102 protein-coding genes and 3 pseudogenes (1 of these 105 cut by a window edge) are annotated in these 113,222 nt (G+C 71.9%); 52 read left to right on the top strand and 53 right to left on the bottom strand.

Annotated elements, in window-relative coordinates:
- Both OG299_RS36210 and OG299_RS36205 read left to right on the top strand, forming a co-directional pair.
- Nucleotides 1–341: the 3' end of an FAD-binding oxidoreductase gene (locus OG299_RS36210; RefSeq protein ID WP_327363837.1), read on the top strand. The gene continues 1,183 nt to the left of window position 1, outside the view; 341 of the gene's 1,524 nt are visible here — the last part of the coding sequence; the start codon falls outside the window, past its left edge; its stop codon occupies nt 339–341.
- A gap of 114 nt (nt 342–455) precedes the next feature.
- Nucleotides 456–1,199: a TetR/AcrR family transcriptional regulator gene (locus tag OG299_RS36205; RefSeq protein WP_327363836.1), complete on the top strand. Its 744-nt coding sequence runs from the start codon at nt 456–458 to the stop codon at nt 1,197–1,199.
- On the opposite strand, the gene OG299_RS36200 is transcribed toward OG299_RS36205, so the two are convergent.
- On the bottom strand, nt 1,196–2,176 hold the full coding sequence (locus tag OG299_RS36200) for a DMT family transporter (protein WP_327363835.1): 981 nt from the start codon (nt 2,174–2,176) through the stop codon (nt 1,196–1,198). The genes OG299_RS36205 and OG299_RS36200 overlap by 4 nt on opposite strands.
- 63 nt (nt 2,177–2,239) lie before the next feature.
- Nucleotides 2,240–2,974, bottom strand: a complete 735-nt coding sequence (locus OG299_RS36195) for an ArsR/SmtB family transcription factor (protein WP_327363834.1) — start codon at nt 2,972–2,974, stop codon at nt 2,240–2,242.
- A 260-nt stretch (nt 2,975–3,234) separates the two neighbouring features.
- Between OG299_RS36195 and nadE the strand changes: the two genes are divergently transcribed.
- Nucleotides 3,235–4,065, top strand: coding sequence for an NAD(+) synthase (gene nadE / locus OG299_RS36190; protein WP_327363833.1), 831 nt, complete (start codon nt 3,235–3,237; stop codon nt 4,063–4,065).
- A 31-nt stretch (nt 4,066–4,096) separates the two neighbouring features.
- Nucleotides 4,097–4,321, top strand: coding sequence for a hypothetical protein (locus tag OG299_RS36185; RefSeq protein ID WP_327363832.1), 225 nt, complete (start codon nt 4,097–4,099; stop codon nt 4,319–4,321).
- Here the strand turns inward: OG299_RS36185 and OG299_RS36180 are convergent.
- Nucleotides 4,318–4,482: a hypothetical protein gene (locus OG299_RS36180; protein WP_327363831.1), complete on the bottom strand. Its 165-nt coding sequence runs from the start codon at nt 4,480–4,482 to the stop codon at nt 4,318–4,320. The genes OG299_RS36185 and OG299_RS36180 overlap by 4 nt on opposite strands.
- Nucleotides 4,483–4,573: 91 nt before the next feature.
- Between OG299_RS36180 and OG299_RS36175 the strand changes: the two genes are divergently transcribed.
- Both OG299_RS36175 and OG299_RS36170 read left to right on the top strand, forming a co-directional pair.
- Nucleotides 4,574–5,293, top strand: a complete 720-nt coding sequence (locus tag OG299_RS36175; protein ID WP_327363830.1) for a hypothetical protein — start codon at nt 4,574–4,576, stop codon at nt 5,291–5,293.
- A gap of 190 nt (nt 5,294–5,483) precedes the next feature.
- A complete protein-coding gene (locus OG299_RS36170; protein WP_327363829.1) occupies nt 5,484–5,966 on the top strand; it encodes a hypothetical protein in 483 nt (160 codons plus the stop codon).
- 205 nt (nt 5,967–6,171) lie between these two features.
- On the opposite strand, the gene OG299_RS36165 is transcribed toward OG299_RS36170, so the two are convergent.
- Nucleotides 6,172–6,741, bottom strand: a complete 570-nt coding sequence (locus OG299_RS36165; protein ID WP_327363828.1) for an LppU/SCO3897 family protein — start codon at nt 6,739–6,741, stop codon at nt 6,172–6,174.
- Between the two features lie 103 nt (nt 6,742–6,844).
- On the bottom strand, nt 6,845–7,402 hold the full coding sequence (locus tag OG299_RS36160) for a DUF4232 domain-containing protein (RefSeq protein WP_266632581.1): 558 nt from the start codon (nt 7,400–7,402) through the stop codon (nt 6,845–6,847).
- A gap of 182 nt (nt 7,403–7,584) precedes the next feature.
- Here OG299_RS36160 and OG299_RS36155 point away from each other — a divergent pair, with 182 nt between their 5' ends.
- Complete coding sequence (locus OG299_RS36155; protein WP_266632580.1) at nt 7,585–7,914, top strand: hypothetical protein; 330 nt, start codon at nt 7,585–7,587, stop codon at nt 7,912–7,914.
- A gap of 16 nt (nt 7,915–7,930) precedes the next feature.
- Here OG299_RS36155 and OG299_RS36150 read toward each other — a convergent pair whose 3' ends face one another.
- The 3 genes from OG299_RS36150 to OG299_RS36140 form a co-directional block, all read right to left on the bottom strand.
- Complete coding sequence (locus tag OG299_RS36150) at nt 7,931–8,947, bottom strand: zinc-binding alcohol dehydrogenase family protein (RefSeq protein ID WP_327363827.1); 1,017 nt, start codon at nt 8,945–8,947, stop codon at nt 7,931–7,933.
- A 96-nt stretch (nt 8,948–9,043) separates the two neighbouring features.
- Complete coding sequence (locus tag OG299_RS36145) at nt 9,044–10,021, bottom strand: hypothetical protein (protein ID WP_266632576.1); 978 nt, start codon at nt 10,019–10,021, stop codon at nt 9,044–9,046.
- Nucleotides 10,018–11,316, bottom strand: a complete 1,299-nt coding sequence (locus OG299_RS36140) for a flavin-dependent oxidoreductase (protein WP_327363826.1) — start codon at nt 11,314–11,316, stop codon at nt 10,018–10,020. Before OG299_RS36140 ends, OG299_RS36145 begins: the two co-directional genes overlap by 4 nt.
- Before the next feature lie 374 nt (nt 11,317–11,690).
- Between OG299_RS36140 and OG299_RS36135 the strand changes: the two genes are divergently transcribed.
- From OG299_RS36135 to melC2, 3 genes are all read left to right on the top strand, one after another.
- Nucleotides 11,691–12,281, top strand: coding sequence for a hypothetical protein (locus tag OG299_RS36135; protein WP_327363825.1), 591 nt, complete (start codon nt 11,691–11,693; stop codon nt 12,279–12,281).
- A gap of 125 nt (nt 12,282–12,406) precedes the next feature.
- Nucleotides 12,407–12,835: an apotyrosinase chaperone MelC1 gene (gene melC1 / locus OG299_RS36130; RefSeq protein ID WP_266632570.1), complete on the top strand. Its 429-nt coding sequence runs from the start codon at nt 12,407–12,409 to the stop codon at nt 12,833–12,835.
- Nucleotides 12,832–13,665 (top strand): tyrosinase MelC2, encoded by an 834-nt coding sequence (gene melC2 / locus OG299_RS36125; protein WP_266632568.1) that lies wholly within the window; start codon nt 12,832–12,834, stop codon nt 13,663–13,665. The genes melC1 and melC2 overlap by 4 nt, the downstream gene beginning before the upstream one ends.
- A 68-nt stretch (nt 13,666–13,733) precedes the next feature.
- Here melC2 and OG299_RS36120 read toward each other — a convergent pair whose 3' ends face one another.
- Together OG299_RS36120 and OG299_RS36115 are read right to left on the bottom strand one after the other, a co-directional pair.
- A complete protein-coding gene (locus OG299_RS36120; protein ID WP_327363824.1) occupies nt 13,734–15,545 on the bottom strand; it encodes a protein kinase domain-containing protein in 1,812 nt (603 codons plus the stop codon).
- Nucleotides 15,546–15,647: 102 nt separating this feature from the next.
- A complete protein-coding gene (locus OG299_RS36115; protein WP_327363823.1) occupies nt 15,648–16,316 on the bottom strand; it encodes a TetR family transcriptional regulator in 669 nt (222 codons plus the stop codon).
- Nucleotides 16,317–16,426: 110 nt separating this feature from the next.
- Between OG299_RS36115 and OG299_RS36110 the strand changes: the two genes are divergently transcribed.
- Nucleotides 16,427–16,609 (top strand): hypothetical protein, encoded by a 183-nt coding sequence (locus OG299_RS36110; protein WP_266632564.1) that lies wholly within the window; start codon nt 16,427–16,429, stop codon nt 16,607–16,609.
- Entirely contained in the window at nt 16,606–16,872 is a 267-nt protein-coding gene (locus tag OG299_RS36105) for a DUF4190 domain-containing protein (protein ID WP_266632563.1), read from the top strand. Before OG299_RS36110 ends, OG299_RS36105 begins: the two co-directional genes overlap by 4 nt.
- Nucleotides 16,873–16,917: 45 nt before the next feature.
- Here OG299_RS36105 and OG299_RS36100 read toward each other — a convergent pair whose 3' ends face one another.
- The 3 genes from OG299_RS36100 to OG299_RS36090 all read right to left on the bottom strand — a co-directional run bounded on the left by OG299_RS36100 (nt 16,918) and on the right by OG299_RS36090 (nt 20,546).
- Nucleotides 16,918–17,877 (bottom strand): aldo/keto reductase, encoded by a 960-nt coding sequence (locus OG299_RS36100; protein WP_327363822.1) that lies wholly within the window; start codon nt 17,875–17,877, stop codon nt 16,918–16,920.
- 309 nt (nt 17,878–18,186) lie between these two features.
- A complete protein-coding gene (locus OG299_RS36095; RefSeq protein ID WP_327363821.1) occupies nt 18,187–19,908 on the bottom strand; it encodes an acyl-CoA dehydrogenase family protein in 1,722 nt (573 codons plus the stop codon).
- Between the two features lie 71 nt (nt 19,909–19,979).
- Nucleotides 19,980–20,546 (bottom strand): PadR family transcriptional regulator, encoded by a 567-nt coding sequence (locus OG299_RS36090; protein ID WP_327363820.1) that lies wholly within the window; start codon nt 20,544–20,546, stop codon nt 19,980–19,982.
- 338 nt (nt 20,547–20,884) lie between these two features.
- Here OG299_RS36090 and OG299_RS36085 point away from each other — a divergent pair, with 338 nt between their 5' ends.
- Together OG299_RS36085 and OG299_RS36080 are read left to right on the top strand one after the other, a co-directional pair.
- Nucleotides 20,885–22,747 (top strand): M1 family aminopeptidase, encoded by a 1,863-nt coding sequence (locus OG299_RS36085; RefSeq protein WP_327363819.1) that lies wholly within the window; start codon nt 20,885–20,887, stop codon nt 22,745–22,747.
- Nucleotides 22,748–22,898: 151 nt separating this feature from the next.
- Nucleotides 22,899–25,196 carry an immune inhibitor A domain-containing protein gene (locus tag OG299_RS36080; protein ID WP_327363818.1) on the top strand — a complete coding sequence of 766 codons (2,298 nt, stop codon included), beginning with the start codon at nt 22,899–22,901 and terminating at the stop codon, nt 25,194–25,196.
- Nucleotides 25,197–25,458: 262 nt separating this feature from the next.
- Here the strand turns inward: OG299_RS36080 and OG299_RS36075 are convergent, their stop codons facing one another.
- The 8 genes and pseudogenes from OG299_RS36075 to OG299_RS36040 form a co-directional block, all read right to left on the bottom strand.
- Nucleotides 25,459–26,634 (bottom strand): SGNH/GDSL hydrolase family protein, encoded by a 1,176-nt coding sequence (locus OG299_RS36075; RefSeq protein ID WP_327363817.1) that lies wholly within the window; start codon nt 26,632–26,634, stop codon nt 25,459–25,461.
- A gap of 51 nt (nt 26,635–26,685) precedes the next feature.
- A pseudogene (locus OG299_RS36070) lies at nt 26,686–27,144 on the bottom strand (FTR1 family iron permease); the annotation flags it as partial.
- A 34-nt stretch (nt 27,145–27,178) separates the two neighbouring features.
- Nucleotides 27,179–27,675: pseudogene (locus OG299_RS36065) on the bottom strand (Dyp-type peroxidase domain-containing protein); the annotation flags it as partial.
- 309 nt (nt 27,676–27,984) lie between these two features.
- The gene (locus OG299_RS36060) at nt 27,985–28,629 is read right to left on the bottom strand and encodes a phosphatase PAP2 family protein (RefSeq protein ID WP_327363816.1); all 645 of its coding nucleotides are present in this window, start codon (nt 28,627–28,629) and stop codon (nt 27,985–27,987) included.
- Between the two features lie 242 nt (nt 28,630–28,871).
- A complete protein-coding gene (locus tag OG299_RS36055; protein WP_266632545.1) occupies nt 28,872–29,405 on the bottom strand; it encodes an AAA family ATPase in 534 nt (177 codons plus the stop codon).
- Nucleotides 29,406–29,443: 38 nt separating this feature from the next.
- Nucleotides 29,444–30,676 carry a vWA domain-containing protein gene (locus OG299_RS36050; protein ID WP_327363815.1) on the bottom strand — a complete coding sequence of 411 codons (1,233 nt, stop codon included), beginning with the start codon at nt 30,674–30,676 and terminating at the stop codon, nt 29,444–29,446.
- A complete protein-coding gene (locus OG299_RS36045) occupies nt 30,673–31,935 on the bottom strand; it encodes an AAA family ATPase (protein WP_327363814.1) in 1,263 nt (420 codons plus the stop codon). The genes OG299_RS36050 and OG299_RS36045 overlap by 4 nt, the downstream gene beginning before the upstream one ends.
- A 69-nt stretch (nt 31,936–32,004) precedes the next feature.
- Nucleotides 32,005–33,459, bottom strand: a complete 1,455-nt coding sequence (locus OG299_RS36040; RefSeq protein ID WP_327363813.1) for a hypothetical protein — start codon at nt 33,457–33,459, stop codon at nt 32,005–32,007.
- 297 nt (nt 33,460–33,756) lie between these two features.
- Between OG299_RS36040 and OG299_RS36035 the strand changes: the two genes are divergently transcribed.
- Entirely contained in the window at nt 33,757–34,719 is a 963-nt protein-coding gene (locus OG299_RS36035) for a sensor histidine kinase (protein ID WP_327363812.1), read from the top strand.
- Here OG299_RS36035 and OG299_RS36030 read toward each other — a convergent pair.
- Entirely contained in the window at nt 34,649–35,326 is a 678-nt protein-coding gene (locus OG299_RS36030) for a class I SAM-dependent methyltransferase (protein WP_327363811.1), read from the bottom strand. The two genes, OG299_RS36035 and OG299_RS36030, sit on opposite strands and share 71 nt — an antisense overlap.
- A gap of 237 nt (nt 35,327–35,563) precedes the next feature.
- On the opposite strand from OG299_RS36030, the gene OG299_RS36025 reads away from it, so the two are divergent.
- The 11 genes from OG299_RS36025 to OG299_RS35975 all read left to right on the top strand — a co-directional run bounded on the left by OG299_RS36025 (nt 35,564) and on the right by OG299_RS35975 (nt 47,384).
- Nucleotides 35,564–35,812, top strand: a complete 249-nt coding sequence (locus OG299_RS36025; protein ID WP_327363810.1) for a hypothetical protein — start codon at nt 35,564–35,566, stop codon at nt 35,810–35,812.
- Nucleotides 35,813–36,090: 278 nt separating this feature from the next.
- Nucleotides 36,091–37,596: an alpha/beta hydrolase family protein gene (locus OG299_RS36020; protein ID WP_327363809.1), complete on the top strand. Its 1,506-nt coding sequence runs from the start codon at nt 36,091–36,093 to the stop codon at nt 37,594–37,596.
- 88 nt (nt 37,597–37,684) lie between these two features.
- Nucleotides 37,685–38,284: an acyltransferase gene (locus OG299_RS36015; protein ID WP_327363808.1), complete on the top strand. Its 600-nt coding sequence runs from the start codon at nt 37,685–37,687 to the stop codon at nt 38,282–38,284.
- A 431-nt stretch (nt 38,285–38,715) separates the two neighbouring features.
- Nucleotides 38,716–39,894: a hypothetical protein gene (locus OG299_RS36010; RefSeq protein WP_327363807.1), complete on the top strand. Its 1,179-nt coding sequence runs from the start codon at nt 38,716–38,718 to the stop codon at nt 39,892–39,894.
- Nucleotides 39,891–40,691 (top strand): WecB/TagA/CpsF family glycosyltransferase, encoded by an 801-nt coding sequence (locus tag OG299_RS36005; protein WP_327363806.1) that lies wholly within the window; start codon nt 39,891–39,893, stop codon nt 40,689–40,691. The genes OG299_RS36010 and OG299_RS36005 overlap by 4 nt, the downstream gene beginning before the upstream one ends.
- Complete coding sequence (locus OG299_RS36000; protein ID WP_266632526.1) at nt 40,691–41,947, top strand: nucleotide sugar dehydrogenase; 1,257 nt, start codon at nt 40,691–40,693, stop codon at nt 41,945–41,947. Before OG299_RS36005 ends, OG299_RS36000 begins: the two co-directional genes overlap by 1 nt.
- A 4-nt stretch (nt 41,948–41,951) precedes the next feature.
- The gene (gene wecB / locus OG299_RS35995) at nt 41,952–43,061 is read left to right on the top strand and encodes a non-hydrolyzing UDP-N-acetylglucosamine 2-epimerase (RefSeq protein WP_327363805.1); all 1,110 of its coding nucleotides are present in this window, start codon (nt 41,952–41,954) and stop codon (nt 43,059–43,061) included.
- A 129-nt stretch (nt 43,062–43,190) separates the two neighbouring features.
- A complete protein-coding gene (locus tag OG299_RS35990; protein WP_327363804.1) occupies nt 43,191–43,940 on the top strand; it encodes a YveK family protein in 750 nt (249 codons plus the stop codon).
- Complete coding sequence (locus OG299_RS35985; protein WP_327363803.1) at nt 43,937–45,421, top strand: oligosaccharide flippase family protein; 1,485 nt, start codon at nt 43,937–43,939, stop codon at nt 45,419–45,421. The genes OG299_RS35990 and OG299_RS35985 overlap by 4 nt, the downstream gene beginning before the upstream one ends.
- Nucleotides 45,422–45,426: 5 nt before the next feature.
- Nucleotides 45,427–46,545, top strand: coding sequence for a hypothetical protein (locus OG299_RS35980; protein ID WP_327363802.1), 1,119 nt, complete (start codon nt 45,427–45,429; stop codon nt 46,543–46,545).
- A gap of 32 nt (nt 46,546–46,577) precedes the next feature.
- Nucleotides 46,578–47,384, top strand: coding sequence for a glycosyltransferase family 2 protein (locus OG299_RS35975; protein ID WP_327363801.1), 807 nt, complete (start codon nt 46,578–46,580; stop codon nt 47,382–47,384).
- 13 nt (nt 47,385–47,397) lie between these two features.
- Here the strand turns inward: OG299_RS35975 and OG299_RS35970 are convergent, their stop codons facing one another.
- Nucleotides 47,398–48,360, bottom strand: a complete 963-nt coding sequence (locus OG299_RS35970; RefSeq protein WP_327363800.1) for a glycosyltransferase — start codon at nt 48,358–48,360, stop codon at nt 47,398–47,400.
- Nucleotides 48,312–50,327 carry an O-antigen ligase family protein gene (locus OG299_RS35965; RefSeq protein WP_327363799.1) on the bottom strand — a complete coding sequence of 672 codons (2,016 nt, stop codon included), beginning with the start codon at nt 50,325–50,327 and terminating at the stop codon, nt 48,312–48,314. Before OG299_RS35965 ends, OG299_RS35970 begins: the two co-directional genes overlap by 49 nt.
- Nucleotides 50,328–50,422: 95 nt before the next feature.
- Between OG299_RS35965 and OG299_RS35960 the strand changes: the two genes are divergently transcribed.
- Nucleotides 50,423–51,109, top strand: a complete 687-nt coding sequence (locus tag OG299_RS35960; RefSeq protein ID WP_266632510.1) for a hypothetical protein — start codon at nt 50,423–50,425, stop codon at nt 51,107–51,109.
- Nucleotides 51,110–51,195: 86 nt separating this feature from the next.
- Here the strand turns inward: OG299_RS35960 and OG299_RS35955 are convergent, their stop codons facing one another.
- The 7 genes from OG299_RS35955 to OG299_RS35925 all read right to left on the bottom strand — a co-directional run bounded on the left by OG299_RS35955 (nt 51,196) and on the right by OG299_RS35925 (nt 60,859).
- Complete coding sequence (locus OG299_RS35955; RefSeq protein ID WP_327363798.1) at nt 51,196–52,242, bottom strand: glycosyltransferase family 2 protein; 1,047 nt, start codon at nt 52,240–52,242, stop codon at nt 51,196–51,198.
- On the bottom strand, nt 52,239–55,535 hold the full coding sequence (locus tag OG299_RS35950; RefSeq protein ID WP_327363797.1) for a DUF4082 domain-containing protein: 3,297 nt from the start codon (nt 55,533–55,535) through the stop codon (nt 52,239–52,241). Before OG299_RS35950 ends, OG299_RS35955 begins: the two co-directional genes overlap by 4 nt.
- A gap of 20 nt (nt 55,536–55,555) precedes the next feature.
- The gene (locus OG299_RS35945; RefSeq protein ID WP_327363796.1) at nt 55,556–56,671 is read right to left on the bottom strand and encodes a DegT/DnrJ/EryC1/StrS family aminotransferase; all 1,116 of its coding nucleotides are present in this window, start codon (nt 56,669–56,671) and stop codon (nt 55,556–55,558) included.
- Nucleotides 56,668–57,477 (bottom strand): acetyltransferase, encoded by an 810-nt coding sequence (locus tag OG299_RS35940; RefSeq protein WP_327363795.1) that lies wholly within the window; start codon nt 57,475–57,477, stop codon nt 56,668–56,670. Before OG299_RS35940 ends, OG299_RS35945 begins: the two co-directional genes overlap by 4 nt.
- A complete protein-coding gene (locus OG299_RS35935; RefSeq protein WP_327363794.1) occupies nt 57,474–58,628 on the bottom strand; it encodes a DegT/DnrJ/EryC1/StrS family aminotransferase in 1,155 nt (384 codons plus the stop codon). The genes OG299_RS35940 and OG299_RS35935 overlap by 4 nt, the downstream gene beginning before the upstream one ends.
- The gene (locus OG299_RS35930) at nt 58,625–59,632 is read right to left on the bottom strand and encodes an NAD-dependent epimerase/dehydratase family protein (RefSeq protein WP_327363793.1); all 1,008 of its coding nucleotides are present in this window, start codon (nt 59,630–59,632) and stop codon (nt 58,625–58,627) included. Before OG299_RS35930 ends, OG299_RS35935 begins: the two co-directional genes overlap by 4 nt.
- 102 nt (nt 59,633–59,734) lie before the next feature.
- Nucleotides 59,735–60,859 carry a Gfo/Idh/MocA family protein gene (locus OG299_RS35925; protein ID WP_327363792.1) on the bottom strand — a complete coding sequence of 375 codons (1,125 nt, stop codon included), beginning with the start codon at nt 60,857–60,859 and terminating at the stop codon, nt 59,735–59,737.
- Between the two features lie 408 nt (nt 60,860–61,267).
- Between OG299_RS35925 and OG299_RS35920 the strand changes: the two genes are divergently transcribed.
- From OG299_RS35920 to OG299_RS35900, 5 genes are all read left to right on the top strand, one after another.
- Nucleotides 61,268–62,140, top strand: a complete 873-nt coding sequence (locus tag OG299_RS35920) for a glycosyltransferase family 2 protein (RefSeq protein WP_266632498.1) — start codon at nt 61,268–61,270, stop codon at nt 62,138–62,140.
- Between the two features lie 127 nt (nt 62,141–62,267).
- Complete coding sequence (locus tag OG299_RS35915; protein WP_266632497.1) at nt 62,268–63,620, top strand: MFS transporter; 1,353 nt, start codon at nt 62,268–62,270, stop codon at nt 63,618–63,620.
- Complete coding sequence (locus tag OG299_RS35910) at nt 63,617–64,630, top strand: TolB-like translocation protein (RefSeq protein ID WP_327363791.1); 1,014 nt, start codon at nt 63,617–63,619, stop codon at nt 64,628–64,630. The genes OG299_RS35915 and OG299_RS35910 overlap by 4 nt, the downstream gene beginning before the upstream one ends.
- Nucleotides 64,631–64,770: 140 nt before the next feature.
- Nucleotides 64,771–65,559: an SDR family NAD(P)-dependent oxidoreductase gene (locus OG299_RS35905; protein WP_266632493.1), complete on the top strand. Its 789-nt coding sequence runs from the start codon at nt 64,771–64,773 to the stop codon at nt 65,557–65,559.
- Nucleotides 65,560–65,809: 250 nt separating this feature from the next.
- Complete coding sequence (locus OG299_RS35900) at nt 65,810–66,916, top strand: ATP-binding protein (protein WP_327363790.1); 1,107 nt, start codon at nt 65,810–65,812, stop codon at nt 66,914–66,916.
- Nucleotides 66,917–66,973: 57 nt separating this feature from the next.
- Here the strand turns inward: OG299_RS35900 and OG299_RS35895 are convergent, their stop codons facing one another.
- The gene (locus OG299_RS35895; RefSeq protein WP_266632489.1) at nt 66,974–67,147 is read right to left on the bottom strand and encodes a hypothetical protein; all 174 of its coding nucleotides are present in this window, start codon (nt 67,145–67,147) and stop codon (nt 66,974–66,976) included.
- Between the two features lie 151 nt (nt 67,148–67,298).
- Between OG299_RS35895 and OG299_RS35890 the strand changes: the two genes are divergently transcribed.
- Nucleotides 67,299–67,460: a hypothetical protein gene (locus tag OG299_RS35890; protein ID WP_327363789.1), complete on the top strand. Its 162-nt coding sequence runs from the start codon at nt 67,299–67,301 to the stop codon at nt 67,458–67,460.
- A 363-nt stretch (nt 67,461–67,823) separates the two neighbouring features.
- Nucleotides 67,824–68,759, top strand: a complete 936-nt coding sequence (locus tag OG299_RS35885; RefSeq protein ID WP_327363788.1) for a CPBP family intramembrane glutamic endopeptidase — start codon at nt 67,824–67,826, stop codon at nt 68,757–68,759.
- A gap of 135 nt (nt 68,760–68,894) precedes the next feature.
- On the opposite strand, the gene OG299_RS35880 is transcribed toward OG299_RS35885, so the two are convergent.
- Entirely contained in the window at nt 68,895–69,299 is a 405-nt protein-coding gene (locus tag OG299_RS35880; protein WP_327363787.1) for an SHOCT domain-containing protein, read from the bottom strand.
- A 245-nt stretch (nt 69,300–69,544) separates the two neighbouring features.
- Here OG299_RS35880 and OG299_RS35875 point away from each other — a divergent pair, with 245 nt between their 5' ends.
- Nucleotides 69,545–70,849 carry a hypothetical protein gene (locus OG299_RS35875; protein WP_327363786.1) on the top strand — a complete coding sequence of 435 codons (1,305 nt, stop codon included), beginning with the start codon at nt 69,545–69,547 and terminating at the stop codon, nt 70,847–70,849.
- 1 nt (nt 70,850) lies between these two features.
- On the opposite strand, the gene OG299_RS35870 is transcribed toward OG299_RS35875, so the two are convergent.
- The 3 genes from OG299_RS35870 to OG299_RS35860 all read right to left on the bottom strand — a co-directional run bounded on the left by OG299_RS35870 (nt 70,851) and on the right by OG299_RS35860 (nt 75,146).
- Nucleotides 70,851–72,476 (bottom strand): MFS transporter, encoded by a 1,626-nt coding sequence (locus OG299_RS35870; RefSeq protein ID WP_327363785.1) that lies wholly within the window; start codon nt 72,474–72,476, stop codon nt 70,851–70,853.
- 99 nt (nt 72,477–72,575) lie between these two features.
- The gene (locus OG299_RS35865; protein ID WP_327363784.1) at nt 72,576–73,997 is read right to left on the bottom strand and encodes a DUF2252 domain-containing protein; all 1,422 of its coding nucleotides are present in this window, start codon (nt 73,995–73,997) and stop codon (nt 72,576–72,578) included.
- Nucleotides 73,998–74,096: 99 nt separating this feature from the next.
- A complete protein-coding gene (locus OG299_RS35860; protein WP_327363783.1) occupies nt 74,097–75,146 on the bottom strand; it encodes a YhjD/YihY/BrkB family envelope integrity protein in 1,050 nt (349 codons plus the stop codon).
- A gap of 111 nt (nt 75,147–75,257) precedes the next feature.
- On the opposite strand from OG299_RS35860, the gene OG299_RS35855 reads away from it, so the two are divergent.
- From OG299_RS35855 to OG299_RS35840, 4 genes are all read left to right on the top strand, one after another.
- Nucleotides 75,258–75,950 (top strand): GAP family protein, encoded by a 693-nt coding sequence (locus OG299_RS35855; protein WP_327363782.1) that lies wholly within the window; start codon nt 75,258–75,260, stop codon nt 75,948–75,950.
- 167 nt (nt 75,951–76,117) lie between these two features.
- Complete coding sequence (locus OG299_RS35850; protein ID WP_266670417.1) at nt 76,118–76,600, top strand: DUF6325 family protein; 483 nt, start codon at nt 76,118–76,120, stop codon at nt 76,598–76,600.
- A 45-nt stretch (nt 76,601–76,645) separates the two neighbouring features.
- Entirely contained in the window at nt 76,646–76,939 is a 294-nt protein-coding gene (locus OG299_RS35845; RefSeq protein WP_327363781.1) for an SHOCT domain-containing protein, read from the top strand.
- 58 nt (nt 76,940–76,997) lie between these two features.
- Nucleotides 76,998–78,374: a chloride channel protein gene (locus OG299_RS35840; RefSeq protein WP_327363780.1), complete on the top strand. Its 1,377-nt coding sequence runs from the start codon at nt 76,998–77,000 to the stop codon at nt 78,372–78,374.
- An 83-nt stretch (nt 78,375–78,457) separates the two neighbouring features.
- Here the strand turns inward: OG299_RS35840 and OG299_RS35835 are convergent, their stop codons facing one another.
- Complete coding sequence (locus tag OG299_RS35835; protein ID WP_327363779.1) at nt 78,458–80,152, bottom strand: hypothetical protein; 1,695 nt, start codon at nt 80,150–80,152, stop codon at nt 78,458–78,460.
- A gap of 384 nt (nt 80,153–80,536) precedes the next feature.
- Between OG299_RS35835 and OG299_RS35830 the strand changes: the two genes are divergently transcribed.
- From OG299_RS35830 to OG299_RS35820, 3 genes are all read left to right on the top strand, one after another.
- Nucleotides 80,537–80,791 carry a hypothetical protein gene (locus tag OG299_RS35830; RefSeq protein ID WP_327363778.1) on the top strand — a complete coding sequence of 85 codons (255 nt, stop codon included), beginning with the start codon at nt 80,537–80,539 and terminating at the stop codon, nt 80,789–80,791.
- Between the two features lie 293 nt (nt 80,792–81,084).
- Nucleotides 81,085–81,867 (top strand): acetolactate decarboxylase, encoded by a 783-nt coding sequence (budA, locus tag OG299_RS35825; protein WP_327363777.1) that lies wholly within the window; start codon nt 81,085–81,087, stop codon nt 81,865–81,867.
- 159 nt (nt 81,868–82,026) lie between these two features.
- Nucleotides 82,027–82,578 (top strand): hypothetical protein, encoded by a 552-nt coding sequence (locus tag OG299_RS35820; RefSeq protein ID WP_327363776.1) that lies wholly within the window; start codon nt 82,027–82,029, stop codon nt 82,576–82,578.
- Nucleotides 82,579–82,636: 58 nt separating this feature from the next.
- Here the strand turns inward: OG299_RS35820 and OG299_RS35815 are convergent, their stop codons facing one another.
- Nucleotides 82,637–83,146, bottom strand: coding sequence for a F0F1 ATP synthase subunit B family protein (locus OG299_RS35815; RefSeq protein ID WP_266632458.1), 510 nt, complete (start codon nt 83,144–83,146; stop codon nt 82,637–82,639).
- A gap of 90 nt (nt 83,147–83,236) precedes the next feature.
- Nucleotides 83,237–84,004, bottom strand: a complete 768-nt coding sequence (locus tag OG299_RS35810; protein WP_327363774.1) for a class I SAM-dependent methyltransferase — start codon at nt 84,002–84,004, stop codon at nt 83,237–83,239.
- A gap of 220 nt (nt 84,005–84,224) precedes the next feature.
- Between OG299_RS35810 and OG299_RS35805 the strand changes: the two genes are divergently transcribed.
- The 9 genes from OG299_RS35805 (at nt 84,225) to OG299_RS35765 (ending at nt 94,541) form a co-directional block, all read left to right on the top strand.
- Nucleotides 84,225–85,100: an alpha/beta fold hydrolase gene (locus OG299_RS35805; protein ID WP_327363773.1), complete on the top strand. Its 876-nt coding sequence runs from the start codon at nt 84,225–84,227 to the stop codon at nt 85,098–85,100.
- Nucleotides 85,101–85,447: 347 nt separating this feature from the next.
- The gene (gene kdpF / locus OG299_RS35800; RefSeq protein WP_327363772.1) at nt 85,448–85,537 is read left to right on the top strand and encodes a K(+)-transporting ATPase subunit F; all 90 of its coding nucleotides are present in this window, start codon (nt 85,448–85,450) and stop codon (nt 85,535–85,537) included.
- A 36-nt stretch (nt 85,538–85,573) separates the two neighbouring features.
- Nucleotides 85,574–86,335: a DUF4118 domain-containing protein gene (locus tag OG299_RS35795; RefSeq protein ID WP_327363771.1), complete on the top strand. Its 762-nt coding sequence runs from the start codon at nt 85,574–85,576 to the stop codon at nt 86,333–86,335.
- 281 nt (nt 86,336–86,616) lie between these two features.
- On the top strand, nt 86,617–86,706 hold the full coding sequence (gene kdpF / locus OG299_RS35790; RefSeq protein ID WP_037836701.1) for a K(+)-transporting ATPase subunit F: 90 nt from the start codon (nt 86,617–86,619) through the stop codon (nt 86,704–86,706).
- An 8-nt stretch (nt 86,707–86,714) separates the two neighbouring features.
- A complete protein-coding gene (gene kdpA / locus OG299_RS35785; protein ID WP_327363770.1) occupies nt 86,715–88,379 on the top strand; it encodes a potassium-transporting ATPase subunit KdpA in 1,665 nt (554 codons plus the stop codon).
- On the top strand, nt 88,376–90,475 hold the full coding sequence (gene kdpB / locus OG299_RS35780) for a potassium-transporting ATPase subunit KdpB (protein WP_327363769.1): 2,100 nt from the start codon (nt 88,376–88,378) through the stop codon (nt 90,473–90,475). The genes kdpA and kdpB overlap by 4 nt, the downstream gene beginning before the upstream one ends.
- 8 nt (nt 90,476–90,483) lie before the next feature.
- On the top strand, nt 90,484–91,161 hold the full coding sequence (locus OG299_RS35775; protein WP_327363768.1) for a potassium-transporting ATPase subunit C: 678 nt from the start codon (nt 90,484–90,486) through the stop codon (nt 91,159–91,161).
- A 100-nt stretch (nt 91,162–91,261) separates the two neighbouring features.
- Entirely contained in the window at nt 91,262–91,945 is a 684-nt protein-coding gene (locus tag OG299_RS35770; RefSeq protein WP_266632441.1) for a response regulator, read from the top strand.
- A gap of 52 nt (nt 91,946–91,997) precedes the next feature.
- The gene (locus OG299_RS35765) at nt 91,998–94,541 is read left to right on the top strand and encodes a DUF4118 domain-containing protein (protein WP_327363767.1); all 2,544 of its coding nucleotides are present in this window, start codon (nt 91,998–92,000) and stop codon (nt 94,539–94,541) included.
- A gap of 282 nt (nt 94,542–94,823) precedes the next feature.
- Here the strand turns inward: OG299_RS35765 and OG299_RS35760 are convergent, their stop codons facing one another.
- A complete protein-coding gene (locus OG299_RS35760; protein ID WP_327363766.1) occupies nt 94,824–96,029 on the bottom strand; it encodes a PP2C family protein-serine/threonine phosphatase in 1,206 nt (401 codons plus the stop codon).
- Between the two features lie 188 nt (nt 96,030–96,217).
- Between OG299_RS35760 and OG299_RS35755 the strand changes: the two genes are divergently transcribed.
- A complete protein-coding gene (locus tag OG299_RS35755; protein WP_266632435.1) occupies nt 96,218–96,757 on the top strand; it encodes a hypothetical protein in 540 nt (179 codons plus the stop codon).
- Nucleotides 96,758–96,760: 3 nt separating this feature from the next.
- Here OG299_RS35755 and OG299_RS35750 read toward each other — a convergent pair whose 3' ends face one another.
- From OG299_RS35750 to OG299_RS35690, 13 genes and pseudogenes are all read right to left on the bottom strand, one after another.
- Nucleotides 96,761–99,568, bottom strand: coding sequence for a DUF5682 family protein (locus tag OG299_RS35750; RefSeq protein WP_327363765.1), 2,808 nt, complete (start codon nt 99,566–99,568; stop codon nt 96,761–96,763).
- Nucleotides 99,565–100,677 (bottom strand): ATP-binding protein, encoded by a 1,113-nt coding sequence (locus OG299_RS35745; protein WP_266632431.1) that lies wholly within the window; start codon nt 100,675–100,677, stop codon nt 99,565–99,567. The genes OG299_RS35750 and OG299_RS35745 overlap by 4 nt, the downstream gene beginning before the upstream one ends.
- Before the next feature lie 31 nt (nt 100,678–100,708).
- Nucleotides 100,709–102,130 (bottom strand): vWA domain-containing protein, encoded by a 1,422-nt coding sequence (locus tag OG299_RS35740; protein ID WP_266632429.1) that lies wholly within the window; start codon nt 102,128–102,130, stop codon nt 100,709–100,711.
- Nucleotides 102,127–103,551, bottom strand: a complete 1,425-nt coding sequence (locus OG299_RS35735) for a hypothetical protein (protein WP_442817604.1) — start codon at nt 103,549–103,551, stop codon at nt 102,127–102,129. Before OG299_RS35735 ends, OG299_RS35740 begins: the two co-directional genes overlap by 4 nt.
- Nucleotides 103,552–104,061: pseudogene (locus tag OG299_RS35730) on the bottom strand (hypothetical protein); the annotation flags it as partial.
- 87 nt (nt 104,062–104,148) lie between these two features.
- Nucleotides 104,149–104,427: a hypothetical protein gene (locus OG299_RS35725; protein ID WP_266632427.1), complete on the bottom strand. Its 279-nt coding sequence runs from the start codon at nt 104,425–104,427 to the stop codon at nt 104,149–104,151.
- A 131-nt stretch (nt 104,428–104,558) separates the two neighbouring features.
- Complete coding sequence (locus tag OG299_RS35720; protein ID WP_266632425.1) at nt 104,559–104,930, bottom strand: ArsR/SmtB family transcription factor; 372 nt, start codon at nt 104,928–104,930, stop codon at nt 104,559–104,561.
- 146 nt (nt 104,931–105,076) lie between these two features.
- Nucleotides 105,077–105,451, bottom strand: coding sequence for a hypothetical protein (locus OG299_RS35715; protein ID WP_266632423.1), 375 nt, complete (start codon nt 105,449–105,451; stop codon nt 105,077–105,079).
- Nucleotides 105,452–105,661: 210 nt separating this feature from the next.
- On the bottom strand, nt 105,662–108,178 hold the full coding sequence (locus OG299_RS35710; RefSeq protein ID WP_327363762.1) for an aldehyde dehydrogenase family protein: 2,517 nt from the start codon (nt 108,176–108,178) through the stop codon (nt 105,662–105,664).
- The gene (locus tag OG299_RS35705) at nt 108,175–109,356 is read right to left on the bottom strand and encodes a LuxE/PaaK family acyltransferase (RefSeq protein ID WP_327363761.1); all 1,182 of its coding nucleotides are present in this window, start codon (nt 109,354–109,356) and stop codon (nt 108,175–108,177) included. Before OG299_RS35705 ends, OG299_RS35710 begins: the two co-directional genes overlap by 4 nt.
- Entirely contained in the window at nt 109,353–110,489 is a 1,137-nt protein-coding gene (locus tag OG299_RS35700; protein ID WP_266632420.1) for a GNAT family N-acetyltransferase, read from the bottom strand. The genes OG299_RS35705 and OG299_RS35700 overlap by 4 nt, the downstream gene beginning before the upstream one ends.
- Nucleotides 110,486–111,784, bottom strand: coding sequence for an MFS transporter (locus tag OG299_RS35695; RefSeq protein ID WP_327363760.1), 1,299 nt, complete (start codon nt 111,782–111,784; stop codon nt 110,486–110,488). The genes OG299_RS35700 and OG299_RS35695 overlap by 4 nt, the downstream gene beginning before the upstream one ends.
- The gene (locus OG299_RS35690) at nt 111,781–113,055 is read right to left on the bottom strand and encodes a phenylacetate--CoA ligase family protein (protein WP_327363759.1); all 1,275 of its coding nucleotides are present in this window, start codon (nt 113,053–113,055) and stop codon (nt 111,781–111,783) included. Before OG299_RS35690 ends, OG299_RS35695 begins: the two co-directional genes overlap by 4 nt.
- Between the last annotated feature and the right edge of the window lie 167 nt (nt 113,056–113,222).

Below are 113,222 nucleotides of genomic sequence, written 5' to 3'. Positions count from 1 at the left end.
ACGTCACCCTCTTCGCGATGGGCGGCGCCGGCGGCCTCCCGGAGCCGGGCGAGACCGCGTACCCGCACCGCGGCGCCACGTTCGTCATCGACATCGGCACCCATTGGAAGCCGGACACCCCGCAGGACGGCGTCCGGCAGCAGCTGGCCCGGACCCGCGCCCTGCACCGTACGCTCTCGCGCGACCTGGAAACCCGCGCCGCGTACGTCAACTTCCCCGACCCGGACCTGCGCGACTGGCAGTCGGCGTACTACGGCGACAACTACGCGCGGCTGCTCGAGGTCAAGCGCCGGTACGACCCCAGCGGGCTGTTCCACTACGCCCAGGCGATCGGTACGTAGCCGGGTCCCGAGGCCGCAGGCGCCCGCCCGCCCACCCGACCCGACCCGACCCCACCCGACCCGACCCGTCCCGCCCGGAGGAGTGGCGTGGTGGCCGACAGGTACGGTTTGGCCATGGATCTTTCCACGAGCGCTACCGATGTGAACTCCCCCGGGAACTCGCCGCAGTCGGCGGTCATCAAGGCCGCCGCGCGCCGACTGCTGGTGGAAACCGGCGCCGCAGGGCTGTCCCCGGATGCCGTTGCCGAGGGCGGCGGTCTCGCCGTCGGCGACGTGGCCGGCGTGTTCCCGCATCGGGACGACCTGCTGACCGCACTGGTCATCGACGCCTACAACGACTCCGCCGCCGCGATGGAGCAGGCCGACCAGGCCGCCGGCGCCGCCGGCGCGACGGCCGGCGCGCGGCTCCTCGCCGTGACCCGCGCACTGCGGAAGTGGTCCTTCGACCACTCCGCCGAATTCACGCTGATCTACGGCTCCCCCGTCCCGGGCTACCACGCCCCGCAGGACACCGTCCCGGCCGCCTCGCGCACGCCCGCAGTGCTGGCCGGCATCGTGCGTTCCGCACTGGCGGCCGGTGAACTCACCCCGCCCCGGCGCACGGTGCCCGGGCCGCCGCTGCTGCGGCCGGAGGCCGTGGAGCTCTTCGGCGGTGTGCCCGAGGCCCCGTTCTCGGACCTCATCGAGCGCGGCATCGTGCTGTGGAGCAATCTGATCGGGCTGCTGGTGTTCCAGGTCTTCAGCCGTACCCACGACAGCGTCCGGGACGAGTCCGCGTACTTCGACTTCGCCATCGCGGTGGCGGCCGAGGGCATCGGCCTGACGGTCCCTCTGGAGGAGGAGTCCCCCGCCTACTAGACGGTCCGCGGCACGTGGTCCTTCGCCGTCTCGGAGGTCACCCGGGTGCCGGAAGTCTGCGCACCGGCCGGGGCGTCCGCGGCCGCACTCGGCCGGTGGCGGGACACCGCCACGCCGGCCAGGCACAGCACCCCGCCGAGCAGGGTAAGCCAGGCGGGGACCTCGCCCAGGAGGGCCCAGCTCAGCAGCACGACGATGGCCGGGACGGCATAGGTCGTCGCGCCCAGCTTCCCGGCGGGCATGCGCGCCAGGGCGTAGGTCCACGTGGTGAACGCGAGGGCGGTCGGCACGACGCCCAGGTAGACCATGTTGAGCGTCGCGGACACCGGCGCCCTCGGCAGCTCCTCGAACAGCTGCCCCGCGAAGGGCAGGCAGGCCGCGGTTCCGGTCAGGCAGCTGTAGGCGGTGATCTGCAGGGGCGTCCCGAAGGACAGCGCGGGCTTCTGCGCGATGACACCGCTCGCGTAGGCCACCGCCGCGAGCAGGCACAGGACGACCCCGAGCACCGAGGTCGAGCCGTCGCCGCCGGACGACATGGACAGGCCGACGACCACCGCCCCGACGAAGGAGACGGCCATGCCGGCCAGCAGCCGCGGCGGCAGCGCCTCGCCGAGCAGGCGGGCCGCGAGCAGGGCCATGAGGATGGGCCCGGTGTTCACGAGCAGGGCGGCCGTACCCGCGTCGACCAGGCGTTCGCCCCAGTTCAGCGCGACCGTGTAGCCGCAGAACCACACCAGCCCGGAGATCAGGATTCCGCGCCGGGCTCCGCGCGGGGGCAGGCCTTGGCGGCGGATCAGGAGCAGGGCGGCGAGCACCACCGAGGCGGCCAGCAGCCTGCCGAGGGCCAGGGCCCCGGGTGAGTACGCGTCGCCCGCGCTGCGGATGGACACGAAGGCCGACGCCCAGGCGCACACGGTGAACGAGACGGCGGCGACCGTGAGGACGGAGGGCGGAAGCGAGCGCAGTGGGAGCGTCATGAACCCCACCCTACGAGCCCAACACTTCGGTGTCTACCGAAATGTTGCAGGGAATACGTCGGCTCAGCTCCAGGCCTCCGGGCCGATCCCCAGCAGGTCGCCGAAGGCCCGCTCCCCGGACTCGGTCACCTCCAGCCCGCGCCCGCCGGCCGCCGGCCGCACCACCCACTCCTCGCCGAGCGCCCGCGCGCACAGCCGCGCCCCGGCCAGGCCCCCCAGGTGGCGGCGCCGCTCGGTCCAGTCCAAGCAGGAGCTCGCCAGCGGCCTGCGCCCCTCGTGGTCGAGGCTGACACCGGCCCCGGCACACCACGCGCGCCCTGCCTCCGTGAGCTCGAAGACCCCGTCCGTACGGAGCAGCCCGCACCGTTCCATGGCGTCGGTCACCGCCATCCCGAGCCGCCCCGCGAAATGGTCGTAGCACGTGCGGGCGCGGGCGAGCGGGTCGGGCGCAGCCACCACGGGCACCGCGTGCGCCGCGTCCCGGTCCGGGATCGCGTACGAGGCCAGTTCGTCGACGAGGCGGGCGGTCGCGGCGTCGGCGATCCGCACGTAACTGTGGCGGCCCTGCCGCTCGGTGACGCAGAGGCCCGCATCGAGCAGGCGCGTCAGATGGCCGCTGACCGTCGACGGCGCCACCGCGGTGATCCGGGCCAGCTCGCCCGCGGTCCAGGCACGTCCCTCGAGCAGCGTCATACAGATGGCCGCCCGGGTCTCGTCGGCCAGGGCTGCGGCGAAGGCGGCAAGGCGCGCCGCGGGGGCGACACCGTCCGCCGGCGTCCCGGCATGCAATGCGTTCATGCTCCCAGGATGCCTGAAGAGTTCGGCAATCAGCGAATGATCAGGTCGTCCGCTCCAGCAGGCGGAATGGCGGATCGCCTCCGGCGTCACGGGGAGGGCGCTGATGCCTCCTGTCCACGGTGGACAGCGGCGGGCGCCGGAACTCATCGCGGATCTTCGTGATCCTTGTCGGCGGCAGCCGCCTGACGGCGGGCCGGACGCTTCGACTAGGGTCGGCGGGACAGCACACCACGATCGACCATCGACCACGAGGAGCAGCCGTGAGCCGGCCGGCGTCCACCGTTCTGCAGCAGGAGATCGCCCGGGAACTCGAGGTGTCGGAGACTTTCGACGCACACCGGGAGATCGAGCGCCGGGTGGCCTTCCTGGCGGACCGGCTCACCTCCACCGGCCTGCGCTCCCTGGTGCTCGGTATCAGCGGCGGCGTTGACTCCACCACGGCCGGACGGCTCTGCCAGCTCGCCGTGGAGCGGGCCCGGGAGAGCGGCCACGAAGCGAGGTTCTACGCGATGCGGCTGCCGTACGGGGTCCAGGCCGACGAGCAGGACGCGCAGCTCGCGCTCGGCTTCATCCAGGCGGACCGGGTGCTGACGGTGGACGTGAAGCCCGCCAGCGACGCCGCGCTGGAGGCCGCCGTCGCCGGCGGCACCGTCTTCCGGGACGCCCACCACCAGGACTTCGTACAGGGCAACATCAAGGCCCGCCAGCGCATGATCGCCCAGTACACGGTGGCCGGCGCCCACGACGGACTGGTCGTCGGCACCGACCACGCGGCGGAGGCCGTCTCGGGCTTCTTCACCAAGTTCGGCGACGGCGCGGCCGACCTGGTCCCCCTGACCGGCCTGACCAAGCGCCGGGTACGCGCCGTGGCCGACGTCCTGGGCGCCCCCGCGGAGCTGGTCTGGAAGACCCCCACGGCGGACCTGGAGACCTTGGACCCGGGCAAGGCCGACGAGGACGCCCTGGGTGTCACGTACGACGACATCGACGACTTCCTGGAGGGCAAGCCGGTCGACGAGCGCGCCTTCGACACGATCGTCCGCCGCTACCGGCAGACCGAGCACAAGCGCCGGCTCCCGATCGCGCCGTAACAAAATGTCCGGCCGCGACAAAGGGGCGTCCGTGCCGCGAAGGGTCTGGCGCTGGGTGGTGGCGGGCTGGGTCGCCGTCGTACTGGCCGGCGGCGCGTACACGCTGTACCTCGACGACTCGACGAGCCCCACGCCGGAGCCGAAGCGGTGGGAACGCGCCCCGTCCCCGAGTGACGTGCCGGTCCCGTGCCCCACCACCCGGACCGGCGAGGCGGCCCCCACCGCGCACTCGTGCACCCACTGGCAACGGAGCTAGGAAGAGACGGCCTTGGGGAAGGTCGCGAGGCGGCAGCCCTGCTGTCGGCCGCCCAGTGTGCGGGCACCATCCTGCTCGGCATGCTGGTCGAGAAGGTCAGCGGGCAGCGCCTCGGGGACCACCTCCGGGATCACGTGACGGCGCCGCGCGTCGAACAGCACGCCGACTACGCTACGGGACCTCGCGCGGGGAGCGGGCGAGGTCCCGTGTGACCATGGCCCCTTTGGCACATCCGCACCTCATGGGGGGACCATGCGCACCCGTACCACCACCGTCCCGGCCGGCATCGCCGCCGCACTCGCGGCGTTGCTCGTCCTGACCGGCTGCACCTCCTCCGGTGGGAGCCCGAAGGGGAAGCCGAGCGGCGCGGTCGCCACCGCTCCTGCTCCCGCCGCGCCGGGCAACGGTTCCGGGTACGAGGGCCCCCGGCCCCAGGACCAGAACCTCCTGGCCTGGACCGGCGACCCCAACGACGCGGGGCACGTCACCGCCCAGTCCGCCGCCGGAGTGGGCGGACGGATCACCCTCGTACGGATCGTGCTGCGCGAGCAGATCACCTGGTCCAACGTCTGGCTGGGGCTGGCCGGCATCGACCCGAACGCCCAGCTCTCCCAGTCCTACCTCGGCGTCTACGACGCCACCGGCGCCCTGCGCGCGTCCACCGCGGACATCTCGCCGCAGCTGATGACCGACGCGATAGCCAAGCCGCTGCCGCTGGCCAAGCCGTTCACCGCCGCCCCCGGCACGTACTTCGTCGCCCTCCTCCTCAACGGCAACTGGGCCACCAACGCCCTCACCCTCAAGTCCACGGGCGCCGGCATCTCGGTCAACGCGGGCCTGACCCCGCCGAACCTCCGCTACAGCACGGTCCTGACCGGCCAGACCTCCCTGCCGGCCACGCTGAATCTCGCCGAGCAGTCCACGAGCACGGTCAACACCGGCTGGGGCAGCCAGTGGTACGGAGTTTCCTGAACCGTTCACCTTCCGCGGTGGCCACCCCGCTCGGCCTCGGCCGGCAGCCGCCACCGGTCCACCAGGGGCAGCACCGTCCCGAGGTCCTCGTCACCGCCCGTGACCCGCAGCGGGTGCGGGGTACGCCCGGATGGGGGAAGCTGGGGACGGGTTCAGCACCCACGGCGGACGGACGACCCGAGGAGGTCCCGTGGACGTTTCAGGAGACGGCAAGCGCGCTCCTGCACCCCGAGCCAAGGTGCGGACGGCCACCCTGCTGTGCGCGGCCGCGGCCCTCGTGGCGGGCGTCGTACCCGCCTCGGCTCAGACCCGGGCCGCCCCGGAACCGGATCCCGAACCGGTCGTGGTCGTGGACTGCTTCTCCCAGGCCCAGGTACGTCCCGAGGAGTACCTGCTGGCCTGCGGCGACGGAAACAACCGCCTCGTCCGGCTGAACTGGGACACCTGGGGTGCTGGGAAGGCGACGGCCACCGGCACCGACATGGTGAACGACTGCAAGCCCTATTGCGCGGCCGGCCGTTTCCGCGCGTACCCGGTCGCGGTGACCCTGAGCAAGCCGGAGCCCTGGCCCGGACATCCCGACATCCAGCGCTTCACGACCATGCGGCTGTTCTATCCCCACACCGCGCCGTCCCCGGTCCCCAAGGACGTCACGTACAAGCTCGTGTACTGACCGCCGCCCGCGCCGACAGCGGTCGGCCCGCGGTCACTTCGCGGTCACCCCGTCCGCGGCCTGGGTACCACACCCGGCCAACTCCAGTGGGCCATGGGCGCGTACACCCTGGCCTTCGCCCCCGAGAGCCGCAGTACCAGCCGCAGCCGCCGCGGAACCTGCCGGTTCCGGGGCGGCTGCGTGGAGGGCGGCCGGGGCGGCCCGGTCAGCTCTTCTTGATCTCGTCGATGCAGAGCACGAACTGCTTGCCCGAGCTGCGGCGGGAGCCCCTCATCTGCTCCTGGTAGCCGATGTCCGACTTGCCCTGGCACTGGTTCGTGTCGAGCGTGTCGGGTATCACCTTGACCACCTTGAACTCGGCGTTGGCTCCACCGCACTTCACCACCTGCAGGTCGGGGGTCACCGTGCTCCCCTTGTTCGTCAGGCAGTCGCCGACGTTCGCCTTGTCCGCGTCGTCGCGGCTCGCGAAGTAGCCGACCGCGACCATGATGACGACGACCACGCCGGCGATGATCTTGAGGATCTTCATGACCCCCATGCCTCCGCGCCGGGCCGGCGGCGCCGGCGGGGCCGCGAACTGCTGCGGGTGCGGGTACTGCTGGGGGTGCGGGTACTGCTGGGGGTGCGGGTACTGCTGGGGCACCGCGCCGTAAGGGGGCTGGGCCTGCTGCTGCGGATATCCGTATCCCGGCTGGGGCGGGTACCCCTGCGGCTGCTGTCCGTTCGGGACAGGCTGGCCGTACGGGCCGGGGCCCTGCTGAGGCGGATAGGTCATATGGGAATCCCCCGTGAGCGTGTGCATCGTACGTAATTTGACGTGCGCACGCTATATCAACCTGCCGTCACCAGCCGCATTGCGCCCACGGCAACGGCCGGGGTCAGGAACCCGCCGCGCGGAAGGCCGTGGCACGGACGCTGTTGCCGCACAGTGCGAAGTTGCCTCCGTCGTCCGGCGCCAGCTGGTACCTCGCGCCCGCGACACCCACCACCATCGACGGTGCGACGGTGGGATCGGCTCCGGAGGTGCAGTAGCCGTCCGCCTCGCCCAGAACCGGTGTGAAGGTGAGCCGCGCCGCGGCATGGCCTCCGGGCGCCAGCTGCACCGGCCGCGCCGCCCCCTGGCGGGTGACCTGAAGGGGCCTGTTCTTGTCCGGCGAGCCCTGGCCCGCGACAGCCACGGTGGGGAAGCCGTTCAGTACGCACGCCTTCGAACCCTGGTTGGTCACGGTGATCAATACCTGGGTGGAGCCGGTCGGGTGCGCGCTGTCCGCAGTCACCTGACCGCTCTTGCACGGGGCCGCCGCGGCGACTCCCAGGGTGTCCGCGGCTGCCGCCGTGCCGAAGCCGGCGCCCGCCAGGAGGCCTCCGGCCATGGCGCCCGCCACGAGCAGCACGGACGAGACCTTGATCGCGCCACTTCGCGATGCGCATTTCATGGGTTGCCCTCCACGCTTCCGCGGCACGGCCCACCGTTCGGGCCGGCCTCCTCCCAGCGTCCCACCCACCCGCACCATCGGCGCGGCGCGGGCTCTTTCGCCCGATCGACACGCCGGGCCGGGCGGGGGACGATGGAAAGGACGGACACACCGCTTTTCCCCTGGCTTTCTCGGGAGGAAGCATGTTCAACCGACGCGTACGTCTGCTGGTGCTCACCCCCGTGGTGGCCGGCGCGTTCATCGCCGCGCCCGCCGCCCTCGCGTGGGGCACGGCGGCCGCCGCTCCCACGGCCACCTGCTCCATCTCCGGCGTCTTCGACAACGGCAAGGTGCACCTGTCCGGCGGCGGCTTCACACCGGGGCCCGCGTTCCTGTCCTCACCGACTGCCGCAGGCGGGTCCTTCACGATCGGACCCGACGGCGGGTTCCAGATGCTGAACGTGGAGAACGCCCAGTACACCGTCTCGCAGGGCAACGAGCGCACCGAGTGCAGCGGCTTCAACGGCGGTTAGGGTCCACCGGCGCCGGTCAGACCGTTTCCGCGTTCTTGACGGCTTCCGACGCTCCGGAGGCTCGTACGTCTGCGCCTGCGGGGACGAACACGAGCCGGGTGCCGGACCTCAGCGGGGATTCCCAGGCGGCTTCGACCTCGGCCATCGGCACGGCGACCGCCTCGGCGGCCGGCACCAGGTCGGGCAGGCGGTCGAGCAGCTCGCGCAGGGCGGCGTCGCGGCGGGCGCCCGAGATCGAGCCGAGTCCGCTCCCGCAGACGCTGACGTCCCCCTTGCGCAACCACGCGGACGGCAGGGTCATGTCGGCTCCGGCCGCGGAGCCGATCTGTACCCACCGCAGGGTTCGGGTGAGATCGGAGCGGTGGCGGAGGATTCCGTCGAGCGCCAGCTCGGCAGGCCGTTCCCACAGGTAGTCGAGCACGATGTCCACGTCGGCGGCCGCCGCTCCGAAGGCGGCCGCGATGTCCTCGTCGGAGCCCTGGAGCAATACCGTACGGTGGGCGCCCAGGGCTGCCGCAGCCTGCAGTGCCAGCGGATCGCGCCCGGCCGCCACGACGGAGCCCGCGCCCTGGTCGAGGGACAGTTGGATCGCGGCCCGCCCGGCGTTGCCCGTGGCACCGAGTACGAGTACCGAATCCCCCCTGCGCAGCCGGCTCCGCTCACGCAGTGCGATCCATGCGGAGGACGCGGGGTTCATGACGGCGGCGACGGTGACCGGATCGAGCCCCTCCGGTACGGGCATGAGCGCGGCGGCCGGTACGGCGACGCGCTCGGCCATCGTCCCGTGCGGGGGCTCCAGCCCCGAGATGTAGACGAGTTCACCGGTCGGCGTCCGGCCCACCCCGTCGAACCCGGGGATCAGCGGCAGCGCATCGCCACCCGTGTAGTGGCCGCCCGAGGCGAACGAGCGCACCAGCGGGTACAGCGCGGCCGCCAGTACCTCGACGACCACCTCGCCGGCCGCGGGGGTGGGCTCGGGCACGGACTCGTACCGGGGCGGCTGCCCCAGGGCGTGGACCACGGCTGCGTACATGAACTGGCCCCCAAATGGGTCATCAAGCGGCATGACGGACAGCCCGATTGTGACGGCTCCCTGCCGCCCGCACCCGCTGCGCCACGCGGCAGCGGTTCACCGGCCCGCCGTGACGAGGCGGCGCGCCCCGGCCGAGTGGACGAAGTCCGTGAGGGAGACGGTGTAGTCGCCCTCGTCGGGGCGGTAGGCGGTGCAGTACCGCGTGGGGTACCAGCCGGGGATCCGCCAGGCGGCCGGCTGGGGGACGGCCTCGCAGGTGCGGTGGCCGGGCGAGGTGCGGTGCCGTTGGAGGAAGTCCCGGGTGAGCATCGGCTCCATGAAGATCAGGTCGCCCGCGTACGCCCCGTAGATGAAGGTCTGGCCGGTGAGCGTGCCGGTGGACGGGGGGCGGCTGTCGAGGTGAGCGCCCATGGCGCCTTCCGCGGTCTGCGGGCTGCTCGCGGGGTAGCCCGCCGGCAGGTACGCGGCCGGGACGGGCTTTCCGGCGGAGGCCATCTGGTCGCAGGCGATCAGCAGGGCGCAGCCGCCGGTCTTGATGCCCGACCGGACCTCGCGGGGGGCGAGGTAGAAGTGCACGTCGAAGTGGGCGACGTCGTAGCGGCCGTGCGGGTTGTGACCGTGCGGGTTCCAGTTGAACAGCACCCACTGGAAGGGCAGGCCCGCCGAGGCGGCCGGGGCGGGCGGCAGCGCGAGCTCCAGGCTGTGGCCGCCGACGCACTCGTGGGTGTCGTCGAGGGTCCCGTCGGCGTCCGCGTCGTAGCAGTGCTTGCCGTCGGTGGGGGCGGCGGGCAGGGCGGTGACGGCCGGGGCGGTCAGGGAGACTCCCAGGGTCCTGGGGATCCCGTCCTGGTACTCGCCGTACGTACGGACCGTGCCGCGGCCCAGGCGGGCGGCGGGACCGTACGTGGAACACGCCGCGCCGCCGGCGTTGTCACCGCAGTCGGGCAGGCGCGCGGCGGAGCCGGAGGGCGGCGTCGGGACGGAGGGCTGCCCGGTGGCGGACAGGAGCGCGGCCAGCAGCGCGGCGGAGCCGAGCGCGGCGGCGGAGGTGGTGCGCAGACGGGAGCTGTTCATACGGCGACGCTCCAGGAGGAACGCGCATTGAGCGCGGTGGCGTCCACGCCGGTGACCTGGCGCGTACAGGACTTGATGCCGTCCAGCCTGTCCTCCGGCAGGACGTGGCGAATGTCGAGGAAGCCGTTCGGGGCAAGGGCCTCCACCTGGCGGAGTACCGGGTCGGGTTCCAGTCGGCGGTGCGCCGCGAGGAGGAGGGTGGTCTGCGGGCGGCGGTCCGCCTCGTAGCGCGCCAGGGCCTCGTCCACGTCGTGGTGGGCGAGCGCGTACGCCAGGACGCGGGCGTCGACGATGGCCTGCGAGGCGCCGTTGGATCCGGTCGGGTACAAGGGGTGGGCGGCGTCGCCGAGCAGGACGACACGGCCGTCCGTCCACGCCGGCAGCGGGTCGCGGTCGATCATCGGGTACCGGCCGATGCGGGGCGCCCCGGCGATGATGCCCTGCAGGTCGAGGAAGTCGCTGCGCCAGCCTTCGAGGTGCACGAGCACCTCCTGCGGCGGTACCGAACGGTCCCAGTCGGCCCCGCCCCGCGCGTCCTCGTCGCCCAGGCCGTCGGCGGTGCGGCTCTCCACCACCCAGTTGAGCAGGCACCGCCCGCTCCCGTCGGGCCGGGAGACGGGGTAGGCCACGGCCTTCACCCGCGCGTTGCAGCCGACGATGACCATCGTGCGCCCGTCGAGGAAGGGCGGGCCCTCGGTCACCCCGCGCCACATGGATATCCCGTTGCCGAGCGGCGGCCCTTCGTCCGGGTACATGGTCGCGCGCACGGCGGAGTTGATGCCGTCCGCGCCGATGAGCAGGTCGCAGGAGAGCGGGCCGGGCCGGCCCGCCACGTACGCCCGTACGGTGGGCCGGCCGTGCTCCCGGCCCTGCTCGTACCGCGCGAGGCGCTCTCCGGTGACCAGCGACTCGGGGCCGAGCCGGTCCCGGACCGCCGACAGCAGGATGTCCTGCAGGTCCGCCCGGTGCACCGAGTACTGCGGCCAGTTGTAGCCGGCGGCGCGGCCGCGCGGCTCCGACCAGATCAGGCCGCCGTAGCGGTGGTGGTACTCCAACCGGGCGGTCGCCACCGCGACGTCGTCGAGCGCCTTCGCCAGACCGAGTTCGGTCAGCTCGCGCACGGCGGCGGGCTGCAGATTGATTCCGGCGCCGACCGCGCGCAGGTTCGGACACGCTTCCAGGATGAGCACATCGTCCAGGCCTGCCGCATGAAGGCTCAAGGCCGTTGTCAGTCCGCCAATTCCGGCACCGGCTATCACGATGCGCGGAGAATTCTTCCGGCCGTACGGAGACATGCCCTCTACCTCCTGGGAAAGACGCCTTCCGTTGAAAGTGCGGTACTTCACCGATGAGTACAACCACGGTTGCATGAGGTCAAGATGCCCAGGTCAGACATCTCCGTTCACCCGATCAGGCTACGGCCAAGTGCCGCCTGATGGGTGACATGGCTTTAATCAGGTGTCGGCAACAGAAAGGCTGCGACATGCATCAAGTGACGTTCGAACCGTGTGACGTCCAGCGCCTCCAGCATGCTGTTGACTACGCCCTCCACGCCTCCAAAAAATCACTGGACGCTCTCCTGCCACCCTGGATACCGGGTGATCTCAAACGGGAAATCAACAGCGGATGCGTTGTTTCGCATTGCGCAACGCTACTGTTCCCGGAAACAGTGGATTCCGCTCTCGAGTACTTCGAGGAGAACGGCTGGCCCGCATCGACCACCATACCGAGCGTGCTGGTGAAGCGCCGTCTGGTGGAGCGTCACCGGCTCCCGGACGATGCGGACATACGGGTGACGCGGCTGCGCGTCACGAGCGGTCTGGCGCCGGAGGTCGAGGTCTTCCTCTTCCCGCGGTGCAGCCCCGGCTACACGGACGAGGTGGGGGCGCAGGAGCGCGTCCACGGTTTCGAGAACCACGTCGGCCTGTTCATGGACAGGCCCGACGCGAGCGCGCTGGCCCGTCTGGCGGACCGCCTCGAGACCACCGGCCGAATGGTGTACGAGGGTTCGGCGCACAACCCCCACGAGAACACCACCATGCTGTATTTCGCCCCCAGCGCGTCCGTGGCCATGTCCCGGCGCCGCTTCCCGCGATGGGAGCTGCAGTGCGCGGGCGATCTGACGGCTTTCGCCGACCGCCGCCCGGTCCGGAGGCAGGCGCTGTCCAGCGCGTACGCGGCGCTCAGGGCGAACCACGTGGACGCCGGCATGACGCGGTCGGCCCGCCGGCCCGTTCCGGTGGCGGCGCCGAACGGCTGATGCCGGCCGTGGGCTCCCCGCCTTCGCGTGACGTTCCGTACGAGGCGGGGAGTCCTGCGCGCTGCCGGGATGGATGCACAGGGCACTGATCAGGCGTTCACGGCCTTCTGATACCTCTTCAAGCCATGAAGAAGATCACCCGCCGACAGGCCTTGGGCACTGCTGTCGGCGCAGTCACCGCGGTCGGGCTGACCGTCGCCGTCATCCATGCCTCCGGCACGTCCTCCTCGGGCGGCGACCCGAAGGGGGCCGACGCGGCCTCGTCGCCCGGCCCGATACCGACCGGCACCATCGACGAGGTCTACGAGGGCCGCCGCATCCAGATCACGTTCGGCGAAGGCGACCACCAGGGCGGGCACCACTCCCCCGGTCTGCCCACGGTCCGCATCGACGGCAACGAGCTGCACGTGATGCGCAATGCCGACGGCAGCTGGGTCAGCGTCGTCAACCACTACGAGACGTTTCCCGACCCCGTCACGGTCGTCCGCGCCGCCGTGCGCGACCTCCGGGGCGCCGCCCTCGCTGCGTTCGGCCCCACGGGGGGCACGGCATGACCGTCCGCAAGAACCAGGCCAAGCTCACCCCGGAGGAGAAGCGCGCTTTCACCGGTGCGCTGCTCGAGCTCAAGCGGAACGGCACCTACGACCGCTTCGTCACCGCCCACAACAGCTTCCTCATGACCGACAGCGACTTCGGCGACCGCGTCGGACACCGCGCCCCGTCCTTCCTTCCCTGGCACCGCCGCTTCCTGCTGGACTTCGAAGCCGAGTTGCAGAAGGTGGATCCGAAGGTCTCCCTCCCCTACTGGGACTGGACCGTGGACCGCACCCCCGCCTCCGCGCTCTGGGCCGCGGACTTCCTGGGCGGTACCGGCCGGGACCGCGACGGCCAGGTGCTCGACGGCCCGTTCGCGTACGCGGCGGGCAAGTGGGCCGTCAGCGTGGGGGTGGACAAGCGCCCGTACCTGGTGCGCGAACTCGGCGCGCGAGGGGTCCAGCTGCCGACCAAGGACGAGGTGAACGCCGTACTCGCCATGCCGGTGTACGACGCAGCCCCCTGGAACAGCGCCTCGGACGGCTTCCGCAACCATCTGGAGGGCTGGCGCGGGGCCGGCCTGCACAACCGGGTACACGTGTGGATCGGCGGCCAGATGGCCAGCGCGGCCTCTCCCAACGACCCGGTGTTCTGGATGCACCACGCGTTCATCGACATGCTGTGGGCCGAGTGGCAGCGCCGGAACCCGAAGTCCGCCTATCTGCCGGGCGCGGCCACGCCGAACGTCGTGGACCTGCACCGCCCGATGCGTCCGTGGAACAACGTGACCCCGGCCGACCTGCTGGACCACCGGAAGTTCTACACGTTCGACACCGAGTCGGCCCGCTGACCGCAGCAGCGCGCCGACCCGGGACCGGGTCGGCGCGCTGAGCCTTCGGGAGCCCTGCGCAACGGCCCCTACGGAATCCGCCACTGCTGGGCTCTGCTCCCGGAGCAGGCCACCACCGTCAGCTGATTGCCGGGGCCGTTGTCCGTCAGGCAGCCGCCCTGGAACGCGATGTCCTTGATGTAGTAGGCGCCCGCCGTGGGGGCCTTCTCCAGGTTCCACCACCCGCCTCCGGCGAACGGGCCGGCGAGCTCGACGCGCACGGTGTCGTTGAACTGGGTGAGCGCCCGCGCCATCGAGATGCCCGACGAGCCGCACGTCGTGAAGCTGTCGTAGTTGTTCTTCTCGTGGAGCCAGCCGAACGCGGTGGTGCCGCCCATGATCACCTTGGCGTTCCCCTGCGGGGCGGAGCCGCTGAAGCCGATCTTGAGCCCGTCGCCGACGTTGGTGATGGCGCCCCAGCCGGTTCCGCCGCAGCCCTGCGGCGGGTTGGACCCGCCGTTGCCCGATCCTCCGGGGGTCGAGCCGCCGCCTCCGGGCGTGCCCCCTCCCCCGGCTCCGCCGCCGCTCGGCCCCGAGCCGGGCCGGCTCCCGCCGTCGCCGGAACCGCCCGCGGCCGACTGGGGGTTCGGGACCGGCGCCGCGCCGCCGACGCCGCCCGCGGCGGCGGCCCCGCCGCCGCCCTGCGCTCCCGGGTTCTCGCCCGCGGGCGGGGGCGAGCCGTCGGGCGTACCGACTGTCGCACTCGCCGAGGGGGACGCGCCGGGGCTCGAGCTCCCGCTGCCGGACGCCGGCGCGGACACGGAGGTGGAGGGGCGCTGCCCCGGCCCGTTCGCATCGGTCTGCCGCGCCCCGGGGTCGATGTAGAAGACGGTGACGGCCACCGAGACCGTGATCGTCACACTGAACCCGATCGCAAGCGGCGCGGAGACGGACGCGGGGATGCGCAGCCGATCCCGCCACGACCGCCGCAGCTCGGCGCCGGCCCCCGCAGCCGGGGCGGTCCCCGCGACGACCGGTCCCGCCGGCGCGTCGAGTTCGCCGAGCGGCCGTCCGGCCGCCGCGCGCCGCGCCGCCGCAGCCATCACCGAAGCGTCGGCGTACCGCTCCTCGGGCCGCTTGGCCAGCGCCCTGGCGACGAAGGCGCGTACCGGCCCGGGGAATTCGGCCGGAAGGTCCGGGACCGGCTCCCTGATGTGCTTGAGCGCGATCTCGACGACCGATTCGCCGGTGAACGGCGGTTCTCCGGTGAGCAGTTCGAAGCAGACCACACCCATGGAGTACAGGTCGGACGCGGCGATGGCGCCGAGCCCCTCCGCCTGTTCGGGAGCCATGTACAGCGCCGTCCCGAGGACCGCGTGCGAGTCGGTGATCCCGGTGCTCGCCGCGCTGGAACGGGCGATGCCGAAGTCGGTGACCGTCACCCGGCCGTCCTCGCCCAGCATCAGGTTCGACGGCTTGATGTCGCGGTGCGTGACCCCCTGGAGGTGCGCGGCGTGCAGCGCGTCCAGGGCCTGGCCGGCGATGTCGAGCGCCTGCTCGACGGGGAGCGGCCCGGACTGCGAGCGGACCTCGGTCAGCGTCCGTCCCTCGACGAGGTCCATGACGATGTACGCGACCTGCTCACCGGATTCGATCCGGCTCTCGCCGTAGTCGTGCACGTCGACGATGCCCGGGTGGCTGAGCGAGGCGAGGACCGTGGCCTCGCGGCGAAAGCGCGCGGCGAACGAGGCGTCGTCGAGCAGCGCGGGCAGCAGGACCTTCACCGCGACCTGCCGTCTGAGCACGTCGTCGTCGGCGCGCCAGACCTCGCCCATGCCGCCACCGCCGATCCGCTCGGCCAGTGTGTACCGGTCCCCTAAGACCGTCCCCCGCCCCCACATATCTGCCCCTCGCCGTCCGGTTCGCTGGTGGTCAGCCAAAGTCCGTCCGGCTGAGGATACTTGGGCACTCGCGGGCTTCCGCGTCCCCTTCGGGCATCGTGATCAATCGTGATCGGACGATGCCCGCCGACCCTGCCGGCGAGGCCGTTCGGGAGTCCAGTTCAGCCGTCCCGTGTGGATCAGGCGGAGTTGGCGACGGGCGGTGCGCGTGACCGCTGCCCACTGCTCGCCCTCCGGGCCGGCGGCCAGGTAGGCGGAAACGGTCATCACCATGTGGTCGACGTACAGCCGCGCCAGCATGAGCAGGTCGTCCGCGCTCCAGCCCGCACTCAGCGGATCGGTGCCGAGGCGCTCGGCCACCTCGTCGGCGAACGCGTCGAGCTGGCCCGACACCGCCTCGCGCACCCTGCGCACGCCGCCGTGCCGTTCCCGCACGATGAAGCGGATGTGCCCCGGGTACTCCCGTACGAGTTCGGCCATCAGGCCCACGGTCGTGTCGATCCGCTGCTCCGCGTCCCCGGAGGCGGTGAGGGTCGAGCGGACGGTGCCGTGCAGGCTCTGCAGCGCCTCGTCCACCAGGGCGATTCCCAGTTCTTCGGTATCGCGGAAGTGCCGGTAGAAGGCCGTCGGGGTGACCCCCGCGACGCGGGTCACCTCCCGCAGGCCGAGGCTGCCCAGGCCCTGCTCCTCCAGCAGTGACAGGGCTGCGTCCAGCAAGGCCCTGCGAGTTTTGTTCCGTTGGGCCTGGCGTGCCCCGATGGTCTCACTCATGACGAAAAGTCAACCCCCGATTCCCTGAATCCGCGCGCTTGCATTTAGACTGAGCAGTCAGTGCACAACTGTCTCCTATTCTTTGGAGTGAGCACGATGGAGGAAGCACGATGCTCTTCCTGATAGCGGCCCTCATGCTGATGGGGGTCGCCCTCGGAACCGTGGCCCATGTGCCCGTAGACATATCCCTCGCCGCCACCGCCGCGATCGCCTGCTGGTTGCTGGTCTTCGCCGTGCGCGAGCGGTCCACCCGGCGCCACCGACCGGCCGGCCGACAGGAAGGACGATCATGAATACCCCCGGTACCGCGCTCCCCGCTCCCGTCGCCCGTCAGGCCGACGGGATGGCGGTGGCCTCGTTCGTGTTCGGCCTGGTCGGCCTCCTCGCGATGAACCTGTTCCTCGGGCCGACCGCGATCGTCCTCGCCGCCCTCGCCCTGCACCGCGGTACGAGCCGTCCCGGACGCGCCCGGCTCGGCCTCGCCCTGGGCGTCGCCGACCTCCTCGTCCTCGCCTGGGTGGTCAGCGCGGACCAGACCTGGTCGTGGAGCATCTGACCGTCACACCCTGACACCGCCGGACCCGCCGACCCGCCCGCCCCGCTACGGCAGCGGGGCTCCGCGGGCGGCGATCCACAGCTCGTACCACTCCTCGTGCGTGAGATCGGGTTCGCGCAGCGCGGCGTCGCGGCAGGCCCGGATGCGCTCGGGACGGCTGCTGCCCACGACGGGGGCGACGCGGGCGGGATGCCGCTGCAGCCACCACAGCAGTACCGTCTCCGGCGTCGTGCCCTTCGCATCGGCCAGCGACCGCACGAGGCGGGCCGTGGCGTGCTCCTCGGGGCTCTCCTGCCCGCCGGTGAACCGGCCCTGCGCCAGCGCGCCCCAGGCCTGGAGTCGGACCCCGTTCTCCAGGCAGTACTCGAGCGTCCCGGCCGGGAAGCCGTTCGCCGCCGCCGCGGCCGTGTTGACGAGGACGCCGTCCTCGAGCCAGTCCCGCCGGTCCAGGCTCATCTCCAGCTGGTTGGCGACGAGCGGGAACTCCAGATGCCGCTGGAGGGCGGCGATCTGCGCGGCGTTCATGTTCGAGACACCGAACCGGCGGACCAGGCCCCGCTCGCGCAGCGAGGTGAGGGCCGCCGCGACGTCCTCCGGGGCGGCCAGCGGGTCGGGCCGGTGCAGGAGCAGGACGTCGATGACGTCGGTGCGGAGGCGGCCGAGGCTCTCCTCGACGCGCCGCACGATGGAGGGGCCGCGCAGGTCGTACATGCCGGGCAGGCCGCCGTCCGCCAGCCGGATCCCGCACTTGGTCTGCAGCACGATCCGCTCGCGCAGGCCCGGGGTGCGGGCCAGGACCTCTCCGAAGACGGCTTCCGCCTTGCCGCGCCGGTAGATGTCGGCGTGGTCGAAGGTATCGATTCCGCTGTCCAGCGCCGCCTCGATCGCCGCCTCGGCCGCATCGATGTCGGCGGGGCCGTACGCATCGGTGTCCCAGCTGCCGCCGAGCGCCATGCATCCGTACAGCAGCCGGGTGCCGTCCTTCTCCGGTGGTGTGATCGCCATCCCGCCACCCTACGAGGTCGCGGCCCGACCCCGTATCCGGGCTCCGCGCGCAGGCGTCCGGGCCGCCGGCTTCGTGGCGGGCCGGGGGCGCGGGGCTTCCACGGGCTTCTTCTGCGGCGGAGGCGTCCTGGGCGGATAGGAGGGCGGCACCTTCGGTCCGCTCGCGCCGGTCGGCTTCGTAGTCATGCCACCACGCTACGGGCCGGGCGGCTCAGCCGGGCCGGGGCCCGCCACCGGAGGGAAGCAGCACGGCCCACCACCGCGCGGGCGACGCGGTGGTGGGCCGGAGCGGCTGCTGCGCTGCCGTCGTTACGGAGCCATCTCGTACGCCCCGGACAGGGCCTCGACACGGTCCCAGACCCGGGCCGAGCGGGCCGCATCGATGACCGGACGCCGGACCGCACCCATGGCCCAGCCCTGCTGCTCCTCGGTGGCGGAGTCCTTCCCGTGCAGCTCGACGGCGTGCGCGGAGAAGTCTCGTACGAGGACGGCGAACAGCTCGTCCAGCACGTCCTCGTCCAGGCCCGTCAGCTGCGCCTGCTCCAGGATCAGCTGGCCGTGGACGACGAGCGCGAAGAGCTGGCCGACGGCGAGCAGGAGGTCCAGGTCGCGGCTCTGCTGCTCGTCGGGGGCGGCCGTGGTGACGAACGTGCACAGCGCGTCCGCCTGCTCGCGGAAGCGGGCGACGTTGGGCAGGGCCGCGTACGTGTCGAAGGCGGGGCGCCAGTCGTGGAAGCGTACGGAGCCGAGGCCACGGGCCGGGCCCTGCCGGAAGAGGAAGTCGTCGTCGGCCGCGTCGAGGCGGATCGGGACGGGCGCGTACTGCGCCGGGTCCAGCAGGTGGTTGCGCATGAACTTCAGGATCAGCGCGAGGTTGACGTGGACCGTTCCCTCGAGCTTGGGCAGCCCGCGGATCTCGACGGCGGCCTGGGCGAAGTAGTTGTCCTTCTCGAAGCCCTTGGCGGCGATGACGTCCCACATCAGGTCGATGACCTTCTCGCCCTCCGTGGTCACCTTCATCTTCGTCATCGGGTTGAAGAGGAGGTAGCGGCGGTCGTCGGGGCCCGCGGTGCGGAAGTAGTCGACTGCGCGGTCGCTGAACAGCTTCATCCCGACGAGACGGACGTACGCGTCGGTCAGCTCGCGGCGCACGTGCGGGAAGGCGGTGACGGGGCGGCCGTAGAGGATGCGGTTCTGCGCGTGGGTCACGGCCTCGTACATCGCGTGCTCGCAGATGCCGATCGAGGCGGTGCAGAGGTTGAACTTGCCGACGTTGACGGTGTTGAGGGCCGCGTCGAAGGCGGCCCGGCCGGTGTGCAGGACGTCGTCCGCGCCGACCGGGTAGTCCTCGAGGCGGAACTCGCTGACGTACTTGGAGGAGTCGACGACGTTCTTCACCAGGTGGTAGGCCGGGTGGCGGCTGTCGGCGGCGAAGAACACGTACCCGTCCGGGCCCTCGACGTCGGTGCGACGGCCGAAGACGGAGACGAGAGCGGCGGCATTGCCGTTGCCGATGTAGTACTTGGAGCCGGTGGCCCGGAATCCGCCGTTGCCGTCGGGCTCCAGCAGCATGTCGGTGGAGTAGATGTCGGCGCCGTGCGCCTTCTCCGACAGGCCGAAGGCGAACACCTCGCCCTCGGAGAGGAGTTCGGCCGCGCGGGCGCGGGCGGCGGCGTTGTCGCTCTGCCAGACGGGGCCGAGGCCGAGGATGGTCACCTGCCACGCGTACCAGTAATCGAGACCGTAGAACCCGAAGATCTCGTTGAGGGCGGCGATCCTGGCGGTGTCCCAGCGCTTGTCGGCGTGGCCGTCGGCGGCGGAGGCCGGCGTGAGGAACGTGGCGAACAGGCCTTCCTTGGCGGAGAAGGCGAGGAAGTCCGCCAGCCAGGCGCGGGACCGGTAGTCCTCGATCAGCCGGCGCTTGCCGCGCTCCTCGAACCAGTCGACGGTGGCGCGCAGCAGCCTGCGGGTCTCGGGGTCGAAGTGCTGCGGGTCGTAGGTGCGCGGGTTGAACAGCAGGGCGTCGGCCATGGAGGTCCGCCTTCCGAGGGGTCGGGTCGAGGGGTGGAGGGTGCTGTTGCGGATGCGGGGGGGGGGGCGGTTCAGCTGCGCGGGCGGGGCGCTGCGAGCCGGTGGACGGTGGCGAGCACGTCGTCGAGCCAGGCGATCGTCATCCGTTCGTACGCGATGCCGCCGCGGAGCACGACGTGCTGCAGTTCGTGGCCGGCGTCGGGCAGTGCCGGCGCATCGGGCCCGGTGAAGTCGCGCAGTTCCCCGGCGAGGTAGTGGGCGAGCCGGTCGCGGTGGACCTGGCGGTGCCGCTCGACCTCGCGGACCAGCGCGGCCGGGTCGTCGAAGGCCGCGCCGCGGATCTTCACGGCGAGGTCGTGCCGGAGGCTCTCGGGTTCGATCGGCTCGTGCAGCCACCGGGAGAGGGCGGTGCGGCCGGGGCCTGCGACGGAGTACTCCTTCTTGTCCGGCCGGCCCTGCTGCGCCACCTCGCGGACGGCGAGCATGCCGTCGCTCTCCATGCGCTTGAGGACGCGGTAGATCTGCTGATGGGTGGCGGTCCAGAAATAGCCGATGGACCGGTCGAAGCGCCGGGCGAGCTCGTAGCCCGAACCCGGCTTCTCCAGCAGCGAGACGAGGATCGCGTGTTCGAGCGCCATACCCCCGATCTTTCTATGCAACTCGTTGCATAGACAAGCCGCAGCGCCCGGGTGAGACGCGGCTCACCCGCGGCCGGCGGGTCGGCCGCACCCGAAGGCGGAACCGGCGGCCCGCGACACGTACGAACACTTTACCCACCCCTCATGGCATGCCCCGGTCAAATCTGCCAGGCTCTTCCGGCAGTCGTCGCCCTGAACCCAGGGGGACGCGGCACAGCAGATCTCACTCAGCGCTCGTGCAGACGATGCGCACAGCCCGCGGCTGCCCTCCGGCGCACCCGAGCCGACCGGGCGGCCACCGAGCAGGCCGGAATCCGGCCGCCTCAAAGGAGTTCCGTGTGAGACCGACCACCCCCCACAAGGCCCTCGCCACGAGCGCATTCGCCCTCGCCGCGCTGGCCGCCGCCGCACTCTCCGCCACCCCCGCGGCCGCCGCCCCGCCCAGGGCGCCTGTCGCGGCCGCCTGCACCCCGGCCCAGGCGGTCGCCAACGGCGGCTTCGAAAGCGGCACTTCGCCCTGGACCCAGTCCCAGACCGGCATCGTCACCAACCGAGCCGGCCAGGCCGCCCACGGCGGCACCACCTTCGCCTGGCTGAACGGTGTCGGCCGGACGCACACCGACACGCTCTCCCAGAGCGTCACGATCCCCTCCGGATGCAGTACGGCCACCCTCAGCTTCTGGCTGCACATCGACACCGCCGAGACGACCGCCTCGACAAAGTACGACAAGCTGACGGCGAAGATCGGCAGCACGACGCTGGCGACGTACTCGAACCTCGACAAGAACACCGGATACGTGCAGAAGTCGTTCGACGTGTCGGCCTTCGCGGGCCAGACCGTGAACGTCGCCTTCACCGGAACCGAGGACTCCAGCCTCCAGACGAGCTTCGTCGTCGACGACGTCGCGCTCGACACCTCCGGCGGCACCACCCCGCCCGGGGACTCCACACGTACGCCGACCGCGCCCTCGTACACCGTCAACCTCAGCAGCAACACGAGCGGCACCGTCTGGACCGGCCACGAGAGCGCGACCTTCACCAACGCCTCCCCCACCCCGCTCAGCGAGGTGTACCTGAGGCTGTGGGACAACTACCACGGCACCTGCTCCGCCATGCCGATCACGGTCGGCAACGTCACCGGCGGCACCGCGGGCGCCCTGTCCGTCGCCTGCACCGCCCTCAAGATCGACCTGCCGGCCCCGCTGACCCAGGGGCAGACCGCCACGATCGGCTTCGACCTGGGCATCACCGTGCCCAGCGGCGCCGACCGCTTCGGCTACGACGGGGCGTTCAGCATGCTCGGCAACGCCCTGCCCGTCCTCGCGGTCAGGGACGGAGCCGGCTGGCACCTCGACCCGTACACCAACAACGGGGAGTCCTTCTACTCGCTGGCCTCCGACTTCCGCGTGGCCCTCGACCACCCGAGCACCCTGCTGGTCCCGGCGACCGGCGCCTCGGTGGACACTCCCGGCACCAGCGGGCGTACGGTCACCACGGCCACCGCCGCCAAGGTCCGTGACTTCGCCTGGGCGGCCGGCCCGTTCAGCAAGATCTCCGGCACCTCGGCCGCGGGCACCCCGATCAACATCTACTCCGTGTCCGGCATCAGCTCGACGGACTCGCAGTCGATGCTGACCACCGCCAAGTCCGCCGTGGACGCGCACTCGGCGCGGTTCGGCGCCTACCCGTACGGCGAACTGGACGCCGTCATCGACAACAACTACTGGTTCGGCGGGATGGAGTACCCCGGGTTCGTCCTCGACCTGGTCAGCACCACGGCGCTCACCCATGAGATCGGCCACCAGTGGTGGTACGGCATCGTCGGCGACGACGAGTACGCGAGCCCGTGGCTCGACGAGGCGTTCACCGACTACGCCACCGACCTGGCGCTGAACAAGACCGGCGCGAACTGCTGGAACAGCGTCTCGTGGGCCTCGTCCGCCGAGAAGATCACCAACTCCATGGGCTACTGGGACGCCCACTCCTCGCGCTACTCCACCGTCGTCTACGGCTACGGCAAGTGCGCCCTGCACGACCTGCGGCGCGTCCTCGGCGACACGGCCATGGCCAAGCTGCTGAAGGACTACGCCACTTCACACTGGTACGGCGTTTCCACCACGGCCGAGTTCAAGGCGGCCGCCCAGGCCGCCACGACCACGGACCTGACCTCCTTCTGGACCCAGCACCGCATCGACGGCTGACCTGACACCGGCACGGCAACCCTTCGCCGCGGCGGGCGCTTCCTGGCGCCCGCCGCGGCGAACTCATGATGTCTGCAGCACTCTAGCCGTCACCTGTGACATGTGAAATATTACCTGCGCTTCGACCGAACTCACCGAAAGGTCAGCCACGTTGCGCAGACTCCCCGCGGTGGTGGCGGCGATATCCCTCGCCCTCCTCGCCACCCCCGCGCTCGCCGCACCCGCCCCGCCGCCCCCCGCGGCGCGGCCGGCCCCCGAACTCTCCCCGGCCCCACCACCCGCACCGCTGGAACTCCAGCGCCAGAGCCTGCGCCGCCAGGCACTCGAGGGCGTCGCCTCCGGCGCCACCGCGGCGGAGGCGGACGGCACGCTCCCCCGCCGGGCCGCGGTGGGCAAGCGGTACGTCGAACTCGCCCAGGAGCGCAAGGACAAGGTCTTCGTGATCCTCGCCGAGTTCGGCGACCAGGTGGACACGACCACCGAGTTCGAGGGCAAGCCGCGCTTCGGCGGCACGCCGGGCCCCCGCCACAACACCATCGAGAAGCCCGCGAAGACCGACAACCACACCCTGTGGCGCAAGGACTTCAGCCAGGCGTACTACCAGCAGCAGTTCTTCGGCACCGACCCCGGCGCCGTCACGCTCCGCAACTACTACCGCTTGCAGTCCTCCGGCCGCTACGACATGGACGGCCAGGTCAGCGACTGGGTACGGCTGCCGTGGAACGAAGCCCGGTACGGGACCGACAACTGCTCCGAGCCCGGCCAGTGCCGCACCAACTGGGACCTCGTACGCGATGCCACCAACGCCTGGTACCACACCGAGCGCGCCAAGGGCCGTACCCCGGAGCAGATCAAGGCCCAGCTGGCCGAATACGACGTATGGGACCGCTACGACGCCGACCACGACGGCAACTTCGACGAGCCGGACGGCTACCTCGACCACCTCGTCGTCGTCCACGGGGGCAAGGACCAGACCTGGGGCGGCGGCGACCAGGGCAAGGACGCCGTCTGGGCGCACCGCTGGTTCGCGTACTGGGACCAGGCCGGCAGCGCGGGGCCCGCGGACAACAAGGCGGGCGGCACTCCGGTCGGCGACTCCGGCATCTGGGCCGGCGACTATCTGACCGGCGGGGAGAACAGCGGAGTCGGCCTGTTCGCCCACGAGTTCGGGCACGATCTCGGGCTGCCCGACCTGTACAGCTCCGACGGGGACAACAGCGTCAACTTCTGGTCGCTGATGTCCTCTGCCTCCTACCTCGGCAAGGGCCGCAACACCACCGGCGACTACCCCGGCGACCTCGACCCCTGGAGCAAGCTGCAACTGGGCTGGCTGGAGTACACCGAGGCCGATGCGGGCCGCAAGACGCGCGCCGTGCTCGGGGTGTCCGGCTACAACACCGAGGATCCACAGGCGTTGTTGGTGCATCTGCCGCCCTCGGTGACCCGCACCGATCTGACCGACCCGTACGAGGGCGGCAGCCAGTGGTGGAGCGGCACCGGCGACTTCATGGACAACACCCTGACCCGGACGGTCGACCTCTCGGGCGCGGGGCCGACTGTCCGGCTCGACGCCCGCGTCTGGTACGACATCGAGCAGGACTTCGACTTCCTGACCGTGGAGGCCTCGACGGACGGCGGCACCACCTGGACCGCCCTGCCGGGCACGGTGGGCGGCACGGCGATCCCGGCGAAGGGTGTCTCCGGTACGTCGGGCGGCTGGGCCGAACTCGCCGTACCGCTGGACGGGTTGGCCGGTCGCAGCATCCAGCTGCGGCTGCGGGTGACCTCGGACGGCAACACGCACGGCAAGGGCGTCACCTTCGACGACATCCGGATCACGGCGGGTGAGCGGGAACTGGTGCGGGACGGCGCCGAGCAGGGCGCGAACGGCTGGAACCCGCTGAAGTGGTCGCGCACGCAGGGCCGTACGGGCACCGCGGAGCACCCGCGCGCGTACCTGGTCGAGAACCGGCGCTACACCGGCTACGGGGCCTACCTCAAGAGCGGCCCGTACAACTTCGGGGCCGGGAACGACACGGTGGAGTTCTACCCGTACCAGCAGGGCGTGCTCATCTGGCTCTGGGACACGGCGTACAGCGACAACACCACCAAGGCGCATCCGGGTGCAGGTCTGCTGCTTCCCGTCGACGCACGGCCGGAGCCGCTGCGGAACGCCGACGGCACGCTGCTGAACGCGCGGGCGCAGACCTTCGACGCGACGTTCTCCACGCGCCCGAGCGACGAGATCGTGCTGCACAAGGCGGGCGTGCCGGTGCTGATCCCGGCGCGGCCGGGCGTCCCGGTCTTCGACGACCGGCGGGGCGGCTACTGGAACGCCGACCTGCCGCAGGTGGGCGTGAAGGTACCGGACACCGGGACCCGGATCGCCGTGGTGAAGGAGGCCTCCGGGGGCGCCCTGACCACGGTCCAGGTCAGCCCGTCGTCCTGACGCACGGCCGCCGGCCCGGTCCTCTCGGCGTTGGGGCGCCGAGAGGACCGCAGCGGCGCACGACTCAGTGCATCCGGTCCAGCGATGCCTCCAGGCCCGGTGCCCTGCTCTCCTCGTCGAGCCCCTCGGACAGGCTCCCGCCCGTCGCGGCGCTGATCCGGCAGCTGTACGCGGCGGGGTTGCCGAGCAGGACCGGCCGCCCCCTGCCCCTGAACGGCGCGGTGGCCGTGGCTGATGCCGGCTCCCGCTCCCGGGTGGCCGCTCAGTCGCTGCGGACGGTGAAGGGGCCTCCGGTACCGAAGGCCAGTTCGGCGAAGCGGCCGGCCATGCGGCGGTGGGTGGCGGCGTCCGGGTGGAGTTGGTCGGGGAGCGGGAGGTCGGCGAAGTCCGCCTCGCCGTAGAGCTCGCGGCCGTCGGCGTAGTGGAGGTGGGGGTCGTCGGAGGCCCGCTGTTCCACGATGCGGGCCAGCTCCTCGCGGATGACGCCCAGGGTCAGCTTCCCGGCTGCGCGCTCCGCGGGGTCGCCCGCGGCCCGGAACTGCAGCCTCCCGGCGCTGAGGGTGCTGAAGTCCGGGGCGGTGGGGCCCGGGGTGTCCTCGTGGATGGGGCACAGGATGGGCGAGACGACCAGCAGGGGCGTGGTGGGATGCCCCTCGCGGAGGGTGTCGAGGAAGCCGTGCACCGCCGGGGTGAAGGCGCGCAGACGCATCAGGTCCATGTTGACGAGGTTGAGGCCGATCTTGACGCTGATCAGGTCCGCGGGTGTGTCCCGCATGGCCCGGGCGGTGAACGGATCCAGCAGGGCGCTGCCGCCCAGGCCCAGGTTGACCAGCTCCACATCGCCGAGGGAGGCGGCCAGTGCCGGCCAGGTCGTGGAGGGGCTCGCGGCGTCCGAGCCGTGGCTGACCGAACTGCCGTGGTGCAGCCACACCCTGCGGTTCCCGTGCGGTACGGGCTCGACGGGGGCGTCCGTGCGCAGGGCGACGAGCTCGGTGATCTCGTTGTACGGCAGCCAGATCTCGACGTCCTTCGGCCGGTCGGGCAGAGCGGCGAACCGGACGGTGCCGACCGGGCCGGGGCGGGTCTGCGCCGACCCGGTGGTCATGTCGACCAAGAGGACGTGGCCGCCGGTCACACCGGACTGCCCGGCCAGGCTGCCGTCGACCAGGAGGTCGTACACGCCGTCGGGGCGGGGCGGTGCGCCCGCGTAGGCCATCTTGGTGCGGAGCGTGTCCAGCTCGACGACGGTGGCCCGGGTGCGGAACACCAGCCGTACGCCGGAGGGCTGGGCCTCGGCCATCGCCAGCTGTCCGTCGGTGCACTGGGCGCGGGCCCTGGCCTGCAGCCGGTGCGGGAGCACACCGTGCTCGGTGCGCTCCAGGTCGAGGGCGCCGCGCAGGAGTTCCGGGGTGATGGGTGTGTTGGTCAGGTCGTTCATGACCTCAGATTGTCAACCGGACGCCGGATCCGCACATCAGTTCGTGCCGGTTCAGCCGGCCGTCGTGGAACGGGCCGGGCTGTCGGCCGGGGTGCCACGGCGCTGGGGCGCGAGGAAGAAGACCATCGTCGGGACGAGGTAGAGGCCCCACACGACCACCTGGACGACGGTCGGGTCGGGCTGGAAGTTGAACACGCCCTTGAGGAGGGTCCCGTACCAGCTGTCGGCCGGGACGGTGTCGCCGATGTCGAAGGCGAGGGTGTGCAGGCCGGGGAGGAAGCCGGCCTCCTGGAGGTCGTGGAACCCGTACGCGAGGACGCCCGCCGCGACGACGATCAGCATGGCCCCGGTCCAGGTGAAGAACGCGGCCAGGTTGATCTTCAGCGCACCGCGGTAGAACAGCCGGACGAGCACCACGGACGTGAGGAGTCCGAGCAGCGCGCCGACCAGGGGACGGATGCCGTCACCGGTGGCCTGGACGGCCGTCCAGATGAACAGGGAGGTCTCGAGCGCCGACCCACACGTGCTGGTCGAGGGCCTTCCGGTCGGTGCCGGAGATGTTCCGGGCGAAGAGGCCCGGTCCGAAACCGATGGTGAGGGTGAGACGGGAGGGCTTGAGGCCGAGGGCCTCGCCCGTGTCGTCCGGCGGGGCCTGCGGCAGGCCGCCGACCGCGCCCTCCCCGACGGGGAGTCCGGCGGTCATCCGCTCGGCCGCCCGCGTCCAGTCCTTGAGGAGCCGAACGAGCTCCGCGCTGTCCTTCGTCTTCACGTCGAACGCGGCGAAGTGCAACCGGTCCTGGACGGCGGAGGCGATACCGGCCTGGTGCTCGCCGTGGAAGGGCACGGCCGCTCCGCCCGTGCCGGGGTCGCCGGGGGCGGAGTTGCCGGGGCGGAGTTGCCGTGGAAGACCGCCACGGCGGCAGCGAGCGCCACCCCGGCGCCGCCCCAGCCGAGCACCGCCCGCCGCGAGGTCCCGCCCTCGGCCGGGTCCGTACGCGCGCCGCTCCCGCTCCGGCCGGGCTCCGGGTCCGCTTCGGACATCACGGCTCTCCTGCGCGCTGCCGGTCAGCGGCTCGGCCGACGCGTCGAGGCATTCGCCGAGGCGCTTGCGCTCCGGGGGGCCCGCCGTCGTACGGGGCGTTCGGCGCGGCGAGTTGGGTGGCGAGCGTCCTGGCGGTCGCCGGTCGGGAGGGTAGGTACACGGGCGCTCCCGGGGATCGCATGGCGGCAAGACGGCAAGGCCGCGACAGGCCGCGGTAAGGCAAGGCTGCCCTTCCGTCTACGGAACTGTAGGCGATGGCGGACGATATGGCCGTTTACCGGGGCACATACGACGACGGCAGCCTGAGGTCACACGCGCTTCGCCGCGGCCACGGCCCTTGCTGCGGTCAGCCAGGCCAGGGCGTAGAGCCAGCCGCCGAGGACGTCCGTGGGCCAGTGCACTCCGAGGTAGATCCTGCTCAGGCCGACGGCGATCGCCCAGCAGACCGCCAGAGCCCAGCAGAACCGGGCGGTGGCCGCAGTCGCCGTACGCCATGCGGCCCAGGCCAGCAGCCCGGCCACGATCGCCGAGGTGGTGGCGTGACCGGAGGGGAAGGCGAACCCACTGGCGGGCACGGCCCAGTCGGCAACGGGCGGACGCGGCCGCGCCACGCCGTTCAGGACGGCGTGGCGCACGGCCTGGACGAGCAGCAGGAAGCCGAGTGCGCCCGCGGCCGCCCACACCCGTCCTCGGGTACCCCGGCCGGCGATGAGCCCGGCGGCGACGGCACACACGTACGGGACGGGGCCGCTGCCGGTCGCCGTGACGCCGCGTGCAAAGGCCACCGCGACGGCGGGGCGGTGCTCCACCGACCACCGGTGCAAGCTCTCGTCAAGGGCGTACGGGGCGCCGTGCCGGGCCACGACCAGGGCGGTCAGCACGGCGAACAGCGCGGCGCACAGCACCGCGGCCAAGGCCCAGCGGGTGGGCGACGGTGCCTGGCCGGTCTTCATCAGGGGGCGATCCGGGGCCGCCGCGGCGGCGTGGCGCCCGGTCGCCGTACGAGGGAGGCTGCCATGGGGAACAACTCCCGTGCGGTGAAAGGGTGAAAGCCCGGGCCGGTTCCCGACGGGCTCCGACTGCAGCTCCGGGAACGTCTGCGGAACTGTCGATGATCGAGGTGTGCGGCACGTTCCCTCGACCGATACGAACCCGGCCCGGCCCCGGGCGGGGCGGCCTCCGACCGTACGCGAGATCAGGGCTCCAGCGCCGGAAGAGAAGCGAGCCCCGTGTCGCGCATGATGTGCTCGACGGTGTCCGCCAGGGAGCTGTCGGCGTCGATGACCGTCTCGACGGAGCCGGGCAGCAGGTCGAGCGGCCGGTACCAGTCGCGCAGCTCCCTCTCCCCGTACTCGCCGGCCTGGGGTTTGGTGGCGTGCCGGGCCAGGGTCTCCTGGAAGGGGATGTCCAGGTAGTAACCGTGCGTCGGCCCGCGGTGTTCCTCGCGGAGCCGGCGCAGCATGGCCCCGTAGTACTCGGCGTACAGGATCCCTTCGAGAACGACGTGGTAGCCAGCGTCGAGCGAGTATCGGGCGACGACCTCGATGAGGCCGATGTTCGCGGCCCCGGGCCGGTCGCGTTCACGCAGCACGACCCGGCGCAGATTGTCCTGCCCGACCAGCGCCACGCCGCGGCCGAACCGCTCCCGGATCCCGGCGGCGACGGTCGACTTCCCCGACGCCGAGTTGCCGCGCAGCACGATCAATCGGGTCTGTGCAGTGCCCACCATCACCCGGGGGACGCTACCAAATCATGACGAGGGCGCGCCTATCCGATGGCGACCACCCGGGCCCAGGCGGGCGGCGAGTCCGGCACGTAGTCGGGGTCGTCCTCGTCCCACGACCGCTGTCGGGGAAAGAGGCCGACCACCGTCCGGCACGGCGGCCTTGTGCTCGGCCAGGGAGTCTGCCCGTCCGTGAGGACCACGATGGCATCCGGCCGGGCCCCCGCTCGGAGCGCCTTCGCGAAGCCCGTGCGCAGATCCGTTCCCCCGCCCCCCACCAGCGTGATTCCCTCGGCACGGCACAGGGGATGGGCGATCCGGGCCGCCGCGTCGCACGCCACCACGGTGACCAGGTCCCGTCGGCCGCCCACGGCACGGGTGATCGCGGCGACCTCCAGGAGCGCGCTGCCCAGCTCGGCGTCACTGACCGAAGCGGAGGTGTCGATGACCACGCAGACCCGGGGCGGCCTGCGCCGCAGGCTCGGCAGAACAATGCCGGGCAGCCCGGACGAGCGCCGCGACGGGCGGCCGTACGAGTAGTCCTCTCCCGCGCCGGATCCGGAGATCGCCGAACGGACCGCCGCTCCCAGCAGCTCCCGCCACGGCTGCGGCGGGTGGAAGGCCTCCTCCGCCCAACGCTTCCACCCCTTCGAGGCGTTCCCCGGACGGCCCCGGATGCCCTGCGCCACCCGGAACCTCACCGCGTCCCGTTCCTGTTCGCTGAGTCCGTGCGCGCCGTCCTCGCCGAGGTCCCATTCCCGTTCCAGCCCGTCGACGCCGCTGCCGCAGTCCAGCCAGGCCATGTGCTGCGTACGGGGCCCTAGCGTGAACTGGCGCAGGTAGTCCTCCATGAGCTGCCCCTCGGACAGCCCCAAGGACAGCGGATCGACCACGTCTCGGGGCCGGACCAGCCCGTCGCCGAACGCGTCGTCGTTGATCTCGCAGTCCGCGGCGATGTTCCTCCGCAGCCGCTCCCCCGGGCCGTGCAGCCCGCGCTCCCGCGCGACCCGGTCGCCTCGCCCGTGGTGGTCGCGCAGCAGGTGGGACACCTCGTGCACCCACACCCCGGCGAGTTCCTCCACCGGCATGCGGTCCACGAACGCCGGCGAGACGTAGCACCGCCAGTGCCGGTCGACGGCCATCGTCGGCACCCGCCGCGATTCCACGGTGTGCAGGGCGAACAGCGCGGTCGCCAAGTAGGGCCGGGCCCGGGCGGCGTGCAGTCGTGCGGCGTAGAGCTTGTCGAGGTCCAGTGCGCCCCGTGACTCCCCGCTCATCGTCGGCCCTTCGGGGCGATTGCGGCCCGGGCGGCCGCGTGGTCCGCCCGCCGGGAGAGGGACACCGCTCCGGCGAGCCGCTCGATCGCCGCCGGCACGTCCCATTCCTCGCGGCGCAGCGACGCGAGGGTGGACGCGGGGACGACCACCAGGTCCGGGGCTCCCGTCTCCAACGCCCGGACCAAGAGCGCCCATGCCGCGTCCCAGCGCGCCTCGTCGGGGCGCTTGCGGACCGCTTCCACCACGCCGTCGAGCACGGCTTGGCGCAGATCGCCCCGCTCGGGCAGGACCGCGCCCGCCGGATCGGCGAGCAGCACCTCGGGGTCCGGGAGGTCCATCCGGTCCAGGCTCGCCAGCAGTTCCAGTCCCGGGCCGTCCCCCACCGTGCCCCTGACCAGGAGGGACAGCACGTCACGGGAGGAACCGGCGGCGGTCGCGAAGGCGATCAGACTCAGGGTCATCTCCCAGCTCCGAGGCGACGGCCAGGCGCCGCCCCGGCGGGTTTCACCGCTGGGCAGCCGGTGTACGAGCCCGGGGCGGGCGGCGAGGAGCCCGCACACCGCGCGGCGGGCGAAGTCCACGGCCTGCGGCAGCATCGAAGGGTCGAGCCGCGGCAGTGTGGCCCGGGGCCACGTCCCGCCGAGGCCGCGGACGACGACGTCGTGGTCGTGGGTCCACTGCAGGTGGACGAAACGGTTGGCCAGCGGCGGGCTCAGCTCCCAGCCGTCGGCCGCCGAGGACCGCGGATTGGCCGCGGCCACGATGCGGACCCCGGGCGGCAGTTGGAGGGCGCCGATCCGCCGCTCGAGTACGAGGCGGAGCAGGGCGGCTTGTACGGCCGGCGGCGCGGTGGACAGCTCGTCGAGGAACAGCAGCCCCCGGCCGGCTCGTACGAGGCGCACGGCCCAGTCCGGCGGGGCCATCGGAACGCCCTGTTCCGCGGGGTCGTCCCCGATGACGGGCAGGCCGGAGAAGTCGGACGGCTCGTGGACGCTGGCGATCACGGTGGTCAGGGGAAGGTCCAGCGAGGCGGCGAGCTGGGTCAGGGCCGCGGTCTTGCCGATCCCCGGCTCGCCCCACAGCAGGACGGGCAGGTCGGCGGCCACGGCGAGGGTCAGGGCCTCGAGTTGTGTGTCGGGGCGGGGTTCGGTGGTCGTGTCGCGGAGCAGGGCCAGCAGGTCGCCTGCGACGTCGAGCCGGGAGGCGGCGGCGGGCGCCGCGGGGGTACTGCGTACGGCGAACGGGGCGTGTGCGGACATGTTTGATCACCTTTGTGGGTTCGTTGTGTGATGAGGCAGGGCATGGCGGGTGCGGGGTCGGTCCCCGGATCAGTGCCCTGCCGTATGGCGTGGGTGCGAGCGGTGCCCGTGGGGGCGGCGGGGGCCCGGGCGCATGCGGTCGGGTCCGGGTCCGATCAGGCCCGCTCTGAACAGCCCGTACGTGATCCGCTGCCGCGCGGCCGCCTCCAGTTCGTCCCGGAGGGCGCCGTCGCGCAGCAGTGCGTCGGGGCCGAGCAGGCTCTCGACGACGGCCAGCGCACCGGCGGTGTCGCCGTGGTCCAGGCGTTCGCGCACGCCGGTGAGGCAGTCCGGACGACGGTGCGCCTCGTCGATCGCCTGCAGGCAGGGCAGCGGGGTACCGGTCAGGGCAACCAGCAGTTCCTCCCTGCGGATCTCGGCCGGGTCGTGGTCGAGCGGGGCCAGTACCCCGTCGACGAGGCCGATCCGGTGCTGAACGCCCCGGCACGCGACGAGGTGCGGTCGGCCGGGCCGGTCCGGAATCAGGGACGGGGCGGTCGGCGCACGATCGGGTACGAGTGCCGAGGCGACCAGCGGGTGCAGCCGATCGGCGTCGAGGGAACCGGTGCGGAGCAGTTCCAGGTCGGGCAGTAGCCAGGTCGCCGCGTCCGGCAGGATCGGGGGCGGGCGGGCGCCGGGATGCGTGGACGCCGTCGAGATCCGCAGTACGGGCGGCCCGTTGCCGTCCCCGTCCGCGGGGAGGTCCAGGTGGCGGTCCCGGTCCAGGTCCAGGTCCAGGTCCAGGTCCAGCCGCTGCCGGGACCCGAGCCGTACGGTGAAGGTACGGGCGGAAGGCCCGTCGGCCCGGAGCAGGATCCCCGCCTCGGCCGCCCACCGGTCGACGGCACAGCGAAGCCCCTGTCGCACGAGCCCGAGCACCTCCGGGGCCGTTGCGGGGGCGCCGTCGGCGGGTGGCGGCTCGGCCCCGGACCGGATCCGGAGCTCATCGGTCCTGCGCGCGTCCCAGAGGTGGCGGTGCAGGTCGAGGCGGAACCGGGGGTTGGGGTGCGGATGCGGATGACGGCGGGCGCCGGCGTCGTCGGGGGATCCGGCCCAGAGCGCGAGGCTGATCCGCTGACCGGCATCGGCCCACGCCGGCAGCGTCCGTGCCACGAGGTGCACCGGGCGTGCCCCGACAGGCCCGGGGATGTCGTACCGGGCCAGGGAGATGGTCAGGCCCGGGCGCAACAGCCCGTCAGGAGCGATCCTGGGCATGTGCCAGCGCAGCAGGTCGGGAGCGAGGTGGCGGAGATCGGCCCGGATCCGGGCCGCGAGTTCGCGCCCGTGGGTACGCGCCGCGGAACGCAGGTTGAGATCGACGTCGATGCCTGCGGCGGCGCACGCCCCGCCCCAGTCCCCGGCAAGGCGGCGGGCGGTCGCAGTCTCGATCATGGACGGCGGCACGGCGAACTCGCGCACGCGCAGCCAGAGGGAAAGGTGCCGGAGGGAAAGAGGGGATTCCTCGTTCGCGGTGTGAGTGGCCATCAGCACTCACCTTGCGCGGACGGGACCCCCATTCTGTGAGCGGTGTGAGTCATCATCGCGATGACCATACGAGCCCCGGCCCTGGTCTGCCAGGTGTTTTCTCCGGTGCCCGACCACTCGGCGAGCAGGAGGCACACCCTCGTAGCTCTGGAGAGCTACGCGCCGATGCGGCTCCGTGGCGGGACGCCGGCAGAGCTCCCGCTCCGTAACCTCGTGTGCGGATGAACGGTCGGAAGGAACTCCTGTGAACTGCACACACTTCGATAAACCACTGCGGCACGGTGCAGGGAGCACACCGTGACCAGGAGTGATCTGGTGTCCGCGCCCGATGTCGGGGCGGCGGCAGGCCCGTTCACGCTCCGTGGCCTGCGGGCGGACCTGTGGACCACCCGCGCCCAGCCCATGGCGCCCCTGGTGTGGCCGCAGTGGCTGCGGTGGCTTCCGCAGGTCCTGGTCGTCCTCGGGGCCGGGGCCCTTTCGGCCACCGGCGCGGATCTCACCGCCAGGGTCCTGGCCTGTGCGCATGCGGCGATGCTGGTGGTGGGGCTGCGCCGGCCGGTGCCGGCGTGGTGGCTGTCGCTGGCGTTCACCGCGGGCATAGCCATCGGCCATCCCCCCACCCACGACAACCAGTTGTGGACGTGGACCGTGCACGCCGGGGCGCTGTTCCTTCTCGCCCTGCGCATACCGGTGTCGTCGGCGGCCGTGGCCGCCCTGGTGAGTGCCGTGCCGGTGGTGTGTCTGAAGGCGGCGGGCTACGCCGTCGGGTCCTGGACGTTCGTCGCCGGTGTCTGTGTGCTCTTCTCGTCGGCCGTGCTCGTCGGCTCGTTCGCGCGTGGCCGCCGCGAGGACCGGGCGCGCCTGGTCGAGCAGATTGCCGTCACCGCGCACGAACGGGCGCTGCGTACGGTGCTGGAGGAGCGTGCCCGCATCGCACGGGAGCTGCATGACGTGGTCGCCCACCACATGTCGGTCATCTCGATCCAGGCGGACGCGGCCCCCTACCGGGTTCAGGACCCTCCGCAGGAGCTGGTCAAGGAGCTGGCGTCGATACGTGCGAACGCGCAGGAGGGTCTGGCCGAACTGCGCGCCGGGGCCGGCGGATTCCTCTGCTCGACTTCCTCATATGAAGCCGCCGGGATCACGATTCACGGGCAGGCCGGGCAGCACATCGTCCGAGGTCCCGCACTCAACAGACCCGGTGCGCCACGAAGACGCAGGTGCCCCAGAAGGCGTTCACCGGATCCGTGGGCCGGATGACCCGATCCGCGGTGAAGCCGTGCTCGGCAAGGAGGCGCACCCAGCCGGATACGGAGTACATGTGCCGGACGGTCCACAGGGACCGGGCGGGACCGGTGCGTACCAGCATCCGGTGGCGCCCCTCGGGCATCCCCGGCGACCGGGTGAGGCAGGAGAAGACGAGGCGACCGCCGAGACGGACGCGGTGGGCGAGGACGGGCAGCAGGTCTTGCGGATCGGCGAACCACATCGCCCCGAAGACGGAGAACGCGACGTCGAGGTCGGGGAGGTGCGCGGCCGCGGTGACGGCGTCGCCGAGCCACCACTCGACCTGGTCCACGTCGGCGAACCTGAACGCGGCGTCACCGAGGCGGACCGGCGACACATCGATGCCGATGCCTCGGGCGATCCCGCACTCGGCCAGGCCCGCCAGGTGCCGGCCCTGCCCGCAGCCGAGTTCGGCGACCGTGGTGCCTCGTATGTCACCGAGGAGTTCGAGTCCCGGTCCCGGGGCCGGGCGAAACAGCCAGTCCAAAGGCAGGGGCGTCGGGTTGCGGGTGCCGACGATGGCGTTCCATGTCCGGGCGTTCAACGCTGCGTCGTGATCGCTGCGGGTGGTCCGTTCCACGGTTGGTACCTCCTCAGTGGGCGAGCACATGGCACCCCGGCACCTGCGTCCGGAGTCCGAGGTGCCGGACGCCCCTCGTTGCGTCGGAAGCCGACGAAGTCCGCTCAGTGGGGATGATGCCCAGGCTCAGCGTGACTGCGGGGCCGGGGAGCGACCGGCGGTGTCCCGTGTGGGTGGCGTCGGCCGGGTTGTCGAATCGTGATCCACGGTGTTTCGATCACACAGACGACATTTGGCATGATCATGCTGTCCGTCGACACCACCTCACAGAGTTACGCCGCCGGCCGGGTTGTCGGGGGATCGCTGGCTGCAATCGTTGCCATCGTGCTCGTCTGGCGCCTCACCACCGCCTGGCGCAACCCCAGCCCCTCCAATGCCGCCGAGGCCGCGGCACTGGGCAGGGTGCGGGCCAAGCGCCGCGCCCTCATCGTCGCCGTCACGGTGCTGATCGCCGCCGCCGCGGCGGTGAAGGCCACGACCTCGTAGCACCCGGAGCCTCCGGCCGGCCGCGCGCAACCCTCCGGGCCGCCGCCGCGCGGTGATCCCCGTCCGCCGCAGGTGACGGGGCGCGCGACGGCCCTCCCGTGGGGAGTGCGGGAGGGCCGTGTGCCCGGGATGGTCCGGAGCCACACCATATGCGCGGATACGCGCAACGCGACAGGCATATGACAACAGAAATTCCGGAGCCGCACCCCGCGCCGGCCCGGGTGGCGGTCGATGCGACTCAGGTCGCAGGGCCGACCCGACCCGAGGGTGACGCCACGATGCCCGAAGGCCTCGACCATGGCGACGTGAAGGCGATGAGCGCACACCTGCAGTTGTCCCCCGGGGAGCTCCTCCTGGTGCCGGGAGCAGTCGCACTGGTCCTGGCGCGGTGGCTGCCGCTCCGGCTCCGGGGGCCGCTCACCGTCGCCGCGCCGACGGTCGTCGTCGTGGGGGCCGGGGCGGTGCTCGGCGTGCTCGGGCTGCGCTGGCAGATGGTGCCGGTGCTGGCCGGCGCGGCGGTCGTCCTCCCCTTCGCCGTGGCGCCGCTGCTGCGACGGCGCACCGGGCGGGTGGCGCGCAGGGCTCCGTGGTGGCTCGCACTGCCGGGGTCGGTGGTGTGCCTCGCGCTGATCGCCGCCGGCCCCGCAGCGGCCTGGGCCCTGCCCACGCCGGTGTTCCCCGAGCCCTCGGGACGGTTCGCGATCGGCACCGGCGTGCTGGAGCTGACCGACCCCGAGCGCCCCGAGACCGCCACTGCCGCACCGGAGGACCGTCGTACGGTCGTCGCCCAGTTCTGGTATCCCGCCCGCAAAGACGGCAAGGACAGCAAGGACACCGGCCACGCCCGGTACCTCGGACGTACGGAACACGAGGCGCACGTCGTCTCCGACGCCCTCGCGGACTACGCCGGTCTCCCCGGAATCCTGCTGGACGGCCTCCCGCGCGCCCACACGCATGCGGCGTACGACGTACCCGTGGCCGACGGCGGAGAACGGTTCCCCGTGGTGCTGTTCTCCCCCGGACTGGGCGGGGTGCGTACGCAGAACACGGCCTGGGCGGAGGAATTGGCCGGCCACGGCTACGTGGTCGTCGGCATCGACCACCCCTACGACTCCGCCGCCGTCGTGCTCGCCGACGGCCGCACGATCCGTACGAAGGTCTCGGCGACGGGCGACGCCGCCGAGGACGAGAAGCGGGCGGCCGGCTGGACGGCGGTCCGCGCCGCGGATCTCAGCTTCGTACGCACCCAGTTGGCCCGCATCCACAGCGGCGAGATCGCCGGCCCCCTCACCGGACACCTCGACACAAGCCGCGTCGTCGCAGCCGGCCACTCCCTCGGCGGCGCCGCAGCGCTGCAGGCAGCCCGCCAGGACCCCCGCTTCGCCGCCGTCATCGATCTGGACGGCGCTCCCCACGACCCGGCGCCGCAGCCCTTCCCCCAGCCGGTGCTCGCCCTCACCCAGGCCATCGGCCCGGACACCGACCCGGAGTACATCCCACGCCTCACCCGTGTCCTCGGCCTCGGCACCGCGACGAGCTACCGCCTCACCGTCCCCGGAGCCGCACACCTCACGTTCACGGACGCCCCCCTGTACCTGCCGCCCCTCCCCTCACTCGTCGGTTCCCTGGACCGCACGGCGGGCCCGCGCATCACCGCCGCCGCGAGCCTCGCCTTCCTCGACAGCACCCTGCGCGACACGCCGGGCGACCCGGCCACAGCCCTGTCGGCGTACGGCACCCTCGTCGTCCACCACCCCGGCCGCAGCCCCAAGTCCGGTCCGTGAACAGTCGGTTGATCTCCCGGCGAGCCGATCCGGCGGCGCATATGCTCCCCCCTTACGTCCGTACCTCCAGCGTTAAGGGGACCGCCGCGTGAGTGTCCGCATTCAACCCTCCTCCCAGGTCGACGAGACGGCCGAACTCGGGGACGGGACCACGATCTGGGATCTGGCGCAGGTACGGGAGGACGCGCGGCTCGGGCGCGACTGCATCGTGGGGCGGGGGGCGTACGTCGGGCCCGGCGTACGAATCGGCGACAACGTGAAGCTGCAGAACTACGCACTCGTCTACGAACCCGCCGAACTCGGCGACGGGGTTTTCATCGGCCCGGCCGCCGTCCTCACCAACGATTTCTATCCGCGGGCCGTCGACCCCGCCGGACGGCAGAAGCGCGGCGGCGACTGGGAGGCCGCCGGTGTCGTGGTGGCCGAGGGGGCCTCGCTGGGCGCCCGTTCGGTGTGTGTGGCCGGGGTGCGCATCGGGCGGTGGGCGCTGGTCGCGGCCGGCGCGGTCGTGTCCCGGGACGTACCGGACTTCGCACTGGTCGCAGGGGTACCGGCCCGCCGCATCGGCTGGGTGGGCCGGGCCGGGGTCCGTCTGGTGGAACGCGAGGAGGAGCCGGGCGTGTGGGAGTGTCCGCGCACCGGTTCGCTGCACGAGGAGAAGGACGGAACCCTGCTCGAGCGGACCTGACGGTACGTCGGCAATTTGGGTCAGCGGCATTTCCTCAAAACCGCAATCAACGAACATCCTTGGGCATACCTTGTCCCTGTACACGGGATCTGAGCAGGCAACAGGCTTTGTTCAGTGGGGGGTTGTACACGACGAGGGCATCGCGGACCAAGTGACGACGGACGGCGCGCAACGCGCCCGCCCGACGCTGCCGTCCGCGCGTGCTCCGGTCCTGGGCATCGCTGGGGGGATCCAGTGGGCGGCCCGGGACGGTTCGTGCCATCGGGGGAATTCACACCGCCGGCACGTGCGCCGTCATGCGCATTCCCCTCCGCGGAACGACGACCGCCGGGTCTGTCCGAGGAGCGATCAGAGGGGGTAGGTGTGTTGGAGCCGTACAGCTCGGACATACGAGGTGCGCGCAGCACACAGGGAACCGGGGTGGGGACCCGGTGACCGCAGCACGAGTGGCACGATTAGAAGCACTGGCCCATGAGGACCTGTCGCTGCATGCGCTCGCCGAGCGCCTGCTCGCGTTGGCCGAGGCGGGACTGCCCGACATGTACCTGCCGGGCTCCGACGCCTTCGTGTTCACCCGGGTGGGGACGGTCACCTCCGACGGCGTCCGCCGGGTGGAGGGGCGCGGAACCAGCACCCGGTACGCGGCCATCACCGCGCTGGGGGCCCGGTTCCTGCCCGAGGAGCGGCAGCGCGCCCTGTTCGGCGGACACAGCGTCGCGGAGTACGCGGGGCTGCTGGTGGAGCGGCTGCCCGTGGTGACGAACCTCGGGGACGCGGCGCTCATCGCCTGGGCCGCCGCCGAGACCGGGCACCCGAAGCTGGCGGACGCCCTCGCGCGGGTGGCCGCGCTGGACGTCCCCGGACGACCGCAGTACACCGTCGAGGCGGCCTGGGTGCTCTCCGCCCTCGCCGCGGCCCGGACCTCGGCGGACGTGGAGCACCGGCTGGCGGCCGCCCGCGACCGCCTGCTGGCGGCCAGGGCCGCCGGCAGTCCGCTGTTCCCGCACGCCACCGGCCCGGGGCTGGTCCCCGGGTACCGCTCCCACGTGGCCTGCTTCGCCGACCAGACCTATCCGCTCCAGGCGCTGGCCCGGCTGCACGCGAGCGGCCCGGACCCGCAGGCCCTCGCGGCCGCCGACGCCTGCGCCGCCCGGATCTGCGAACTCCAGGGGGACGGCGGACAGTGGTGGTGGCACTACGACGCCCGCACGGGCGGCGTGGTGGAGGGCTACCCCGTCTACAGCGTGCACCAGCACGCCATGGCCCCGACCGCCCTCTTCGACCTGGCCGAAGCGGGGGGCACCGACTTCGGCGCCGCCATCCGCCGGGGACTGCGCTGGATGACGGACGTGCCCGAGATCAGCGGGCCCGACGGCACCCCGCGCGAGCCCATGATCCTCGAGAAGTACGGGGTCACCTGGCGCAAGGTCTACCGCGGCGACCCGGCCAAGGCCGTCCGCGCCGCCCGCGGAGTCACCACCAAGGTGGCCCCGCAGGCGCGACTGGCTCCGCTCGACCGGATCTTCCGCCCCGTCGTGATCGACCGCGAGTGCAGGCCGTACGAGTTCGGCTGGCTGCTCCACGCCTGGCTCGGGGGTCCCGGGAGATGACCCACCGACAGTCCCGACCAGCCCGCCAGACCCTGTTCGGGGTCACGCTCGACGCCCTGACCATGGACGAGACCGTGCAGCGCTGCCTCGAGGCGGTACGGCGCGGCGAACAGATCGAGATCGGCATGGTCAATGCCGCCAAGCTCGTCAACATGCGGCGCGACCCCCGTCTCGCGGCGGCGGTCTCCGGCTGCGACCTCGTCCTGGCCGACGGCCAGGCCGTGGTGTGGGCCGGTCGCGTCCTCGGCGTCCGGCTGCCCGAACGGGTGGCGGGAATCGACCTGTTCATGCGGCTGCTGGCCGCCGCCGAGACCGCGGACGTCCCCGTCTACCTGCTCGGCGCCCGGCCGGAGGTACTGGACCTGATGCTCGGCCGGATCGCCCGGCGCTTCCCGGCGCTGCGCGTGGCCGGCAGCCGCAACGGCTACTTCGACGACTCCGACCAGGCGGCGGTCGCCGACGCCGTCGCGGAGAGCGGCGCCCAGCTGCTGTTCCTCGGCATGACCTCGCCCAAGAAGGAGATCTTCACCGCCGGCTACGGCAAGCTCACCGGCGCCCACGTGGTGCACGGCGTCGGCGGCTCCTTCGACATCCTGGCCGGCATCACCAAGCGGGCCCCCGCCCTCTGGCAGCGCATGGGCCTCGAATGGTTCTACCGGGCCCTGCAGGAGCCGCGCCGCCTCGGCAAGCGCTACCTCACCACCAACACCGCCTTCCTCCTCATGACGGTCCGGGAACTCATCCGCCGTACACCGTCGGCCCTACCGTCCACCGGTTCCGCGAACAGGAGTCACTGATGCGTGTCGTCGTCGTGGGACAGGGATACGTCGGCCTCCCGCTGGCCATCAGGGCCGCCGAGGTCGGACACCAAGTGGTCGGTTACGACGTGGACGCCCGGCGGGTCAAGAGCCTCGCCGCCGGCGAGTCGTACGTGGAGGACGTCTCCTCCGAACGGCTGACCCGGGCGCTGGAGCGCGGCTCCTACCAGCCCAGCGAACTCGCGCGCGACTGCGGCGGCTTCGACATCGCGGTCGTCACGGTCCCGACCCCCTTACAGGACGGTGCCCCCGACCTGCGCTACATCGAGGAGTCGGCGCACACGCTGGCCCGCTTCCTGCGGCCCGGCGCGACCGTCGTCCTGGAGTCCACCACCTACCCGGGCACCACCGAGGAGCTGTTCGGCCCGATCCTGGAGGACGGCTCCGGCCTCACCGCGGGAGCCGACTTCCACCTCGGCTACAGCCCGGAGCGGATCGACCCCGGCAACACGGTCTGGGGCTTCCAGCAGACGCCCAAGGTCGTCTCCGGCGTGGACGCCGCCTCGCTCAAGGCCGTGGAGGCCTTCTACGGAGGCCTCGTCGACAAGACGGTGCCGGTGCGCTCGCCCAAGGAGGCCGAGCTGGCGAAGCTGCTGGAGAACACCTTCCGGCACGTGAACATCGCCCTGGTCAACGAGATAGCCATGTTCGCCCGCCACCTCGACATCGACGTGTGGCAGGCCATCGAAGCGGCGTCCAGCAAGCCGTTCGGCTTCATGAAGTTCACCCCCGGCCCCGGGGTCGGCGGGCACTGCCTGCCGATCGACCCGTCGTACCTGTCCTGGCGGGTCCAGCGCGAACTCGGCCAGAACTTCCGCTTCGTCGAGCTGGCCAACGACATCAACAGCCACATGCCCGAGTACGTCGCGCGCCGCGTCATCGACGCACTCAACGCCAAGCGCCGCTCGGTCAACGGCTCCCGGATCCTGCTGCTGGGGCTGGCGTACAAGAAGAACACCGGCGACGCCCGGGAGTCGCCGGCGGTGCGCATCTCCCAGCTGCTGCTCGACATGGGCGCCAAGGTGCGCGCGGCCGACCCCCACGTGGTGGAGGGCCTCAAGGTCGACGCCCGGCTCGTGCGGGTCGAGCCGACCCGCAAGGAGCTGGCCGCCGCCGACGTGGTCGTCCTGCTCACCGACCACGACTCCTTCGACTACGCGGTGATCACCGAGCACGCCTCCTTCGTGCTCGACTGCCGCAACCGGCTCTCCGGGCCCGCCGTGGAGGTGCTCTGACACCATGCCCAGGATCATCTGCGTGGCCGGAGCACGGCCCAACTACATGAAGATCAAACCGGTGATGGACGCACTGGAGCGCCGCGGCGCCGAGGTGATCCTCGTCCACACCGGCCAGCACTACGACGAGTCCATGAACGACGTGTTCTTCCGCGACCTCGGCATCCGTCCCCCCGACCGGTACCTGGGCGCCGGGTCCGGTACGCACGCCCAGCAGACCGGCCGGGTGATGACGGCCTTCGAGCCGCTGGTAGACGAACTGGCCCCGGACGTCGTGGTGGTGGTCGGCGACATCAACTCGACGCTGGCCTGCGCCCTGGTGACCGCGAAGGCCGGCCCGCTGCTGGCCCACGTGGAGGCCGGACTGCGCAGCCGGGACTGGGGCATGCCGGAGGAGGTCAACCGGGTCGCCACCGACCGGCTCAGCGACTACCTGCTGGCCCCCTCGCCCGACGCCGCCGTGAACCTGCGGGCGGAGGGCTATCGGGAGGACCAGATCCACGTCGTCGGCAACGTCATGATCGACACCCTCCTCGCCAACCTGGACCGGGCCCGGGCCTCGGACGTCCTGGACCGGTACGGGCTCACCCGGGGCGGGTACGGCCTGGTCACCCTGCACCGGCCGGCCAACGTGGACGACCCCGGTGCGCTGCGGGGCCTGCTGAAGGCGCTGGGCGAGATCGCCGACCGGTGCCCGCTGCTGCTGCCCGTGCACCCGCGGGCGGCGGAGCGGCTGGCCGAGATCGGAGTCCCGGGCGGGATCCGGATGGTCCCGGCCGCCGGATACCTCGACTTCATCGCGCTGCAGGACGCCGCCCGGGTGGTGCTCACCGATTCCGGGGGCGTCCAGGAGGAGACCACCGCCCTCGGGGTGCCCTGCGTGACGCTGCGGGAGAACACCGAGCGGCCGATCACCGTCGAGGAGGGCACCAACGTACTGGCGGGCACCGACCCGGAGCGCATCACGGCCACGGTGAACCGGGTGCTCGACGATCCGCCCGCGGCGCGCTGCCCCGCGCTCTGGGACGGCCGCGCGAGCGAGCGCATCGCCGGGGTCCTGCTGGACGGCGGGACGGCGGAGACCCGTCCGCGGCCCACCGACCCGGCTCCTTAGCGCGGACGCCGGTCCGGAGAAGAGCCACCGAGCAACACCGTAAGAACGCAAGAACGCAAGAACCGTAATCACCGAAATGAATGAGCGGCGGCGCGTGGAGGTCACGACGCCGCCGCGAGGGGGAAGACCATGGATCTCGCGGAGATCTGGCGGGTCATGTGCAGGCGCTGGTACGTCCTGCTGCCCGGACTGCTGCTCACGGCCGCGCTCATCGCAGGCGTGTACGTGCTGGTCCCGGTGGAGTACCGGTCACAGAGCACGGTGACGCTCCTGAACTCGAAGAAGGCCACGGTGGCCTTCGACGGCAACCCCTTCCTGAGCACCCAGGCCTCGCTGACCGGCATGGCCGACGGCCTGGCCCGCAATCTCAACTCCGACGACTCCCGGGCCGACCTCAAGGCCCAGGGCGTCACCGGCACGTACGAGGCGAAGATCGCCGACAACGCCCAGGGGCCCTTCATGTGGCTGAGCGTCACCGGGACCGATCCGGCGGCCGTCCTGAAGTCGGACCAGGTCTTCACCGCCTACGCCGAGAAGCGGCTGCAGGAGTTCCAGGCCCAGCAGTCGGTGACGCCGGAGGCCATGATCCGCATGGCGACGATCGTCCCGCCGCAGAAGCCGGAGGCGCAGACCAAGACCCGGCTCCAGTACCTGATCATGGCGGGGGCGCTGGGCTTCGTACTCAGCCTGGTGGCCACCTTCTTCGTGGAGGCCCGCCGCCGCAGGTCGGGCAAGCCGGGCCGGCACCGGCCCGCGCCGGCCGAGACCGCCGCACTCGCAGGCGGCGAGTCCGAGGCGGCGCCCGACACCGCGGACGCCGCGGACTCCGGGGCGAGTGCCTCCCGTACGGCCCGAGCCTCCGCCGGATCATCGCCGTGACGGGCACCGGCACCGGCACCGAGGCCCCGCCCGAAGCACCGTCGCTGGGGCGCAAGGTCGGCTCCGCCGCCCGGTGGAGCCTGGTCAACACCGTGGTCATGCGCCTCGGCAACTTCGTCACCGGCATCGTCCTCGCCCGCTTCTTCCTCGGTCCCGAGGCCTGGGGCGTGTACGGGATCGCCCAGACGGTGCTGCTGGTGCTGCTCTCCGCGAACGAGCTCGGCGTCTCCCTCGCCATCGTGCGCTGGGAGGGCGACCCGCGCCGCTTCGCCCCGACCGTGCTCACGCTGAGCGCCTCCTCCAGCTGCCTGCTGTACGCCGTGCTGTTCACGGCGGCCCCGGCGGTGGCCCGGGTGCTCGGCTCGCCCGAGGCCTCCGGGATCCTGCGGGTGATGTGCGTGTGCGTGGTCCTGGACGGGCTGTCGCAGGTGCCCGCCGGGTTCCTGACCCGGGAGTTCGCGCAGGGCAGGCGGATGGCCGTCGACGCCGTCAACTTCGTCCTCAGCACCGGGGTGACGCTTCTGCTGGCCGTCCAGGGGTGGGGCGCGATGAGCTTCGCGTGGGGCTCGGTGGCCGGCAACGCGGCCGCCCTCGTCGGCTGCTGCCTCGCCGCGCCGGGCACCCTGAGGTTCGGCTGGGACCGGGAGCAGGCGCGGGCGCTGCTCCGTTTCGGACTGCCGCTCGCCGGGGCCAGCATGCTCGCCCTCTGCGTCGTCAACGTGGACACCATGGTGGTGGGTTCCGCCCTGGACCAGCTGGCGCTCGGCTTCTACGTGCTCGCGTTCAACATCTCCGGCTGGCCCGTGCGGATCATCTCCGAGGCGGCCCGCCGTGTCTCCTTCGCCGGGTTCTCCCGGCTGGCCGACTCGCCGGGGGCGCTGGCCGGCGGATTCGGCCGCGCCCTGGGGGCCGTGATGACCGGCACCGTCCCGCTCTGCGTCCTGCTGGCCGCGCTGGCCGCCCCGATCGTCGGGCTCGTGTACGGCGACCGCTGGCTGCCCGCGGCCGCCGCGCTGCCCTGGCTGATGGCGCTCGGTCTGGTCCGGATCGGCTGCGAACTGGCCTACGACTGCCTGGTGGCCATCGGCCGGCGCCGCTCGCTCATCGGCGTGCAGGGACTCTGGCTCGTCGTCCTGATCCCGGCCCTGGTGGTCGGCGCCGGAGCCGGCGGGATCGTGGGGGTGGCCCAGGGGCACGTCCTGGTCGCGGGCGCCGTCGTGGTGCCGGTGTTCCTGTTCGCGCTGCACCGCGGCGGCGTCGGCCTCGCCACCGTGGCCCGGGCCTGCGCCTGGCCCTTCCTCGGCGGCGCCGTGATGGCCGCCGTGGTCCTCGGCCTGGAGCGGCTCGTCGGCGACGGCGTCCTCGCGCTCCTCGCGACCGCGGCCGCAGGCACCCTCTGCTACGCCCTGTGCATCCTGCCGAGCCTCGGCTTCCTGCGCGGCTCGGCGCCGGCCGGCGCGGCCGCGGCGGCCGGGGGCTAGCCGCGATGGCACCCGACCGGAGGCGGCGCCTGGGGGCCTGGCTGCTGGCCCTGCTCGTACTGGCCGTCGTCCTGGCCCTGTACGACGCCGACCGGACCGGGGTGAGCGAGCCCTCGGCCGGGCCCTGCCCCGACAGCGCCCTCCAGTGCCCCGGCACCGGCCCCGCCCCCGGACGCACGCCCTCGTCCTCGCCCTCGTCCTCCGCGGACCCGTCCGCCACGGGCAGTCCGAGTCCCTCCGCCGGCACGGCCCCGCCCTCCGCCACGCCCTCGCCGGGGACCAGCGGGGCGCCCACCACGGGCCCCTGCTCCTCGCCCGGCGCCTGCGGATTCCCCGACGCCCGCACCACCGGCCCGCGGATCGCGCTGGAGCGGCACGACACGGGGAACATGTCCGTCAAGACCGACGGCACGGTCATCAAGGGCTGGGACATCCACGGTTCGCTGGACGTCTACGCCAACGACGTCACGATCATCGACAGCCGGATCACGTCCGCGAACTGGTGGGGGGTCAACCTCCGCCCCGGCTACAGCGGCCTGCGGGTCCTGCACACCACCATCACCGCCGTACCGGGCAAGGGCCCCGACAACGGCGGCGTCGACTACGCGGTCTCCAACATGGGCGGCAGCTCGATCGAGGTCGGCTGGTGCGACGTCTCCGTGTTCGGCAACGCCCTCTCGATGGGCCAGGGCGAGCTGCACGACAACTACGTGCACGACATCGTCGCCTTCCGCAACCAGGGCGGCGAGTGGCAGCACACCGACGCCGTCATCAGCGGCGGCGGCAACAAGGGCCGCCTCACCATCCGCCACAACACCCTGCTGAACCCCGTCCCCGTGGAGCAGGGCGCCAGCGCGGCCATCGGGCTCTTCGCGGACACGGGCAGCGTCTCCTCCGTGGCCGTGGACGGAAACTGGCTGGCCGGCGGGGCGTACGCCCTCTACGGCGGCGGGCCCGGCGCCACCGGCATCCAGGTCACGGACAACGTGTTCTCCGCCCAGTACCACCCCAACGGGGGTGCCTACGGGCTGGTCGCCGCCTGGAACGCGGGCGGTGCCGGGAACGTGTGGCACGGCAACCGCACGGCCGACGGCCGGCCCGTCGTCCCCGGCCCCACCTCCTGAACACCGTGCCCCCTGACGATCGAGAGGACATCATGCACCGCATCGCCCGGGCCCCTTGGGAGCTGCTCAAGCGGGCCTTCGGCTGGCTGGTGCTCTTCGAGGCCAGGAACAAGGTCCTGCTCGCCCCGTCCGCCGTGGGGCTGCGCCGTTTCGAGGACGCCGAGACCACCCGGCTCGCCGCCGTCCTGGGCAGCCCGCCGGCCGCGCGCGTGGCCACCGTGATCGCCACCCACCGGCGCCCGGAGGCACTGCGCGCGGCGGTCCGCTCGGCGCTGGGGCAGACGGTGGCCGACCAGGTGGTCATCGTCGTCGACGACGGCGCGGGACTTCCCGAACTGCCTTCGGACCCACGGCTGTTCGCCGTGTCGCTGGCCCGCAACACGGCCACGGCCGGAGTCGTGCGCAACGTGGGGATACGGCTGACCCGCTCGCGGTACGTGGCCTTCCTGGACGACGACAACCTGTGGGAGCCCGACCACCTGGAGCAGGCCCTTGCGGTGCTGGAGCCGCCCGGCGGGCCCGACGCCGTCTACACCGCGCTGCGCCGGGTGCTGCCCGATGGCTCCGAACGGGACGTGCTGTCCGTCCCGTTCGACCGGCGCCGCTCCGCCCGCGAGGCCTTCCTCGACACCAACGCCTTCGTGGCGCGCCGCACCCGGTCCCTGTACTTCAGCCGGCTGCGGCGCACGCCCGAGGTGCTGCCGCGCGAGGACTGGGAGCTCGTACGGCGCTACGCGCGCCGCCACGAGGTCCGCCACGTGCCCCGGCCCACCGTCCGCTACCTGGTCAACCCGGAGAGCTTCTACACCGTCTGGGACGGGCAGACGCCCACCGGGTGATCCGGCGGCCCCTTCAGGGCCCGGGCGTGGCGCGCAGCGCGGACGGGCTGGCCAGGGCCCGCGCCGCCGCCCTGTTCGCCGGCCGGCCGAGCGCCGCCCGCGAGGTCTCGCGCAGCAGTACGGCACCGCGGAAGGCGGCGGTGGCCGCCGCCCCGTGCCGACGGCCGTAGAGGCGTACGCGGTTGAGGGTCAGCAGCGTCCACAGTCGCGGCGACACCTGCGAGTCCCCGCCGAGGTGGACGGCCGAGGCCGCGGGCTCGAGCCGGGTGGCGAAGCCGCGGTCCCGGGCGCGCAGGCAGTACTCGGTCTCCTCCGAGTACAGGAAGAACGACTCGTCCCAGGCCCCGCAGGCGTCCAGGCACGGGCGGGAGAGGGCCATCAGCGCACCGGTCGCCCAGTCGGCGACGGTCGCCCGCCCGTACGCGGACGGATCGGTGACCAGCTCGCTCCACCGCGGGAAGCGCCCGGCCCGGCGGTTGCCGATCACCGCCTCGCCCAGGGCTCGCGTCACGCGCGACTCCCGGCGCAGCGAGTGCTGGAGCGTGCCGTCCTCCTCGTACAGCAGCGGGACGCTGATCCCGACCCGGCGTCCGCCCGACAGCGGGGCGTCGAGGGCATCGACGAGGAGCCGGGCGCAGCCCTGCCGCATCCGGATGTCGGGATTGCACACGAGGGCGGCGCGGAAGCCGCCCTCCCACCCGGCGGCGGCCTCCAGGGCGGCGTTCACCCCGGCCGCGTACCCGGCGTTGCGGCCGGTCTGGACGACCGTCGCGTCCGGGGCGAGCGACCGGACCAGGTCGACGGTGCCGTCGGCCGAGTCGTTGTCGGCGACGACCAGGCGCCAGTCGAGCCCGGCCATGCCCTCCGGCAGGGAGGCCAGGAACTCGGGCAGCACCCGGGCGCTGTTCCAGGTGACGACGAGGACGGCTACGGGACCGGCTGCACGAGATCCGGCCGGGTGGCGGCGGGAGGGCATGGGGACTCCACGGTTCGGGGCTTCGGCGCGCTGCGCCGGATGAAGCCGAGGTGACTGCCTCCGGCGGCGATCGTCAGGAAGAACATCCCGGCGAACATCGGGAAGCTGAGGGCGTCGAAGGTGGCGCTGCTGACCAGGGCGACGAGGGCCGAGGCGAAGAACGCCTGGCCGAGCTCCCGGTCGGACTCGTCGGCGGCGAGCCGGCGGATGGCTCCGCCCTGGTGGATGCCGGTGAAGAACAGCGCCAGGAGGGCGAGGAGCCCCAGCAGCCCCATCTCGGCCAGGGTCAGCATGTACTGGTTGTCGGTGAAGAAGTAGAGGTCCGGCGTGAAGGTCCCCAGGCCCCGCCCGAACAGCGGGCGTTCCTCCAGGTAGGGGACGATCGCGCTGTACTTGACGGTACGGGCCTGGGTGCTGCTGTCGGAGTTCGACAGGAAGGACCCGAAGAGCGTGGTGATCGTGCCGATCAGCCCGGGCACGAGGACCTTGAAGCAGGCCACCGAGCCCATCAGGAGGCCGATCGCGGTCCAGCGCCGCTGCGGCTTCCAGCGCGGCACCATCACCAGCACGACGATGAGCGCGCCGATGATGGAGGTGCGCGACACGGTCAGCGGCAGGGCGCCGCCCATCAGGGCCACCGGACCCCAGCGCCGCCAGCGGCTGAGGTGGCTGCGGACCGGGTCGAAGGCCTGCTGTACGGCGAAGGGCAGCAGCAGGGCGAGCATGCCGCCGAACTCCAGGGGCTGGGCCGTGGTGGAGCGCGGCCTGGTGAACGCCCCGCGGTCCAGGGTGGTGATCTGCGCGACGCTCGAGTGGAGGCCTGGGATGCTGATGTGTTCGGCGATGTTCGTCGCGGTGAAGAAGTCGTAGTAGCCGATGGCGGCGACCACCGAGCCCATCACCACGGCCCGCCGCAGCAGGACGTCCAGGCGGGCCCGGTCCTGGATGCCGGCGGAGACCAGCACCACGATCGACACCCAGACGAGCAGCCCGATCAGGCCGCGGTCCGCCCCCAGCACCTCCTTGTGCGAGCTGCCGCGGGCGGCGTTCGCGAGGTACGAGGCCAGCACCGAGACGGCCAGCAGCCACATCACGACGCGGGGCAGCCGGGTGCCCGCGGCCGGCCGGATCCGGCCGGTCAGCCAGGTCGCGAGGTACCAGAACAGGCCGAGGAGCGCGTACACGTTGGCGGGGGTGCCCACGCCGCCCATGCCCGGCAGGGTCAGGTTCGACGGGATGAAGAAGGCCAGCCCCAGGTAGCCGCTGAGCAGCGCGGCGGCGTCCGGCTGCCGGCCCCGCAGCCTCCGGCGGACGCGCGCCCGGGGTGCACCGGCCGCGGCGGCGGCCTCGCGCCTGCGGCGGCGGGCCACCATCAGCGTCTCCGTCACGAAGGAGAGCGTGAAGCCGGCGGTGACGGACGCGATGACGACGCCCAGCACCTGCTGGTAGCGGCTCTTGAGCTGGGGTTTGGGGGTCTGCGGCAGCACCACGGGGGCGGTCTGCACGAAGTACGCGGGCTGCACTTTGGCCGCCGCCTGGAGCGCGTTGAGCTGCTCGCCGGCGAAGGTGGTGAGCGTACTGGTCTCCTGGAGCACCTTCGCCCGGTCGGTGCCCGTGACGGTCAGGGCCAGCATCGGGCCCGAGGTGTTCGCGGCGAAGCCGACCGTGTACGGGTCGGTCACGCCGAGGCCGTGCAGATCGCGCGCGGCGTCGGCCCCGGACAGGGTCCTGATCAGCACGTCCGCGGTCACGACGAGGGAACCGCCCGCGTTCGAGATGGGGTTGCCGAAGGCGGGGGCCAGTTCGGCCACCGCAGTGGAGTCGAGCAGGGCCACCGAGCTCTGCGACTGGTACGCCACGGGCACCGACCGGTACAGGTGCAGTCCCGCGAGGAGTCCGATCAGCGTGAGGGGCACCATCACGTACCAGCGGCGCCGCAGCACGGCGGCTATTTCACCGATGCTCACGAACACTCCCTTGCGCCTGCCGGAACCGATGGCGGGCCGACCCGCGTCCTGGGAAGATCGAACGCGACGGAAGGAATCCTGTGTCGCCTGGTGAGTTGTTCCGCACGCTCCGCCGCCGCTGGTACGTCCTGCTCCTGGTGGCGGTGCTCGCGGGCGCCGGGGCCCTGCAGGTGCTCCGCCCCACCCGGACCTACGTGAGCTCGGCGATCGTCGTGCTCAAGCCGCCGGTGACCGGCAGCCAGCCGAACCAGCTCGCCAATCTCCAGCCGCCGCTCGCCGCCGTGTCGTACGCGGCGGTCCAGCAGCTGGAATCCCCCTCCGGGGCGGCGGAGTTGCGTGCCGCGGGGGTGGCGGGCACGTACCGGCTGATCCCGCGCAACAGCGGTACCAGCGTCACGCCCCGCTATCTGATCCCCTCGCTCCAGGTGCAGGCGGAGCACACGGAACCCGCCGCGGCCAACCTGGCCGTGCTGAAGGTCGTCGAGGCCTATACCAAGCGCCTCGCGGACCTGCAGGCCGAGCAGCAGATCCCGGAGCCGGCCCGGATGAGCGTGACGCTCCTCGTACCGCCGACGGCGGTGGCGCAGACCGGGACCAAGAGCCGCGGGCTGGCCGGGACGGTGCTGCTGGCCGGGGTCTGCGCCGTGGCCGCCGCCCTGTGGACCGATCAGGTCGTGACGCGCCGGAACCGGCGCCGGCGCGAACGCGCCGACACCGGTCCGGAGAACGAGGCCGGGGCCGAGGCCGAGAGCCGGGTGCCCGCGGGCGCGGCGGCCCGCTGAGGAAGCGGGCCGCCGGGCCGGTGGTGCCCCGAGGACGGGGCGGTGGTGCAGTTGGGGCTGTCGGTAGTGCTGGTACTGCTGCTTCATCAAATCCCTCGGCGTTTCCAGGACTGCCACCAGAGCCACTCGCGCCCCCGGTCGGCGACGGCCGAGAGCACCAGCGGCTGGAGGTACGGCATCACACGGGCCCCGATCCGCCGCCGCCGGCGCAGCGCCCGGTGCTCGGCGAGCGAGGTGTACTCCGGCAGGCACTCGGCGGCGAAGGCCTCCAGCTCCTCGACGGGAACCACCCCGGTGCGTCCCCGGTCGTACGCGCGGTAGGCGCGCCGCAGCGCGTACCGGGCGAGCCGGGTCCGCGCCAGGGCCGCCAGCCGGCCGGACTCCGGGAGCAGGCCGGCGCACTTCTCCAGGACCGAGTCGAAGGCGACGAGGCGCTGGCGCAGGTCGTCGAGCTGCCCGCCGAAGTCCGTGGTGGACATGTTGTTGCCGTGGACACGATAGAAGGCCTGGTCGGCCCCCCGGACGTAGCCCACGTCGGCGTGCGCCGCGAGCCGCATCCACATCTCGATGTCACCGGCGTGCGGGAGGTCCGGGTCGTAGCCCCCGACCTTGCGCTGGAGGCTGGTGCGGACGACCACCTCGGGCGAGGTGATGCACCCGGTGCCCTCCCGGAAGCGCCGCTCCAGCCACCACCGTCCGGGGTAGACCACAGAACCGGTGCTCCGGGTGCGGGCCGCGGGCAGCGGTCCGCCGTGCCGGAACCTGAGCGGCCTGCCGTAGGCGAAGCCTGCTTCGGGGTGGGCGTCGAGCAGCGCCGCGGCGCGGACCAGGGCCCCGGGGACCAGCCGGTCGTCGGCCGAGAGCAGGGCGACGTAGTCCCCGTCGGCCCACTCGAGCAGGCCTTCGTTGTAGGTGGCGATGTGGCCCTGGTTGCGCTCGTGGACCCGGACCTCGATGCGGGGGTCGGCGGCCGCAAGGGCGCGCGCGACCTCCGCGGAGTCGTCGGGCGAGGCGTCGTCGATGATCAGGACCCGTACGTCGACGCCCGGCTGCTCGTCCAGGACGCTCTTGACGCAGTCGGCCAGGAAGTGGCCGTACTTGTAGCAGGGGATCACCACGCTGACGGTGCTCACTGGCCGGACACCTCCGTGGAGCCGTCCGTCGCGAGGCCCGCCGGCGCCGTGGTGGTGAACACGGGGCCGACCCAGTAGTTCACGGAACCGAAGGTGTTGGTCGGGAAGGCGGCGGAAGCACCGTACTTGTAGAGGCCGTTGGCGCCGCCGCTGCCGTCGGCGGGGGCGACCAGCGGGTAGGAGCGGTGCGCGGCCGTGAAGTAGCCGCCGTCCACGGAGTACTTGCCGTTCGGTGCGTGGTAGGAGGCCACGTAGCTGGTGCCCGCGGTGATGGCCACCGGGGTGGCGAAGTGGAGCTGCTGCCAGCCGGACAGGGTCTCGCTGCCGAAGGTGCCGGTGGCGAGGAGCGTCCCGTCGGCCGACCACAGGCTGCCGGTGTGCGTGCCGGTGTTCCCGGGGCCCTTGTAGAAGGTGATGCCGGTGACGTAGCCGCCGACCGCGGACTGGAAGCGGGTGCCCAGTTCGACGGAGTTGGTGTCGTCGGTGACGCTCGGGGTGCTGGGTACGGTGGCCGACCCCCACAGGGTGCAGGGGCAGTTGACCGTGGGCGGGCTGGTGCTGGTGGTGAACGTCCAGGTGACCGGCGCCGCCATGGTGTTGCCCCACAGGTCGGCCGCCTGCACCGAGGCCGTGTACGTGGTGTTCAGCCCGAGTTCGGTGGACGGGGTGAAGGTGGCGCTGTTGGAGGCGCTGAGGACCTTGTTGCCGGGGACGGCGGCCCCGCCGGCGTCCTTGAGGGTGAAGGCGAGGGTGTCGGCGTCGATGCCCTCGTTGAAGGTGGCGCCCAGCTGCGCGGTGATCGCGGTGCCGGTGGCCGCGGACTGCGGGGTGGTGGAGGTGACGGAGGGCGGTGTGGTGCTCGCGGAGGAGGTGTCCAGGACCGCGTCGACCCAGTAGTTGCTGCCGGACGAGGCCGTGGAGGGGAATCCGCCTGTGGCGCTGTAGCGGTACACGCCGTTGCCCCCGTCGGTACCGCTCTTCAGCGCGGTCAGCGGGGCGAGCCCGGCGTCGGCGGAGGCGAAGGTGTTGTCGAAGGAGTATCCGCCGTTCGGGGCGAAGTAGGAGGCGATGTACGTGGTGTTGGCCTTGACCGGGACCGGCGAGGAGAAGTTCAGCTGCTGCCAGCCGGAGGCGGTCTCGTTGGTGAAGGTGCCGGTGGCCAGGCGCTGGCCCGAGCTGCTCCACAGGCTGCCGGTGTGGGTGCCGGTGTTGGCCGGGGACTTGTAGAAGCGGACGCCCGTGATCGAGCCGGGCGCCGAGGAGCGGATCTTCACGCCGAGTTCGACGGCGCTGCCGTCCCCGGCGTTGACGGTGCCCGGTACGGCCGCGGCCGGCCAGACGGTGCAGGGGCACTGCTGGGGGCCCACGGTCAGGGGCACGGTGGTGGTGGCGCCGATGTTGACGCTGTCGTCCACCGCGCGGACCTTGACCTGCACGGCCCCGGGGGCGGTCGGGGTCCACTTGTAGCTCCAGGAGCTGACCCCGGTGGTCGCCTTCCAGGTGGTGCCGCCGTCGGTGGAGACCTCGACGCGGGCCACGACGCCACCTCCGGTGTCGGCCGCGGTGCCCGTGATGGTCACCGGCCGCAGTGCGGGCACCGTGGCGTTGGGCGCCGGGCTGGCGACCGTGATGGCCGGGCCCGTGGTGTCCGTGGAGGCGGTCGACGCGACGAGGTTGCTCTGCAGGGACTTGGGCTGGACGCCCATGTCGGCGAAGACGTTGACCGTCGCCTGCTGCATCCGCTTGTCCTCGGTGACCACCGCGTCGTCGGGGTTGCCCGTCGGCATGTTGGTCAGGCCCCAGGACCACTGCACGGTGCCCGCGCCGAAGACGAGGGCGTGCGAGGTCTGGTCGCGGAAGGCGACCAGGCTGTGCGTGGCGGTGCCGTTCCCGTACGTGTTGCCGTAGTCGAGCCGGAGTTTGCCGTCGTTGATGTCCACGGTGGTGGACGACAGCTGGATCTGGCCGGGTGGCCGCGCCGCGTCCTCCACGTCGCTGTCCCATTCGTACCCGAGGGTGCCGACGGGGAAGGTCGCGGTCTGGGAGGGGGTGAGGGAGGCGACGGTGGTATTGCGCCACAGCCTCATCCTGGCGAAGGAGCCGGGGACGGTGATGGCGTCGCTGCGGTAGCCGTTCACGCTGAACAGGGAGCCGGTCAGCTGGTTCTGCGGCTGGTAGGGCCGTCCGTTCGCGGAACTGGCCGGGTCCATGAAGGTGCCGGTCCAGATGCCGCTCGGGTCGGGGACGCCGTTGGGCTGGGGGAACGAGAGTTTGGTCTCCTTGTAGCAGACCAGGGTCCGGTTGGCGGTGTTGGTTCCGTCGTTGCTCGGGGCCAGACGGGTCTTCCAGAAGACCTCGTTGCCGCTGAAGTAGGTCTGGTTGACCCCGGCCCGGCGTGCGGTGAGGGCGTTGGTGAACTGGTCCTGGGTCCAGTACTCGTCGTGTCCGGAGGACATGAAGACCTTGTGGTTCTGCAGCGGGGCCGCACCGCGAGTCGACATGTCGATCCCGGACACGTAGCTGAGGTCGTAGCCGTTGCGCTCCAGCCAGGAGAGCATCTGGTACTCGGAGCCGTAGAGGCCGTTCTCTCCGCCGATGTCCATGGGCCGGTTGTAGCTGACCTCGTAGGCCCGGCCGTCGGGGGCGGGGCCCCCGCCTCCGTAGAGGTCCTGGCCGCCGTAGTCGTTGTACGCCTGCCAGGTCTCGTCGCTGGTCTGGACGACGATGTCGGAGTGGCTGGAGTCGTTGCGGACGACGAACGGGTAGGGCATGACCCCGTTGCCGTCCGCCTGGTCGAGGTTGGCCACGTACAGGCCGGACACGGCGTCGGACGGGACCGACCACGTCGCCGTGGCGGGCCAGTTGCCGCAGTCGACCAGGCCGGTGGCGGGCTTGGTGGTGCAGCTTCGGGGGTTGCCACCCGGCAGGAAGTTCGCCGGATAGGTCTGGGCCGCCTGCGCCGCGGTCGACATCAGGCGGGCCCCGTTGCCCCCGTAGTAGCCCAGCCGGTAGACCGAGACGTGGTACGGGGTCGACGACTGCACCTTGAACTGCACGGTTTCGCCCGCCTGGACGCTCATCTGGGCGCTGAAGCCCTTGATGTCGCCGTAGGCGCTGGGCGCGAACCAGTCGGACATCGGCGTGCCCGGTTTCGAGTTCTCGCACACGATCGCGTTGGTGCCGGGACCGCAGGGGTCCACGGCGCCCGCCACCGCCGGCGGTAAGAGCGCGGTCATGAGCGCCGCGACCACGGTGAAGAGGCCGTACCGGATCAGCCTTGTCCGTCTGTTCATCTGTACCTCTTTGTTCTGCGTCAGAGCAGGGCGCTCGTCAGCGCGTCCACGACCCGCTGCTGTTGGGCGGCGGTGATCTGCGGGAAGAGCGGGAGGGAGAGCATCCGGTCCGCGGCCTGCTCGGCGTGGGGGAAGTCCCCGCGGCCGTGGCCGAGATGGCCGAAGGCCGGGGTGAGGTGGACCGGGGCCGGGTAGTGCACGCCGGCGCCGATGCCCTCCGCGTTGAGTTTGCCGACGACCGCGTCGCGGTCGGCTCCGCTGACCCGGACGACGTACAGGTGCCACACGTGGACGTTGCCCTCCGCGGTGACCGGCAGGGTCAGGCGTCCGGCGGCCGCCAGATCGCCCAGCAGTTCGTCGTAGCGGGCGGCGGCGGCGCGGCGGGCCGCGTTGCCGTCGGCGAGGCGGGCCAGCTTGGCCCGCAGGACCACGGCCTGGAGGCCGTCCAGCCGGCTGTTGAACCCGGCCACGTCGTGCCGGTACTTGGCGGTGCCGCCGTGGTTGGCCAGGGCCCGTACGAGGTCGGCCTTCTCCTCGTCGTCGGTGACCACTGCGCCCGCGTCTCCGTACGCGCCCAGGTTCTTGCCCGGGTAGAAGCTGGTCGCGGCGATCCCGCCGCTGCCGGGAGTACGGCCGTCGCGGGTGGCGCCCTGGCTCTGCGCGGCGTCCTCGACGACCTTGGCGTACGGGGGCAGTTGCGCGGCCAGCTCCGCCGCGGGGGCGCACTGCCCGTACAGGTGGACCGGGACCACGGCGCGCGTGGCCTTGCCGACCGCGTCCAGCGCGGCCTGCGGGTCCATCAGCAGGGTGTCGGGCAGGCAGTCCACCAGGACCGGCCGGGCGCCGATCCGAGCGACGGCTCCGGCGGTGGCGATGAACGTGTTGGCGGGCAGCACCACCTCGTCTCCGACGCCCACCCCGCTCGCGCGCAGGGCGAGTTCGAGGGCGTCGGTACCGTTGGCCACGCCGACGCAGTGGCCGACCCCGGCGAAGGCCGCGTACTCGCGCTCGAAGGCGCGGACCTCCTCACCGCCGATGAAGGCGGTGTCGGCCAGCACCCGGTCGAATCCTGCGCGTAATTCCTGCGCGACCTCGGCGTGCGCCGCCTTCAGGTCCACGAGCGGTATCTGGTTCATCCGACTGTGCTCCCCATCCGTGTTTCCGGCCTCATGCGTGTCTCGGCCCTCATCCGTGTCTCCGGCCGCCGGCCGGTCTCCTCGCCGTCGGCCCGCAGCTCGTCGAGCGCCGGGCCCCCCGCCGCGCGCAGCCGGCGGGCCGGGCTTCCGGCCCACACCTCGCCGGGCGGCACATCGGCCAGGACCGTGCTTCCCATACCGGTCAGCGACCAGGCGCCGACCGTGGTGTTCTCCCGCACGAGGGCGCCCGCGCCCACGTACGCCCCCCGCCCCAGCCGGACCCCGCCGCCGAGGCGGACCCCCGAGGCGAGGGTCGCGAAGTCCCCGACCGTGTCGTCGTGGGTGAGGACCGTGTGCGGCATCACCGCCACGTGGGCCCCCACCCGTACGGCCGCGGTCAGCACGCAGTGCGCGAGCAGCACCGAGCCCGGGCCGAGCACCGAGGAGCCCGAGACGGCGGCCGTGGGGTGGACCACAGTCGCGTACCGGCTCCCGGGCAGCGCCAGGCGCCGCACGAGGCGGGCCCGTACCGCGTAGTCGCGCGGACTGCCCACGCACACCACGACCCGGGCATCCGGCAGCCGGTGCACCAGGTCGCTGCCGCCCAGTACCGGCACGCCGTCGGCGTCCTGCCCGTGCAGGGCCGGGTCGTCGTCCAGGTGCCCGGCGAGCCGCCACCGCGGGGCGCGGCCGCGCTCCCGGTCGGCGGCGACCGTGTCCCGTACGGCCTGGGCGGTCTCCCGGGCGAATCCGCCCGCGCCGACGATCAGCAGGTCCTGGGTGGTCCGGCCGTTCGGGGCGGTCATCCGCCGGCCTGTTCGCGCAGCACCGCCACCACCCGGTCCTGCTGGGCCTCCGTCATGGTGTGGAACAGCGGCAGGATCAGCGAGTCGCGGCTGATCCGCTCGGTCACCGGCAGCGGCGCCGCCCCGTGCCCTGCGTACGCCGGTTCCAGGTGCGAGGCCATGATCCCGCGCCGGGCCGAGACTCCGCCCTCCGCGAGGACCGCGAGCAGCTCGTCCCGGCCGACCGGGAAGTCCTCGGTCAGCAGGACCCAGTACGACTGGAAGTTGCCCTCGCCGTGTGCGGGGTCCCGGACCGGGCGCAGGCCGGGGATTGCGGCGAGCAACCGGCCGTACCGGGAGGCCAGTTCGCGGCGGCGGGCCACGATCGCGTCCAGCTTGCCGAGCTGCACCAGGCCGACCGCGGCCTGGATGTCGGTCATCCGGTAGTTGTAGCCGACCTCCAGATAGCTCTCGGCGATCGGCTTGCTGCTGGCGTGCCGCTGCGCCGCGGACACGTTCATGCCGTGCTCGCGCAGCCTGCGCAGCCGCTCTGCCCACTGGGCGTCGTCCGTGGTCACCATGCCGCCCTCGCCGGTGGTGATCACCTTGCGGGGGTGGAAGGACCAGGCGGCGAGGAGTGCGCCGTGGCCGACGGACTTGCCGCCCACGGTCGCGCCGATCCCGCAGGCGGCGTCCTCCACGAGCGGGACGCCCCAGTCGGCGCAGGCCGCACGGAGTGCGTGCACGTCGGCCGGCACCCCGCCCTGGTGGACGGCGAGCACCGCCCTGGTCCGCGGGGTGCGTACGGCGTCCACGGTGTCGGGCGTCAGGTTCCCGGTGGCCTCCTCGACGTCCGCGAACACCGGGTGGGCGCCGAGGTAGCGCACCGCGTTGGCGGTGGCGATGAAGGACAGCGAGGGCACGACCACCTCGTCCCCCGGCCCGATTTCCAGCGCGATCAGCGCGAGGTGCAGGGCGGTGGTGCACGAGCTCACGGCGATGCCGTGCTCGGCGCCCACCCGCTCGGCGAAGGCCCGTTCGAACTCGGCGACCCGGGGGCCCTGGGCGACCCAGCCGGAGAGGACCGCGTCGGCGGCGGCCCGCGCCTCCTCCTCGCCGAGCCACGGGATCATGACGGGGATGCGGGCGGGGGCCGGGGCCTGGGCGCTCATCGGCCGGCCTCCCCGGCCGCCGCCTTCGCGGCCGCGTCCGCCGCGCGTTCGGCACGCCACCAGTCCACCAGGTCCCGCAGCCCGCGGTGCATGTCGATCTCGGCGGTGAAGCCGAGCCGCCCCGAGGCCTGCGAGGTGTCCGCGAGGCGCCGGGTGACCCCGTTCACGGCGCGGGCCGGTCCGTGCTCCGGCACCATCCCCTCCGCACCCATGGCCTCCAGCAGTCCGACGGCCAGGTCACGCAGACTGGTCTCGGAGCCGCTCGCGACGTTGAACACCTCGTCGGTCAGGTCCGATTCGGCGGCCAGCAGGTTGGCCCGTGCGATGTCCCGTACGTCGGCGAAGTCCATGGTCTGGGTGCCGTCGCCGAGGATCAGCGGCGGCTCGCCCGCGGTGATCCGCTCCATCCAGCGGATCAGCACCTCGGTGTAGAGCCCGTGGATGTCCATCCGGGGCCCGTACACGTTGAAGTAGCGCAGCGCGATGTAGTCCAGCCCGTACATGGCGTGGAAGCTGCGCAGCACCCCCTCGTTGAAGGCCTTCGCCGCCCCGTAGAAGGTGTCGTTGTTGTACGGGTGGTGGCGCTCGGTGGTCGGGAAGGTCTCGGCGAGCCCGTAGACCGAGGCCGACGAGGAGGCGATCACCTTGCCCACCCCGGCGGCGACCGCGGCCTCCAGTACGTTGAACGTGCCGTCGACCAGCACCTCGTTCGCCAGTCGCGGCTCCTCCGCGCACTGGGTGATCCGGATGGCGGCCAGATGGAACACCAGGTCGGCGCCTTCGGTCGCCTTGCGTACGGCGGTCGTGTCGCGGATGTCGCCGTCGACGACCTCCACCACGCCGCTCTGCAGCGCGCGGGCCAGGTTGGCGGTGCGCCCCCGCACGAAGTTGTCGAGCACGACGATCTCGCGCGCCCCGTTGTCCACCAGCAGGTCGACCACGTGCGAGCCGATCGTGCCCGCCCCGCCGGTGACCAGAATCCTCTTGCCTCGTACGCTGCTCAACGCCCTGCCCCTACTGAGTCGGTCATGGTGTTTCCTGCTGCGCCCGCAGCGGTGTGCGCGGCCGCGGGCGCGGGTGGTCCCCGTGGTGGGTCCCGCGGGCGGTCAGCGCCCGGTGCGCAGTCCGACGACCGCGCCGCGGAACTCCAGGCTCCGGGAGGCCGCTTCCAGGATGTCGAGCACTTGCAGGCCCGCCCAGCCGTCGGTCAGCGCGGGCCGCCGCGTCCTGATCGCGGCGGCGAACTCCTCGACCATGCTGCGCAGGGCCTCCTTCTCGACGATCGCGGGTGCCACCATGTCTCCGCTCCGGTAGGAGACGAGCATGTCGCGGCGCTCGTCCGCGCCGATCTCCTGCGGTGCCGTCATGTCCACGCCGCGGTCGTAGACCGCGACGCGCTGCGTGGGGTTGAGGTCGTCCCACACCAGGGTGCGCTTGGAGCCGCCGACCATCGTCGTGCGGACCTTCACCGGGGAGAGCCAGTTGACGTGTACGTGGGCGATGGCGCCGGTGTTGAGCGTGAGCGTCAGGTAGGCCACGCAGGACTGGCCGGCGCCGATCGGGTCCGCCCCGTGCGCGGCGACGGCGACGGGCCGGATGTTGTCCGGGAGGATGAAGTCGAGCACCGAGAGGTCGTGGGGGGCCAGGTCCCACAGGACGTCGATGTCCTTCTGGACGAGCCCCAGGTTGATCCTGACGGAGTCGACGAACTGGATCTCGCCGAGTTCGCCGGAGCGGACCATGTCGCGGATGCGGGCCACCGCCGGGGTGTAGCAGTAGGTGTGGTCGCACATGAGGGTGAGGCCGCGTTCCTCGGCCTCGGTCACCAGCTTCAGGCCGTCCTCGTACGTGGCGGCAAGGGGCTTCTCCACGAGGACGTGCTTTCCGGCGCGCAGGGCGGCCAGTGCGACGTCGAGGTGGGTGCCGGCCGGGGTGGCCACGGCGACCGCGTCGACGGCCGGGTCGGCCAGGACGGCCGCGTAGTCGGAGGTCGCCTGGACCGTGGAGTATCCGCCGAGCACCTTCCGGGCCCGTTCGACGTCCAGATCGCAGAGCCAGCGGAGCCGGAACCCCGGGCTGGACTGGAAGTTGCGGACGAGATTGGGGCCCCAGTAGCCCGCTCCGATGACGGCGACGCCTAACGGCTTGGCCGGCCACGCACCGGTGATCGCGGCCTCGCGCCCCGCACCCTTCGGGGCGTCCTTCTCGGGTTCCCTCTCGGATTCCTTCACAGCGTTCCCTTTCCTTCGACGCACGCCCGAGGGCGTATCGACAACCCATGGCCGGGACGCGTGCGAAGGAAGGGGGTGCCGCCGACGGCCGGCGCCGGGCGCATGCGCGACCCGTGCGTGACTGCCGAAACGGTGATGGCCCCCCACGACCGATGCCCTACGTGTTGCGACGTACTTTCCGCCCCCCGGCCGCCCGGCACCCCTCGCCGGTCCGGCCACGGGCAGGCGGCCTGTTCCCCCAAGCCGCCGAACCCGCATTTCCCCAACTGCCCTGCTCCGGTTGGATTTCAGCGTCGCCGAAGCACGCCGAATCCGGTCGGCTGCGCTCAATCTAGACCACCGGGCCTACCGTCGTGGAGAGTTGGAGGAAACGGTCGGCCCGGGTGTTCGGGCGTGCATACTTCCGGGGTGACCAGCATCGTGATCCCGGCCCACAACGAGGGCCGGGTCATCGGCCGGCTCCTCGACGCGCTCCTGGCCGACGCCCCGGCCTCCGGGCCCGACATCGTCGTGGTGTGCAACGGCTGTACGGACGACACCGCCGCGGTGGCCGGTGCGCGGGGCCCTCGCGTACGGGTGGTGGAGATACCGACTCCTTCCAAGCACACGGCACTTCGGATCGGGGACGAGCACGCGCGGGGTTTCCCCCGCCTGTACGTGGACGCCGACGTCGAGTTCGCAGCGGCCGGCGTACGGGCGCTGGCCGGCGCCCTGGCCGCCAGTCCGGACCTCCTCGCCGCGGCGCCCGGCCGTGACATCCCCCTCTCCGGGTGCGCCTGGCCGGTCCGGGCGTACTACCGGGTCTGGCAGCGGCTGCCGGCCGTCCGCGAGGGGCTGTTCGGGCGCGGGGTCATCGCGGTGTCCGAGCCGGGGCACGCGCGGATCGCCGCGCTGCCCCCGCTGATGGCGGACGACCTCGCGGCGTCCCTCGCGTTCGCGTCGCAGGAGCGGTGCGTGGTCGAGGCGGCCCGGGTCGTGGTGCATCCGCCGCGCACCTGGGGTGACTTGATCAGGCGGCGCGTCAGGGCGGCGACCTCGTCCGCCGAGCTGGAGCGCTTCCAGGCGGCGGGGGCGTCCGGGAGCCCGGAGGGGGCGCATGCGCCGTCCGCGCGCACCGGTACGGGCGACCTGCGCGCCCTGCTCCGGGACCGGCCGAGCCTGCTCCCCGGGGTCGTGGTGTTCGTCGTGGCGGCCCTCGTCGCCCGCCGGGGGGCCCGCAAGGCCATCCGGACCGGGGACTTCTCCACCTGGCTGCGCGACGAGAGCAGCCGGCAGGGCTGAGCCACCCCACCGAGTCGCCCCACCGAGCCGATTCAGGCCGTACACCGCCCAGTTGGCCCGTACAACCACTAGGGTTTCACTCGCACGTACGAGTGACTCAGACCGTCGGCACCGGGAGCTCGAGAGCATGTACCTCGCGGACCGCTCCGCGCCCGCCGGCGCGAAGACCGCACGGCAGAACGCACCGGACGGCGGGCCCGTCCGCGCCCCCGCCGTCGCCTCGGCCGTCCTCGCGCTGGGCACGGTCAGCCTGATCACCGACGTCTCCTCCGAGATGGTCACCGCAGTGCTGCCCCTGTACCTGGTCGCCGGACTGGGGCTGAGCCCGCTCGGCTTCGGCGCGCTCGACGGCGTCTACAACGGAGTGAGCGCGCTGGTGCAGCTGACCGGCGGCCACCTCGCCGACCGGGTCCGCAACCACAAGCTGATCGCCGGCATCGGCTACGGCCTGTCCGCCCTGTGCAAACCACTGCTGCTGCTCGCCCACAGCCTCGGCCCGGTGGGGGTGGTGCTCGCCCTGGAACGCACCGGCAAGGGTCTGCGCACCGCACCGCGCGACGCACTGATCTCCCTTTCCACACCGGCCGAGTTACAGGGCCGCGCGTTCGGCGTCCACCGCGCCATGGACACCACCGGGGCCCTGCTCGGCCCGCTCGCCGCCTTCTTCATCCTGAACACGGCGGTCGGCGGGTACGACGCCGTGTTCGGCGTCAGCGCGTGCGTCGCCGTGCTCGGCGTGGTGGTGCTCATGCTGTTCGTCCCGTCGGGCGCGGGCCTCGGCCCGCCCGGGCCGGACGTCGGCACCTCCCCGAGGCCCGCGGCCGCGCAGCCGGACTCCCCGAAGCCCGCCGCGGTGAACCTGCGGGAGGCGGTGGCCCTGCTGCGGCTGCCGCGGCTGCGCGCCCTGGCGCTCTGCGCCACCCTGCTGGGCCTGACCACCGTCAGCGACGCCTTCCTCTACCTGCTGCTCCAGGACCGCACCGGCATCCGCGAGCAGTGGTTCCCGCTGCTCCCCCTGGGTACCGCCGCGGTGTTCCTGCTGCTGGCCGTGCCGGCCGGCGCCCTCGCCGACCGGATCGGGCGTCGCACCGTGTTCCTCGCGGGGCACGCCCTCCTCCTGGCCGGATACGGGCTGCTGCTGTGGGCCCCGCACCAGCCCGCGCTCCCCTACCTGGTCCTCGTACTGCACGGCCTGTTCTACGCCGCGACCGACGGGGTCCTCCCCGCCGCCGTCGCCGCGACCGTTCCCGCGAAACTGCGCGCCACCGGAATCGCCCTCGTCGGCACCGGCCAGGCGCTGGCCCGCTTCGGCTGCTCGCTCGCGTTCGGCGCCGCCTGGACCCTCTGGGGCGCAGGTCCGGCGCTCGCCGGCGCCGCGGCGGGGCTGTGCTGCTGCGCGGCCGTCGCGGGCTTCGTACTCCGCCCGGCGGCCCCCGACACCGCTCCCGAACCGGCCCGACACCCCCGAGGAACCCGATGACCCGCTCACGCCGGCTGCTCGTACTCGCCGTGGCCGTGCTGCTCCTCGGGGGCCTCGCCGCCGCGCTGGTGCTGCGCGCCGCCGCCCGGGCCGAGCAGACGCACGAGGGGGACCCGACGGTCGCCCAGGGCCCGGTCACGCTCGGGCGGCAGGACCGGCTGGCCTTCCTCAACGGCGCGCAGGGCCCGCACCGCGGGGCACTCGTCTCGGTCCCGGGGCAATCGCCCCAGGCGGAGCGCACCGCGTCGGGCCTCGCCTGCCGGCGCTTCCACGCGGCCGGCGGCACCGGCGTGTGCCTGAACTCCACTCCGGGCGCACTCGCCCAGGACAACCGGGCCCTGATCGTCGACTCCGACCTGCGCACGCTGCGCAGCTTCCCGCTCGCGGGCACCCCGTCCCGGGCCCGGGTCTCGCCGAGCGGCCACTTCGCCGCCTGGACGGTGTTCGTCTCCGGTGAGTCGTACGGCGCCGCGTTCTTCTCCACGCGCACCGCGATCGTGGACACCCGTACCGGGGCGATGGAACCGGACCTGGAGAAGTTCTCCATCCAACTGGACGGCCGGCCGTACACCTCGGGCGATGTGAACTTCTGGGGCGTCACCTTCTCCAAGGACGACGACACCTTCTACGCCACCCTCGCCACCGCCGGCCAGACGTACCTGGTGAAGGGCTCGGTCTCGCGGCGCAGCGTCACCACCCTCGCCCAGAACGTCGAGTGCCCTTCCCTGTCCCCGGACGAGACCCGGGTCGCGTACAAGAAGCGCGTCGCGCGCGGCGCGTCGCTGTGGCGCGAGCACGTACTGGACCTGGGGACGCTGCGCGAGACGCCGCTCGCGGAGAAGCGGAGCGTGGACGACCAGGCCGTGTGGCTCGACGACCGCACGCTGGCGTACGCCCTGCCCGCCGAGGGCCGGGCGGACACCACCGATCTGTGGACGGTCCCGGCGGACGGCACGGGCGCCCCGCGCATGCTGGCCCCGGCGGCCTCCTCCCCGACGCGCCTCGGCTGACGGCCGTACGCGCGGTTGCGAGGGCCACCTGCCTGACGCCGTGGCCCCGTCGGGACCGCCCCGGACCGGTGTTCGTGCAGACTCGGTCCTCGTGGGCCGGGCGCCCCGGACCCGGTCCGCACCGCGTCGAGGAGCACTGCGTGGACCTGCATCTCACGGACAAGGTGGCGGTCGTCACCGGAGCGAGCAAGGGCATCGGCCTGGCGGTCACCCGGGCGCTGGCCGGCGAGGGCGCCCGGGTGGTCGCGGCCGCCCGTACGGTGAGCGGCCCGTTGACGGAACTGGCGGCCGGCGGGCGGGTCCGGCCCGTCGCGGTCGACCTGACAAGCCCGGACGGACCGGAGCAGGCGGTTCGGGAGGCGGTCGCGGCGTTCGGCGGGCTCGACATCCTCGTCAACAACGTCGGCGCCGTGCGTCCGCGGCTGGGCGGCTTCCTGTCGCTGACCGACGAGGACTGGGCCTGGGCCCTGACCATCAACTTCCTCACGGCCGTCCGCACCACCCGGGCCGCTCTCCCGCACCTCATCGAGCGCGGCGCGGGGTCGATCGTCACCGTCGGCTCGGTCAACGCCTTCCTGCCCGACCCGGCGGTGATCGACTACTCCGCGGCGAAGGCTGCGCTCGCCAATTTCTCGAAGGCGCTGTCCAAGGAGGTCGGCCCGCACGGCGTACGCGTCAACACCATCAGCCCCGGCCCGGTCGAGACGGCCCTCTGGCTCGGGGAGCAGGGCGTCGCGGCCACCGTCGCGGGCGGTACGGGGAGCACACCGGCCGACATCGTCGCGGGCGCCGCCGCCCAGAGCGTCACGGGGCGCTTCACCCGCCCCGAGGAGGTCGCCGATCTCGTCCTGCTGCTGGCCTCGGACAGGTCCGGCAACACCACGGGCTCCGACCACACCATCGACGGCGGACTCATCACGACGCTGTGAGCGGCATTCCGCGTCGGGAATCGCCGGAGAAACCCCCCTGGGCGCAGCTGATTTCGCCCTCGTGAGGGCCTTGCGCGGGATCGCGGCGACACGCGGGGCCCGCCCTCGACCCCCCGGATCCAGCCACCGCACGGGAGCCGCGCAGACGCCGCTCCAGGCCTTCCGTACACCCCATCTGACCTGGGCTTTCACCCGTTCTTCCCTAGAATGGGACATGTCCCCGCGCAAGATCGTCCAGGGAGGATCCTTCATGAGCGAGACGTCGTACGACGCCAGTCACATCCAGGTACTGGAAGGCCTTGCAGCCGTACGCAAGCGGCCGGGCATGTTCATCGGCTCGGTCGGCGAGCGCGGTCTGCACCGCTTGGTCTTCGAGCTCGTCGGCCACGCGGTGGCGGAGGCTCTGGCCGGCCACGGCGACACCATCGACGTCACGATCACGCCCGACGGCGGCGTGCGCGTCGTCGACAACGGCCGGGGCATCCCGACGGATCCGGGTATCGAGGCCGTACTGACCGAGTTCCGCGCCGGCACCGTTCACGACGTGGGCATCTGCGTGGTCAACGCGCTGTCGAGCCGCCTCGAGGTCGAGGTCCGGCGCGATGGCTTGCGCTGGACGCAGGAGTACGGGAGGGGCGTCCCGGTCGCCCCGCCGGCCAGGCGCGAGGAGGCGGCCGAAACCGGCACCGTGATCACCTTCTGGCCCGACGCCGGCATCTTCGAGACCACGGATTTCTCCTTCGCCACACTGTCGTACCGCTTCCGGGAGTTGGCCTCCCTGAACAGGGGCCTGGCCCTCTCCCTCACCGACGAGCGAAGCACGACCCGCACGGTCCGCCACTCTTGTGAGCAAGGCGCCCAGGACCTCGTGAGTCACCTCAACTCCCGCAAGGGAGAACCGATCCATCCCACCGTCATCGCCTTCGTGGCGGCGGACGAGGACAGCGCGATCTCCGTCGAGATCGCCCTCCAGTGGGACACGTCCGACAGCGGGAGCGTCCACTCCTTCGCGAACAGCATCCGCACGCATGAGGGCGGCACCCACGAGGCGGGCTTCTGGACCGCGCTGCCGAAGGCGTTCAACGCGTACGCCCGACAGGAGCACCTGCTGCCCGGGGCGGACGACGGCCTCACCCGCGATGCCGTCGGCAGGGGCCTGACGGCAGTCGTGTCGGTCAAGATCGACGACCCCTGCTTCGAAGGCGCGACCCGAACCAGGCTGGACAGCACCCCGACGGGGACCTACGTCCAGGAGGTCGTCCACGAACACCTCACGGCCTGGCTGAACCGCAACCCGAACGAGGCCGCAGCCATCATCCGCAACGCCACCCGCACCACCGCACCCAATCCCCGGTAAGCACCCGCAACACCTCCCGCCCGATTGCCGCCCGGCATCCTCCGAGAAGCCCGCGGGTCAGATGCGTTTGTCGGCGAGGATGCGGTCCGCCGCGTAGTGCGGGCACGATGCGGTGTGCCAGGTGACCGTCAGCATTCCGGCCTCCGCCGACAGGGTCCGCGCCGTCCCGTCCTTCGGGCCGGCCTGGCAGTACGAGCACAGCAGGGCTCGCGGCTTGGGAAACTCCAGCATGATCGTGCCCTTCCCGCTCAGACGTACTGGCGCACCGGTTACGCCAACTCCTATCAAACCTGGGCGGAACACGGTCCCATACCTGCCGGTAGGGCCTGAATTCCCGCAACCCGGAGGGGGATGCGCGTAGACGGTGACGTAGCCGTGGGGCATGAGCATGCTCCCGCCGCCGCGCAGCGGCAGCCGGACCGGGAGGGCCATCGGGATCGTCGCGGCCAGGGTGGCGGGGCTCATCGTCGCAGGCTTCGCGGCCTCCGGCACGTACGGCCGGTTCGAGGATCCGGCAGGCAGCCGCAGGAAGATGACGGCGTGACACGTGGCGGTCTCCCCGAAAGAGATCACGCCGCCCGGCCGGGCCGTCACCCTGACGTGTCAGGCGCTGACGTCGGTCCGCGCGGAGGCCGGGCAGCGGATCAACTGATCGGGGTCCGGCGGCCGTCGGCCGTCGGCCGACTGCGGGGCGTACGCGTGATCGAATGGGTGCGCAGACAGTCGAACGGGAAGAAGGCGGGCCGTACCTGTGTCAGACACTCCCCCTCCGGATGGCCGGCTCAGGCCCGCCGACCCGAACGCCCAGGCGTGGGACGGCGGCGGCCCTTCCGGTGGCGCAGCCCCGTGGCCCCCGCCGCAGGGTCGGCCCGGGCCCCATCCCGGGTACGTCCAGCCCCCTGCCCTCGTGGCAGCGCCGGCCGGCTCCCGGTATCACGAGCAGGCGAGGAACGGGCGGCAGGGCGCACTCGGGCGTCTCGGCGAGGTTCTCCTCGTCACGGTCCTCCTGGCGGTGGGCCTCATAGCCGTCACCGCGGCCTGCATCGCAATCGGCCACGGACTGGGCCTGAAGCTCGCCCCCGACGGCAGTGACCGGGTGCTGTCCGACCCGCTGACGGACGAGGCCATGGGGCTCCTGAGCCTGGCGGTCGGCATTCCCGTCGTCCTGTTGGCGGTCCGTGCCTGCGGCCACCGGCCCGCCGGAACGGTGATGTCCGTCCTGGGCCGGCTGCGCTGGCGTTGGCTCGCCCGCTGCGCTGCCGTGGCGTTCCCCCTGATGGCGCTTCAGATGGGCGTACTCCTGCTCTGGGGCTGGATCGAGGACGGCCCGGAGAGCCTCGCGGGAGAATTTCCCGGATGGCTGCCGCTGCTGCTCGGCTGCGCAGTGTTCCTGGTGCTGGTTCCCTTCCAGGCCGCGGCCGAGGAGTTCGTCTTCCGGGGCTGGCTCGCCCAGTTCTTCGGAGGGTTCCTCCGTTCGCCCTGGCCGGGGATCGTCGTCGCCTCGCTGCTCTTCGCCCTCGCCCACGGGTTCGGTGCATGGTCCGGGTTCGCGCTGCTCTTCTACTCCGCGGTGTGGTGGGGCTGGCTCGTCATCCGTACGGGCGGGCTGGAGGCCGTGATCGCGATCCACACGGCGAACAACGTGCTGTCCTACGGCATTGCGCTCGCGCTGGGGCAGCTGGCCGATTCCGGAACCGCCGCAGACGCCCCGTGGCAGGCGCTCGTCCTCGAGCTGGTGTGCGCACCCGCGTACTGCCTGCTGATCTCGAAACTGAGCGCCCGGTACGGCATGGAGGACCGCAGCCCGCACCACCAGGCGACGCTGCCGCTCCCCCGCCGATGAGACCGGGTCGCGCGCACACTCGGGTGCCGCAGGTCGGTGCCGGGGCCATCCTCGGGGCCGGCCCCCTCACGGTCGGCCCCGGGTCCGTGCGAGAGCGCGTACGTGCGGGCCGTACCGGCTGTCGACCCTGCGCCGTCAGGCCAGCAGCTTCGACTTGGCCTGCTGGAACTCCTCCTCGGTGAGCGCGCCCTTGGCCTTCAGCTCGGCGAGCTTGGCCAGCTCGTCCGCGCCGCCCGATCCGCCGCCGGCCGGAGCGCTGCCCGCCGTCTGGCGGATGTAGTCCTGGAAGGCGGCCTCGTTGTCCTTGGCCTGCTTGACGTCCCGCTGGGTCATGCTCTTGCCGCGGGCGATGACGTAGACCAGCACGCCGAGGAAGGGCAGCAGGATGACGAAGATCAGCCAGCCCGCCTTGGCCCAGCCGCTCATCTCATGGTCGCGGAAGATGTCCGTGATGATCTTGAACAGCAGGAACAGCCACATGATCCACAGGAAGAACCACAGCATGGACCAGAAGATGCTGAGTGCCGGGTAGTCGTCCACGGATGCCTCCTTCGGGCGGGCCCGATGCCCGCGATCAGCAGTATTGGCTCGCACACTGCGTTCCGCATGTCGAGCGGTCCCGTACGGCTTGCCCCGCGCCGCACCGCACGGCGCAACCGCCGTGCTCGCCGGGCCGCACCGCGGGCCACGGGTCGCATCGGCGGGTCTCACCCGGACGGGTCGCCTCCACTCGCCGGATCGAGCGGGCCGGGATTGTCTGGGGTACGACCCCTAGGAGGGCTGTCATGCCGGACGACGAAAGTCAGAGCGAACTCGCCGCACTGCGGGCCCGGGTTGCCACGCTGGAGAGCGAGGCCGCGAGACGCCCGCCGCCCCACCACCGGGTGCGCGCGTTCCTGTCAGCGGTGCTGATCGTCATCGGCTGCGTCCTGGCCCCGCTGGGCATCGTCGCCGCCTGGACGGCGGACATCGTGGGCGACACCGACCGCTACGTCGCCACCGTGGCCCCGCTCGCCTCCGACCCCGACGTACAGGCGGCCGTCGCGAACCGGGTCACGGGCGCGGTCATGGAACACCTCGACCTGCCCGCCCTGCTCGAGGGCGTGGCCCCGGACGACCGGCCGCTGCTCGCGAAGGGGCTGGGGAAGCTGGGTGACGGGCTCGAGGGCGCGGTCCGCAGCTTCGTGCACGAGAAGGCCCAGGACGTCGTCGCGTCGAAGGCCTTCGACACCATCTGGACCGGCGCGAACCGTACGATCCACACCTCGCTCGTACGCGCGCTGACCGGCAACGACGAGGGAGCCGTCCAGATCAAGAACGACTCGGTGACCCTCGATCTCGCTCCGGTGATCGAACAGGTGAAGACCCGGCTCGTGGACGCCGGGCTCAGCGTCGCCGGCAAGATCCCCGAGATCCACACCGACTTCACGGTTCTCCGGTCGGACGACATCGGCCGGGTCAAGACGGGCTTCCGGTTGCTCGAGCTCGCCGGCCTGTGGCTGCCGATCCTCGCCGTCATCCTCGCGGCCGTGGGCGTCCTGCTCTCCGCCCACCGGCGCCGCACCCTGATCGCGTCGGCCCTCGGCTTCGCCGCCGCGGCGCTCATTTTGGGCGTCGCCCTGACGGTCTTCCGGACGGTCTATCTCAACGCGCTCCCCGACACCGTCTCCCAGCCGGCCGCCGGTGCCGTCTACGACGCGATGATCCGCCTCCTGCGCATCACCGTCCGCGCGGTCGTGGTCCTCGGCGTACTGCTCGCGCTCGCCGCCTGGCTCTCGGGGCCGGGACGCCGCGCCACGGTGGTCCGCGAGGTGTGGCATTCCGGTATCGCGGCCACCCGGGCCGCGGCCGACCGGGCGGGCCTGCGTACCGGCCCGGTCGGCTCGTTCGTCGGTCGCCACCGCAGCTGGATCACCTGGATCCTGGTGGCTGTCGCCGTCCTCGCCTTCATCCTGTGGCCGCACCCGACCGGCTGGGTCATCCTGGGCATTGCCCTCGTGCTCCTCTTCGCCCTTGCCGTGATGGACTTCATCGCCGAGGACGCCGAGAGCACGGCGACACCCGGGGGAAAGCCGCCGGCTCCCGCGTAGGTCACCGGGCTCCGGGACGCGCCGCCCCGGGCTGGGTCGCAGGAATGCGCTGGGTGAAGAAGAGCGCCGTCAGCGCGGCCAGGGCGAGGATCGCGAGGGCGGCCCGCAGGCCGTCGATCCGCGCGGTCGCGTTCGCCTCGAGTGCGGCCTGGGTCACCGCCGAATTCGCACCGGCCTCGTCGAGGGCGGTGGTGAGCTGGGCATCCGACAGGAAGGGAGCACCGCCCGCGAGTTTGACGTTCGCCTGGCTCGTGACCTCGGCCGGGATAGCCGGGTTCTGCTCGATGGTCGTGAGGAACGACGAGGTCAGTACGGTGATGAGGATCGACCCGGCAACGGCGGTGCCGATCGACGCGCCGAGGTTCGTGACGGTGTTCTGGATTCCGCCGACCTCGGCGCTCTGCTCGTCCGGGACGGCCGAGACGGTGACCGCCCCGAGCTGGGAGGCCAGCGCCCCCATCCCCAGTCCGATCAGCAGCATCGGGACGATGACGACGGCCGCACCGGAGTCGGCGTCCAGGGCGGCCAGCAGGACGAGGGCGCCGGCGAGCATCGCCAAGAGCCCGAGCTTCACCACGCGCCGCGGTGAGGCGTCCGGACGGAATTTGGGAATCCCGATCGCGGAGGCGAGCAGCGAGATGGAGAGCGGCAGGATCAGCACGCCCGTCTTGATGGCGGACAGGCCCAGCGCGACGGACAGGTAGAGCGGGACGACGAAGAACACGCCCATCTGTACGAGGTACTGGAAGAGGAACATCGTCAGGCCGCCGGTGAGCTGCCGGTTGTGCAGGAACTCCGGATCCACGAGCGGCTCGGTACCCCGTGCGACGAGGCGTGCCTCCCAGCGGAAGAAGAACCAGACGAGGAGAAGCCCGCCCAGCATCAACCAGACGACGGGTGAGAGGGCGAACCAGGACGGTGCACCGGCCTTGGGCAGGAACCAGCCCCATTCACTCGTGCGCAGCAGACCGTAGACGAACAGCCCGATGCCCACGGCGGACAGGACCGCGCCCACAAGGTCGATGCGCGGTTTGTGCTCGGGCGGCGCGTCGGCTGCCCGGCGGGCGAGCACCAGGATGACCAGCACGACCACGACCTCCCCGGCGAACACCCAGCGCCAGGAGAAGAACGTGGTCGCCACACCGCCGATGAGCGGCCCGAGCCCGATGGCGATCGCCGCCGCCGCCGCGACCAGGCCGTAGGCGGCCGGCCGCCGCTCCACAGCGAAGTTCGAGGCAACCAGCGCCACGATCGCCGGCAGGATCAGTGCCGCCCCCACGCCTTCCAGGAACGACCAGCCGAGCATGAGGATCGCCAGGTTCGGGGCGATCGACGTGGTGAAGGATCCGCACCCGTAGATGACACAGCCGATCGTGAACGCCCGTCTGCGGCCGATGAGCGCGCCGACCTTGCCACCGCTGATCATGAACATCGCCATGACCAGGGTGTAGGCCGTGATCGCGCCCTGCATGCCGGCCACCGTGGTGCCGATGTCTTCGGCCACCGTCGCGATCGAGACGTTCATGACCGAGCTGTCGAGGGCCATCAGGAACTGCCCGGCCGCCAGTGTCAGCAGGATGAGTCTCGCGTCTTTCGCTTTCCCGGCCGTGGGTGCCTTGGCTGTCATGACCGGAGCCTCCCACGGTCACGGAGGGCGACGTGTCGCCTCGCCGGGCAGGTCAGCCGACTGGCAGAGAGGCGGGGCGCTCGGGGTGCCCGCCGCCGGTCACGCCGACTCCGCCGCCACCCGGCCCGAGGCCACCGCGTCCACCAGGGCCCGGTGGTCGCGCTCGTTCAGGTCGGCATAGGTTTCCGCGAACCGCACCAGCGCCCGGTCGAAGACGTCGCCGCTGCCCAGGTAGGCGGCGATGGCGATCCGGTCCCCGGACCGGGCGTGTGCCCGGGCCAGGGTGGCGCTGCACACGTCGCCGAACGCCCGCATGCCGCGCGGCGCCATCAGCTCCGGCTCGATGCTCCCCTTCCAGTCCCGCAACTGCCGTACGTAGAAGTCCCGCTCGCGGCCGTCGATGCCCTTCGCCCGGTGCCAGCCCAGGAAGATGTCACTGGCTGCCTGCATCAGGCGCTGCCCGGCCACCACCCGCTCGCCCTGCATGGAGTACTCGCCGGCACCGACGTAAGGGGCGAGGACCGACTCGCCGGCCTCCTTGGCCTGGAGGATCAACGGGTCGTCGCCGTCCCTGCCCAGGAGCAGAATGATCCAGCACCGGGTGCCCACACTGCCGACGCCCACCACCTTGCGCGCCATGTCGACGACGGTGAACTGCCGCAGCAGGTGCTGCCGGTCCGACGGAAGGGTCTGGCCGTACTGCTCGACCATGTCGCGGATCTGCTCCTCCAGCGTGCTGCGCTCATTGTCCGGCAGCAGCTCCGTGAGCGGCGTGACCAGGGGCGGTGTCGACCTGAACCGGCGCTCCCCGGCGACCACCTCGGTGAGTTTCCCGGCCGCCTGCAGGCTGTCGCGCCCGCGCGCCTTGGCCAGTGTCTCGGCCAGCTGCTTGCGGCCGCGCGAGCGCAGTTCGGTCGCCCCCAGCGTCTGGAGCTGCTCCGCGTCGACCCTCGCGTACCAGACGTCGAGGTGGCGCATGGCGGCGTAGCGACGCATCTGCTCGCGGTAGGACCTGCCTGCGGACTGGACGATCTCAGCGCGCTCGATATCGGTGAACCCGTTCTCCCGCCCGGCGATGGCCAGGCTCACGGCCAGCCGCTTGACGTCCCACTCCCACGGTCCGGGCAGCGTCTCGTCGAAATCGTTGACGTCGAACAGCAGATTCCGCTCCGGTGAGCCGAGTAGCCCGTAGTTCAGCATGTGGGCATCTCCGCACAGTTGGACCCGAAGGCCCGAGTCCGGGGTAGGGGCCAAGTCGGCGGCCATGACGGCGGCGGCGCCCCGGTAGAAGCGGAACGGCGACTCCGACATCCGCCCGTAGCGGATCGGCACCAGCTCCGGCACCCGGCCGGCCGACTGCCCTTCGAGGATGTCCACGGGATCCTGCCGCTGCGCGGACGGCTCGAATTCCCCGTGCCCGGTGCGGGGCGCCCTGCTCCGGGCAGCGCGGCCGCGTTCGGCCCGCTCCGCGGCGGACAGCCGGCGCACACCGTCCTCCGTCTTTGCTGCACGCTTTGCCATCGCTGTGGACCTCCAGGCCGCTCGGGCCCCTGCTGCCCAGCATGGCACCCCTTGCACGGCGCTGCCGTACGGCGCCACGCGGCCCCGGATCGCCGGAGCTCAGCCCTGCTCCGCCCGCTGCCGGCTCGGCGGCGGACTGTCCAGCCGCCGGGCGAGGTACGGCTCCTGCGCCAGGACGGCGCCGATGGTGATACCGCCGGCGATGGCCACGCACAGCACGATCAGCCACGACAGCAGGACGAAGATCGAGCCGGCCGAACCGTACTCGCTCAGCGCCCGGTTGAGGGCGCGCGGCATGTAGAAACCGGCGGTGACCGACAGGGCGGTCATCGCGCCGGCAGTGATCAGAGCGCCCGGCAGCAGGGGCATCCAGCCGACGAGGCGGCCCAGCAGGAGGTGCTGGGTCCACCACCACACCAGCGTCTGGAAGACGAACGTGAGGGGGACACCCAGCCAGAGCCCGACGCCGAACCCGCTGCGCACCGGTTCCTGCACGACCAGCAGACCTATCCAGGCGGCGATCCACGCGAGCCAGCGCCAGACCGCGATCCGCGCCCCGGTGCGTGGAATCTCCCACGCCCGCTTGCACAGCCGCTGCATGGCGCGGCTCACGGCGGTCGCGGACAGCAGCACCATCAGGGAGCCCACCACCCCCACCGCGTTCTGGAGCTCCGCGTCGGAGCTGCGGAAGATCGCGGACAGCTGGTCGCTCGACTCGCCGTTGAGCCCGAACACCGCACGGATCGATGCGGCCATCTGCTCCCGCACGGCCTGCGGGGCGACCGACGCGACGACGAAGACCAGGGGGACGGCGGTCAGGAAGCACTGCGCGGCGAGCCGTGTCGCGGAGTCGAAGATGTTCACCGACACCATGCGCTCCGCGATGTGGGTGATCACCGGAAACCGGGTCTCGGCCCGGCGCTGGAGCCGTCGGGCCTTGGCCGCCGTCCGCCGCGAGCGGGTTCGCCACCACTCGGAGCGCAGGACGGCGCGCTTGCTCCTGCCGGAGGTCATCAGCACACCGGGGAGGCAGTCGGCGCAGCGGGAGACGGACGGCTCGATGCCGACGCGAGGGCCGGTGGACAAGTCGTCGTCATTGCGGTCTCCTTCGTGTGCGTCCAGGTTGAAGGACACGGCCGGGAGCGGCATCTCGAACGGCTCCGGCCGACCGCGCTTCGCCCGTCCGCCGAATGGCCGCGAAAAGGTGTCGGGGCCCGGACCCGTGCGTAGTGTCGTGCCTCGTCACACGATTGGGGCGCCATGGTCCTCGACCTCTTGCTCATCGCGCTGGCCATCACCGTCGATCCGCTGCCCATCATGGCGTTCGTGCTCGTGGTGTCGTCCGCCAGGGGCGTGTGGAAGGGCCTCGCCTTCATCCTGGCCTGGCTCGCCTGCCTCGTCGCGGTGATCGCGATCGTACTCACCGTGACGGACGGCCAGCCCCCGGCGCCGCGCTCCCCGCCCGGCATCGCGGGGGTGGCGGCCAAACTGGTCATCGGACTCGGGCTGGTGTTCTACGGGCTCCATCGCCACCTCCTCATGAAGGCGGGCACCGCCCCGACCGGCTCCACCACCCCGCTCGGCCGCGACGTGCAAGGCGGATCCTCCGAAGGCGCAGCCTCCCGCACGGACTCGAGCTCTGTCTGGGCGGCCGCGGGCCTGGCCGTGCTCGTCCAGCCGTGGGGCTTGGTCGCGGCGGGCGCGACGACCGTGCTCGAAGCGAACACTTCGCACACGTCCACCTACCTGGCCCTGTTCGGCTTCTGTTTCCTCGCGACCGCCAGCCTGCTGGCCGCCGAGCTGTACATCGTGTTCGCACCCGAGGTCGCGCACGACCGGTTGATGCGCCTGCGCGGCTGGCTGGAGGGCCACACGCAGCAGGCGATCGTCGTCATCTGCCTGGTGCTCGGCCTGTGGCTGACCGGCAAGAGCATCTACCAACTGACCGGGTGACCGATCGGCTCGTTCAACGGGTGACCTTCCGGATGTGCGGAGGTGCGTGCGCGGTGCTGGAATGGGCTTAGGCGACGTCCCTCCTGCCCACCGCGTGCCGGAGCCCACCGCCCGCGGATCAGCGGCCGACGCGACGTCTTCCCTCCCCCAGCGCGACAGGAGCAGCCATGAGCAGCGAGGTCGAGGAATCAGGCGGGCTCGGCGACATCGGCGACATCGACGACATGGGTCCCGTGGACTACGTCGTGATCGAGTTCCCGGGCAACCGGATGACGGGCAAGGGACTCCCCATGCTCGTCGATCTCGTCGATCGCGGCATCATCCGCATCTTCGACCTGATCTTCGTCCGCAAGGACCTGGACGGCTCGGTGACGGCGGTGGAGCTGAACGACCTCGGCAGCGAGGTCGACCTTTCGATCTTCGAAGGCGCCTCGTCCGGCCTGCTGGACCAGAGCGACATCAACGACGCAGGCATCGCGCTGGAACCCGGGAACTCGGCGGGGATCATCGTGTACGAGAACACATGGGCGGCGCCGTTCGCGCGCGAACTGCGGCGCGGAGGTGCACAGCTCGTGGCCGCTGGCCGGATTCCCGTGCAGGCGCTGCTCGCGTCGCTGGAGGCGATGGAGGTACCGCCTGGCGACGAGTGAGGACGGCCGCAGCCCTGCTTCACCGCACCCCTGGAGATGAGCATCATGCCCGGACTTCTTCGCGGAGTCGCCCGTACGGCCGTCGTCGCCGGCACCGCCACCGCCGTGTCCAACCGGGTGTCCCGGCGGCAGGCCGGCCGGTGGTCCCAGCAGGAGGCGCCGCAGGCCGAGGCCGCGCCGCCGCCTCCCCCGCCCCCGGCTCCGGCCCCTGCTGCAGCCCCTGCTGCCGACGACATGAGCACCAAGATCGACCAGCTCAAGCAGCTCAGCACCCTCAAGGAGCAGGGAGTACTGACCGAGGAGGAATTCGCCGAGCAGAAGCGTCGGCTCCTCGGCTGACGGATCACGCTGTACCGGACGCACCGGTGAGGGACGGGGGACGGGAAGGAACGGCCCCATGACGCTGCCGACGCAGCCGAGTCCGGGTCCGCAGCCGCCGCCGCGGCCCGCGGAGGCCCAGAAGCTCGGCGAGCTGCTCCGGACTCCCGGATACCGCAAGACCCTGGTGTTCTGCGGTCTCATCGGCATCCCGGTCTCGCTGGCCGCATTCTGGTTCCTCGCCGGGCTCCGGAAACTGGAGAGCCTGGTCTGGGTGGACCTCCCGCATGCCCTCGGCCACGACGCTCCGCCGTGGTGGTGGCCCCTGCCGCTCCTGCTCGTATCGGGTCTCTGCGTCGGGCAGATCGTCACCCGTCTCCCCGGGGCGGGCGGGCACATCCCCGCGTCCGGCCTGCACCCGGGCGGTTCCGGAGCCGCAGCCCTGCCCGGAGTGATCCTCGCGGCCGTGTTCAGCCTGCCGCTCGGCGCCACGCTCGGCCCCGAGGCCCCGCTCATCGCGCTGGGCGGCGGACTGGCGATCGCGCTGCGGCATCTCACCGGAACGCCGGAGACACCGATGAGCACCGCGCTGCTGGGCGCGGCCGGATCCGCCGCGGCGATCGCCACGATCTTCGGCAACCCGCTGATCGGCGCGGTGCTGCTCATGGAGGTCGTGGGCGTGGGCGGGCCCCAGCTGTTCGCCGTCATGCTGCCCGCGCTGCTGTCGAGCGGCATCGGCTCGCTCGTGTTCACCGGATTCGGCCGCTGGACCGGTCTGGGGACCGGTGATCTGAAGCTGAAGTCGGGCACGCAGTTCCCCCGTCTGGACGCCGGTGACGTGCTCTGGTCGATCCTCATCGCCGTGGTCATCGCCTGCGGCGTGTACCTGATCCAGTACGGCGGCCGGCTGACGTCCGTCCGCGTCGCCGGACGGCCCCTGACCGTCACCGTGCTCTGCGCGCTCGGCGCCGGCGTCTGCGCCGCCGCCTATGCCCTGGGCACCGGCCGCTCTCCTGCGGACGTGGCCTCCTCGGGCCAGACCACCCTGGGCCAGCTGGCCGGAGATCCGCACGCCTGGGGCGTGGGCGCGCTGATCGCCGTTCTCCTGTGCAAGGGCGCCGCCTTCTCCCTGTGCCTGGGCAGCCTGCGCGGCGGCCCCATCTTCCCGTCGCTGTTCCTCGGCGCCGCGGCAGGCGTCCTCTGCTCGCCGCTGCCCGGCCTGGGCATCGGCGCCGGGCTGGCGGCCGGCATGGCCGCCGCCACCGTGACCGCGTTGCGGCTGCCGGTCAGCAGCGTGGTGCTCGTGGTCCTGGTCTTGGGCAGCACCGAGATGATCCCGGTGGCGATCCTCGCTGCCGTCGTGGCGTTCGTGACCGCCGAACTCCTGCCGCCCGGCCCGCCGGTCCCGCCGGTGGGCCGCACACCCCAGCCCGCCGCACCCGCCCCGCCGGCCTAGTGCTGTGACCGCATGGGTTCGCCGGGTGTGCCCCCGCTCTTTACTGCGGCGCACGGCGCCGCAGTAAAGAGCGGGGGCGGGCGTCAGTTCTTGTCGTACATGCCGAACAGGTCGACGATCAGGTCGGTCGGCTCCCAGCCCCGGTTCCAGAAGTCGACGACGTCGGTGCCGCCGGTGCTCGCCTGGACCAGGTTCGCGACGGTGGCGCCCTTCGTCCAGTTCAGGACGGACGAGTCCGGCGGGGTCGGCCGGACGTATTTTCCGGAGATGTAGTCGTCCGTGGTGTTCGGGTCCGGAGCGACCGAGAGGTGCCCGCTGCCCTGCGGGTTGGTGACCGTCGTGTTCACGACGAGGGCCTCGAGCGCCATACCGGACGTCCACAGGGTCTCGTGGTGGTAGTCCTGGCCGGCGAGCGGGAAGGCGAAGGTCCGCGAGTCGTGCAGGCGCTTGGGCTCCACCGGCAGGTAGGCGGCCTTGCCGTCGGCGCTGTAGTAGCCGGTGACGTCGACGATCACGTCGGTCGGGCTCCAGGCGCCGTTGCGGATGTTGATCCTGCCGTCCGGTCCGACCGGCACGATCACCGCATTGGCGACCGTCTGCCCGGCGGCGAAGTTCACGCTCGACGTCGACGGCGCCTGCTGACCGCCCGGGAACACCGTCAGATGGCCGGAGCTCTTCGGGTCGGTCACCGTGACGTTGAGGGCCACGGCCGTGACGCCCGTGGCCGGCAGCCCGCCCTGACCGGCGATCTGCACGCCGAAGGTGCTCTGAGCGGCGGCCTGGCCCTTGGCCGTGCCCAGTCCCTCCCGGGTGTCGACCAGCCGGGACGGCTTGACGGACGTGTATCCGGCCGCGGCGGAGCGGCTGAAGTAGCCCGTCACGTCGGCGATCAGGTCCACCGGGCCCTCGCTGCGGTTCGCCAGCTCGACGTACCCGTCCTCTCCGACCGGCACGATCGCCAGGTTCGGCACGGTCTGTCCCGCCGCGAAGTTGACGTTCGAGGTGGTCGGCTGCTGCTTGCCGGAGGCGTACGCGCTGATGTGCCCGCCCGCCGAGGTGTTGGTGGCGGTGATGTTCAGGGCCACGGCCGTCACCCCGGCCGGGATGCCGGCGTTGCCGGCGACCTTCACCCGGGTCGTGGTGTAGGGGGCGACGGGGCGGCCGGCCGAGGTGCCGGTGCCGGTGCCGTCGCGGGTGTCCAGCAGCCGGGTGGGCGCGTGCGGGGTGAACTCGGAGCCGTCCACGACGACGTCCTGGGTGGCGGTGGAGGTCGTCTTGGTGCGCAGGTCGGTCGCCTTGATGGTGATCTTGTGGGCGCCGACCTCGGCGTACTTGTGCTTGAAGTACACGAACGCTTCGGCGTTTCCGAAGTCCAGGTCGGTGGCGCCGTCACCCCAGTCGACATCGAACTGGACGTAGCTGTCGGCCATGTCGGTGGCGACGGAGGTCGCCATTCCGACGCTGTGCGCGAAGGAGGTGGACGTGCCCATGCCCACCTCGAAGTACTCGCTCTGCTGCGCGCGCGGCGACGCGCCGGACTCGGCCGTCGCCCCCGGTGCCCCGGCCGTGGCCTTGGTCTTGGCCTTGGCCTTGGCCTTGGCGACCTTCGCTGCGGTGTCTTTCGCGGCGGCCTCCTTGGCCGCCTCCTGCGCGGAACCGGCCGTGGCGGCCGGGGATGTGGCGGTCGAGGTCCGGCCGTGGTCGGCGGACGGGCCTGCTGCCTGGGCCGTGGCGGGTACGAAGCCGACGGCTGCCGCAACGACGGCGGCGGAGATCATGACGCGGTGACGGTACACCGGCCCCCCAATTTTCTTGAACTTGTTCACAAAAGTCTTGATCACACTACATGTGCACAGGTCCGCGCCCGATCGAATTCCCCGCTGCGCGGCCGACGCCCTGCCGGAGCCCGCGGTGGGCAGCGTCCTGCGCCGCCCGGCGGTATACGGCGACCTCGACACTGCCGTCTGGTTCCTGATGGACCATCTGCTCGTGGTCGAACAGGACGCCGGAGCCTGGCAGAAGGAACAGACCCGGCCCGCGATACGCACACCGCGTCCGTCTACGCCGAGTTCGCCCACCGCCGTGGTTGGCTCGCCCTCGACCGCGTGCTGTCGCAGGCGGAGCACCGGTCGATGCGGGACGCCCTGCCCGCCTAGTGCGCAGTGGATCGGGCGTGGTCCGACGTCAGCGCGGCGTTCGGCGAGCCTTCCCTTGTCTTCGGCGGCCCGAACCCTCGTACCAGCAAGGCTCTCGCCTACGTCACCGCCGACCCGGAAGACCCCCTGCTCGTCCTGCACCTCTGGAACGACCACGACTCCGACCGCCCCGAGCCGGCCCTGCTCGCTGCCCGAGTCGGCGGCACACTGCTTCCCGAGGCGTTCACGTTCACCCCGCTCGGCCGGCGAGTCCGGCGTTGACGAGCGCCTTGAGGTGCGGAACATCATTTGCCGGTCCCCGTCGGGTTCAGGGAGAGGGGTTGAGGCCTATGTGCTGCTCCCTGACAACCGCGACGGGGCGGGGGCGCAAGGGGGTGCCGGACGGCGGGTGCTGCTCGGGTGCCCGGCCGGGCACGACGCGCGACCACGCGCGCGCCGTTGTGACAACACCGCCGGCTCCTTAACGTGCTGCTGGATGCAGGTCCGGCGGGGCGAGGGGAAGCGTCGTGCAGTCACCGCCGGGCCGTCATGCGCACGGGGACTGAGGGGGGCACATGCCGGAACCGGACTCGACTCCGCGGAACACGCAGGGGCAACAGGGATCGCCCTCACCGCCCCGAGGGCGAATCTTCCAGGCCTCGACCATGACGGCCATGTTCGAAGGCGTCTACGAAGGCACGACGACCATCGCCGAGCTCTGCCGCCACGGCGACTTCGGCATCGGGACCTTCGACCGGCTCGACGGCGAGATGATCGTCCTCGACGGGCGGTGCTATCGATTACGCGCCGACGCAACGGCCGGCGAAGCCGACCTGGCCACGCGAACGCCCCTCGCGGCGGTGACCTACTTCCACGGCGAGTACGACTGGCGGACGACCGAGCCGGTCGACGCCACAGGGCTGCGCGCGGTGATCGACACCTGGCTGCCGAGCCCCAACATGTTCTACGCAGTGCGCGTCGACGGGCACTTCGACCACATGGTCACCCGCATGCTCCCCGAGCAGCACCGCCCCTACCCCCGGCTGATCGACGCGGTGGCGGGGCAGATCATCTCCACCCACACCGACCTGCACGGGACCATCGTCGGTTTCCGCAGCCCCACCCACCTGCTCGGGGTGGCCGCCGCCGGATACCACTTGCACTTCCTCTCCAGCTGCCGCACCCGCGGCGGACACGCCTACGACTTCGTACTGCGCTCCGGGCGGGTGCGCGTCGACGTGGGCTACGAACTGGTCCTCCGCATGCCGCGCACGGAGGACTTCCACACGGCGCAGCTCGGCCGAGGCGATGTCGCGGGCGAAATCGAAGCGGTGCTCCAGGGCGGCCGGAGGCCATGAGCGGTGTCCGCCTTCTGACGTCGACCGGCGGAAGCTCATACGACTTCCGCCCTCCCGAAATCACCAGTGTCGTGTCGAACTCCTCCCCCGGCCTGGCGAAGCGCGCGGGGATCGACGATGCTCCAGGTGCCCTTCTGAGCGCGAAACCACTGGAGCATCGTGTACCTGCCCGCCCGGAACGGCCGTTCGGCCGCTCTGCTGCTTTCGGCCTCCATCGTCACCGTGCTCGCCGGCGGCCTGACCGGCTGCTCTCTGCTCCACCCGTACGCCTCGTGCGAGGGCTCGGAGCCGCGGCTGAAGGAGATGGCGTCCCTCTCGATCCTCGACGCGAAGCCGCCCCAGGCCTCGCCCCCGGCGGGCTACACCGAGGTGGAGAGCGCGTGCGACGACGACAGCAGCGGCGACGCCTGGCTCTCGGCCGAGCGGCTCTACTCGTCCAAGCAATCCAAGGCGGAGATCCTCGAGCACTACACCAAGGCCGCAGCGGCCGACGGCTGGAAACTGGAGGAGGACACCTCACCGCGGCGCGCACCCGCGGACGTCGCAGGCCTCTGCTTCAGCAAAGGCGGCGACGGCAACGCGATGATGCTGACGGTGACCTTCCCCACCGGGGACAAATATCGCCCTGCGCCCGACTTCGGAGCCGGAACCGGAGTCGGAATCCTGGTCGGCGCAGAAATCGACGGCTCGCCCACACCCTGCTGGGACTAGGGGCTGTCTTGCCGATCAGGCCGGTGTCGGCGAGGTGTGGCCCGCCTCCCCGATCAGCTCACGCCGTGGTGGCGGCCTCTGCATCGACCTCGGCGAAGTACTCGTCGGCAATGGCGCGGGCACGGTCGAGATCGGTGAACGGTTCCCCGACGATACGTCCGGCCAGTTCCCTGGCCAGTCCGAGGACATCCTCGCGAAGTTCGGCCTCGGCAAGGACTCGGTCTGCTTCAAGCTGCACCGCGGCTGCGGCGACGAGCTCCTCACGCACCCTGTGCCCCTCCGCACGCACTTGAGCGAGGATCGCCACGCCTTCCTCATGAGCAGCCTGACGGATCCGCCCGGCTTCGTGCCGGGCGGCACTCAATTCGGCAAGGTACTGGGCATGAATGCGCTGCGCCTCGAGTTGGGCTTCCTCAGCGCGTTCCAGCGTGCCCTCGGTGGCGCTCTCGCGCTCGGCGAGGGTTTTCTCAATTCTGGGAAGCAGAATCTTGGCCATGATGGCGAAGACTGCAGCGAAGCAGATCAGGCCGACTATGAGCTCTATCAGATTCGGTTTCAGGGGTCCCATTGTCTGACCATAACGGCGCTCCCCTGATGCCCGCCTCGAATTATCAGCAATCCATTGGCCGGAAATAGGCTGTGCAGTACCGGCGTCCGCTCACCCCACCCGGGCCAGGAAGAGGTCGCTGAAGTGCTCCATTTCGATGCCGCCTCCGTGGGCCTCCAGGACCTGGGCAGTCTCCGCAAGGACCTGCTCGCGCCGGTCAGGGGGCAGGGTGCGATAGCGCGAGAGCGAGGCCAGGTAGCCCAGGTAGCGTCCGGTGTCGTAGTGCTGACCCTGCCGGTACCGGACGGCACGCAGGTCGGTGAAGCGCCCGTCGCGCCGGCATTCCTCCTCGGGCCAGCCGGGCAGCCCGGCCCAGTTGCCGGGCGCATCGCCGTACGAGGACGCCGGCTCGGCATGCGGCGCATGGTCGATCCCGTGACGGCCGTCGACCTCGTCCAGGGCGGCGTGCAGCCGCGCATCGCGGACCCCCTGCGGGTTCCAGAACAACGCCACGGCCCCGCCCGGCGCAAGAGCATCGCGGGCCAGATCCCAACGCCGCTCCGGGGCCACCCAGTGCCAGGACGTGGCAGCAAGGAGCAGCCCGAAGCGGCGGCCACCGGGCTGCCACTCCTCGAAGCCACCGCCGTGGACCCGGACCCCCGGGTAGCCCGAGGTGTTGCGGCGCAACACCTCGGCCATGCGCGCATCGGGCTCGATGCACAGCAGCGACGTACCCAGCGCCGCGAACGGCACCGTGGCCTTGCCGGTGCCGGCGCCGACCTCCACCGCCTCACGCTCACCCAGGGCCGCGTACCCGAGCACGTCCGCCGCCAGAGCGTCCGCATATCCCGGGCGGGAGGCATCGTAGAGTTCAGCCACCTCCCCGAACACCTGACTGCGCGCCATATCGACCTACCCCCGCGCGGTCATCCGCATCGCCCGCCTCCCCGATCGGCGAGCGACCACCGTACCGGCGGCCCTGTACCGGGGACCACGAACGTCAGGTCGCGTTTCCCGACCGGCCGGACTGGTACAACTACCACCGATCCCACGGCCCGGCGCACCGCACACCGCGTACCGCAGGAGAGGAGAAGCAACGATGGCTGAGCACGTCGTGGATTCGGACGGCATCACGCTCTGCACCGAGTCCTTCGGCGACCCGTCCGATCCACCCGTCCTGCTCGTGATGGGTCTGGGGGCTTCGATGCTCTGGTGGGAGGCGGGTTTTTGCCGGTTGCTCGCCGAGGGCGGGCGCTTCGTGATCCGTTACGACCACCGCGACACCGGCCGGTCGGTCACCTACGAGCCGGGCCGTCCCGGATACACCGGCGCGGACCTGGTCGGTGACGCCGCCCGCGTGCTCGATGCCCACCGGATCCCGGCCGCGCACGTCGTGGGTGTCTCGGCCGGAGGGGCGCTCGCGCAGCTGCTCGCGCTCCACTACGCCGACCGCGTCCTCTCGCTCGTACTGATCAGCACGTCGTCCGCCGTTCCCGGCGAAGGCAAGCTCCCCCCGCCGACCGAGGAGTTCATGCGATTCGTCTCCGGTGCACACGTCGACTGGTCGGACGGCGACTCGGTGGTCGATTACCAGGTTGCCTACGCGCGCGTGCTCGCCGGCGGTCGGCGCCCGTTCGACGAGGCTGCCGCCCGCAGCCTCGTCCGCCGCGATGTCGAGCGCGCGCACGACTTCAGCGCGGCCCGCAACCACGACTCGCTTCCGGACGGCGAGCTCTCACCGGCGCGCCTGTCCTCGATCGCCGTGCCCGCACTGGTGATCCACGGCACCGCCGACCCGATGTTCCCGCTCCGGCACGGTGAGGCACTCGCGCAACAGATCCCCGAAGGCAGGCTGTTGACGCTGCAGGACGCGGGCCACGGGGTCGAGCGGGCCGACTGGGCGACGATCGTCCCCGCGATCCTCGAACACACCGCCGCGGACCGTGCTCGCCGGGTGGGCCCGAGCGGGCCCTGACGGGTCTGCGGCCGCCGTCCGGTCACCGCGCAGCAGCGCATGGTCGGGGAACCGAGCTGTGTCCCGGGCGCGAGGTGACCCGTACAGTGCTGCACACGCAGGGCCACCGTGTCCGTACGGGCCTTGCGCAGCGATGCGGCCGCCGGCGTTGCTGACGCTCTTCCGACGCCGGAACCGGAAACCCTGACGCGTTTCTGATGCAGCGGCGGAACGCAGGGGCCACGCCTCCCGGAGCCCGTATGAAGCGCGTCAAAAGGCGGTGCTTGTCCGATACACCGGCGGACGGTGCGGGCACTGTGGAGGTGGGCGGAACACCGCCCTGCCAGGAGAACCGGGAGACATGGTCCATGGACGCTGAGAACGTGGTCGGGCTGATCATCGCCCTCGCTCTGCTCGGCTTTCTCATCGCCGCCCTGATCAAGCCCGAGAGGTTCTGACCCGAGGGACCTGCGGGTCCGGACGGGAGGCTTCACATGTCCGGGTACCGACTCCACGACCGCATCGCCCTGATCGCGGCCCTTGTGGCCCCGTTCCTGGTGGCGCTGCTGCTCGTGCCCGTCCGTACGGGTCTTTCGGCGACGAACGCCGCCCTGGTCCTGGTCGTCGCCGTGGTCGCCGTCGCCGCTCTCGGCACCCGGGCGGCCGGAGCCCTCGCCGCGCTGTCGGCCGCCGCCTGGTTCGACTTCTTCCTGACCAGGCCGTACGGGCGCTTCGCCATCACCGACGGGGACGACGTCCGGACGGCCGTCCTCCTGCTGGTCGTCGGCCTGATCGTCTCCCAGCTCGCGGTCCGCGCACGCCGCCTCCAGGGCGCCGTGATCACCGGCGCCTCGCACCTGTCGCAGCTGGAGGGCGCGGCCCGGCTCGCCGAAGCCGGGGACTCCCCCGAAGCCGTCGTCGAGCACGTGCGCCGCGAGCTCATCGGCCTGCTGAACCTGCGCGGCTGCCGCTTCGAGTACGGGTCGCTCATCGGCCGCCTCCCGCGCCTGGAGCACGACGGCAGCCTGTGGCTCGGCCACGCCGCCGGGGAGCGCGAGGCCACGTACTGGCCCGATCGGTGGCCCGAGGGCGAAACCGAGCTGCGCGCCGTCGGCGGCGGGCACTACTACGGCCGCTTCGTCCTCGAGCCGGTCCCGGGTCCCCTGCCCGCGCAGCAGGCCCGCCGGGTCGCCGTCGCCCTCGCCGCGCAGGCCGGCTCCGCCCTGGACACGGCCGGTCTCGCGCACCGCGGCTGAGCGGCCGCGCCGCACCTGCGAGCCCCTGTCACACCGGGGCGCCGCGGCGCCGAGCCGTTTCTGCGTCAGGGCGGCGTCAAGAGTTCCGGCCCGCCCGTATGGAGCCCGTCAAGAGGTCTTAACGCCCGTCTGAGCTCACGGTTTGCTCTTACTCGGCCGTCTGGCCGAAATCCATTTCATCACTTCATCCAGGAGCTCACGATGGCCGATCTGGCCTTCGTCGTCACCACGGTCGCGGTGTTCGCACTGGTGGCTCTCATCGCCCGAGGGGTGGCCAAGCTGTGACCGCCGAGAACATCGTCGGCCTGCTCGTGGCCGTCTCCCTGCTGGGATACCTCGTCCTCGCCCTTGTGTACCCGGAGAGGTTCTGAGCACTGATATGAGCCCCGTAACCGCTGGTGTGCTGCAGCTGCTCGCGCTCATCGCCGCGCTCGCCCTCGCATACCGTCCGCTCGGCGACTACATGGCCCGCGTCTACTCCTCCGAGAAGCACTACAAGCCGGAGAAATGGATCTACAAGGCCATCGGCGCCAACCCGTCGGCCGAGATGCGCTGGCCCGCGTACCTGCGCGGCGTCCTGGCCTTCTCCGCAGTGAGCGTCCTCTTCCTCTACGCCCTGCAGCGCCTGCAGGGCAGCCTGCCCGGCTCGCTCGGCTTCGTGTCGATCGACCCGGACCAGGCGTTCAACACCGCCGCGTCCTTCGTGGCGAACACCAACTGGCAGTCGTACGCCGGTGAGCAGGCCATGGGCCACGTCGTGCAGACCGGCGGCCTCGCGGTGCAGAACTTCGTCTCGGCAGCGGTGGGCATGGCCGTGGCCGTGGCCCTCGTACGGGGCTTCGCCCGCTCGCGCACCGGCGAACTCGGCAACTTCTGGGCCGACCTGGTGCGCGGCACCGTCCGCATCCTGCTGCCGATCTCGGTGATCGGCGCGCTGATCCTGGTCGCGTGCGGTGTCATCCAGAACTTCGCCGGCATCCACGAGGTCGGCCGGTTCCTGGGTGGCACGCAGCAGTGGAACGGCGGGGCCGTGGCCTCGCAGGAGGTCATCAAGGAGCTGGGCACGAACGGCGGCGGTTACTTCAACGCCAACTCGGCCCACCCCTTCGAGAACCCGACCCCGTTCTCGAACCTCTTCGAGATCTTCCTGATCCTGGTCATCCCGTTCGCGCTGACCCGTACGTTCGGCCGCATGGTCGGCAACCTGCGCCAGGGTTACGCGATCCTCGCCACGATGGCGACGATCTGGCTCGGGTTCACCGCGCTGATGATGTGGACCGAATTCGCCCACCACGGCCCGGCCTTCGACATCGCCGGCGGGGCGATGGAGGGCAAGGAGACCCGTTTCGGCGTCGCCGGCTCGTCGATCTTCGCCGTGGCGACCACGCTGACCTCGACCGGTGCGGTCAACTCCTTCCACTCCTCCTACACCGGCTTCGGCGGCGGTATCGCGATGCTGGGCATGCAGCTCGGCGAGATCGCGCCCGGCGGCGTCGGCTCCGGCCTCTACGGCATGCTGATCATGGCGATCATCGCGGTGTTCATCGCGGGCCTGATGGTCGGGCGGACCCCCGAGTACCTGGGCAAGAAGATCGGCACCCGCCAGATCAAGCTGGCCGCCTGCTACATCCTCATCACCCCGGCGCTGGTGCTCTGCTTCACCGCCGCCGCGATGGCGCTCCCGACGCCCGGCAACTCGATGGCCAACCCGGGTGCGCACGGCTTCTCCGAGATCCTGTACGCCTACACCTCCGGCGCCAACAACAACGGCTCGGCCTTCGCCGGCCTGAACGCCGATACGCAGTGGTTCAACAGCACCATCGGCATCGCCATGCTGCTCGGCCGCTTCCTGCCGATCGTCTTCGTCCTCGCACTGGCCGGCTCGCTCGCGGAGCAGCAGCCCGTGCCGGAGACCGCAGGCACCCTCCGTACCGACAAACCGCTCTACGCGGGCCTGCTCGTCGGGACGATCGTCATCATCACCGGTCTGACCTACTTCCCCGCCCTCGCGCTGGGTCCGCTCGCTGAAGGGCTCGCCTCATGAGCACCATCACCCCCACCCGTGCTCCGCACGAAGACCTGCCCACCGGGCACAAGGCCCCGGCAGGGCGCGTCGGCGGCGGTCTCTTCGACCCGAAGGCCCTGCTCAAGTCCTTCCCCGACGCGGTGAGGAAGCTCGACCCGCGCATCATGGTCAAATCGCCGGTCATGTTCGTGGTCCTCGTCGGGTCGGTGGTCACCACCGTGCTGGCGGTCAAGGACCCGACGGACTGGTTCGGCTGGGCGATCACGGCATGGCTGTGGCTGACCACGATCTTCGCCAACCTGGCGGAGGCAGTCGCCGAGGGCCGCGGCAAGGCCCAGGCCGACACCCTGCGCAAGGCGAAGACGGACACCGTCGCCCGCCGCCTGGTCGGCACGGACGAGGAACGGGTACCCGGCGCCGACCTGCGGATCGGCGACCTCGTGGTCTGCGAGGCCGGCGACATCATCCCGGGCGACGGTGACGTCGTCGAAGGCGTCGCCTCGGTCGACGAGTCCGCCATCACCGGCGAGTCCGCGCCCGTCATCCGCGAATCGGGCGGCGACCGCTCGGCCGTCACCGGCGGCACGAAGGTCCTTTCGGACCGGATCGTCGTCAAGATCACGACCAAGCCCGGCGAGACCTTCATCGACCGGATGATCGCCCTGGTCGAGGGTGCGGCCCGGCAGAAGACGCCGAACGAGATCGCCCTCAACATCCTGCTCGCGTCCCTCACCATCGTCTTCCTGCTGGCCGTGGTCACCCTGCAGCCGTTCGCGATCTACGCAGACGCCAAGCAGTCGATGATCGTGCTCACCGCTCTGCTCGTGTGCCTCATCCCGACGACCATCGGCGCGCTGCTCTCCGCCATCGGCATCGCCGGCATGGACCGGCTCGTCCAGCGCAACGTCCTCGCGATGTCGGGGCGTGCGGTCGAGGCCGCCGGCGACGTTTCCACGCTGCTGCTCGACAAGACGGGCACGATCACGCTCGGCAACCGCCAGGCCGCCGAGTTCGTCCCGGTCAAGGGAACGACGGAAGCCGAACTGGCCGATGCCGCGCAGCTGTCTTCGCTGGCCGACGAGACCCCCGAGGGCCGCTCCATCGTGGTCCTCGCGAAGGAAAAGTACGGGCTGCGCGAGCGCCACCAGGGCGAGCTCGCCCAGGCCGAGTGGATCGCCTTCACCGCCCAGACCCGCATGTCGGGCGTGGACGTCGACGGCCGCAAGACCCGCAAGGGCGCTGCCGGTTCGGTCATCACCTGGGTCAAGGAGCAGGGCGGCCAGGTCGCGGCCGACGCGGACCTCCTCGCCAACCGGATCTCCGAGGCCGGCGGCACGCCGCTGCTGGTCGCCGTCGAGGACGAGAAGGGCGCCCGGATCCTGGGCGTCATCCACCTCAAGGACGTCGTCAAGGAGGGCATGCGGGAGCGGTTCGACGAACTGCGCCGCATGGGCATCAAGACGATCATGATCACGGGTGACAACCCGCTGACCGCGAAGGCCATCGCGCACGAGGCGGGCGTGGACGACTTCCTCGCCGAGGCCACCCCCGAGGACAAGATGGCCCTCATCAAACGGGAGCAGGCGGGCGGCAAGCTGGTCGCGATGACCGGTGACGGTACGAACGACGCCCCCGCGCTCGCGCAGGCTGACGTCGGCGTGGCGATGAACACCGGCACCTCGGCCGCCAAGGAGGCCGGGAACATGGTGGACCTGGACTCCAACCCCACCAAGCTCATCGAAATCGTCGAGATCGGCAAGCAACTCCTCATCACCCGAGGCGCGCTGACCACGTTCTCCATCGCCAACGACGTCGCGAAGTACTTCGCGATCATCCCGGCCATGTTCGCCGTGGTCTACCCGGGCCTGGACAAGCTCAACGTCATGGGCCTGCACTCGCCGAACTCGGCGATCCTGTCCGCGGTCATCTTCAACGCGCTGATCATCATCGCGCTGGTGCCGCTCGCCCTGAAGGGCGTGCAGTACAAGCCGACCAGCGCCGACAAGATGCTCCGCCGCAACCTCGGGATCTACGGACTCGGCGGCCTGATCGCCCCGTTCATCGGCATCAAGATCATCGACCTGCTCATCACCCTCATCCCCGGAATCGGCTGATACCCGCCATGAACAACTCTGTCGGCAACACCGCACGGCTCATCGGCGCGGGCCTGCGCGCCCTGCTGGTCCTGACGGTCCTGTGCGGGGTCATCTACCCGCTCGCCGTCACCGGCATCGCCCAGGTCGCGTTCGGCGACAAGGCCAACGGTTCCGAGATCAAGGACGAGAACGGGCAGGTCGTCGGATCGTCCCTCATCGGCCAGACCTACAACCTGCCCAAGCAGAACCCCGACGACCCCGAGGAGGCCGCCAGGCCGGACCTGAAGTGGTTCCAGCCGCGCCCCTCCAACGGCCTCGGCTCCAACAGCGTCAACCAGCAGTACTCCCTGATCCTCTCCGGCGCCACCAACAAGTCCGGCGACAACCCGGATCTGGTCAAGCTGGTCACCGACGCCAAGGACGCCGTGATCGCGGACAACTCCACGGCGACGTACAAGGTCCGGCCCACGGACGTGCCGGCCGATGCCGTCACCTCCTCCGGCTCCGGCCTCGACCCGAACATCTCCCCGCAGTACGCGAAGATCCAGGTCCCCCGGGTCGCGGAGCAGAACGGCCTCGACGTCAAGCAGGTCGAGAAGCTCGTCAAGGACAACACCACCGGCCGCACCCTCGGCTTCATGGGCGAGCCCCGCGTCAACGTCCTGGAGCTGAACACCGCGCTCAAGGCCCTGACCAAGAGCTGATGGCCGTCCTGGTCCCCCGGGCGGGAATCCGGTGGGGCGCGGAAGCTCCGCGCCCCACCGGATCCTTGTCCGCCCGCAACGAAGAAAGGCCGTATGCCCCATGACCCGGGTGCTCGTGGTGGAGGACGATCCCCAGCTCGTTCGTGCACTGAAGATCAATCTTCAGGCGCGCAAGTTCGACGTGGCAGAGGCCGGTGACGGCCGCTCGGCCCTCCGGCTCGCCGCCGACCGCAGGCCGGACGTCATCCTCCTGGACCTCGGCCTGCCGGACATGGACGGCGTGGAGGTGATCAGGAGCGTACGCGGCTGGAGCCGGGTGCCGATCCTGGTGCTGTCCGCGCGCCACACCTCCGAGGAGAAGATCCGCGCCTTGGACGCCGGCGCGGACGACTACGTGACCAAGCCGTTCAGCATGGACGAGCTGCTGGCCCGCCTGCGGGCCGCGACCCGGCGGCAGGAGGACCCCGCCTCCCCCGCCGGCCCGTCCGGGATCACGACCGACGGGTTCACCGTCGATCTCGCGGCCCGCAAGGTGGTGCGCGGCGCACGCACGGTCCGGCTGACCCCGACCGAATGGCACCTGCTGGAGCTGCTGATCGCCCGTCCCGGTCATCTCGTCTCCCAGCGCAAGCTGCTGCTGGAGGTGTGGGGGCCGACGTACGCCGGGCACACCAACTACCTTCGCGTGTACATGGCCCAGCTGCGGCGCAAGCTGGAAGCGGACCCCTCCCATCCCCGGTACCTGATCACCGAACCGGGGATGGGCTACCGCTTCGAACCCTGACAGTCAGTCGGACAGACACAGCACATCGAGCGGAACGAGAAGTCGGCACCAGATGAGACGCGGAAAGCTCCGGATCTACCTCGGCTCGGCACCGGGCGTCGGCAAGACGTACGCCATGCTGTCCGAGGCGCACCGCAGGATCGAGCGCGGCACCGACTGCGTCGTCGGCTTCCTCGAGCACCACAACCGGCCGCGTACGGAGGTGATGCTGCACGGCCTCGAGATGACTCCGCGAAGGGAGATCGCCTACCGCGACAGCACGTTCACGGAGATGGACGTGGACGCCCTGCTGGCGCGCCGGCCCGCGGTCGCCCTCGTGGACGAGCTCGCGCACACCAATGTCCCCGGCTCGCGCAACGCGAAGCGCTGGCAGGACGTCGAGGAGCTGCTGCAGGCGGGCATCGACGTCGTCACCACGGTCAACATCCAGCACCTGGAGTCGCTCGGCGACGTGGTGGAGTCCATCACCGGCGTCCGGCAGCGCGAGACCGTTCCCGATGAGGTCGTCCGGCGCGCGGACCAGATCGAGCTCGTCGACATGTCCCCGCAGGCACTGCGCCGGCGGATGGCCCACGGCAACATCTACAAGCCCGACCGGGTCGACGCCGCCCTGTCGAACTACTTCCGACCCGGCAACCTCACCGCGCTGCGCGAGCTCGCGCTGCTGTGGGTGGCCGACCGGGTGGACGAGTACCTCCAGGAGTACCGGGGCGAGCACAACATCCGCTCCACCTGGCAAGCCCGCGAGCGCATCGTCGTGGGCCTCACCGGCGGGCCGGAGGGGCGCACGCTGATCCGGCGGGCCGCCCGGCTCGCGGAGAAGGGCGCGGGCGGTGAGGTCCTCGCCGTCTACATCGCGGCCAGCGACGGCCTCTCCTCGGCCTCCCCCAAGGAACTCGCCGCCCAGCGCACCCTGGTCGAGGACCTCGGCGGCACCTTCCACCACGTCATAGGCGACGACGTCCCGCACGCCCTGCTGGAGTTCGCCCGGGGCGTCAACGCCACGCAGATCGTCCTCGGCGTCAGCCGCCGCCGGCCCTGGCAGTACGTGTTCGGGCCCGGGGTCAGCGCCACGGTGGCCGTGGAGTCGGGCCCCGACCTCGACGTCCACATGGTCACGCACGACGCCGCGGCCCGGGGGCGCAGCCTGCCGGTCGCGCGCGGTGCGCGGCTGGGCCGCTCGCGGCTGATCTGGGGCTGGCTGACGGGCGTCGTCGGCCCGGCGCTGCTGACGCTGCTGCTGCACGAAGTCGTGCCCGAGCTCGGGCTCGCCAACGACATGCTGCTCTTCCTGACGTTCACCGTCGCCGCCGCGCTGCTGGGCGGGCTGCTCCCGGCCCTCGCCTCGGCCGCGTTCGGCTCCCTGCTGCTGAACTACTTCTTCACGCCGCCGCTCTACCAGCTCACGATCTCCGACCCCCGCAACATCGTCGCCATCTCGATCTTCGTCGGGGTTGCGGTGTCGGTGGCCTCCGTCGTGGACCTGGCCGCGCGCCGCACCCACCAGGCCGCCCGGCTGCGCGCGGAGTCCGAGATCCTGTCCTTCCTCGCCGGCAGCATCCTGCGCGGCGAGGACTCGCTCGACGCCCTGCTGGAGCGGCTGCGCGAGACGTTCGCGATGCGGTCCGTGGCCCTGCTGGAGCGCGCCGACGAGCTCGCGCCGTGGACGACGGCCGCCACCATCGGCACCGATCCGGTCAGCCGTCCCGAGGACGCCGACGTGGACATGCCGATCGGGGAGAACATGGCCCTGGCGCTGTCCGGGCGGGTCCTGCCGGCCGAGGACCGGCGGGTGCTCGGTGCGTTCGCCGCGCAGGCAGCCGTCGTACTCGACCGCCAGCGCCTGGTCGACGAGGCGGGCAGGGCCCGTGAACTCGCCGAGGGCAACCGGATCCGCACGGCCCTGCTGGCCGCCGTCAGCCACGACCTGCGCACGCCGCTCGCCGGGATCAAGGCGTCGGTCACCTCGCTCCGTTCCGACGACGTCGAATGGTCCGAGGAGGACAGGGCCGAGCTGCTGGGGGGCATCGAGGAGGGCGCCGACCGGCTGGCCGCGCTGATCGGCAATCTCCTGGACATGTCCCGCCTGAACACGGGCTCGGTCGTTCCGCTGATCCGGGAGACCGACCTCGACGAGGTCGTCCCGATGGCGCTGGGCGGCGTACCGGACGACAGCGTCGAGCTGGACATTCCGGAGACCCTGCCCATGGTCGCGGTCGACCGCGGGCTGCTCGAACGGGTCGTGGCCAACGTGGTCGAGAACGCCGTCAAGTACAGCCCGCACGGCCGGCCCGTGCACGTGGCCGCCAGTTCCCTGCTCGACCGGGTCGAGTTGCGGGTCGTGGACCGCGGCCCGGGGGTGCCGGACGAGGCGAAGGACCGGATCTTCGAGCCGTTCCAGCGGCACGGGGACGCCCCGCGCGGAGCCGGGGTGGGCCTCGGGCTCGCGGTCGCCCGCGGTTTCACGGAGGCCATCGGCGGCACGCTGACCGCGGAGGACACCCCGGGCGGCGGGCTCACGATGGTGCTCACCCTGCCCACGGCCGGGGACACCCCGCCGGCCGCGCCGGAGCTGCCGGCGTCGGTGGTCACGTAAGGGTGACCGGCAGCCGGTGCACGCCGTAGGTGTCCGCCGAGGGCGACGGTCCGGTGCAGGACGTGCTGACATGGGCGACCGGGATCGCCTCAGGACCTGTCGGGGGGCTGATCGAGGAGATCATCGCGCTCGGCTCCGCGCGCTCCCTGGCCGCCAACTCGTCCGTGCCCGCTGAGGTCAGGGCCCGGCTCGCAGAGCACCCGGAGCCCGCGGTCCGCTCCGGCGTCGCCGCGAAGGTCGTCGACGAGCCGCCGGGCGGAGGGGACGCAGCGTTCGTGGGGCTCACGGTCTGCGGCGGCGGATGCGGGCCGCGAGTACCGCGACGTCGTCCTCGGCGTGGCGGGCGTCCAGGCCCGCCACCACGGCGTCCACCAGTTCCTCCACCGCCGCACCCACCGGCAGCCGCAGTCCGGCCAGCCGGGCCAGCGACACGTCGATGTCCTCGCCGCGCCGTTCCACCAGCCCGTCGGTGAACATCAGCAGGGTCTCCTCGGTGGTGATCGCCCGCGTGACGCCCTCGTAGCCGCCGACCCCGGTGCCCAGCGGCGGACCCACCGGGACGTCGACCAGGGCCGCCGAGCTGTCCGCGCCGAAGATCGCGGGCGGCAGGTGGCCGGCGCTGGCGAAGTCCGCGACGCCGCGCGTGGGGTCCATCCGTACCAGCAGGCAGGTGGCCGGCCGGCGGGCGGGATCCTCGGCGACCAGGGCGTCCAGCTGGCGCAGCACACGGTGCGGGGCGAGGTCCGTGGAGGCCACGTCGCGCAGCGTGGAGCGGTACGCGTTCATGTCCACGGCGGCGTCGAGCCCGTGGCCCATCACGTCCCCGACCACCAGCAGGGTGCGGCCGAAGTGGAGCCGGACCGTCTCGAACCAGTCCCCGCCCACCAGGGCCCTGGAGCCCACCGGCAGATAGCGGCTGGCCATCTCCAGATTCGGGTGCGGGCGGCCCGGCTCCGACACCAGCGCGCGCTGCAGGTTCATCGCGGTGTCCTCGGTGGCGGCCAGCTCCCGGGCATGGCCGAGGTGCACTGCCGCCAGGCGGGCCGTGAAGTGGATCGTCGCCGCCTCCTGGTCGCTGAATCCGCCCCGGGCGCGTACGGCGAGCACCGCGCCGTAGACCCGGTCGCGGGCCAGCAGCGGAACCGAGACCAGGTGTGCGCGGGCGCCCTGGGAGAGCACCACCCACTCGGAGAGGGGGTGTCCGCCGTCCATGGCGCGTACGGAGGGCGACCCGTCGGCCGGAGCCGTCAGCAGTCCCACGGCCCCGGCCTCGGCCACCCGGTTCAGCCCGCCGTGCTCGGCCCGCAGCTCCACCGCGACCGCGTCGCACAGGTTGCGGAACAGGAAGCCGGCCAGTTCCTCGCACGTGGTGGTCTCGTCGAGACGCGTCCCGATCTGCTCGGCCGCGGCTTCCATCGTCCGGAGCCGCGCGAGCAGCGCCTCGTACTCCCCCGGGGGCCCGGCGGACCTCCCGTCATGCTCCGACAAGACACCTCCCCGGCCCGGCAGCCGAAGAAGCCATTCCACCAGCCCGAACCGTCACCCGCACGTGCGCCGCGCGTGCCGGGCACGCGGATCACCGCGGACCGGTCTTCGGGGAGGGCAGTGGGCTGTCGTGCCCAGTCAGCCCTTGCCGCCCAGTAGAGTCGGGCGACTCAACGATCATGGGGGAAGTCATGGCCATGCCCATATCCACGATGCGAGGTGCCGCGGTCGTCGCCGTGGCCTTGGCGGCGCTCAGCGTCTCCTGCGGGACGAGCTCGAAGGGCAGCGCGTCGCCCGGCGGCTCGTCCGCCCCGAGCAGCGCACCCGCGGCGGCCCCGAGCGCCTCGGGCTCTGCGGCGCCCACCGGTTCGGCGCCGGCCGCGCCCCCGGCGTCCCGTACGCCGTCGGCCCAGAGCTCCGAGCCGGTGAGCCTGGTCCGGGACGCCTTCGCGGGACTCCAGGCCACCCTGGGCGAATCGTGCACCCCGGGGAACTGCGCCTACTTCCTCGGACGGGTCTATGACGAACTGCACCGCATGGACGCGGCGATGAAGGCCGACCCGAAGGGCCCCGGCCACTTCCCCGAGCCGATCGCCCTGATCGAGAAGCTCGACGCGGAGCTCGCCGGGGACCGCTCCTTCGAGAACCTGAAGCAGCACCAGACCCTGCTGATCAGCACCCGCGACAAGATCAACGTCTGGATGCAGGGCCACCCCGACGACTACCGCTGACGCCTACATCCGGATCAGGAGTGCCTCCAGGGCCAGGGCGGTCGTCGGGTGCCGGGTGGTCAGGATTGCTCCTGTCGAGGTGGGGGCCTGCGCGGGCCAGGAGGCTTCGCAGCCCAGCAGCGCCGCCAGGGCGTTGCACGGCTCGGGGTGGGTGGTGAGCAGTGCGGCGGTCCTGGCGCGGGGCGGCGGCGGGGGTGCCTGCGGGCGGTCCTGCCACGGCGGGATCCAGGTGTCCAGTGCCGCGAGCCGGCCGGGGAAGATCCGCCCGGCCTCCCGGATCAGCAGCGGGGCCAGCTCGGCGCCACCGGAACGCAGGGTGGTGATCAGGGTCGGCAGCCACGGCAGCAGCACCGGGTCCGGCAGCCGCGCGAACGCGTTCGACACCGCCTCCACCACGAAGTCGGCCAGCTGCGGCACCGGCTCCAGCGCCTGCAGGAATCCGCTCAGGTAGCGCGGATAGGCGGGCACCACCAGGGGGTTGCCCAGCAGGCCGTCGCACCGCGCCCGCAACTCCGTACGGGAGAGCTGCCCGAGGTGCACCTGAGCCGCCCACAGCAGCGCCACCTTGGAGGGCTCCTGCGGATGCGACTGCGCGAAGGCCAGCTCCAGCTGGGTCCGGTCGCAGCCCAGCGACAGCGCCAGGCTCTCCATGCTGAACAGGAAGCCCAGCATCGCCGCGACCTGGCGGACCGTCGCGTCCTCGTCGGTGAACGCCGTCGGCAGCAGGGTGCAGTAGTGCGCGTAGCCCGTCTTGACGAACGACTCGATCCACGCCGGCAGCACCGGTTCACTGGTCCGGTAGTGGCCCAGCAGCCGCCGCACCCGCCGCAGCACCTCCGGTGCGCCGTCGACGCTGCGCTCGGTCGCCAGCACCTCCAGGGCGCGTGTGCCCAGTTCGTCGGCGAGGCGGCGGCTGCGCAGGTACAGCGTCGCGTCCTCGACGGCCTGCAGGACCGTCGCCGTGGTGGCTTGCGGCCCGTACGCGGTGCGCCGCAGGCGCTGCTCGAGGACCTGCTCGATGCTGACGCCCTCGTAGCCGAGCTCGATGAGGGCCCTCTGGTGGGTGCCCAGGGCGAGGTCCCACGACTCCTGGATCGGCCGTTCACCGAGCCGCCGCTCGCCCATGATCGGCCGTGCCGCGCCGTGCGGCATCAGGTGCCGCAGCATCCACAGGACGTCGGAGCACTTCTCCAGCTCGGGACGGGAGGCCATGTCCAGCAAGGCCCGCTGCACACCGCGCTGCTGGAGCGCCAGGCCCAGCGGTGCGAGCCGGTCGTGCACGTCACGCGCGAGCGGCGGCAGCGCCTCGTAGCCGACCTGGCCGATCCGGTCGCCGCCCATCATGATCTCGACGAGGCGGCGTACGTCGCGCCGGCCCGGCACCCGGTCCTTCTCGATGCAGGTGATCGCCGCGTCCTGGAAGTCGTACGGGGTGGGCTTGGCCCGGTCGCGCATCCCGGCCAGCAGGATCGACGTCTCGAACACGGCGATGGCGTCGGCGGTCGAGGCGAGGTAGCCGTTGCGGCGCGCGGCGCGCACGATCTCCACCGACCAGCCCAGGAGTTCGGCCTCGTCCAGGCGGTCGAGTACGGGCGGACGCTGCAGGAATCCGGAGAGCATGTCGGCGGCCGTGCCGGCCGCATCCTGCGCCGCCGGGGCGGGGGCCGACTTCCGCGGCTTCGCCGCCTTCTTCGCGCCCGTCTGCCCCGCGAGCCGGAACGGCTGGACCCGCGTCCGCTTGAGGTTCTTCGCCCACTGGGTGGCCGCGATCGACACGGAGCCGGCGGCGAGGCCGAACTGCGCCTCGATCGCGGCATGGCTGGACGGGATGAGTCCGTACTGCCACGTGCTCGCACTGGGCGGGCTGATCTCGAAAGTGTCGGTGCCTTCGACGCCGAACTCGGCGACGCGGCTGGCCGCGTGGAACGCGCCGCAGACGTAGAGGCAGTCCGCGGGATCGGTGCCCGTCGCGGCGAGGTGTGCGCGCATCCTGGTCCACATGTGGCGCTCGCGGTCCTCGTCCACGCGGACCCGCCCCGGGTCCCCGGGCGCGAGCCGCCGGAACAGGCTGCCGATCAGCAGCATGACCTGCCGGTACGTGTCGTGGTCGCTGTCGCCGAGGGGCAGTTCGACGTACTGGTGCCACCACTCCGACCAGTGCCGCACGCGGCCGTGGTGCAGCAGGTGCTCCTCCAGTTCGGCGAAGCGCGGGCGCAGGTCGCCGATCTCCACACCGACGGCATCGCCGTGCAGCGCGGCCTCCTCGTCGGCCGGCGGCGCGTCCGGATCGGCCGGCTCGGCCGGCTCGGCCGCGGACCGCTCCCCGGCCGCCTGCCACTGGAACACGTGGTCCGAGGAGCGGTCGACGAGGACCAGCTCGACGCCCGGCGTGTCCAGCGCGTAGGCGATGGCCTGGTACTCGGCCGACGCCTCGGTGATCGGTGCGACGACCGACAGCGGTGCCCATGCGGCGGGGAAGCCGTCCACCTCGCTCGCGAACGCCTGCACCGCCACCGGGAGCCGGCAGTTGCGCAGCTCGGTCAGGAGCGGCGCCATGTCCTCGCACAGCTCCAGGTAGACGACTTTCGGCTGCTTCTCCCGCAGCCGCCGCGCCATCGCGACCGCCGAGGCCGGCGAGTGGTGGCAGACGGGGAAGACCTCGAGCGGTTCGCGTACCGCGCGGTCGACGTCGTCGACGATGCCGAGGAGGATGCCCTCCAGGGCGTCGGGGCCGTCGGCGAAGGCCGTGGCGGCCTCCTGCAGCTGGGTGCGCAGCGCGTCGAAGGTCGTCCCCTCCTGTACGGGGCTCACGACAGGGTGGCGATCGCGTTGCGGCCGCCCTCCAGGAACTCCGGCCAGGAGCCGCCCTCTTCCTTGCTGCGCGGCTCGACGACGCCGTGCAGGTACTTGTTGAGGATGGCCAGGTCCTCCGGCTCGCGCCGCGCCAGCGAGCCGACGAGGGAGGAGGCCAGCGTGTGGGCGGTCAGGGTGCGCTCGCCGAAGAAGTTGCCGTGCAGGATGGCGTCCTCGAGCACGCCGATCTGCTCGGCGGTCGACAGCGCCGACTCCAGCTTCTCGTCGTCGCTGCCGGCGGCGGCTGCCGAGGCACGAAGATCGGTGAAGCTCTGCAGCAGCACGTCGAGCAGGGTCGGGGGCACGTCCAGCTCGATCTGGTGACGGCGCAGCAGTTCCTCGGTGCGGAAGCGGACGATCTGCTCCTCGCTCTTCTTGTTCGTCACCACGGGGATCCGTACGAAGTTGAAGCGGCGCTTCAGCGCGGAGGACAGGTCGTTGACGCCGCGGTCACGGCTGTTGGCCGTGGCGATGACGGAGAAGCCGGGCTTGGCGAAGACGATGTTCTCGCTGTCCAGTTCGGGGACGGAGATGTACTTCTCCGACAGGATCGAGATCAGCGCGTCCTGGACGTCGCTGGTGGAGCGGGTGAGCTCCTCGAAGCGCCCGATCGCGCCGGACTCCATGGCCGTCATGATCGGCGAAGGGATCATCGACTCCCTCGACTGGCCCTTGGCGATCACCATGGACACGTTCCAGGAGTACTTGATGTGGTCCTCGGTGGTGCCGGCCGTACCCTGCACCACCAGCGTGGAGTTGCGGCAGATCGCGGCGGACAGCAGCTCGGCCAGCCAGCTCTTGCCCGTGCCGGGGTCGCCTATCAGCAGCAGGCCGCGGTCGGACGCCAGGGTGACGATGGAACGCTCGACGAAGCTGCGGTCGCCGTACCACTTCTGGGAGATCTCCCGGTCGAGGCCGTCGGAGCGCTCGGATCCCAGGATGAACAGGCGGACCATCTTCGGGGAGAGGCGCCAGGAGAAGGGCTTCGGGCCGTCGTCGACGGATTCGAGCCAGGCCAGCTCCTCGGCGTACTTGATCTCGGCAGGGGCGCGCAACAGGTCGGACATGTCAGGGGCCTTTCTCGGCGTATGAAGGGTATTAAGCGAGGAACGTCTTGAGTTCATGGACGAGCTTGCGGATGTGGCCGGAGAGCACCGGCGTGCCGAGGTCCTTGAAGCGCTCCCGGAACCACGGGTTGACGCTGCCGCGGCCGGAGCTGGTCACCGAGCCGACGGGGATGAACTTGGCGCCCGAGCGGTGGATGGCGGCCATGCTCTCGAACAGCGGCTCGGCCCGCCATTCGTAGAAGTCCGAGATCCACACCACGACGGTGTTGCGCGGCTCGGCGATCTTCGGCTGGGCCAGCGTCATCGCGACGGTGCCGTCGGTGCCGCCGCCGAGGTTGGTGCGCAGCAGGGTCTCGAAGGGATCGTGCACCCAGGGCGTGAGGTCGAGCGCCTGGGTGTCGTACGCGATCAGGTGGACGTCCACCTTCGGGAGCCCGGCGAAGATCGAGGCCAGGATGGTGCAGTTGACCATCGAGTCCACCATCGAGCCGGACTGGTCGACGACGACGATCAGCCGCTGCGGCGTCGTCTTGCGCGCGGTGTGCCGGTAGTAGAGGCGGTCGACGTACAGCCGCTCCTCCTCCGGGCTCCAGTTGGTGAGGTTCTTCCAGATCGTCCGGTCGAGGTCCAGGTTGCGGAACACCCGTTTGGGCGGCACCGACCGGTCCAGGGCGCCGACCGTGGATTTCTCCACCTGGGTGCGCAGCACCTCGGCGACCTCGTCGACGAAGCGGCGGATCAGGGCCTTGGCGTTGGCCAGGGCCACGCCGGACAGGTTGTTCTTGTCGCGCAGCAGCTGCTCGATCAGGGACATGCTCGGGGTCAGCTGCGCGGCGAGCTTGGGGTCGGCGAGCACCTCGCGCAGGCGCATCCGCTTGACCAGGTCGGCCTCGATGGCGCCGAGTTCCGGGCCGATCGCCGGGATCAGCCGGCTGAGGTCGGGGGTCGTACCGGCTCCGCCGGAGCCGGTCGGGCCGGCGCCGGCTCCCCCGGCCCGGCCGCCGCGCAGCTCTCCCGGCTTGCAGCCGAAGGAGCGCTCCAGCCAGGCCGCGTCGGACTGCCAGCGCGACAGCTGGCCGGCGGTGACGGTGCCAGAGGGGGAGGCGAAGACGTTGAGCAGCACCTTCGACACGAGGGCCGCGCGCCGTACCTCGGCGGCGCGGTCACGTCCGTCACCACCGGGGTCCGGTGAAGCGGGCCCGGTCTCGGGCGGCGCCATCAGGCCTTCGAACTCGGCGGCGAGCTCCGGGTGGCGCTGCACGATCGAATCGACGGCCACCTGCGGGTCCAGCAGGGCGGTCGGCAGGCCGATGTCCTCGACCACGGCCAGGCTCGCCGACTCGAGCGTCGCCTGCTCCTCCTGGTCGAAGAGCCGGGCGAGGAGCCGCCAGTACAGGACCTGCCTGCGGTTGTCTTCGGGGGCGGGGAGCACCTCGGGTTCCTGTCCGGTCACTTCCGCAACAGCCTTCCCGCTCGCTCGCGCAGTACCGCCGCGGCGTCGGTGGCGGCCTTCTCGGCCTTCGCTCCGGCCTTCTCGGCCGTACCGCCCGCCCATGCCCCGGCGTGCACCGCGACGGCCTTCTTCCGTACGGTCGTTTCGACGGCGAGGGGCTGGACGGTGAACGTCCCTGCGTCCCAGCGGAGCAGGCCGATGCATGCGCTCGACGCCCCGACGGCTTCCGGGGTGAGGGGTCCGGCGGTCGGGATCCGGTCCGCGTCGACGGCGAGGTCGCTGCCGGCGGTGGTCCACGTCAGTGCGCCGTCGTCGTCCTTCCGGGTGGCGTAGCCCTCCAGGAAGACGGGGACGGCGATCCGCGCCGGGTGCCGGTCCAGCGGCGCCGTCGCCACGGCGGCCGCTGTGGGCAGGGCCACGCGGGCGGTGGCGAAGGCGTCGGCGGGCTCGCCCGGGCGCGCGTACGCCTCGCTCCAGATCAGGTCGCCCTCGGCGGTGATCGGCATGTCGGCGAGGTGTATCGAGCGGCCTTCGCCTGCGGCTGCCAGCAGCGACATGTGCGGGCGGAGCAGCTGCCAGAGGCCGGCTTCGACGACCGTGTCGGGCTTCGGCACCGATACACCGGCCCGGACCAGGCGGGGTGCGGAGCCGTCCGCGGGCTCGAACACCGCATGGACCTGGGCCTGTACGGCGGTCGCGTGCTCGTGCAGGTCGATGCCGAGGGGCAGGAGCCGGCCGGTGGCCGTGCCGGTGGCGGGTACGCCGGCCGCGCCGGGCAGCGTCAGCAGCAGGGCGCGCGACCACAGGTCGGCCCAGCGGCGTGCGGGGATGCGGTCCAGGGACACGCCCGGGCAGGAGGCGGCGAGTTCGGCGGCGAACCCGTCGAGGAGCGTCGCCAGGCGGCGCAGCTCCGGGTCGGGGAGCATCGCGGAGACGACGGGCGCCGACGCGGAGACCAGGTCGTGGTCGATGCCCTGCCAGCCGGCGCGGGCGAGATCCGAGAGCCAGGAGCGGGCGGCGGCGAGCAGGTTCGGCGCATGCTGTCCGCCGGTCGCCGGGGCGGTCTCCTCGCTGCGCGCCCGGCCGGTCACCTCCTCGATGCGGGTCGTGAGTGCGTCGTGGACGGAGCCGAGCAGTGCGGTGCGGGCGGCGGCGAGCGCCACGAAGTGGTCTTCGCCGGCGGCTCCGGCCGCTGCCTTCTCGGCCGCTTCGCCGGCCCTGGCGGCCAGCGGCGTTCCCGCGACGGCCTGGGCCAGCTCGGTCAGGCCGGCCGCCTCGGCGGGACGGGGGCGGAGCAGACCGGCGGCGAGAGCCCCGTCGAAGGCGTCGACGGCCGCGAGGGCCTCGTCGAGCCCGGCGATGGTTTCGGCGAGCGGGCCGGCAGGCTCCCCCGCGCCCGGACCGAGCCCGCGCGCGGGCACCGCCACCGCCCTGGTCGGCGGGAACCACTGCATCTCCGGCAACGGCGCCGTGGTCGGGGCGAGTTCCAGGTAGGCCAGGTGGCGCAGGAACCGGCTGAAGACGGGTGCGGCGGCCTGGTTGTCCCCCTGCGCAGGACGGGTGCTGCTCATGGCGGCGGCGATGCCCAGGGCCGTCGCCTCGCCGTCCGCGGCGTCGACCCGCAGATAGCGGGCCACGCGCGGGGCGCCGTACTGGAGCACGGCCTCGGCGATCAGGGCCTTGATGTGGTTGCAGAACGAGCCCCGCGCGCCGCCGCAGGGCCGGTTGTTGTTGGTGCTGCAGGCGAACGCATGGGTACCGGCCGCGACCGACGAGACGTAGACGCGCTCTATGTCCGAACCGCTGGACACCACGCCCTGCAAGCGCCCGTCGGCCAGCTCGACGAACGGGACCTTGGCGAGCTTGCGCGGCCGCGCGGGTGGTACCACCCGGGCCGTGCTCGACCTCTCCCAGTCTGACAACGCACCCATCTCCTATGCAGCAAGGGGAGTTCCGCGCCGATCGGCGGGACACTGCTGAACATAGGCGGGTGCACTGACAATGCCCCGGTCACGGCCTCAGGCGTCTGCGACCTGGGCCACCCAGCCGTACGGGAGTTCCGCGCCGTCGACCGTCACGGCTTCGACGGTCCGGGTCCTCGGGTCGATGTCGGCCTGTACGCCCTCGCCCGCGTACCGCGGATAGCCGGAGGCGCCGAATTCGCCGGTGGCCTCGACCAGCGCGGTGCGCAGCACGCCGCGGCGCGGGGAGCCGCCGGGCTCGGTGAGCCCGGGGCGCAGGACGACGGTGTACCGGTCGGGGGCTGAAGCGGGACCGGGCGCGGCGGAGGAGTTCATGCAGCCCAGGCTAGCCACCGACCGGGCGGGCGGCCGGTATCCCGAGGCGCCGGAGTTGCGCGCCGACACCGGTGGCGGTCCACCGTCGGCGAATCCGCCCGGATGTTCGAGGTTGCCGGCGGCGCACGCGCTCAGCGGCCGGGACCCGGCCGCGCAGGGCCGGTCCGGGGTTCCACCTGCCGCAGTTCGGCGAGGAGCTCGCTCTGCCCTGCGAGGAGTTCGGTGAGGATGCGGCGCGCCGCGCGCAGGAGTTCGGCGACGTCGCCGCCGGCGAGGGCGTAGTTGACGGTCGCACCCTCGCGCGTGGAGACGACGATTCCGGAGCGGCGCAGGACCGCCAGTTGCTGGGACAGGTTGGACGGCTCGATGTCGATTTCGGCGAGGAGTTCGCGTACGGGCATCGGACCGCTCTGCAGCAGCTCCAGAACGCGGATCCGAACGGGGTGTCCGAGCATGCGGAAGAACTCGGCTTTCGCCTGGTACAGGGGTACCTGCTTGCTCACGAACGCTCCCGCCGTTGTTCGACCGCCACCACCGCCCATCATTCCGCCCGTTGGGCCCACGCGTGCCTCTGCTTGACCAATTTCGGATGTGCCGGATTGAAGAGTTCTTCAATTCGTGGGCATGCGTGGGCCCGGGAGGGCAGGGGCTACAGCTCGAGGGCGGCTTCGATGCGCTTGAGCTGGTGCCGGGCCATCGCCAGATTGGAGTTGGCCTTGTTCAGCACGACGTACATGAACAGGCCGTGAGTCTCCCGACCCTTGAGCAGCCGGATCAGGTGGTACTGATTCCCCAAGGTGATCAGCAGGTCCTCGATCTCGTCGCGCAGGCCCAGCATCTCCATGGCGCGGACCTTGGCCCGGATCACGTCCGTGTTGCCCGCGGCGGCGACCGCCAGGTCGAGATCCTTGCCGCCGCCGAGAGTTCCCAGTGCCATTCCGCTGGTGTAATCGACCAGGGCGACTCCCAGGGTGCCCTCGATCGAGGTCATCGTCTCCTTCAACGAGACTTCCACATTCGCCATCGGCGCCCGCTCCTTCTTCTCTCCGTCCACGCCCCGCGCCCGCTTCCGCTGCGCGCCGGACCTCTTGTGAGACCGACGCTACTGAGCGTGCGCGGCAGCGTGAGGAGAACGGGAGATTTGACCAAAAACGCCTCCTCCCCCGTCTAAGATCCGCCCCGCACGCCCGGCAAGCCCCGCAAGCCCCGCACGCCCCGCACGGCCGTGCCCCTGCTACCGCCGGCGGTCCACCACGGCGAGGAGCTTCCCGCTCGTCGCCGTACGGGACAGGGCCGCACCGTCCACCACCTCGACCGTGAAGTCGAGCAGCTTCTCCGCGACCGCCGACTGCACCTCGGGGTACCCGGCCAGGAAGGCCTCGCGCGCCCGGTCCGGGTCAGGGGCGTGGGCGCTCTCCATCCGCAGGGTGAGGCCCTCGCGGACGGCTCCGGCGGTCAGGACGGCCTGGAGCTCACCGCCGTAGCGCAGCTGTTCCTGTGCGATGGCCACGAAACGGCGGTAGTTGAGGAAGTACGTCGCCACCCGCATCACCTCGCCCAGCCGGCCCAGCAGTTCGAAGCGCGGGGCGTGGCTTCCGCAGGGGCAGCGGCCGGGCAGGGCGCGTCCGAGGTCGCCGATGACGTACCGGTCGAGGTGCTGGCCCCGGCGGGCACGCGTGGTGAACACGAGCCGGCCGGTCTCCCCCGGCGCCACCGGGCGGTCCTCGTCGACGTCGACGATCTCCAGGGTGTGCAGGTCCGCGTGGAGGTGGTGCACGCTTCCGCTGCTCTGCGTGCACTGATAGCCGAGCGGGCCGAGGTCGGTGCTGCCGTAGGTGATGGAGTGGATGACCTCGATGCCGAACGTCTCGGTCAGGGTCCGGCGCTGCTCCTCGGTGAAGTGCTCGCCCCCGTAGTAGATCTTGCGCAGGCCTCCGTACGAGCGCAGCAGGTCCGCCTCCTCGTGCAGCAGCTGCCAGAGGTAGGACGGCATGCCGAAGAGGGTGTCCACCTCGTACGCGGCGATCATCTCCGCGGTGGCCCGGTGGTCGGAGCCCGCGGCCATCGGCATCTGGACGCCGCCCAGGCGCTCGAGGATGGAGAAGAAGCTGATGAACCCGCCGTACATGCCGCCGCAGTAGAAGAGGTTCGCCGTACGGTCGCGGGCCGGGTCGTAGCCGGCGGCGAGCAGGCCGCGGGCGGCGGCGTACATCTGCGTGTCGTAGTCCTCGTACGTGAACAGCGACAGGGCGGGCGCACCCGTGCTGCCCCCGCTGCGGAAGTACAGCTCGGCGTCGCTCCGGTCGACCCCGCGGTTGAGGTCCTGTACGGCGGCCTTGTCCAGCAGCGGCCCGGTGGCCGGCGGGAAGACGGCCGGGCGGGCGAGGTCGTCGAGACAGGCGGTGGCGGCGAAGCGCTCGTCGGCCTGGACGGCGACGCGCCGGCTGTAGCGCTGGAGGGCGTAGACCCCGTCGTGCGGTTCCCCGGCGTAGCCCGCGGTCATGGCTCCGACGGGGGTGACCCGGGTGGCCCCGGCGGCCAGGACCAGGGTGGAGAGTTCGGCGATGTCGGTGCGGCTGCCCGCGATGCCCGCCGTCTGGAGGTAGCGGCGCATGGGACGCAGCGTCGCGATGAGGCTCTTGCGGGGCAGCGGCTTGACCCAGACGCTGCGGTGCAGCGGTGAGGCGGTCAGGGCCGGTCGGCTGTCGGCCATGACCCGCCACGTGCCGTCGGGGGCGGCGAGGACGCGGGTGAGGCCCAGGTGCTCCTCGAGCCGGGCGAGGTGCTCGGTGGTGGTCAGCTCGGCGTACTCGGCCGGATCGAGCTCGGGCCCGGCGGGCGCCGGCTGGGCGTCCAGGGCCGCGGCGAGGCGCTCGGCGAAGGCGTGCAGTACCTCGGTGTTCCCGGTCTCGATGTCGAGGTAGACGACCTGGGGGCTGGAGCAGGCCTGCTGCTCGAAGACGCAGACGTCCCGGGCCAGGGCCGTCAGCGCCGCCTCGTCCGCCCAGGCGTCCTGGGTGAGGTAGGCGAAGGAGATCTTGTGCCCCCACTCCACCAGGCGGCAGCCGGCCGGGACATGGGCGGCGACGCCTTCGACGGCGGACTCGCCGCCCCACACGGCGACGGCGTCGGCGGGGGCGCACATCAGGCGCAGCCACTCCTGGCGGGAGGAGGGGAAGCGCAGCACGATGATGCGCTCGGCGAGGGCGCCGCTCGGGTCCTGCGCGGCGAGTTCGGCGAGGAGGTGCTGGGCGAGGAAGGTGTCGGAGCTGCTGGTCTTGAGGACGTTGACGTTCCCGGCCAGCAGCCCTTCGATCAGGCTCAGCGGGGCGACCGTGGCGGCGTTGCCGGGGGCTATGTGGGCGACCAGGCCGACGGGTGCCCAGGCCTCGTACACCGTCTCCTTGGCGTCGGGGCGGTTCAGCCGCTGCGGGGCGGCGCTGCCCAGCTCCCGCCGGAGCTTGCGGGTGAGGGAGCTGCGGTCGAGGAAGTCGGCGAGTTCGGCCAGGAGTTCCTCCCGGTCCGTCTCGCCGTCCGCGGGCAGGTGCGGGGCCAGCCGCTCCCGTACGCGGTGGCCGGGGTCGCGCAGGGCGCGGGAGAGGGCGTCGCAGGCGGCGAGGACGGTCTCGGTGTCCAGCGGTGTGCCGAGTACGGCCTCGACGGCGGTGGGCAGGGTGGCCAGGCGGCGGGCGGCCTCCTCGTCCCCGATGAAGGTGCCCTGCCAGTAGTGGTGGTTGATGGTGTCGGTCATGACATTCCCTTCATCAGTTCGGCGGCGGCGACGGCACAGCTGCGGTTGCGGCTGACGCCGGCCCGGCCGTGGATCGTGAACCACGGGGTGGTCAGCTCGCAGCCGCACTCCTCGCCCGGGTGGAGCGAGGCGAGGTCGCCCATGACGACGCTCTGTGCCGGTACGGAGGTGATGTACGGGGACACCAGGTGCAGGTAGCCGCGCTCCCCGTACGGGAGGGGTTCGAGGGTGCGGGTGGAGCGGATGAAGACGCGGGACCAGACGGGTGCGTGCAGGTTGTGCTGCGCGCACTCGATGTACGGGATGCAGTGCTCGACGGACCCGAAGGTGTCGCGGATCCGCTCGGAGGGGACGCCCAGCTGCTCGGTGACGCGGGCGTACAGCTCGTGCTTGCCGATCTGCTTGTCGGTGTGGCCCTTCCAGCCGCCGCCGAGGATGATCAGGGACCCTTCCGGGAGCGTCAGCGGCTCCAGGCCCATGGCGCGCATCCGCTCCAGCGTGAACCAGAGGAAGGCGGGGAAGCCGAGGATGCGGACGGGCACGTCGTCCTCGGCGAAGCGGCGCAGCGCGGCGACGCAGCCGAAGGGGTCGAACTCGTGGCCGTTGCCGGTGGCGCGCAGCGCGTACTCGACCTGCCGGGCCGGGGCGAAGTCGCACAGGTAGTTGTCGGTGAACGAGGTGCCCAGGTTGAGGTCGCGGGCGGGCTCGTAGCTGTAGAGCAGGTAGTTGACCGGCTGGTCGGGGGTGATCCAGCCGTTGTGGTCGAAGATGCGGGCGACCATGCGCTGCGCGGAGCGGATGGTCCACTCGTCGAAGAACATCTGCGACTTCTGTCCGGTGGTCCCGGAGGAGGTCAGGTGGAGGTGGACCTCGTCCTCGGGTATGGACAGGACCTCGTGCCGCTTGAAGAAGTTCGCGTGCACCAGGGGTGCCTCGTACGGGGTGTCCGGGCGCTCCCCGTCGTACAGGCTGCGGAAGAACGGGGACCGGTCGCGGTGCCAGGCGTTGGTCTGCGCCATGGCGGCGGCGAACAGCTCTTCCTCGGCGGGACCGGAGGTGTACGGCTCGGTCAGGTCGCAGAGCTGCCGGACCCGGCCGAGGGCGGCGGCGTCGGGGACGTCGACGGGGGCGAGATGGGGTTTCGAGGGGGCCGTGGAAGGGGCCGTGGAAGGGGTCATGAAGCAACCTCACGTACGGGCAGATGGGTCGACGCCCAGGCCGACACATAGGAATCGAGGAAGGGCTGGAGGGGCGGGTCGACGACCACGCCGCGGAAGTCGATGTGCTCGGTGGTGCGGGACATCACCACGTAGTCGTGGAAGCCGTCGCCGTCCCGGCGCATGGCCGGGTACAGGGCCCCGGCGATGAAGCCCTGGGCGGCGAAGGCCGAGAGCGCGGCGTGGTGTTCCAGGGGTACGAGCGCCTCCACGTAGCCGGCGCCGGCGCGGGTGAGGGTCCGGGTGACCGGCTCCAGCCAGCCGGCGGCGGCCGCCGGGTCCGGGTGGGCGGCGACCAGGGCGCAGTAGCCGCCGGTGCGGTTGAGGTAGGCGTACACCTCGAAACCGCCGTCGTCGGGGGTGAGGAGGATGTTGGGGGTGTGCAGCGGGTAGAACCAGCGGCCGGTGTCGGGGAAGTGCCGGTGGAAGCGGCGGCGGACGAAGGCCGGCGCCTCGATCATCTCCAGCGGCCGCGCGGGCGGCCCGGCGGGCGCGGGCCGGGGCGCCGTGGGCCGGGCGTCCGCGTAGCTGATGCCGAGGCTCGCCCCGGCGGTGCGCAGGAGCGGCACGAGGGAGGCGGGCACCTCGGCGACGGGTACCCGGCGGTCCAGCACTCCGGGCGAGTGACGCGCGTAGAGTGCGAGGCTCTCGCGGCTGCTGAGTTCCACGGCGTTGGGCAGGATGCCCAGGGGGCGGAAGCCGTTGCGGGCCACCACGCGTTGGGGTCCGGCGCTGACCGTACGGACGGTGGCGTACACCGAGTCGAGCGTCCCGGCATCGAGCGTGCCGGCGCACACGGCCTCGGTCAGCTGCCCGGCGAGCCCGGATCCGCGCTGGTCGGGGTGGACGGCGAGCCCTTCGAGGCGGCCGACGCGGCTGCCGGATTCGCTGTGGACCGCGGCCGATCCGGCGAGGGCGCCGGTACGGGGGCAGCGGGCGACGAGCCAGAGGGTGTGCGGGTCCCGGATGAGCCGGGACATCTCGGCGGGGTCGGTGCCGAGGGCGGTGGGGTAGTGCGGTCCGTAGACGGCGTAGTAGAGCTGGCGGAGATCGGCTATGTCGGCCGGGGTGGCCTGCTCGATCACGGCGGTCATCGCGCGCCTCCTGCGGGGGTCGGCGCGGGCACGGGCGCGGCGGGGGCCGCGGCGCCCACCGCGTGCCCGGGCAACAGGGCCAGGGCCAGGGCGGCGGGCACGAGTCCGGCCGCCTGGATCAGGCACAGCGTCTGGGCGGAGAGGTGGTCGCCGAGGAACCCGAACAGCAGCGAGGCGACCGGGAAGGTCGCGCCGAGGACGGCCTGCATGACGGCGAAGAACGCGGGCTTGTCGGCGGCCGGAACCAGCCGCTGGAACAGGGCCACGAAGCGGACCCCGATCACCCCGACGCACCAGCCGGTCACCAGCAGGGCGCCCGCGATGACGGGGCGTGCGGCGATCAGGCCGGGGACGGCGAGGGCGGCGGCCATCGCGCCGAGGCACGCGGTGCCGACCACGGCGGGCTGGCCGGGTACCCGTGCGCCGGTGAAGGAGCCGATGAGCGTGCCCGCGCCGAGCGACGCTTCCAGGAGGGCGACGGTGCCGCCGTCGCCGTGCAGTACGGAGGCGGTGTACAGCGGCATGACGACGAAGACGGCCGTGGTGAAGAGGTTGGCCGCGGTGAAGCAGAGCAGGATGCCGCGCACGTACGGCATGGCGCCGAGCAGCTGACGCAGGTTCCGGCGCGGCGCCTCCTGTCCTGCGGCATCGGCGGCGTCGTCGGCGGGGAGCGCGGCGGTGCGGAACCGTACGGTCGCGATGAGCAGGGCGGCCGTGGCGTAGGCGGCGGCGCAGCCCACGGCCAGGCCGGCCACCCCGGCCGCGTCGACGACGAGGGCGCCGAGGAGGGCTCCGCCGAGGCTCGCCAGCGACTGGGTGGACAGCTCGAAGCCGGTCGCCGCCTCGATGTCCGCGTCGTCCACGAGCTCGGGCACGGAGGTGGTCAGGCACGGGTCGAAGAAGGCCTGGCAAGTCGCCAGGGCGAGGGCCGCCGCGTAGGCCGCGGCGACCGGGAGGTCGCTCGCGCAGGCCCAGACGGCCAGCGCGGCAGCGGCCGCTCCGGCGCCGCCGGCCGCGGTGCGCAGCAGCGAGCGGTGGGCGAAGCGGGCGATGGCGCGGGCGACGAGCGGGGCGAGGACCACGGCGGGCAGCGTGCTGACGGCCATGAACAGCCCGGCCGCGAACCCGCCGTCGCCGGAGGCGGCGTAGCCGATGAGCCACCAGGAGATGCCCACCTGGAACATGCGGATGCCGGCCTGGGTGAGCACCTGGCCCAGCCAAACGGTCCCGAAGGCGCGGTTGCGCAGGACGAGGGGAAGCCGCCGGCCGGCGGTCTCGGATGCCGGGGTGGTCATGCGGTCGGCCTCTCGTCGAGGACGCGGACGAGCTTGCCGGTGCGGGAGTTGACCACCAGGTCGCGGTGGCGGGCCCATTCGACGCGGAGCGGGTGCACGAATCCGGCGGCGACGCTGTCGGGGTAGAGCGGCCGGGCGGTGTTCAGCCCGGTGACGACCTCCTTGGCGAGGACCTCCAGGCCGGCCGGGTCCTGGCCGGGGGCGGTGGCCAGGCGCAGGACGAGGCCGTCGCGACCCTCCCAACGGCGTACGACGAGCTGCATACCGGTGACACGGCAGTCGGTGTCGGCCTCGGCGACGGCGTTCGTGATGTCCTGCCAGTAGAGCGAGACGGGGCCGACGCGTACGCCCTCCTCGGCGCGGCCGAGGATGCGGAAGGCCCCGCCCTCGGCGTCGGTCCATTCCGCGCGGTCGCCGGCGGGGTAGCGGATGACGGGCATGAGGCGGCGGTAGAGCTGCGTGACGACGACCCGTCCGGGCCGGCCCGGCTCGCGGATCGGTTCGCCGGTCGTCTCGTCGAGGATCTCGACGAGGGTGTGCGGGGCGAACGGGCGGTGCGTGCGGGTGTCTTCGCCCGCGTCGGCCACCGGCCGGCCGAGGAGGCCGCCGTCGACGCTGGCGTAGCCGAGCGAACGGGGCGTCGCGCCCGGGAAAGCGGCCGAGAGGAGGCGGCGCTGGTCGGCGAAGAGGGCTTCACCGCCGAAGAACAGGAACTCCACTCCGGGCAGTTGGCGGCCGGCGGAGATCAGGTGATCGGCGAGGCGGCACAGCGTGGTCGGCGTGCCGGCGAGGACGTCGGCGGCGAAGTCCTCGATCGTGGCGAGCGTCGACTCGAGCGGTGCGCCGCCGCCTATGGGCAGCCGGACGTTGGCGACGGGGGCGTGCGCGAGCGAGTCCAGGATGAACAGGAAGCTGGCGTAGAGCTCACCGGCGTAGAAGAGGTCGGCGACCCGGTGCCCGGGCCGCAGGCCTGCGTCGACCATCCCGGCGCCGAAGGCGCTGACGAACTCCTGCCATTCCTCGCGGGTGTAGCAGGAGAACCGCGGCGTCCCCGTGGTGCCGCCCGTCTTGAACACGACGCCTTCCCCGAGGGGGGCGGTCAGGACGCGGTTGTCGTGCAGGGTATTGGCGGCCCAGAACCTGTCCTGGTCCACGACGGGAACATCGGTGATCCGGCTCACGTGCGGCGGCAGGTCCGCGTAGAGGTCGGCATAGAAAGGAGAAGAGTCACGGGCGAAACGCACGAGGTCTGAAAACTGCTGGACGGGCATGCTGCCTTTACCTCGAAAGATGAAAGTTGAAATAGGCGGGAGACGGGTGGCGCGTCGGGGCGACGTGGTGGAACTCACACCACTCTCACCCGTTGATCAGTCAACAATGCCTACGTTGGGCAGAGTTGGCGAGCGCGGCCGCAACCTGATGTCTGTTCACATGATGA

It is taken from the genome of Streptomyces sp. NBC_01296 (assembly GCF_035984415.1).
Taxonomy (GTDB): domain Bacteria; phylum Actinomycetota; class Actinomycetes; order Streptomycetales; family Streptomycetaceae; genus Streptomyces.
The sequence above is the reverse complement of the archived record's forward strand: the minus strand, read 5'-3'. Positions and strand labels throughout refer to the sequence as shown.

What these genes read in the sequence shown, in the direction of transcription:
- OG299_RS36175 (WP_327363830.1), top strand. Translation starts at nt 4,574, where the DNA reads ATGCGCACCCGTACCACCACCGTCCCGGCCGGCATCGCCGCCGCACTC.
- budA (WP_327363777.1), top strand. Translation starts at nt 81,085, where the DNA reads ATGCCGGAACCGGACTCGACTCCGCGGAACACGCAGGGGCAACAGGGA.
- OG299_RS36195 (WP_327363834.1), bottom strand. Translation starts at nt 2,974, where the DNA reads ATGAACGCATTGCATGCCGGGACGCCGGCGGACGGTGTCGCCCCCGCG.
- OG299_RS36150 (WP_327363827.1), bottom strand. Translation starts at nt 8,947, where the DNA reads ATGTACGCAGCCGTGGTCCACGCCCTGGGGCAGCCGCCCCGGTACGAG.
- OG299_RS35870 (WP_327363785.1), bottom strand. Translation starts at nt 72,476, where the DNA reads ATGACAGCCAAGGCACCCACGGCCGGGAAAGCGAAAGACGCGAGACTC.
- OG299_RS36025 (WP_327363810.1), top strand. Translation starts at nt 35,564, where the DNA reads ATGATCATGCTGTCCGTCGACACCACCTCACAGAGTTACGCCGCCGGC.
- OG299_RS36140 (WP_327363826.1), bottom strand. Translation starts at nt 11,316, where the DNA reads ATGTCTCCGTACGGCCGGAAGAATTCTCCGCGCATCGTGATAGCCGGT.
- melC1 (WP_266632570.1), top strand. Translation starts at nt 12,407, where the DNA reads ATGAAGAAGATCACCCGCCGACAGGCCTTGGGCACTGCTGTCGGCGCA.
- OG299_RS35855 (WP_327363782.1), top strand. Translation starts at nt 75,258, where the DNA reads ATGGTCCTCGACCTCTTGCTCATCGCGCTGGCCATCACCGTCGATCCG.
- OG299_RS36100 (WP_327363822.1), bottom strand. Translation starts at nt 17,877, where the DNA reads ATGGCGATCACACCACCGGAGAAGGACGGCACCCGGCTGCTGTACGGA.
- OG299_RS35765 (WP_327363767.1), top strand. Translation starts at nt 91,998, where the DNA reads ATGAGACGCGGAAAGCTCCGGATCTACCTCGGCTCGGCACCGGGCGTC.
- OG299_RS35710 (WP_327363762.1), bottom strand. Translation starts at nt 108,178, where the DNA reads ATGACCGACACCATCAACCACCACTACTGGCAGGGCACCTTCATCGGG.
- OG299_RS36120 (WP_327363824.1), bottom strand. Translation starts at nt 15,545, where the DNA reads ATGTGGGGGCGGGGGACGGTCTTAGGGGACCGGTACACACTGGCCGAG.
- OG299_RS35755 (WP_266632435.1), top strand. Translation starts at nt 96,218, where the DNA reads ATGGCCATGCCCATATCCACGATGCGAGGTGCCGCGGTCGTCGCCGTG.
- OG299_RS35725 (WP_266632427.1), bottom strand. Translation starts at nt 104,427, where the DNA reads ATGAACTCCTCCGCCGCGCCCGGTCCCGCTTCAGCCCCCGACCGGTAC.
- OG299_RS36110 (WP_266632564.1), top strand. Translation starts at nt 16,427, where the DNA reads ATGCTCTTCCTGATAGCGGCCCTCATGCTGATGGGGGTCGCCCTCGGA.
- kdpF (WP_327363772.1), top strand. Translation starts at nt 85,448, where the DNA reads ATGGACGCTGAGAACGTGGTCGGGCTGATCATCGCCCTCGCTCTGCTC.
- OG299_RS35695 (WP_327363760.1), bottom strand. Translation starts at nt 111,784, where the DNA reads ATGACCACCCCGGCATCCGAGACCGCCGGCCGGCGGCTTCCCCTCGTC.
- OG299_RS35895 (WP_266632489.1), bottom strand. Translation starts at nt 67,147, where the DNA reads ATGCTGGAGTTTCCCAAGCCGCGAGCCCTGCTGTGCTCGTACTGCCAG.
- OG299_RS36075 (WP_327363817.1), bottom strand. Translation starts at nt 26,634, where the DNA reads ATGAACGACCTGACCAACACACCCATCACCCCGGAACTCCTGCGCGGC.
- OG299_RS36165 (WP_327363828.1), bottom strand. Translation starts at nt 6,741, where the DNA reads ATGACCTATCCGCCTCAGCAGGGCCCCGGCCCGTACGGCCAGCCTGTC.
- OG299_RS35990 (WP_327363804.1), top strand. Translation starts at nt 43,191, where the DNA reads ATGGATCTCGCGGAGATCTGGCGGGTCATGTGCAGGCGCTGGTACGTC.
- OG299_RS36160 (WP_266632581.1), bottom strand. Translation starts at nt 7,402, where the DNA reads ATGAAATGCGCATCGCGAAGTGGCGCGATCAAGGTCTCGTCCGTGCTG.
- OG299_RS35850 (WP_266670417.1), top strand. Translation starts at nt 76,118, where the DNA reads ATGAGCAGCGAGGTCGAGGAATCAGGCGGGCTCGGCGACATCGGCGAC.
- OG299_RS36020 (WP_327363809.1), top strand. Translation starts at nt 36,091, where the DNA reads ATGCCCGAAGGCCTCGACCATGGCGACGTGAAGGCGATGAGCGCACAC.
- OG299_RS35845 (WP_327363781.1), top strand. Translation starts at nt 76,646, where the DNA reads ATGCCCGGACTTCTTCGCGGAGTCGCCCGTACGGCCGTCGTCGCCGGC.
- OG299_RS36200 (WP_327363835.1), bottom strand. Translation starts at nt 2,176, where the DNA reads ATGACGCTCCCACTGCGCTCGCTTCCGCCCTCCGTCCTCACGGTCGCC.
- OG299_RS36000 (WP_266632526.1), top strand. Translation starts at nt 40,691, where the DNA reads ATGCGTGTCGTCGTCGTGGGACAGGGATACGTCGGCCTCCCGCTGGCC.
- OG299_RS36105 (WP_266632563.1), top strand. Translation starts at nt 16,606, where the DNA reads ATGAATACCCCCGGTACCGCGCTCCCCGCTCCCGTCGCCCGTCAGGCC.
- OG299_RS35745 (WP_266632431.1), bottom strand. Translation starts at nt 100,677, where the DNA reads ATGTCCGACCTGTTGCGCGCCCCTGCCGAGATCAAGTACGCCGAGGAG.
- OG299_RS35980 (WP_327363802.1), top strand. Translation starts at nt 45,427, where the DNA reads ATGGCACCCGACCGGAGGCGGCGCCTGGGGGCCTGGCTGCTGGCCCTG.
- OG299_RS36055 (WP_266632545.1), bottom strand. Translation starts at nt 29,405, where the DNA reads ATGGTGGGCACTGCACAGACCCGATTGATCGTGCTGCGCGGCAACTCG.
- OG299_RS36145 (WP_266632576.1), bottom strand. Translation starts at nt 10,021, where the DNA reads ATGAACAGCTCCCGTCTGCGCACCACCTCCGCCGCCGCGCTCGGCTCC.
- OG299_RS35875 (WP_327363786.1), top strand. Translation starts at nt 69,545, where the DNA reads ATGCCGGACGACGAAAGTCAGAGCGAACTCGCCGCACTGCGGGCCCGG.
- OG299_RS36045 (WP_327363814.1), bottom strand. Translation starts at nt 31,935, where the DNA reads ATGTCCGCACACGCCCCGTTCGCCGTACGCAGTACCCCCGCGGCGCCC.
- OG299_RS36005 (WP_327363806.1), top strand. Translation starts at nt 39,891, where the DNA reads ATGACCCACCGACAGTCCCGACCAGCCCGCCAGACCCTGTTCGGGGTC.
- OG299_RS36050 (WP_327363815.1), bottom strand. Translation starts at nt 30,676, where the DNA reads ATGAGCGGGGAGTCACGGGGCGCACTGGACCTCGACAAGCTCTACGCC.
- OG299_RS35715 (WP_266632423.1), bottom strand. Translation starts at nt 105,451, where the DNA reads ATGGCGAATGTGGAAGTCTCGTTGAAGGAGACGATGACCTCGATCGAG.
- OG299_RS35805 (WP_327363773.1), top strand. Translation starts at nt 84,225, where the DNA reads ATGGCTGAGCACGTCGTGGATTCGGACGGCATCACGCTCTGCACCGAG.
- OG299_RS36115 (WP_327363823.1), bottom strand. Translation starts at nt 16,316, where the DNA reads ATGAGTGAGACCATCGGGGCACGCCAGGCCCAACGGAACAAAACTCGC.
- OG299_RS35860 (WP_327363783.1), bottom strand. Translation starts at nt 75,146, where the DNA reads ATGCCGCTCCCGGCCGTGTCCTTCAACCTGGACGCACACGAAGGAGAC.
- OG299_RS36095 (WP_327363821.1), bottom strand. Translation starts at nt 19,908, where the DNA reads ATGGCCGACGCCCTGCTGTTCAACCCGCGCACCTACGACCCGCAGCAC.
- wecB (WP_327363805.1), top strand. Translation starts at nt 41,952, where the DNA reads ATGCCCAGGATCATCTGCGTGGCCGGAGCACGGCCCAACTACATGAAG.
- OG299_RS35865 (WP_327363784.1), bottom strand. Translation starts at nt 73,997, where the DNA reads ATGGCAAAGCGTGCAGCAAAGACGGAGGACGGTGTGCGCCGGCTGTCC.
- OG299_RS35915 (WP_266632497.1), top strand. Translation starts at nt 62,268, where the DNA reads ATGTACCTCGCGGACCGCTCCGCGCCCGCCGGCGCGAAGACCGCACGG.
- OG299_RS35950 (WP_327363797.1), bottom strand. Translation starts at nt 55,535, where the DNA reads ATGAACAGACGGACAAGGCTGATCCGGTACGGCCTCTTCACCGTGGTC.
- OG299_RS36040 (WP_327363813.1), bottom strand. Translation starts at nt 33,459, where the DNA reads ATGGCCACTCACACCGCGAACGAGGAATCCCCTCTTTCCCTCCGGCAC.
- kdpA (WP_327363770.1), top strand. Translation starts at nt 86,715, where the DNA reads ATGAGCCCCGTAACCGCTGGTGTGCTGCAGCTGCTCGCGCTCATCGCC.
- OG299_RS36205 (WP_327363836.1), top strand. Translation starts at nt 456, where the DNA reads ATGGATCTTTCCACGAGCGCTACCGATGTGAACTCCCCCGGGAACTCG.
- kdpB (WP_327363769.1), top strand. Translation starts at nt 88,376, where the DNA reads ATGAGCACCATCACCCCCACCCGTGCTCCGCACGAAGACCTGCCCACC.
- OG299_RS35840 (WP_327363780.1), top strand. Translation starts at nt 76,998, where the DNA reads ATGACGCTGCCGACGCAGCCGAGTCCGGGTCCGCAGCCGCCGCCGCGG.
- OG299_RS36060 (WP_327363816.1), bottom strand. Translation starts at nt 28,629, where the DNA reads ATGAAGACCGGCCAGGCACCGTCGCCCACCCGCTGGGCCTTGGCCGCG.
- OG299_RS35690 (WP_327363759.1), bottom strand. Translation starts at nt 113,055, where the DNA reads ATGCCCGTCCAGCAGTTTTCAGACCTCGTGCGTTTCGCCCGTGACTCT.
- OG299_RS35910 (WP_327363791.1), top strand. Translation starts at nt 63,617, where the DNA reads ATGACCCGCTCACGCCGGCTGCTCGTACTCGCCGTGGCCGTGCTGCTC.
- OG299_RS35970 (WP_327363800.1), bottom strand. Translation starts at nt 48,360, where the DNA reads ATGCCCTCCCGCCGCCACCCGGCCGGATCTCGTGCAGCCGGTCCCGTA.
- OG299_RS35795 (WP_327363771.1), top strand. Translation starts at nt 85,574, where the DNA reads ATGTCCGGGTACCGACTCCACGACCGCATCGCCCTGATCGCGGCCCTT.
- melC2 (WP_266632568.1), top strand. Translation starts at nt 12,832, where the DNA reads ATGACCGTCCGCAAGAACCAGGCCAAGCTCACCCCGGAGGAGAAGCGC.
- OG299_RS35975 (WP_327363801.1), top strand. Translation starts at nt 46,578, where the DNA reads ATGCACCGCATCGCCCGGGCCCCTTGGGAGCTGCTCAAGCGGGCCTTC.
- OG299_RS35890 (WP_327363789.1), top strand. Translation starts at nt 67,299, where the DNA reads ATGAGCATGCTCCCGCCGCCGCGCAGCGGCAGCCGGACCGGGAGGGCC.
- OG299_RS35940 (WP_327363795.1), bottom strand. Translation starts at nt 57,477, where the DNA reads ATGACCGCCCCGAACGGCCGGACCACCCAGGACCTGCTGATCGTCGGC.
- OG299_RS36090 (WP_327363820.1), bottom strand. Translation starts at nt 20,546, where the DNA reads ATGGCGCTCGAACACGCGATCCTCGTCTCGCTGCTGGAGAAGCCGGGT.
- OG299_RS35835 (WP_327363779.1), bottom strand. Translation starts at nt 80,152, where the DNA reads ATGATCTCCGCCGCCGTCGTTGCGGCAGCCGTCGGCTTCGTACCCGCC.
- OG299_RS35705 (WP_327363761.1), bottom strand. Translation starts at nt 109,356, where the DNA reads ATGACCCCTTCCACGGCCCCTTCCACGGCCCCCTCGAAACCCCATCTC.
- OG299_RS35815 (WP_266632458.1), bottom strand. Translation starts at nt 83,146, where the DNA reads ATGGGACCCCTGAAACCGAATCTGATAGAGCTCATAGTCGGCCTGATC.
- OG299_RS35900 (WP_327363790.1), top strand. Translation starts at nt 65,810, where the DNA reads ATGAGCGAGACGTCGTACGACGCCAGTCACATCCAGGTACTGGAAGGC.
- OG299_RS35935 (WP_327363794.1), bottom strand. Translation starts at nt 58,628, where the DNA reads ATGAGCGCCCAGGCCCCGGCCCCCGCCCGCATCCCCGTCATGATCCCG.
- OG299_RS35770 (WP_266632441.1), top strand. Translation starts at nt 91,262, where the DNA reads ATGACCCGGGTGCTCGTGGTGGAGGACGATCCCCAGCTCGTTCGTGCA.
- OG299_RS35775 (WP_327363768.1), top strand. Translation starts at nt 90,484, where the DNA reads ATGAACAACTCTGTCGGCAACACCGCACGGCTCATCGGCGCGGGCCTG.
- OG299_RS36155 (WP_266632580.1), top strand. Translation starts at nt 7,585, where the DNA reads ATGTTCAACCGACGCGTACGTCTGCTGGTGCTCACCCCCGTGGTGGCC.
- OG299_RS35700 (WP_266632420.1), bottom strand. Translation starts at nt 110,489, where the DNA reads ATGACCGCCGTGATCGAGCAGGCCACCCCGGCCGACATAGCCGATCTC.
- OG299_RS35945 (WP_327363796.1), bottom strand. Translation starts at nt 56,671, where the DNA reads ATGAACCAGATACCGCTCGTGGACCTGAAGGCGGCGCACGCCGAGGTC.